The 111,035-nt window shown below is 71.0% G+C and carries 106 protein-coding genes, 7 pseudogenes and 1 riboswitch (2 of these 114 cut by a window edge); of the genes and pseudogenes, 58 read left to right on the plus strand and 55 right to left on the minus strand.

Features of this window, described 5'->3' with window-relative positions; all coding sequences use genetic code 11:
- Positions 1 to 398, minus strand: partial view of a MerR family transcriptional regulator gene (locus ACY34J_RS03355; RefSeq protein ID WP_462724946.1) — the 5' portion only. The gene continues 682 nt to the left of window position 1, outside the view; only the first 398 of its 1,080 coding nucleotides appear in the window; it begins with the start codon at positions 396 to 398; the stop codon falls past the left edge of the window.
- Between the two features lie 209 nt (positions 399 to 607).
- Here ACY34J_RS03355 and ACY34J_RS03360 point away from each other — a divergent pair, with 209 nt between their 5' ends.
- Entirely contained in the window at positions 608 to 1,348 is a 741-nt protein-coding gene (locus ACY34J_RS03360; protein WP_462724947.1) for a dienelactone hydrolase family protein, read from the plus strand.
- A gap of 109 nt (positions 1,349 to 1,457) precedes the next feature.
- Positions 1,458 to 2,330, plus strand: coding sequence for an amidohydrolase family protein (locus ACY34J_RS03365; RefSeq protein WP_462724948.1), 873 nt, complete (start codon positions 1,458 to 1,460; stop codon positions 2,328 to 2,330).
- 51 nt (positions 2,331 to 2,381) lie between these two features.
- On the opposite strand, the pseudogene ACY34J_RS03370 reads toward ACY34J_RS03365, so the two are convergent.
- The 4 genes and pseudogenes from ACY34J_RS03370 to ACY34J_RS03385 all read right to left on the minus strand — a co-directional run.
- Positions 2,382 to 2,510, minus strand: a pseudogene (locus ACY34J_RS03370) (DUF1295 domain-containing protein); the annotation flags it as partial.
- Positions 2,511 to 2,926: 416 nt separating this feature from the next.
- Positions 2,927 to 4,150 carry an acetyl-CoA C-acetyltransferase gene (locus ACY34J_RS03375; protein ID WP_462724949.1) on the minus strand — a complete coding sequence of 408 codons (1,224 nt, stop codon included), beginning with the start codon at positions 4,148 to 4,150 and terminating at the stop codon, positions 2,927 to 2,929.
- Positions 4,151 to 4,438: 288 nt separating this feature from the next.
- Entirely contained in the window at positions 4,439 to 5,506 is a 1,068-nt protein-coding gene (locus ACY34J_RS03380) for a DNA polymerase Y family protein (protein WP_462724950.1), read from the minus strand.
- A gap of 83 nt (positions 5,507 to 5,589) precedes the next feature.
- Positions 5,590 to 5,991 carry a hypothetical protein gene (locus ACY34J_RS03385; protein ID WP_462724951.1) on the minus strand — a complete coding sequence of 134 codons (402 nt, stop codon included), beginning with the start codon at positions 5,989 to 5,991 and terminating at the stop codon, positions 5,590 to 5,592.
- A 133-nt stretch (positions 5,992 to 6,124) separates the two neighbouring features.
- Here ACY34J_RS03385 and ACY34J_RS03390 point away from each other — a divergent pair, with 133 nt between their 5' ends.
- On the plus strand, positions 6,125 to 6,529 hold the full coding sequence (locus ACY34J_RS03390; RefSeq protein ID WP_462724952.1) for a ChaB family protein: 405 nt from the start codon (positions 6,125 to 6,127) through the stop codon (positions 6,527 to 6,529).
- A 75-nt stretch (positions 6,530 to 6,604) separates the two neighbouring features.
- Positions 6,605 to 7,258, plus strand: a complete 654-nt coding sequence (locus tag ACY34J_RS03395; protein WP_462724953.1) for a phosphoribosyltransferase — start codon at positions 6,605 to 6,607, stop codon at positions 7,256 to 7,258.
- A 27-nt stretch (positions 7,259 to 7,285) separates the two neighbouring features.
- Here ACY34J_RS03395 and ACY34J_RS03400 read toward each other — a convergent pair.
- The 4 genes and pseudogenes from ACY34J_RS03400 to ACY34J_RS03415 form a co-directional block, all read right to left on the minus strand.
- Positions 7,286 to 7,381 (minus strand): annotated as a pseudogene (locus tag ACY34J_RS03400) (DUF6766 family protein); the annotation flags it as partial.
- Positions 7,382 to 7,528: 147 nt separating this feature from the next.
- Positions 7,529 to 8,290, minus strand: coding sequence for a metallophosphoesterase family protein (locus ACY34J_RS03405; protein WP_462724954.1), 762 nt, complete (start codon positions 8,288 to 8,290; stop codon positions 7,529 to 7,531).
- Positions 8,287 to 8,580 carry a BON domain-containing protein gene (locus tag ACY34J_RS03410; RefSeq protein WP_462724955.1) on the minus strand — a complete coding sequence of 98 codons (294 nt, stop codon included), beginning with the start codon at positions 8,578 to 8,580 and terminating at the stop codon, positions 8,287 to 8,289. The genes ACY34J_RS03405 and ACY34J_RS03410 overlap by 4 nt, the downstream gene beginning before the upstream one ends.
- Positions 8,570 to 9,202, minus strand: a complete 633-nt coding sequence (locus ACY34J_RS03415; protein ID WP_462724956.1) for a nucleotidyltransferase family protein — start codon at positions 9,200 to 9,202, stop codon at positions 8,570 to 8,572. The genes ACY34J_RS03410 and ACY34J_RS03415 overlap by 11 nt, the downstream gene beginning before the upstream one ends.
- Positions 9,203 to 9,367: 165 nt before the next feature.
- On the opposite strand from ACY34J_RS03415, the gene ACY34J_RS03420 reads away from it, so the two are divergent.
- Entirely contained in the window at positions 9,368 to 9,937 is a 570-nt protein-coding gene (locus ACY34J_RS03420; protein WP_462724957.1) for a DUF1990 family protein, read from the plus strand.
- Between the two features lie 50 nt (positions 9,938 to 9,987).
- On the opposite strand, the gene ACY34J_RS03425 is transcribed toward ACY34J_RS03420, so the two are convergent.
- On the minus strand, positions 9,988 to 11,049 hold the full coding sequence (locus ACY34J_RS03425; RefSeq protein WP_462724958.1) for an ATP-dependent DNA ligase: 1,062 nt from the start codon (positions 11,047 to 11,049) through the stop codon (positions 9,988 to 9,990).
- Positions 11,050 to 11,127: 78 nt separating this feature from the next.
- Between ACY34J_RS03425 and ligD (ACY34J_RS03430) the strand changes: the two genes are divergently transcribed.
- Entirely contained in the window at positions 11,128 to 12,132 is a 1,005-nt protein-coding gene (gene ligD, locus ACY34J_RS03430; protein ID WP_462724959.1) for a non-homologous end-joining DNA ligase, read from the plus strand.
- A gap of 58 nt (positions 12,133 to 12,190) precedes the next feature.
- On the opposite strand, the pseudogene ACY34J_RS03435 reads toward ligD (ACY34J_RS03430), so the two are convergent.
- Positions 12,191 to 12,318: pseudogene (locus ACY34J_RS03435) on the minus strand (SDR family oxidoreductase); the annotation flags it as partial.
- 216 nt (positions 12,319 to 12,534) lie between these two features.
- On the opposite strand from ACY34J_RS03435, the gene ACY34J_RS03440 reads away from it, so the two are divergent.
- From ACY34J_RS03440 to ACY34J_RS03455, 4 genes are all read left to right on the plus strand, one after another.
- Positions 12,535 to 13,566: a PHP domain-containing protein gene (locus tag ACY34J_RS03440; RefSeq protein ID WP_462724960.1), complete on the plus strand. Its 1,032-nt coding sequence runs from the start codon at positions 12,535 to 12,537 to the stop codon at positions 13,564 to 13,566.
- A gap of 86 nt (positions 13,567 to 13,652) precedes the next feature.
- Positions 13,653 to 14,225: a (2Fe-2S)-binding protein gene (locus ACY34J_RS03445; RefSeq protein ID WP_462724961.1), complete on the plus strand. Its 573-nt coding sequence runs from the start codon at positions 13,653 to 13,655 to the stop codon at positions 14,223 to 14,225.
- A complete protein-coding gene (locus tag ACY34J_RS03450; RefSeq protein ID WP_462724962.1) occupies positions 14,222 to 15,244 on the plus strand; it encodes an FAD binding domain-containing protein in 1,023 nt (340 codons plus the stop codon). Before ACY34J_RS03445 ends, ACY34J_RS03450 begins: the two co-directional genes overlap by 4 nt.
- Entirely contained in the window at positions 15,241 to 17,376 is a 2,136-nt protein-coding gene (locus tag ACY34J_RS03455) for a xanthine dehydrogenase family protein molybdopterin-binding subunit (protein WP_462724963.1), read from the plus strand. Before ACY34J_RS03450 ends, ACY34J_RS03455 begins: the two co-directional genes overlap by 4 nt.
- Before the next feature lie 42 nt (positions 17,377 to 17,418).
- Here ACY34J_RS03455 and ACY34J_RS03460 read toward each other — a convergent pair whose 3' ends face one another.
- The 5 genes from ACY34J_RS03460 to ACY34J_RS03480 all read right to left on the minus strand — a co-directional run bounded on the left by ACY34J_RS03460 (position 17,419) and on the right by ACY34J_RS03480 (position 22,789).
- On the minus strand, positions 17,419 to 17,805 hold the full coding sequence (locus ACY34J_RS03460; protein ID WP_462724964.1) for a DUF3040 domain-containing protein: 387 nt from the start codon (positions 17,803 to 17,805) through the stop codon (positions 17,419 to 17,421).
- 169 nt (positions 17,806 to 17,974) lie between these two features.
- Positions 17,975 to 18,877, minus strand: coding sequence for an ANTAR domain-containing response regulator (locus tag ACY34J_RS03465; RefSeq protein WP_462724965.1), 903 nt, complete (start codon positions 18,875 to 18,877; stop codon positions 17,975 to 17,977).
- The gene (locus tag ACY34J_RS03470) at positions 18,874 to 19,263 is read right to left on the minus strand and encodes an STAS domain-containing protein (RefSeq protein WP_462724966.1); all 390 of its coding nucleotides are present in this window, start codon (positions 19,261 to 19,263) and stop codon (positions 18,874 to 18,876) included. The genes ACY34J_RS03465 and ACY34J_RS03470 overlap by 4 nt, the downstream gene beginning before the upstream one ends.
- A gap of 427 nt (positions 19,264 to 19,690) precedes the next feature.
- Complete coding sequence (locus ACY34J_RS03475) at positions 19,691 to 20,881, minus strand: transglycosylase family protein (protein WP_462724967.1); 1,191 nt, start codon at positions 20,879 to 20,881, stop codon at positions 19,691 to 19,693.
- Between the two features lie 2 nt (positions 20,882 to 20,883).
- Positions 20,884 to 21,060: riboswitch (cyclic di-AMP (ydaO/yuaA leader) on the minus strand.
- A 493-nt stretch (positions 21,061 to 21,553) separates the two neighbouring features.
- The gene (locus tag ACY34J_RS03480) at positions 21,554 to 22,789 is read right to left on the minus strand and encodes an acyl-CoA dehydrogenase family protein (RefSeq protein ID WP_462724968.1); all 1,236 of its coding nucleotides are present in this window, start codon (positions 22,787 to 22,789) and stop codon (positions 21,554 to 21,556) included.
- Positions 22,790 to 22,936: 147 nt separating this feature from the next.
- Here ACY34J_RS03480 and ACY34J_RS03485 point away from each other — a divergent pair, with 147 nt between their 5' ends.
- Positions 22,937 to 23,581: a TetR family transcriptional regulator gene (locus tag ACY34J_RS03485; RefSeq protein WP_462724969.1), complete on the plus strand. Its 645-nt coding sequence runs from the start codon at positions 22,937 to 22,939 to the stop codon at positions 23,579 to 23,581.
- Positions 23,582 to 23,616: 35 nt separating this feature from the next.
- On the opposite strand, the gene def is transcribed toward ACY34J_RS03485, so the two are convergent.
- Positions 23,617 to 24,150, minus strand: a complete 534-nt coding sequence (gene def, locus ACY34J_RS03490; protein WP_462724970.1) for a peptide deformylase — start codon at positions 24,148 to 24,150, stop codon at positions 23,617 to 23,619.
- Between the two features lie 199 nt (positions 24,151 to 24,349).
- Here def and ACY34J_RS03495 point away from each other — a divergent pair, with 199 nt between their 5' ends.
- The 5 genes from ACY34J_RS03495 (at position 24,350) to ACY34J_RS03515 (ending at position 28,810) form a co-directional block, all read left to right on the plus strand.
- A complete protein-coding gene (locus ACY34J_RS03495; RefSeq protein WP_462724971.1) occupies positions 24,350 to 25,597 on the plus strand; it encodes a MurT ligase domain-containing protein in 1,248 nt (415 codons plus the stop codon).
- 19 nt (positions 25,598 to 25,616) lie between these two features.
- Complete coding sequence (locus tag ACY34J_RS03500; RefSeq protein WP_462724972.1) at positions 25,617 to 26,345, plus strand: type 1 glutamine amidotransferase; 729 nt, start codon at positions 25,617 to 25,619, stop codon at positions 26,343 to 26,345.
- Positions 26,346 to 26,439: 94 nt separating this feature from the next.
- Positions 26,440 to 27,465 carry a 6-phosphofructokinase gene (locus ACY34J_RS03505; protein ID WP_462724973.1) on the plus strand — a complete coding sequence of 342 codons (1,026 nt, stop codon included), beginning with the start codon at positions 26,440 to 26,442 and terminating at the stop codon, positions 27,463 to 27,465.
- Positions 27,466 to 27,576: 111 nt separating this feature from the next.
- Positions 27,577 to 28,524 (plus strand): cytochrome c oxidase assembly protein, encoded by a 948-nt coding sequence (locus tag ACY34J_RS03510; RefSeq protein WP_462724974.1) that lies wholly within the window; start codon positions 27,577 to 27,579, stop codon positions 28,522 to 28,524.
- A gap of 124 nt (positions 28,525 to 28,648) precedes the next feature.
- On the plus strand, positions 28,649 to 28,810 hold the full coding sequence (locus tag ACY34J_RS03515; RefSeq protein WP_462724975.1) for a hypothetical protein: 162 nt from the start codon (positions 28,649 to 28,651) through the stop codon (positions 28,808 to 28,810).
- Positions 28,811 to 28,840: 30 nt separating this feature from the next.
- On the opposite strand, the gene ACY34J_RS03520 is transcribed toward ACY34J_RS03515, so the two are convergent.
- A complete protein-coding gene (locus ACY34J_RS03520; RefSeq protein WP_462724976.1) occupies positions 28,841 to 29,047 on the minus strand; it encodes a hypothetical protein in 207 nt (68 codons plus the stop codon).
- Between the two features lie 204 nt (positions 29,048 to 29,251).
- Between ACY34J_RS03520 and ACY34J_RS03525 the strand changes: the two genes are divergently transcribed.
- Complete coding sequence (locus ACY34J_RS03525) at positions 29,252 to 29,956, plus strand: lysophospholipid acyltransferase family protein (RefSeq protein WP_462724977.1); 705 nt, start codon at positions 29,252 to 29,254, stop codon at positions 29,954 to 29,956.
- Between the two features lie 80 nt (positions 29,957 to 30,036).
- On the opposite strand, the gene ACY34J_RS03530 is transcribed toward ACY34J_RS03525, so the two are convergent.
- From ACY34J_RS03530 to ACY34J_RS03540, 3 genes and pseudogenes are all read right to left on the minus strand, one after another.
- Positions 30,037 to 31,668 carry an alpha/beta hydrolase gene (locus ACY34J_RS03530; RefSeq protein WP_462724978.1) on the minus strand — a complete coding sequence of 544 codons (1,632 nt, stop codon included), beginning with the start codon at positions 31,666 to 31,668 and terminating at the stop codon, positions 30,037 to 30,039.
- 109 nt (positions 31,669 to 31,777) lie between these two features.
- A pseudogene (locus tag ACY34J_RS03535) lies at positions 31,778 to 32,551 on the minus strand (urease accessory protein UreD).
- 315 nt (positions 32,552 to 32,866) lie between these two features.
- On the minus strand, positions 32,867 to 33,169 hold the full coding sequence (locus tag ACY34J_RS03540; RefSeq protein ID WP_462724979.1) for a type II toxin-antitoxin system Phd/YefM family antitoxin: 303 nt from the start codon (positions 33,167 to 33,169) through the stop codon (positions 32,867 to 32,869).
- Between the two features lie 103 nt (positions 33,170 to 33,272).
- Here ACY34J_RS03540 and ACY34J_RS03545 point away from each other — a divergent pair, with 103 nt between their 5' ends.
- The 4 genes from ACY34J_RS03545 (at position 33,273) to ACY34J_RS03560 (ending at position 35,805) form a co-directional block, all read left to right on the plus strand.
- The gene (locus ACY34J_RS03545) at positions 33,273 to 33,908 is read left to right on the plus strand and encodes an ATP-dependent Clp protease proteolytic subunit (RefSeq protein ID WP_462724980.1); all 636 of its coding nucleotides are present in this window, start codon (positions 33,273 to 33,275) and stop codon (positions 33,906 to 33,908) included.
- A gap of 6 nt (positions 33,909 to 33,914) precedes the next feature.
- Positions 33,915 to 34,223: a hypothetical protein gene (locus ACY34J_RS03550; RefSeq protein WP_462724981.1), complete on the plus strand. Its 309-nt coding sequence runs from the start codon at positions 33,915 to 33,917 to the stop codon at positions 34,221 to 34,223.
- A 506-nt stretch (positions 34,224 to 34,729) separates the two neighbouring features.
- Positions 34,730 to 35,203 carry a C40 family peptidase gene (locus ACY34J_RS03555; protein WP_462724982.1) on the plus strand — a complete coding sequence of 158 codons (474 nt, stop codon included), beginning with the start codon at positions 34,730 to 34,732 and terminating at the stop codon, positions 35,201 to 35,203.
- A 53-nt stretch (positions 35,204 to 35,256) separates the two neighbouring features.
- Positions 35,257 to 35,805: a DUF6328 family protein gene (locus ACY34J_RS03560; RefSeq protein WP_462724983.1), complete on the plus strand. Its 549-nt coding sequence runs from the start codon at positions 35,257 to 35,259 to the stop codon at positions 35,803 to 35,805.
- Between the two features lie 25 nt (positions 35,806 to 35,830).
- Here ACY34J_RS03560 and ACY34J_RS03565 read toward each other — a convergent pair whose 3' ends face one another.
- Both ACY34J_RS03565 and ACY34J_RS03570 read right to left on the minus strand, forming a co-directional pair.
- The gene (locus ACY34J_RS03565) at positions 35,831 to 36,259 is read right to left on the minus strand and encodes an ATP-binding protein (protein WP_462724984.1); all 429 of its coding nucleotides are present in this window, start codon (positions 36,257 to 36,259) and stop codon (positions 35,831 to 35,833) included.
- Between the two features lie 217 nt (positions 36,260 to 36,476).
- A complete protein-coding gene (locus tag ACY34J_RS03570) occupies positions 36,477 to 37,619 on the minus strand; it encodes an 8-amino-7-oxononanoate synthase (protein WP_462724985.1) in 1,143 nt (380 codons plus the stop codon).
- A gap of 185 nt (positions 37,620 to 37,804) precedes the next feature.
- On the opposite strand from ACY34J_RS03570, the gene bioB reads away from it, so the two are divergent.
- From bioB to ACY34J_RS03595, 5 genes are all read left to right on the plus strand, one after another.
- Complete coding sequence (bioB, locus tag ACY34J_RS03575; RefSeq protein ID WP_462724986.1) at positions 37,805 to 38,980, plus strand: biotin synthase BioB; 1,176 nt, start codon at positions 37,805 to 37,807, stop codon at positions 38,978 to 38,980.
- Positions 38,973 to 40,277 (plus strand): adenosylmethionine--8-amino-7-oxononanoate transaminase, encoded by a 1,305-nt coding sequence (locus tag ACY34J_RS03580; protein WP_462724987.1) that lies wholly within the window; start codon positions 38,973 to 38,975, stop codon positions 40,275 to 40,277. The genes bioB and ACY34J_RS03580 overlap by 8 nt, the downstream gene beginning before the upstream one ends.
- A gap of 83 nt (positions 40,278 to 40,360) precedes the next feature.
- Positions 40,361 to 41,092 (plus strand): dethiobiotin synthase, encoded by a 732-nt coding sequence (gene bioD / locus ACY34J_RS03585; RefSeq protein WP_462724988.1) that lies wholly within the window; start codon positions 40,361 to 40,363, stop codon positions 41,090 to 41,092.
- Positions 41,093 to 41,121: 29 nt separating this feature from the next.
- A complete protein-coding gene (locus tag ACY34J_RS03590) occupies positions 41,122 to 41,466 on the plus strand; it encodes a VOC family protein (protein WP_462724989.1) in 345 nt (114 codons plus the stop codon).
- A 59-nt stretch (positions 41,467 to 41,525) separates the two neighbouring features.
- Positions 41,526 to 42,197, plus strand: coding sequence for a class I SAM-dependent methyltransferase (locus tag ACY34J_RS03595; RefSeq protein ID WP_462724990.1), 672 nt, complete (start codon positions 41,526 to 41,528; stop codon positions 42,195 to 42,197).
- 124 nt (positions 42,198 to 42,321) lie between these two features.
- On the opposite strand, the gene ACY34J_RS03600 is transcribed toward ACY34J_RS03595, so the two are convergent.
- Together ACY34J_RS03600 and ACY34J_RS03605 are read right to left on the minus strand one after the other, a co-directional pair.
- The gene (locus tag ACY34J_RS03600) at positions 42,322 to 43,230 is read right to left on the minus strand and encodes a helix-turn-helix domain-containing protein (protein ID WP_462724991.1); all 909 of its coding nucleotides are present in this window, start codon (positions 43,228 to 43,230) and stop codon (positions 42,322 to 42,324) included.
- Positions 43,231 to 43,325: 95 nt separating this feature from the next.
- Positions 43,326 to 43,568 carry a DUF397 domain-containing protein gene (locus ACY34J_RS03605; RefSeq protein ID WP_462724992.1) on the minus strand — a complete coding sequence of 81 codons (243 nt, stop codon included), beginning with the start codon at positions 43,566 to 43,568 and terminating at the stop codon, positions 43,326 to 43,328.
- Between the two features lie 360 nt (positions 43,569 to 43,928).
- Here ACY34J_RS03605 and ACY34J_RS03610 point away from each other — a divergent pair, with 360 nt between their 5' ends.
- A complete protein-coding gene (locus tag ACY34J_RS03610) occupies positions 43,929 to 44,165 on the plus strand; it encodes a DUF7848 domain-containing protein (protein WP_462724993.1) in 237 nt (78 codons plus the stop codon).
- Between the two features lie 34 nt (positions 44,166 to 44,199).
- Here the strand turns inward: ACY34J_RS03610 and ACY34J_RS03615 are convergent, their stop codons facing one another.
- Positions 44,200 to 44,571 carry a fic family toxin-antitoxin system, toxin component gene (locus ACY34J_RS03615; RefSeq protein ID WP_462724994.1) on the minus strand — a complete coding sequence of 124 codons (372 nt, stop codon included), beginning with the start codon at positions 44,569 to 44,571 and terminating at the stop codon, positions 44,200 to 44,202.
- On the minus strand, positions 44,568 to 44,792 hold the full coding sequence (locus ACY34J_RS03620; protein WP_462724995.1) for an antitoxin: 225 nt from the start codon (positions 44,790 to 44,792) through the stop codon (positions 44,568 to 44,570). Before ACY34J_RS03620 ends, ACY34J_RS03615 begins: the two co-directional genes overlap by 4 nt.
- A 193-nt stretch (positions 44,793 to 44,985) precedes the next feature.
- Between ACY34J_RS03620 and ACY34J_RS03625 the strand changes: the two genes are divergently transcribed.
- From ACY34J_RS03625 to abc-f, 6 genes are all read left to right on the plus strand, one after another.
- Positions 44,986 to 45,801 carry an ABC transporter ATP-binding protein gene (locus ACY34J_RS03625; protein WP_462724996.1) on the plus strand — a complete coding sequence of 272 codons (816 nt, stop codon included), beginning with the start codon at positions 44,986 to 44,988 and terminating at the stop codon, positions 45,799 to 45,801.
- Between the two features lie 5 nt (positions 45,802 to 45,806).
- Positions 45,807 to 48,377, plus strand: a complete 2,571-nt coding sequence (locus ACY34J_RS03630) for an ABC transporter permease (protein ID WP_462724997.1) — start codon at positions 45,807 to 45,809, stop codon at positions 48,375 to 48,377.
- A gap of 51 nt (positions 48,378 to 48,428) precedes the next feature.
- Positions 48,429 to 48,854, plus strand: a complete 426-nt coding sequence (locus ACY34J_RS03635; RefSeq protein ID WP_462724998.1) for a GNAT family N-acetyltransferase — start codon at positions 48,429 to 48,431, stop codon at positions 48,852 to 48,854.
- Between the two features lie 162 nt (positions 48,855 to 49,016).
- Positions 49,017 to 50,357: a hemolysin family protein gene (locus ACY34J_RS03640; protein WP_462724999.1), complete on the plus strand. Its 1,341-nt coding sequence runs from the start codon at positions 49,017 to 49,019 to the stop codon at positions 50,355 to 50,357.
- Positions 50,354 to 51,373, plus strand: a complete 1,020-nt coding sequence (locus tag ACY34J_RS03645) for a hemolysin family protein (RefSeq protein ID WP_462725000.1) — start codon at positions 50,354 to 50,356, stop codon at positions 51,371 to 51,373. The genes ACY34J_RS03640 and ACY34J_RS03645 overlap by 4 nt, the downstream gene beginning before the upstream one ends.
- Positions 51,374 to 51,656: 283 nt before the next feature.
- Complete coding sequence (gene abc-f / locus ACY34J_RS03650) at positions 51,657 to 53,282, plus strand: ribosomal protection-like ABC-F family protein (RefSeq protein ID WP_462725001.1); 1,626 nt, start codon at positions 51,657 to 51,659, stop codon at positions 53,280 to 53,282.
- 42 nt (positions 53,283 to 53,324) lie between these two features.
- On the opposite strand, the gene ACY34J_RS03655 is transcribed toward abc-f, so the two are convergent.
- A complete protein-coding gene (locus ACY34J_RS03655; RefSeq protein ID WP_462725002.1) occupies positions 53,325 to 53,783 on the minus strand; it encodes an ATP-binding protein in 459 nt (152 codons plus the stop codon).
- A 150-nt stretch (positions 53,784 to 53,933) separates the two neighbouring features.
- On the opposite strand from ACY34J_RS03655, the gene ACY34J_RS03660 reads away from it, so the two are divergent.
- Positions 53,934 to 54,569, plus strand: coding sequence for a TetR/AcrR family transcriptional regulator (locus ACY34J_RS03660; RefSeq protein WP_462725003.1), 636 nt, complete (start codon positions 53,934 to 53,936; stop codon positions 54,567 to 54,569).
- A 21-nt stretch (positions 54,570 to 54,590) separates the two neighbouring features.
- On the opposite strand, the gene ACY34J_RS03665 is transcribed toward ACY34J_RS03660, so the two are convergent.
- On the minus strand, positions 54,591 to 54,722 hold the full coding sequence (locus tag ACY34J_RS03665) for an SCO1431 family membrane protein (RefSeq protein ID WP_462725004.1): 132 nt from the start codon (positions 54,720 to 54,722) through the stop codon (positions 54,591 to 54,593).
- Positions 54,723 to 54,841: 119 nt separating this feature from the next.
- On the opposite strand from ACY34J_RS03665, the gene ACY34J_RS03670 reads away from it, so the two are divergent.
- From ACY34J_RS03670 to mug, 3 genes are all read left to right on the plus strand, one after another.
- Positions 54,842 to 55,624: an SGNH/GDSL hydrolase family protein gene (locus tag ACY34J_RS03670; protein WP_462725005.1), complete on the plus strand. Its 783-nt coding sequence runs from the start codon at positions 54,842 to 54,844 to the stop codon at positions 55,622 to 55,624.
- Positions 55,625 to 55,733: 109 nt separating this feature from the next.
- Positions 55,734 to 57,167: an adenylosuccinate lyase gene (gene purB / locus ACY34J_RS03675; RefSeq protein WP_462725006.1), complete on the plus strand. Its 1,434-nt coding sequence runs from the start codon at positions 55,734 to 55,736 to the stop codon at positions 57,165 to 57,167.
- Positions 57,168 to 57,195: 28 nt separating this feature from the next.
- Positions 57,196 to 57,795: a G/U mismatch-specific DNA glycosylase gene (mug, locus tag ACY34J_RS03680; RefSeq protein WP_462725007.1), complete on the plus strand. Its 600-nt coding sequence runs from the start codon at positions 57,196 to 57,198 to the stop codon at positions 57,793 to 57,795.
- Positions 57,796 to 57,868: 73 nt separating this feature from the next.
- Here mug and ACY34J_RS03685 read toward each other — a convergent pair whose 3' ends face one another.
- The gene (locus ACY34J_RS03685) at positions 57,869 to 58,336 is read right to left on the minus strand and encodes a hypothetical protein (RefSeq protein ID WP_462725008.1); all 468 of its coding nucleotides are present in this window, start codon (positions 58,334 to 58,336) and stop codon (positions 57,869 to 57,871) included.
- A 173-nt stretch (positions 58,337 to 58,509) separates the two neighbouring features.
- Between ACY34J_RS03685 and ACY34J_RS03690 the strand changes: the two genes are divergently transcribed.
- The gene (locus ACY34J_RS03690) at positions 58,510 to 59,667 is read left to right on the plus strand and encodes an ROK family protein (protein WP_462725009.1); all 1,158 of its coding nucleotides are present in this window, start codon (positions 58,510 to 58,512) and stop codon (positions 59,665 to 59,667) included.
- 141 nt (positions 59,668 to 59,808) lie between these two features.
- Here ACY34J_RS03690 and ACY34J_RS03695 read toward each other — a convergent pair whose 3' ends face one another.
- Positions 59,809 to 60,570: a GntR family transcriptional regulator gene (locus tag ACY34J_RS03695; protein ID WP_462725010.1), complete on the minus strand. Its 762-nt coding sequence runs from the start codon at positions 60,568 to 60,570 to the stop codon at positions 59,809 to 59,811.
- Between the two features lie 227 nt (positions 60,571 to 60,797).
- Here ACY34J_RS03695 and ACY34J_RS03700 point away from each other — a divergent pair.
- A pseudogene (locus ACY34J_RS03700) lies at positions 60,798 to 60,956 on the plus strand (SDR family NAD(P)-dependent oxidoreductase); the annotation flags it as partial.
- A gap of 29 nt (positions 60,957 to 60,985) precedes the next feature.
- Here the strand turns inward: ACY34J_RS03700 and ACY34J_RS03705 are convergent.
- Entirely contained in the window at positions 60,986 to 61,870 is an 885-nt protein-coding gene (locus ACY34J_RS03705; protein WP_462725011.1) for an RNA polymerase sigma-70 factor, read from the minus strand.
- Positions 61,871 to 62,096: 226 nt separating this feature from the next.
- On the opposite strand from ACY34J_RS03705, the gene ACY34J_RS03710 reads away from it, so the two are divergent.
- The 3 genes from ACY34J_RS03710 to ACY34J_RS03720 all read left to right on the plus strand — a co-directional run bounded on the left by ACY34J_RS03710 (position 62,097) and on the right by ACY34J_RS03720 (position 66,645).
- On the plus strand, positions 62,097 to 62,990 hold the full coding sequence (locus ACY34J_RS03710) for an alpha/beta fold hydrolase (RefSeq protein ID WP_462725012.1): 894 nt from the start codon (positions 62,097 to 62,099) through the stop codon (positions 62,988 to 62,990).
- A gap of 321 nt (positions 62,991 to 63,311) precedes the next feature.
- Positions 63,312 to 64,910 (plus strand): alkaline phosphatase D family protein, encoded by a 1,599-nt coding sequence (locus tag ACY34J_RS03715; RefSeq protein ID WP_462725013.1) that lies wholly within the window; start codon positions 63,312 to 63,314, stop codon positions 64,908 to 64,910.
- Positions 64,911 to 65,217: 307 nt separating this feature from the next.
- The gene (locus ACY34J_RS03720; protein WP_462725014.1) at positions 65,218 to 66,645 is read left to right on the plus strand and encodes a GNAT family N-acetyltransferase; all 1,428 of its coding nucleotides are present in this window, start codon (positions 65,218 to 65,220) and stop codon (positions 66,643 to 66,645) included.
- Here ACY34J_RS03720 and ACY34J_RS03725 read toward each other — a convergent pair.
- The gene (locus tag ACY34J_RS03725; RefSeq protein ID WP_462725015.1) at positions 66,545 to 67,792 is read right to left on the minus strand and encodes a trans-sulfuration enzyme family protein; all 1,248 of its coding nucleotides are present in this window, start codon (positions 67,790 to 67,792) and stop codon (positions 66,545 to 66,547) included. The two genes, ACY34J_RS03720 and ACY34J_RS03725, sit on opposite strands and share 101 nt — an antisense overlap.
- Positions 67,793 to 67,851: 59 nt before the next feature.
- On the opposite strand from ACY34J_RS03725, the gene ACY34J_RS03730 reads away from it, so the two are divergent.
- On the plus strand, positions 67,852 to 68,340 hold the full coding sequence (locus ACY34J_RS03730) for an Lrp/AsnC family transcriptional regulator (RefSeq protein WP_462725016.1): 489 nt from the start codon (positions 67,852 to 67,854) through the stop codon (positions 68,338 to 68,340).
- Positions 68,341 to 68,382: 42 nt separating this feature from the next.
- Positions 68,383 to 70,074 carry a DUF885 domain-containing protein gene (locus ACY34J_RS03735; RefSeq protein WP_462725017.1) on the plus strand — a complete coding sequence of 564 codons (1,692 nt, stop codon included), beginning with the start codon at positions 68,383 to 68,385 and terminating at the stop codon, positions 70,072 to 70,074.
- A 70-nt stretch (positions 70,075 to 70,144) separates the two neighbouring features.
- Here the strand turns inward: ACY34J_RS03735 and ACY34J_RS03740 are convergent, their stop codons facing one another.
- The 3 genes from ACY34J_RS03740 to ACY34J_RS03750 all read right to left on the minus strand — a co-directional run bounded on the left by ACY34J_RS03740 (position 70,145) and on the right by ACY34J_RS03750 (position 75,207).
- Complete coding sequence (locus ACY34J_RS03740; protein ID WP_462725018.1) at positions 70,145 to 73,327, minus strand: AAA family ATPase; 3,183 nt, start codon at positions 73,325 to 73,327, stop codon at positions 70,145 to 70,147.
- Positions 73,324 to 74,490 carry an exonuclease SbcCD subunit D gene (locus ACY34J_RS03745; protein ID WP_462725019.1) on the minus strand — a complete coding sequence of 389 codons (1,167 nt, stop codon included), beginning with the start codon at positions 74,488 to 74,490 and terminating at the stop codon, positions 73,324 to 73,326. The genes ACY34J_RS03740 and ACY34J_RS03745 overlap by 4 nt, the downstream gene beginning before the upstream one ends.
- Before the next feature lie 90 nt (positions 74,491 to 74,580).
- Positions 74,581 to 75,207 carry a YigZ family protein gene (locus ACY34J_RS03750; protein WP_462725020.1) on the minus strand — a complete coding sequence of 209 codons (627 nt, stop codon included), beginning with the start codon at positions 75,205 to 75,207 and terminating at the stop codon, positions 74,581 to 74,583.
- Positions 75,208 to 75,418: 211 nt separating this feature from the next.
- On the opposite strand from ACY34J_RS03750, the gene ACY34J_RS03755 reads away from it, so the two are divergent.
- Positions 75,419 to 75,826 (plus strand): CoA-binding protein, encoded by a 408-nt coding sequence (locus ACY34J_RS03755; protein ID WP_462725021.1) that lies wholly within the window; start codon positions 75,419 to 75,421, stop codon positions 75,824 to 75,826.
- A 36-nt stretch (positions 75,827 to 75,862) separates the two neighbouring features.
- Here the strand turns inward: ACY34J_RS03755 and ACY34J_RS03760 are convergent, their stop codons facing one another.
- Positions 75,863 to 76,444, minus strand: coding sequence for a YbaK/EbsC family protein (locus tag ACY34J_RS03760; protein ID WP_462725022.1), 582 nt, complete (start codon positions 76,442 to 76,444; stop codon positions 75,863 to 75,865).
- A gap of 43 nt (positions 76,445 to 76,487) precedes the next feature.
- A complete protein-coding gene (locus ACY34J_RS03765) occupies positions 76,488 to 77,060 on the minus strand; it encodes a helix-turn-helix domain-containing protein (RefSeq protein WP_462725023.1) in 573 nt (190 codons plus the stop codon).
- 94 nt (positions 77,061 to 77,154) lie between these two features.
- Here ACY34J_RS03765 and ACY34J_RS03770 point away from each other — a divergent pair, with 94 nt between their 5' ends.
- Complete coding sequence (locus ACY34J_RS03770; RefSeq protein WP_462725024.1) at positions 77,155 to 78,027, plus strand: EamA family transporter; 873 nt, start codon at positions 77,155 to 77,157, stop codon at positions 78,025 to 78,027.
- Positions 78,028 to 78,089: 62 nt separating this feature from the next.
- Here ACY34J_RS03770 and ACY34J_RS03775 read toward each other — a convergent pair whose 3' ends face one another.
- Positions 78,090 to 78,950: an acyltransferase gene (locus tag ACY34J_RS03775; protein ID WP_462725071.1), complete on the minus strand. Its 861-nt coding sequence runs from the start codon at positions 78,948 to 78,950 to the stop codon at positions 78,090 to 78,092.
- Between the two features lie 213 nt (positions 78,951 to 79,163).
- On the opposite strand from ACY34J_RS03775, the gene ACY34J_RS03780 reads away from it, so the two are divergent.
- From ACY34J_RS03780 to ACY34J_RS03795, 4 genes are all read left to right on the plus strand, one after another.
- Positions 79,164 to 79,313 (plus strand): hypothetical protein, encoded by a 150-nt coding sequence (locus ACY34J_RS03780; RefSeq protein WP_462761935.1) that lies wholly within the window; start codon positions 79,164 to 79,166, stop codon positions 79,311 to 79,313.
- Positions 79,314 to 79,903: 590 nt separating this feature from the next.
- The gene (folE, locus tag ACY34J_RS03785) at positions 79,904 to 80,437 is read left to right on the plus strand and encodes a GTP cyclohydrolase I (protein ID WP_462725025.1); all 534 of its coding nucleotides are present in this window, start codon (positions 79,904 to 79,906) and stop codon (positions 80,435 to 80,437) included.
- A 165-nt stretch (positions 80,438 to 80,602) separates the two neighbouring features.
- Positions 80,603 to 81,862, plus strand: a complete 1,260-nt coding sequence (locus ACY34J_RS03790; RefSeq protein WP_462725026.1) for an MFS transporter — start codon at positions 80,603 to 80,605, stop codon at positions 81,860 to 81,862.
- A gap of 71 nt (positions 81,863 to 81,933) precedes the next feature.
- On the plus strand, positions 81,934 to 82,551 hold the full coding sequence (locus tag ACY34J_RS03795) for an NUDIX hydrolase (protein ID WP_462725027.1): 618 nt from the start codon (positions 81,934 to 81,936) through the stop codon (positions 82,549 to 82,551).
- 18 nt (positions 82,552 to 82,569) lie between these two features.
- Here ACY34J_RS03795 and ACY34J_RS03800 read toward each other — a convergent pair whose 3' ends face one another.
- The 5 genes and pseudogenes from ACY34J_RS03800 to ACY34J_RS03820 all read right to left on the minus strand — a co-directional run.
- Positions 82,570 to 83,100 carry a gamma carbonic anhydrase family protein gene (locus ACY34J_RS03800; protein WP_462725028.1) on the minus strand — a complete coding sequence of 177 codons (531 nt, stop codon included), beginning with the start codon at positions 83,098 to 83,100 and terminating at the stop codon, positions 82,570 to 82,572.
- 170 nt (positions 83,101 to 83,270) lie between these two features.
- Positions 83,271 to 83,933: a DedA family protein gene (locus ACY34J_RS03805; RefSeq protein WP_462725029.1), complete on the minus strand. Its 663-nt coding sequence runs from the start codon at positions 83,931 to 83,933 to the stop codon at positions 83,271 to 83,273.
- Positions 83,934 to 84,026: 93 nt separating this feature from the next.
- Positions 84,027 to 84,479: a DUF4442 domain-containing protein gene (locus tag ACY34J_RS03810; protein WP_462725030.1), complete on the minus strand. Its 453-nt coding sequence runs from the start codon at positions 84,477 to 84,479 to the stop codon at positions 84,027 to 84,029.
- A 98-nt stretch (positions 84,480 to 84,577) separates the two neighbouring features.
- Complete coding sequence (locus tag ACY34J_RS03815) at positions 84,578 to 85,423, minus strand: spermidine synthase (protein WP_462725031.1); 846 nt, start codon at positions 85,421 to 85,423, stop codon at positions 84,578 to 84,580.
- A gap of 79 nt (positions 85,424 to 85,502) precedes the next feature.
- A pseudogene (locus tag ACY34J_RS03820) lies at positions 85,503 to 86,168 on the minus strand (GTP-binding protein); the annotation flags it as partial.
- Positions 86,169 to 86,485: 317 nt separating this feature from the next.
- Between ACY34J_RS03820 and ACY34J_RS03825 the strand changes: the two are divergent.
- Positions 86,486 to 87,187 carry a TVP38/TMEM64 family protein gene (locus tag ACY34J_RS03825; protein ID WP_462725032.1) on the plus strand — a complete coding sequence of 234 codons (702 nt, stop codon included), beginning with the start codon at positions 86,486 to 86,488 and terminating at the stop codon, positions 87,185 to 87,187.
- A gap of 373 nt (positions 87,188 to 87,560) precedes the next feature.
- On the opposite strand, the gene ACY34J_RS03830 is transcribed toward ACY34J_RS03825, so the two are convergent.
- The 5 genes and pseudogenes from ACY34J_RS03830 to ACY34J_RS03850 all read right to left on the minus strand — a co-directional run.
- Entirely contained in the window at positions 87,561 to 88,700 is a 1,140-nt protein-coding gene (locus ACY34J_RS03830; protein ID WP_462725033.1) for a CapA family protein, read from the minus strand.
- A 106-nt stretch (positions 88,701 to 88,806) separates the two neighbouring features.
- Positions 88,807 to 89,433 carry a flavin reductase family protein gene (locus ACY34J_RS03835; RefSeq protein WP_462725034.1) on the minus strand — a complete coding sequence of 209 codons (627 nt, stop codon included), beginning with the start codon at positions 89,431 to 89,433 and terminating at the stop codon, positions 88,807 to 88,809.
- Between the two features lie 505 nt (positions 89,434 to 89,938).
- Entirely contained in the window at positions 89,939 to 90,073 is a 135-nt protein-coding gene (locus tag ACY34J_RS03840; protein WP_462725035.1) for a hypothetical protein, read from the minus strand.
- Between the two features lie 640 nt (positions 90,074 to 90,713).
- On the minus strand, positions 90,714 to 92,996 hold the full coding sequence (locus tag ACY34J_RS03845) for an NACHT domain-containing protein (protein WP_462725036.1): 2,283 nt from the start codon (positions 92,994 to 92,996) through the stop codon (positions 90,714 to 90,716).
- Between the two features lie 394 nt (positions 92,997 to 93,390).
- A pseudogene (locus ACY34J_RS03850) lies at positions 93,391 to 93,534 on the minus strand (flavin reductase family protein); the annotation flags it as partial.
- A 417-nt stretch (positions 93,535 to 93,951) separates the two neighbouring features.
- Here ACY34J_RS03850 and ACY34J_RS03855 point away from each other — a divergent pair.
- The gene (locus ACY34J_RS03855) at positions 93,952 to 94,212 is read left to right on the plus strand and encodes a DUF4235 domain-containing protein (protein WP_462725037.1); all 261 of its coding nucleotides are present in this window, start codon (positions 93,952 to 93,954) and stop codon (positions 94,210 to 94,212) included.
- A 75-nt stretch (positions 94,213 to 94,287) separates the two neighbouring features.
- Here ACY34J_RS03855 and ACY34J_RS03860 read toward each other — a convergent pair whose 3' ends face one another.
- Positions 94,288 to 95,793: a fibronectin type III domain-containing protein gene (locus ACY34J_RS03860; RefSeq protein WP_462725038.1), complete on the minus strand. Its 1,506-nt coding sequence runs from the start codon at positions 95,791 to 95,793 to the stop codon at positions 94,288 to 94,290.
- 332 nt (positions 95,794 to 96,125) lie between these two features.
- Between ACY34J_RS03860 and ACY34J_RS03865 the strand changes: the two genes are divergently transcribed.
- The 5 genes from ACY34J_RS03865 to ligD (ACY34J_RS03885) all read left to right on the plus strand — a co-directional run bounded on the left by ACY34J_RS03865 (position 96,126) and on the right by ligD (ACY34J_RS03885) (position 101,370).
- On the plus strand, positions 96,126 to 96,701 hold the full coding sequence (locus tag ACY34J_RS03865; RefSeq protein WP_462725039.1) for a 2Fe-2S iron-sulfur cluster-binding protein: 576 nt from the start codon (positions 96,126 to 96,128) through the stop codon (positions 96,699 to 96,701).
- The gene (locus tag ACY34J_RS03870; protein WP_462725040.1) at positions 96,698 to 97,696 is read left to right on the plus strand and encodes an FAD binding domain-containing protein; all 999 of its coding nucleotides are present in this window, start codon (positions 96,698 to 96,700) and stop codon (positions 97,694 to 97,696) included. Before ACY34J_RS03865 ends, ACY34J_RS03870 begins: the two co-directional genes overlap by 4 nt.
- Positions 97,693 to 99,819, plus strand: coding sequence for a xanthine dehydrogenase family protein molybdopterin-binding subunit (locus ACY34J_RS03875; RefSeq protein WP_462725041.1), 2,127 nt, complete (start codon positions 97,693 to 97,695; stop codon positions 99,817 to 99,819). Before ACY34J_RS03870 ends, ACY34J_RS03875 begins: the two co-directional genes overlap by 4 nt.
- A gap of 154 nt (positions 99,820 to 99,973) precedes the next feature.
- On the plus strand, positions 99,974 to 100,363 hold the full coding sequence (locus ACY34J_RS03880) for a DUF6343 family protein (protein WP_462725042.1): 390 nt from the start codon (positions 99,974 to 99,976) through the stop codon (positions 100,361 to 100,363).
- Positions 100,360 to 101,370 carry a non-homologous end-joining DNA ligase gene (ligD, locus tag ACY34J_RS03885; RefSeq protein ID WP_462725043.1) on the plus strand — a complete coding sequence of 337 codons (1,011 nt, stop codon included), beginning with the start codon at positions 100,360 to 100,362 and terminating at the stop codon, positions 101,368 to 101,370. Before ACY34J_RS03880 ends, ligD (ACY34J_RS03885) begins: the two co-directional genes overlap by 4 nt.
- On the opposite strand, the gene ACY34J_RS03890 is transcribed toward ligD (ACY34J_RS03885), so the two are convergent.
- The 5 genes from ACY34J_RS03890 to ACY34J_RS03910 form a co-directional block, all read right to left on the minus strand.
- On the minus strand, positions 101,270 to 102,364 hold the full coding sequence (locus tag ACY34J_RS03890) for an SDR family oxidoreductase (protein WP_462725044.1): 1,095 nt from the start codon (positions 102,362 to 102,364) through the stop codon (positions 101,270 to 101,272). The genes ligD (ACY34J_RS03885) and ACY34J_RS03890 overlap by 101 nt on opposite strands.
- Before the next feature lie 81 nt (positions 102,365 to 102,445).
- Entirely contained in the window at positions 102,446 to 104,272 is a 1,827-nt protein-coding gene (locus ACY34J_RS03895) for a thiamine pyrophosphate-requiring protein (protein ID WP_462725045.1), read from the minus strand.
- Between the two features lie 243 nt (positions 104,273 to 104,515).
- Positions 104,516 to 105,535: an SRPBCC family protein gene (locus tag ACY34J_RS03900; protein WP_462725046.1), complete on the minus strand. Its 1,020-nt coding sequence runs from the start codon at positions 105,533 to 105,535 to the stop codon at positions 104,516 to 104,518.
- 6 nt (positions 105,536 to 105,541) lie between these two features.
- Positions 105,542 to 106,105 (minus strand): hypothetical protein, encoded by a 564-nt coding sequence (locus tag ACY34J_RS03905; protein WP_462725047.1) that lies wholly within the window; start codon positions 106,103 to 106,105, stop codon positions 105,542 to 105,544.
- A 734-nt stretch (positions 106,106 to 106,839) separates the two neighbouring features.
- Entirely contained in the window at positions 106,840 to 109,206 is a 2,367-nt protein-coding gene (locus ACY34J_RS03910) for a lamin tail domain-containing protein (RefSeq protein ID WP_462725048.1), read from the minus strand.
- 647 nt (positions 109,207 to 109,853) lie between these two features.
- Between ACY34J_RS03910 and ACY34J_RS03915 the strand changes: the two genes are divergently transcribed.
- A protein-coding gene (locus ACY34J_RS03915; protein ID WP_462725049.1) for an ATP-dependent Clp protease ATP-binding subunit crosses the window boundary here: on the plus strand, positions 109,854 to 111,035 show its beginning. The gene runs 1,374 nt beyond the window's last position; the window shows 1,182 of its 2,556 coding nt (coding positions 1-1,182); its start codon is at positions 109,854 to 109,856; the stop codon falls past the right edge of the window.

The raw sequence follows: 111,035 nt of genomic DNA on the forward strand, positions 1-111,035 counted from the left end.
AGACCGGCATCCGACAGCGCGGCGTAGCGGATTCCCAGCGGTGTGCTGGCGTACGGCATGGTGGTGTCCTTCCCGGACAGATGGTCGATGAGGAAGGACGCCAGGTCCCGTCGCGCGGCGGTGTCGGCCTCGGCCTGGGCCCAGAACGCGGCGACCTCCTCGGCCGCCGCGGCGGGATCGAGTTCGCACACCACGCGGATCCGGGCCAGCGGCATGCCCAGGCGGCGCAGCCACGCCACCAGTCGAGCCCGCTCCAGCTGCGTCGGCTCGTAGAACCGGTACCCGGTGACCGCGTCGACGCGAGCCGGTCGCAGCAGGCCGAGCTCGTCGTACAGACGCAGCGCCTTCGGTGACAGCCGGGACGCCCTCGCGAACGCCCCGATCGTCAGCAGTTCCATCCTGGCTCCTCCTCATGCCGGGCCCGTCGCCCGGCGCCACCGATGCTGCGGCTTGCCCCAGGGAGAAGGTCAACCGGTACGGCCGTGCGGTTCCCGCCAGGAGGAACTCATCGAGGGCGGCAGGGTGGGGCGGCATGTGCGGGGAAAGTCACAGCATCTCCGGCGGGGCGCGGTGACGAATCGGTGACGGCGAGGGGAAGGGTTGGTGCATGGAGGATCAGGATTCGGCGATCGGAGCGCATCGCGCGCTGGTCATGGATGAGGATCTGGGCGAGGAACGGCCGATCGTGCTGTTCCTGCACGGTGGGCGAGCCGCTGGGCTGGGCAGGCCGCCCCGATGGAACCTGGCCGCCCTGCGGATGGTGCCGTTCGCCAGGGCCGTGCGGCGCCGGTTGGAGGACCGCGCGCCGGCGATCGGTGAGGTCCGCTACCGGCACCGCGGATGGAACGGCCATCGGGCCGATGCGACGCGTGATGCACGGGGTGCCTTGGAGCAGGTGGCGCGCCAGGCCGGCGCGGCCCCCGTCGTCCTGGTCGGGCACTCGATGGGCGCGCGTGCAGCGCTGGCCGTCGGCGGACATCCGCAGGTGCGGGCGGTGATCGCGCTGGCCCCGTGGTGCCCGCGGGACGAGCCGGTGGAGCACTTGGCCGGCACCCCGACCGTACTGATCCACTCCGACCGGGACCGGATCACCGACCCCGAGGAGTCCCGGCGGTTCGCCGTACGTGCCAGGGCCGCGGGTACGCCCGTGTGCCGTCTCGTCGTGGCCGGCAGCGACCACGCCATGATCCGGCGGGCCGCCGACTGGCACACGGCCACCGCGCAGCTCGTGGCAGGCTTCCTGGGGGTAACCGGTCTTCCGCCCGCGGTCGCCACCGCCCTGGAACTCGGCCCGGCCGAGACCCAGGGACTGGACATTCCCGTCGCCCTGGGCGGCCGTACGCGCTGACCTGCCTCCAGCGGTAGAAGAGGCCAGGGTCATCATGGTCATCTCCGTCCCCGCCGCGCGTCGGCAGGGGCGGTGATGCAGCTGATACCGGGCGGCGAGGGGCTGGAACGTGGAGAGCGACGAGCAGGTGGCCGGATTCTGGCGGGCGTTGGGCCTGCCGGGGTTGATCGATGTGCACACGCACTTCATGCCGGAGCGGGTGCTGGCGAAGGTGTGGGCCTACTTCGATTCGGCCGGCCCCCTGGTGGGGCGGCCCTGGCCCATCACCTACCGCACGGATGAGGACCAGCGAGTGGCGACACTGCGGCGGTTCGGGGTGCGGAGGTTCACCTCCATGCTCTATCCGCACAAGCCGGCGATGGCGGGGTGGCTGAACCGCTGGTCGGCCGATTTTGCCGCGCGTACGCCGGACTGTCTGCACACGGCGACGTTCTTCCCCGAGCCCGACGCGGCCCGTTACGTCGCGCAGGCGGTCGAGGACGGCGCCCGGGTGTTCAAGTCGCACATCCAGGTGGGCGGATACGACCCGAACGATCCGTTGCTGGACCCGGTCTGGGGCTTGCTCGCCGAGGCCGGGATACCCGTGGTCACACACTGCGGATCGGGTCCTGCTCCGGGCAAGTACACCGGTCCGGAGCCGGTGGGGCGGCTGCTGGCCCGGCATCCGCGGCTGCGTCTGGTGGTCGCCCATATGGGCATGCCGGAGTACAGCGACTTCCTGGACCTGGCCGACCGCTACCGGCACGTTCATCTGGACACCACGATGGCCTTCACCGCCTTCAGCGAGGCGGCCGCTCCCTTCCCGCGCCATGAACTGCCGCGCCTGGCGGGCCTCGGTGACCGGATTCTGCTCGGGACGGACTTCCCGAACATCCCTTACACCTATCTGGAAGCGCTGCGGTCGCTGGAAGGGCTGGGGCTGGGCGACTCGTGGCTCCGCGGGGTCTGCCACGACAACGCGGCCCGGCTGTTCGCCTTGTGAGCCAGGCAGGGGTGGTACGCCCCGCGGCCGCCGAGCGGAGGCCGGCGCGCAGTCGCCGAAGTAGTTGAGGTGCCGGGTCCAGCTCCACAGCCCCCGGTCCATGATCCGCACCGTGTTGGCGGTGTCCGCCGTGAACCGGGCAAGCTGGAAGTCCCCAACGGCTTCGAAGAACAGGCCGGCGGCCGTCGGCCACGGTGGCGTACGGCGGACCCCAGCAGCCCGCCGGCGGTGGCGGGCCGGCATGTTCAGTAGCTGATGATCAATCAGCTGGGGAGGGTGTGAGGGGCGGTGGGACTCGGTGAAGGTCGCCCGCCGGGGCTCGTCACCCGCCGGGGCCATACCGTGCGCCGCGGATGGCATGGTGGCCTGCGCGGAGGGCAGCGGGCTCACCGGTCCCAGGCCGTGCAGGCCAAGAAGCCCGGCCAGTACGGCGAGTACGAGCAATGCCCCGCAGCCGCAGCGTCGGCCCCGGGTACGAGGACGGCTCGCGCGGGGTCACGGACCACATCGCAGGCAACGCCCCGACAGCCCGCGGCAGGGGGCTGGACGGCGAGTTCGCCGCCCGGCCCCCTCACCACGTGCGGCCGGGGCGTACGTCAAGCGGCGACGTGCTCGAACACCGCGGCCAGCCCCTGTCCGCCGCCGATGCACATCGTCTCGAGACCGTAGCGCGCCTGCCTGCGCCGCATTTCCCAGGTGAGGGTCGCGAGGATGCGCGCACCCGTGGCACCCACCGGGTGCCCGAGCGAAATGCCCGAGCCATTGACGTTGATCCGCTCATGGTCGGCATCGGTCAGGCCCAACGCCCGTGTGCACGCCAGAGCCTGAACGGCGAAGGCCTCGTTCAGCTCGATGAGGTCCATGTCGGCCAGCGACAGTCCCGCCCGGTCGAGGGCGGCCCGTGTGGCGGCCACCGGGCCGATGCCCATGGTCTCGACGGGCACGCCCGCACGGGCGAAGGACACCAGCTTCGCCAGCGGCCTCAGGCCGAGCCGCTCGGCCGTGTCCGCGCGGGTCACCAGACACGCCGCGGCCGCGTCGTTCTGGCCGCTGGCGTTTCCCGCCGTGACTGTCGCCTCCGGGTCGGACTTCAGCATGATGGGCCGCAGCGCCGCCAGTTGCTCCGCCGTGGTGTCGGGACGGGGGTGCTCGTCCACCGAGACGACCACGTCGCCTTTACGGGTGCGTACCGTCACGGGGACGATCTCCTCGTCGAACAACCCGCCGGCCATCGCCTTTCCGACGCGCTGCTGCGACCGCAGGGCCAGGGCATCCTGCTCCTCGCGGGAGATGGCGAACTCCCGTCGCAGGTTCTCCGCGGTCTCGATCATGCCGCCGGGGACCGGGTGGTTGACGCCGCCCGCGGTCACCCGGCCGCGAGCCAGCGAGTCGTGCAGTTCCAGGCTCGGCGTCGTGATCCCCCACCGGCCCTCGTGCGTGTAGAACGGGGCCGCACTCATGACGTCGACCCCGCCGGCGATGACGACGTCGCTGAACCCGCAGCGAATCTGCATGGCGGCGTCAAGGACGGCCTGCAGTCCCGATCCGCAGCGGCGGTCGATCTGGATTCCCGCGACCGTGTGCGGCAGTCCGGCGTCGAGGGCCGCCACGCGCCCGATCGCCGGCGCGTCGGAGGTCGGGTATGCGTGCCCCAGGATCACCTCGTCGATCCGGTCGGGCTCGATGCCGGTGCGGCTGACCACTGCCGCGATCACATGGGCGGCCAGGGCGGCCGGCCGCAGGCTCGACAGGGCACCGCCGAACTTGCCTATCGGCGTGCGCAGCGGTTCACAGATGACCACATCGGGCTGGTCGGACATGCGTCGGCCTTTCTGCGCGGGAGTGTCCCCCCGACGCTGCCATTCGCGCACTGGGCAGGTCCACTGTCCGAGGTGCCCCGCACAGCACGCGGTTCGTTTCCATCATGCGATCGCCGCCGTGGGCCACGATGGCGGCACCATCTTCCTCGAAGCGTTCGCATCGTTCGAGGGGGCCGCCGGTCACGATGCGTCGCCACTCCCCCAGCCGGTGCTCGCCTACGTGTACACGGTCGGCTGCTCGGGCATCCTGGGCCCTCAGCCGCAGGCGCGCGGGAGCACGGGTCGGCGTCAGCCCGCTTTTCGGCGGCGGTGGCGCCTGCGGTGAGGCCTGTCGTGAGGCCCCCGCAGGCTCGCCGGGCCTACCGTGCCGGAGCCGTAGCGGGCGTTGGCCCGGTCGATGGCCGGTTCGGCCCGCAGCCGGTTCTCCCGCGTGCGGTCGAACGTGAGCTGCTCGGCCGCGCCCTCGGCGCTGCCCAGCTGCTCGGCGCGGACGGTGAGCGCGCGGACGCGGGCGCGCTGCAGCCCGAGGGCGTCGAAGGCCTGATAGGCGGCCAGACGGAGGTCTTCGGTGTGGGCGGAGGCCCCGGCGAGGGTCCGGGAGCGGGTCAGCGTGGTCCGGTCGGCGAAGGTGACGGTGAGGCTGAGTGCGCGGGCCGTCTGGCGGCTGTGGCGCAGTTGCTCACCGAGGGCCACGACCATCTCCAGCAGCGTGGTGCGGATGCGTGCCGGGTCCAGCGTGTCCTCGTCCAGGCGCCGCTGTTCGCTCAGCGAGGGCGGGAGGCCGGAGGTGGTGACCGGCCGGGGATCGATGCCGCGGGCGCGGTCATGGAGCAGGCGTCCGGCGCGCCCGCCGAGGATGCGCTGGACGGTCGACTGCGGGGTGGCGGCGAGAGCGCCGATGGTGTGCAGACCGTAGCGGGTCAGCAGCTCGGCCTGGACGGGCCCGATGCCGTACAGGGCCTGGACCGGCAGGGGCTGCAGGAAGGCGGCGATCGCCTCGGGCGTGTCGTCGACGAAGGTGATGCCCTCCGGGGCAGGGCAGGCGGACGCCATGGCGGCGAGTGTCCAGTTCGGTGCGACGCCGATGCGGGTGTCGATGCCGTAACGCTCCAGAGCCTGCGCCCGGATGCGCTGCGCCAGCTGGAGCGGGGTGGCGCGGAAGTAGCGCAGGCTCCCGGCGACATCGGCCAGCGCGGCGGTCGGAGGCAGGGCCTGCACGACGGGCGTGGTGTCACCGATCAGTTCGAGCAGCTGTCGGTAGGAGCCCTCGTCCGTGCCCGGACGGCACCGGATGTGCAGCACATGCGCCCCGGCCGGGGCCGGGTGCCGTTCGCCGTCCAAGAGCGCCACCTCCACGCGCCCACCATATCGAACGAGAATTCGAATCTTGCGATCCTCCCGCCGCGGGCCGCGAGCCGCGGAGGGCCACCAAAGAACGGTTACGCCGCGTGGGCGTGCAGCGGGGTCAGGAGCAGGCGGACCTCCACCTCCTGGTCGCCCGGCACGAAGCGCTCATGATCGACGTGGAAGGAGTGCTCCAGCGCGTCCAGCACCTGGTGGACGGGGCGGTCGGTGCCGTACAAGTCAGCCGTCACCGGGCCGCCCAGCTCCGTCGGGCCCGGCCTTTGGGATGTGGCGCACAAAATCCGTACGTCGAAGGTGGCGCTCCAGACCATGGGGTTGGTCACGTGCTCGGGCTTGTGCGCATGGGACGTGTGCGCCGCGCCGTCCGTGCGGTCCGGGAAGCAGGCGCAGAGCGTGCCGAACACGGCGTGTGCGTCCCGTTCCGCACAGTCGGTGAGATGGACGCTGACATGGGCCGGGCTCTGCAGGGTCGTCATCGAGGATGCTCCGGATTCCATCGGTCCGATTCCGTATGTCCAGCATGCGCGCTGGGGCGAAATCCTGCGAGACCTGCTGTTTCGGCAGAAAAGTGGAGGGCACACGTTCTGCGTCCCATCGGAGGTGATCCCTGTGCCAGGACGTGAAGAACTTCCTTCGACGCTGGAGCGCTCCCCCAGCGACGCTCAGCGCACCTGGATCAAGGCACATGATTCGGCAGTCGAACAGTACGGCGAGGGCGAGCGGGCCCACCGGGTCGCCTTCAACGCGCTCAAGCACAAGTACGAGAAGGTCGGCGACCACTGGGAGCGGAAGGAGGGGGGACGCAAGGGTCCGTCCGATCCGCAGGCCGCCACCCCTCGGCAGCAGCCTGCCCGCAGCGGTGAAGGCGTCGACGAGAACGCCTCCAAGGAGCATCTGTACGACGTGGCCAAGCGGCTGGGCATCAGCGGCCGGTCGCAGATGACCAAGTCCGAACTGCTGGACGCGGTCCGCAAGGAGAACCGTGAGCGGACGCGACAGGCCCGGTCGGGCTGAGTCGCGCGGCGAACCCAAGGCCGACCGGCCTCGGTGAGCCTGGTCGGCTCGGTGACCGAGGAGGAGTGGGCTTCCATGCGATTCCATGACCGCAGGCAGGCGGGCCGGGCGCTCGCGGAGGCGCTGGTGGAGCGGCAGCAGCGCGGCGAGCTGCCGAATCCGCTGGTTCTGGCGTTGCCGCGGGGCGGGGTTCCGGTGGGCGAGGAGGTCGCCCGGGCGCTGAGCGCGCCCCTGGATGTGCTCGTGGCCCGGAAAATCGGCGCGCCGTTCAACCCTGAGGTGGGCGTGGGGGCGATCGCGGGTGAGGCCCCGCCGTACTACGACCAGCGGGCCCTGGCCATGCTGGATCTGACGACGGACCAGCTCTCGCCCACCGTCGCCCGCGAGCGGACGGAGATGCACCGCCGGGAGGATCTGTACCGGCACGGCCGTCCGCCGCTTGACCTGAGGGGCCGGGTGGTCATCCTCGTCGACGACGGGCTGGCCACCGGTGGCACGGCACGGGCCGCGCTGCGCTGGGCGCGCGAGCGCGGCGCCGAGCGGCTGATCCTCGCCGTGCCCGTCGCCTCCCCGGACACCGCCGCCGCGATGGAAGCGGAGGCCGACGAGGTGGTGTGCCTGGAGCAGCCGTTGTCCTTCCACGCGGTCGGGCAGTGGTACGAGGACTTCGACCAGGTCAGTGACCAGGAGGTCATCGACATCCTGCGCCGCTTCGAACCCGTACGGTGAGCGTAGCGGCTCGCACCTCGGCCGGCGTCAGCCCGCGACGCCGGCCGCACCGTGCGCGGCACCGACAGGTTTGGACTCCGGAGAACCGCGCTGCCGCAGATGGATCGACAGCACGGCCATGGAGAGCCGCCCGTGAGCTGGGCGGGCTATCTGAGCTCGGCCGACTTCTGGGCCGGACCTGTCGTGGAGAGGAGGAGCCCTCCGGGCGGGTTCGCCCGGAGGGGGACCTCCGGTCGACATCACCCCAGTACCCCCCACCTCTCAGACCAATCACGGCAAATCCACCCCAGTGGTCACGGGGGCATCGCCGGTCGCGGCCAGGTGGTAGACGGTGAAGGCCCGGCGGATGACCGGCTGTGCGACGTTGCGGACCCGCACCCCGCCGCTGGTGATGCCGTGTTCGCTGCCCAGGTGGGCGTGCCCGTGGACGGCCAGGTCGGCGCCCGCCTCGTCCATCGCCTCCGACAGCAGATAGCTGCCCAGGAAGGGGTAGATCTCCAGCGGCTCGCCGGCGAGGGTGTCCGGCACCGGAGAGAAGTGCGTCAAGGCGATACGCAGGGCGCAGTGCCGCTCTCTCAGCTGCCGCAGGGCCTGGCAGAGCCCATCGGCGCAGCGGCGGGTGAGGCGGATGAAGTCCTTCATCTCCCGCTCGCCGAACTCGCTGCCGCTGCGGCCGGCGAACCCGCCGCCGAAGCCCTTGGTCCCCGCGACACCGACGGCGGTCCCGTTCACGTCGACGACCGTGAAGTCCCGCTCCAGCACCGTCACTTCGGCATCCCGCAGGATGGCGGTGACCTCCTCCGGCTGTTCGGCGTGGTGGTCGTGGTTGCCGAGGACGGCGATCACCGGTATGCCGAGCCCGGCCATCTCGTCGGCGACCACCCGGGCTTCCTCGGGGGTGCCGTGCCGGGTGAGGTCACCGGCGAGCAGCAGGAGGTCGGCGCACTCGGGGAGGGTGTCGAGGGCGGGCCGGAGCAGGCCCTGGCTGTCCGGCCCCATGTGGATGTCTCCCACGGCCGCGATGCGGATCATGGCAGCTCCTCCGGGTGGTCGGGAGGGGTGGCGTCACTCAGGGCGATGTCGGTGCGCACCCGTACGCCCGGCAGGTCCTCGGCCACGATGCGCAGGATGTCGTCGCGGCATGCGGCTGTGGGGACGGTCCCGGAGACGGTGACCGCGTCGCCGTGGGCCTCGATCCGCAGCCCCAGTTCGGCGGCCTCCCCCTGGGCAAGCCGCTCCCGCAGATGCGCGATGCGGTATTCGGTGTTCAGTGTGCGGCCGCTGTCCGGGGTGGCAGGGCGCCCGGGGGTGTCAGGTGTCATCGCCGGCCTCCTCCGGTTCGATGACCTCCAGGAGTTCGAGGAGGTAGAGGAAGGCGGCGGGCATGGGGGATGTACCGCATTCGCGCCGCACCCGGTCCCAGTCGATCTTCTCCCGGAGGGTGCGCGCGACCGGCAGTACGGCACCGAAGTCGCAGTGATGCTCGGAGAAGGCGCCCAGCAGGCTCATCAGCAGATCGGTCGCGGCGAGGACCGGCATATGGACGGAGTCGATGGGGAGCACTTCGGCCCGGTCCAGCAGCTCTGGGGTCACCGGGTGCCGCCCCAGCGAGAAGATCAGGTCGATGTCCTGGCCCCGGCACCGCGCTTTGAGCAACCAGTCCTCCGGGGGCTGGAACACCTCGAGTCCGGCGGCACTGAGCGTGGCGGCGACCGCCTCGGCGTCTTCCGGCAGGATGCAGAAGTCGGCGTCGTGCCGCAGTCGGGCCACGACGCCGTGCGCGTACGTGGCGACGCCACCGGCGAGGGCGAAGGGGTGGTCTCCGGCCTTGAGCAGGGCCGCGACCTGCTTGGCCGCCCCCAAAATCGCCTGTGCGCGGTCGGGGGGCAGCTTCTCCTCGCCCTCCGGGGTCCGCTCGGTGTCACCCGGATCGTCGACGACCATCACTGACGTCCTCCCCAGGCCGGCCTGCCCGGCCGGCAGGACCTTGGGGCGTACGAGTACCCGGTCCCGGCTGCTGACGCCCGGATGACGGGGGCAACTGTCCCGGGCGGGCACTCTCGCCGCGCGGGGACTCCTTCCGCGCTTCCGGGTCCGTAGATTGGCCCCATGGGTCGGAGGCCGGCAGGACTGCAGCAGCTGTACCGCAGGGCAAGCGCGAGCGCCCCCACCTATCCGGAGGTGGGGGCCACGCTGCGAGGGCCACTGCCCCCGGGTTACGCATACCTGCAGCGCAGGATCCGGCTCGGCACGGGTGCAGAGCTCTTCGAGCGGGCCGGCGCCGCGGTGCTGGACTGGGCGGCGCAGCGCGGCTCGGGCTTCGGCGTGTACCCGGGGAATCCCGCGGCCGAGGGCGAAACAGCGCTGATCACGGTGCGGTTTCCGGGTGTGCTCGGCCTGCCGGTCAGGGTGATCCCGTGCCGTGTGGTGTGGACGGTGACCGAACCCGGACGGACCGGGTTCGCGTACGGGACCCTGCCGGGGCACCCCGAGTGCGGTGAGGAGTCGTTCTGTGTGGTCCGGGACGGCCAGGACCAGGTGTGGTTCGAGGTGACCGCGTTCTCCCGGCCGGGCGCTTGGTACACCCGGCTCGGCCATCCGGTGAGCCGGCTGCTGCAGCGCCGGATCACCGGTCGCTATCTGCGGGCCGTCGCGGCGGCCGTCGCCCCCGCCCCCTGAGACATGCCCAACGGCCCGCCCGGAAAGGTGCGGGAGACGGGCTTTCTGCGCTACCCGCCCAGCAGCTCCGCGAGGTCGTACCGGACCGGCTCCTCCAGCTGCGTGTAGGTGCAATCGGTCGGCTCGCGGTCCGGCCGCCAGCGGCGGAACTGGGCCGTGTGCCGGAAGCGGTCGCCCTGCATGTGGTCGTACGCCACCTCGCACACCCGCTCCGGCCGCAGCGGCACCCAGGACAGGTCCTTTTTGGCGGTCCAGCGGCTCGGCGCGCCGGGCATCCGGCTGGTCGCCTGCGCCTCCTCCTCCGCCCACTCCGCCCAGGGGTGGCCCTCGGCGGACGGCATGACCAGCGGTTCCAGCTCCGCCATGAGCTCCTCGCGGCGGCGCATGGGGAAGGCCGAGGAGACGCCCACGTGCTGCAGCCGCCCGGAGTCGTCGTACAGGCCGAGGAGCAGGGAGCCGACCACCGGCCCGGTCTTGTGCAGCCGGTAGCCCGCCACGACGCAGTCGGCCGTCCGCTCGTGCTTCACCTTGACCATCACGCGCTCGTTGGGTTGGTAGGGCAGATTGGGCGGCTTGGCGACCACCCCGTCCAGACCCGCGCCCTCGAACTGCTGGAACCAGCGCTTGGCGATGCCGATGTCATAGGTGGCGGGGGCGGTGAAGACGGGGTCGGCCGCATCGTGCAGGGCCGCGGTGAGGAGGTCCCGGCGCTCGCTCAGCGGCCTGTCCATGAGGGAGTCGTCCCCGAGGGCCAGCAGGTCGAAGGCGATGAAGCTGGCGGGCGTGGTGTCGGCGAGCAGCCGTACGCGCGACTCGGCGGGGTGGATCCGCTCCAGGAGCGCGTCGAAGTCCAGGCGCCCGCCCCGCGCGATCACGATCTCCCCGTCCACCACGCAGCGCAGCGGCAGGTTGGCGAGCAGGGCGTCGGCCACCTCGGGGAAGTAGCGGGTCAGGGGCCGGCCCGTGCGGCTGCCGATCTCGATCTCGTCGTAGTCCCGGAACACGATGGCCCTGAAGCCGTCCCATTTGGCCTCGTACTGCATGCCAGGCGGGATTCTGGCCGCGGGCTTGGCGAGCATCGGCTTGACGGGGGGCATTACCGGCAGATCCATACACCTCGATTGTGCGGCCGGAGCGGGCGGCATGCGCGCCGGGAGGCGGTACGCGGCGCGGCGGCCTAGCGTTGCGGTATGGGTGAGTCGGTGGAGATAACGGTCGGGGGCCGGGTGGTGCGGCTGTCCAACCCCGACAAGGTGTACTTCCCTCAGCGGGGATTCACCAAGCTCGACCTTGCCCGCTACTACATGGCGGTGGGCGACGGCATCGTGCGGGCGCTGCGGGACCGGCCGACGACGCTGCAGCGGCACCCGGACGGAGTGGACGGCGAGTCGTTCTTCCAGAAGCGGGCGCCGAAGAACCTCCCGGACTGGATCCCGACCGGGCGGATCTCCTTCCCCAGCGGGCGGTACGCGGACGAGATGTGCCCCACCGAGCCCGCTGCCGTGGTGTGGGCCGCGAACCTGGGCTGTCTGACGTTCCACCCCTGGCCCGTCCGCCGCACCGACACCGAGCACCCCGACGAGCTGCGCATCGACCTGGACCCGCAGCCGGGGACCGGTTACGAGGACGCCCTGTGGGCCGCGGGTGAGCTGCGGGAGGTGCTGGCGGAGCTGGGGCTGCGCGGCTGGCCCAAGACCTCCGGCGGGCGCGGCCTGCATGTGTTCGTCCCGATCGAGCCGGTGTGGACGTTCACGCAGGTGCGCCGGGCGGCCATCGCCGTGGCCCGGGAGGTGGAGCGGCGCGCGCCGGAGCGGATCACGACCGCCTGGTGGAAGGAGGAGCGCGGCGCGAAGATCTTCGTGGACTACAACCAGACGGCCCGGGACCGGACCATCGCCAGTGCCTACTCGGTCCGTCCGCAGCCGAACGCCCCGGTGTCCGCGCCGCTGCGCTGGGAGGAGCTGCCCGACGCCCTGCCCCAGGACTTCGATCTGGCCACCATGCCGGTGCGGTACGCGGACCTGGGCGATGTGCACGCCGACATGGACGAGTACGCGTTCCGCCTGGACGCGGCACTGGAGCTGGCCAACCGGGACGAGCGGGACCACGGACTGGGGGATCTGCCCTACCCGCCGGAGCACCCGAAGATGAAGGGCGAGCCCAAGCGGGTGCAGCCGAGCCGCGCCAAGCACTGACGCCGGCCCACACACACCCGCGGCCGTCGTACGGTCAGGGCCGGCGCCGGGAGTCGTCCATCACAGCCGCGACCTCACGGGCATCATCCGGACGGGCCAACGGCACCCCGGGCCTGCGCTGAGTGTGACGTCGATGTCCTCCTGACCGGTCACCGATGTGGCGATCTCCCCCGGTGCGATGGCGTTCTCGGCGCCCGTGATCACTGCAACTCGGGCGGCGAGGGCGACGGTTGCCGCGGGGTCAGACGGAGTGCTCATGGCACCACCGTAGGTACGCCGGGGCGCTGGGCCTCCGCTCAGCGCGCGCCCGGGGACCTGGTGCGTCACGGTGAACCCAGGGGGCTTTCCCGCCCGGCAGCCCGCGCGGGCCGGGGCAGCAGACGGACGAAGGAGGCGGGCGCGGTGGACCCGGTGGAGGCCCTGGACCGGATCGCGTTCCTCCTGGAGCGCGCCCAGGCTCCGACGTATCGCGTACGGGCGTTCCGTACGGCGGCGGCCACGCTTGCGGCCATGCCTGCCGAGGAGGTTCGGCAGCGGGCCTCGGCGGGTTCGCTGGAGCAGCTCAAGGGACTCGGGCCGAAGACCGCGCAGGTGGTACGGGAGGCGCTGGACGGCAAGGTGCCCGGCTATCTGCAGCGGCTGGAAGAGGAGGCCGCCGAAGCCGCGCCGCCGGCCGACGAGGGCGCCAGGCGGCTGCGGGCGGCGCTGCGCGGCGACTGCCATATGCACTCGGACTGGTCGGACGGCGGCAGCCCGATCGAGAAGATGGCCGGTACCGCCACGGAGCTGGGGCACGACTGGGCGGCGCTGACCGATCACTCGCCGCGGCTCACGGTCGCCCGGGGGCTGTCGGCGGAGCGGCTGCGCGAGCAGCTGGACGTGGTCGCGGAACTGAACGAGAAACTGGCGCCGTTCCGGCTGCTGACCGGCATCGAGTGCGACATCCTCGACGACGGCTCACTCGACCAGGAACCGGAGCTGCTCGATCAGCTCGATGTGGTGGTGGCCTCGGTCCACTCCAAACTGCGGATGGACGCCCCGTCGATGACGCGCCGGATGGTCCGGGCGGTCCGCAGCCCGCTGGTGGACATTCTGGGGCACTGCACGGGTCGGCTGATCGGGAGTCGGCCGGAGTCGCAGTTCGACGCCGAGGCGGTGTTCGCCGCTTGCCAGGAGTCGGGCACGGCAGTGGAGATCAACTGCCGGCCGGAGCGGCTGGACCCGCCCCGCCGGCTGCTGCGGCAGGCCGTGGACGCGGGGGTGTTCTTCTCGATCGACACCGACGCCCACGCCCCCGGTCAGCTCGACTGGCAGATCAACGGGTGCGTCCGCGCGGCCGAATGCGGGGTGCCCAAGGAGCGGGTCATCAACACCTGGACGGCCCGCCAGCTGGTGCGGTGGACCCGTACCCGCAAGGCCCCCAGCCGGAGGTGACACCCGGCCTACGGGGTGTTTCGGATGGTATGGATCGGGTTATCCGGGATCGTGTCCGTTCCGCTTTGATGAGTGGGTGGGAGTCCATGACAGGGCACGGTCATGCGACGGCGGTCGCGCTGGTCGTCAATGGGACGGCGCGCGAGCTGGTGGTCGACCATCGCACCACGGTCCTGGACGCCCTCCGCGGGCAGCTGGACCTGACAGGTACGAAGAAAGGCTGCGACCACGGTCAGTGCGGCGCGTGCACGGTGCTGGTCGACGGCAGACGGATGAACAGCTGCCTGCTGCTGGCCGTGTCCCTCGACGGCGCCGAGATCACCACGATCGAGGGGCTGGCCGGGGACGAGCGCCTGCACCCGCTGCAGGAGGCGTTCCTGGAGCAGGATGCCTTCCAGTGCGGCTACTGCACCCCGGGTCAGATCTGCTCGGCCGTCGGCGTCCTGCGCGAGCTGGCGTCCGGCTGGCCGAGCATCGTGACCAGCGCCGACCGTCCCACCGGCGCTCCCGTGCCGCCGGATCCCGCCGAGATCCGGGAGCGGATGAACGGAAACCTCTGCCGCTGCGGCGCGTACGTCAACATCGTCCGGGCGGTGGCGGACGCCGCCCGCAACACCGCCGCCCAGGCAGCCGGCGAGCGGGAGGTCGCGCCACGATGAAGGCCTTCCGCTACGAACGGGTCACCGACCCCGCGGCCGCGGTCGCCGCTCTCACCAGTTCTCCCCGGGCCCGCTACCTCGCCGGCGGCACCAATCTCGTGGATCTGATGAAGCTCGGGGTGGAGAGCCCGGAGCTGGTGGTCGACGTAACGCGCCTGCCCCACGACACCGTCGAGCTGACCGAGGACGGCCGCCTGCTCATCGGCGCGGCGGTCCGCAACAGCGACCTCGCCGTCCACCCGGACGTCCGCAGCCGCTATCCCCTGCTGTCGCAGGCTCTGCTCTCCGGCGCGTCCGGGCAGCTGCGCAACGCGGCGACCATCGGGGGGAATCTGCTGCAGCGCACCCGCTGCCTGTACTTCCAGGACATCTCCAAGCCGTGCAACAAGCGGACACCGGGCTCGGGTTGCTCCGCCCGCGAGGGCCTGCACCGCGATCTCGCCGTGCTCGGCGCCTCCGAGCAGTGCATCGCCACCAACCCCTCCGACATGGCCGTCGCGCTCGCCGCGCTGGACGCCCAGGTGCGGGTGCAGGGCCGGTCCGGGCAGCGGACGGTGCCCCTCACCGAGCTGCACCGGCTGCCCGGTGACCATCCGGAGCGGGACACGGTGCTCGAATACGGCGATCTGATCACCCATGTGGAACTGCCCGCTGTCCCGGAGGCGGTCAACTCCCTGTATCTCAAGGCTCGTGACCGCGCGTCATTCGCCTTCGCGCTCGCGTCTGTTGCCGCTGCCCTGGAGGTGCGGGACGGCACGGTGCGGCACGTACGGCTCGCCTTCGGTGCGGTGGCCGCCAAGCCGTGGCGGGCCCGGGCTGCCGAGGAACGGCTGCTCGGCGCACCGGCCACGGCACCGTCGTTCGTCCACGCCCTCGATGCCGAGCTGTCCGCGGCCGAGCCGCTGCGCGACAACGCGTTCAAGGTCCCGCTCGTACGGAATCTGGGCACCCGTGCGCTGACCGAGCTCACCTCCCGGCAGACCGCCGCTGCCGGCCGCATCCCGAAGGCACCGCGATGACGACGACAAACGCGAGGAAGGCCACGGGCACTCTGGGTGAACCCGTGGTCCGCCTGGAAGGACGCGAGAAGGTGACCGGCACCGCGCGGTACGCCGCCGAGTACGCGCCCTCCGGCCGCGTGTACGCCTGGCCGGTCCCCGCCACCGTCGCCCGCGGCCGGATCACGCGTACCGACTGCGAGCAGGCACTGGCCGAACCCGGCACGCTCGCCGTCCTCACCCACGACAACGCCCCCCGGCTGGGCGACTGCGGCGATGCCACCCTGGCCGTACTGCAGTCCCCCGAGGTCGCCCACCGCGGCCAGTACGTCGCCCTCGCCGTGGCCGAAACCCTCCAGGCGGCCCGGGCAGCCGCTGCCGCGGTCCACGTCGAGTACGCCCCCGAACCCCACGATGTGCTGCTCACCCGCGACCACCCGAGCCTGCGCACGCTGGAACAGCCCGAGGGCGACCGGACGCCTGCCCACGAGCGCGGCGACTTCGATGCGGCGTATCCGGCAGCGGAGGTACGGATCGACGCCGTCTACCGGATTCCCGCCCTGCACAACCACCCCATGGAGCCGCACGCCTCGACGGCGCAGTGGACGGACGGCCGGCTGCTCGTCCATGACTCGAGCCAGGGCACGAACATCGTCCGGGAGATGCTCGCCGCGCTGTTCAAGCTGGACAAGGACCGGATCACGGTGGTCTCGGAGCACGTCGGCGGCGGCTTCGGCTCCAAGGGCACGCCCCGGCCGCAGGTCGTGCTCGCGGCCATGGCCGCCAAACACGTGCGGCGGCCGGTCACCCTGGCACTGCCCCGCCCGCAGCTGGCGGCCGCGGTGGGCCACCGGGCCGCCACCGAGCAGCGGGTCAGGATCGGCGCCGGACGGGACGGGCGAATCAGCGCCCTCGCCCACGAGGTGACCACGTACACCTCGGTGAGCGAGTTCACCGAGCGGGCGGCGACGCCCACGCGAACGATGTACGTCAGCCCGCACAGCCGCACCACGCACCGGGTCGCCCGGCTCGATGTGCCCTGGCCGTCCTGGATGCGCGCGCCCGGCTGGTGCTCCGGCATGTTCGCGCTGGAGTCGGCCATGGACGAGCTCGCCGTCGCTTGCGGCCTCGACCCCGTCGAGCTGCGGCTGCGCAACGAGCCCGACCGTGACCCCGCTACCGGTCGCCCCTTCAGCAGCCGCCATCTGACACAGTGCCTGCATGAGGGCGCGCGGCGATTCGGCTGGGCGGGCCGCGACCCGCGCCCCGCCGCGCACGCCGAGGGCCGCCTGCTCATCGGCACCGGGGTGGCTGCCTCCGCCTACCCGGCCGAGCTCGAGCCCTCGACGGCCGAGGCCCGCGCCGACGCCTCAGGCGACTACTCCATCCGGGTGAACGCGACCGACATCGGCACCGGTGCGCGGACGGTGCTCGCGCAGATCGCGGCCGACGTCCTGGACGTACCGCTGGAACGGATCCGTATCGACATCGGCAGCAGCGAACTGCCGCGGGCACCGCTGGCGGGCGGGTCGACGGGCACGGCGTCCTGGGGGTGGGCGGTGCACAAGGCGTGCGGCTCCCTGCGGCGGGCCCTGGACCGGCACGAGGGGCCGCTGCCCGCGTCCGGTCTGACGGTGACCGCCGACACCTCCGAGGAGGTGGAGGCGAGGGCCGAGGAGTACACGCGGCAGGCCTACGGGGCACAGTTCGCCGAGGTGCAGGTGGACATGGACACCGGGGAGGCGCGCCTCCGCCGCCTGCTGGGCGTGTTCGCCGCCGGCCGCATCCTCAATCCGCGCACGGCCCGGTCCCAGCTCATCGGCGGAATGACCATGGGGATGTCGATGGCGCTGCTGGAGGGCAGCACGATGGACCCGGCCTTCGGCGACCATGTGGAGCGGGACCTCGCCTCCTACCACGTGGCCGTCTGCGCGGATGTCCCCGACATCGAGGCGTACTGGCTTCAGGAGGAGGACCGGCACCTCAATCCGATGGGGGCCAAGGGCGTCGGCGAGATCGGCATCGTCGGCACGGCCGCCGCCGTGGCCAATGCCGTCCACCATGCGACGGGGGTGCGGGTGCGCACGCTGCCCGCACGGCCGGAGTCGCTGCTGCCGGGGCTGGGCGAGTGGAGCCGTCCGCCCATCGGCTAGGGAGGCGTCCAGTCAGGGCGGCTCGGCTAGGGAGGCGTCCAGTCAGGGCGGCGGACCGAAGTCCTCGTCGTCCATGTACCGGTCGCTCCGGTACCGACGGCCCCGGTATCCGCGCACGTCCGACTCGGTCCACCGGCACAGGATGTGGAAAGACACCACCAGCGTGACCGCCCACACCCCGGCGAAGGACCAGATCACCGCCGGGGCGGAGGTGAGCACCGCGGTCACCAGCAGGCACAACGACAGCAGCACCAGCGCGGCCACCACCGTGACGCGCGGCCGGAACACCACCTGCCGGGTCCGGGCCCAGATGCCCGGGCTCAGCGTGCGCAGCTTGCGGTCCAGCCGCCGGTCGCGCCGCAGGTCGGCCTCTATCTCCTCAAGGGCCCGCCGCTCGCGGCGGGTAAGCCGCCCATGGTTCACCGCCATCACCTCCACGCGCCCCCCGGCTCGCGCCTGTGACCCCGAGTTCCCCATCTGCGGCGAATGTAACAACAATCCCGATTATCACCACAGCAACGCAACGACGACCGCGCCCCTCCGCGCGGCGGGGTCGACAGGGAGGCGCAAACGGCGAGGACTGACGAGGGCGGCAGGGTCAGCCGTCGCGAGCCCTGAAGCCTGGGCCGGAGCCCCCCGAGGCAGCAGACGCAGGGGTACGCAGGCCTCCCGGCCGCAGCCGCCCATGGGGGGCCGTCGCCGGCGGGGCGCCACGCCGGCCGACCGGAGCCCCGGCGCCGTCGCCCACGCCTTCCGCCAGGTGCAGCCGCTCCGCCAGTTGGACGATTTCCCGCTCGGTGCCGCGCCCGCGCGTACGGACCAGCGCTTCGGCCAGCTCCGACAACTTGCGGTTGGTGCGCTGGGACATCCGCCGCAGCAGCGAGAAGGCCGTATCGGGGCCGCAGGCCAGTACGTGCATGATGATGCCGCATGCCTGGTCCACCACCGGGCGCGAGCGCAGCGCGGTGTCGAGCTGGGCTATCTCGGCCAGGACCTGGCGGTACTGGTGGTCGCGTACCAGCCCGGTGGTCGCAAGGTCGCCCAGCAGCGCGGTGACGCCCTGTGCCGCGCCGTCCAGAAGGCCGGGGCGGAAGGCGTAGACGGTCAGGGTCACTGTCAGGGCCTGCCGCCGGAAGGGCAGGGTCGTGCTGGAGCGCACGCCCGCGTCCAGCGCCTTGGCCCGGTACACCGGCCAGCGCTCGTCGTAGAGCAGATCCTCCGCCGCCGCCGGATGCCCGGTCTCCAGCGCGACCGGTATCGGCCCGTCCGCGGTCTCCCACTGCACCGACACCAGGGCCGACAGATCGGGGTGGGTGACCGCCGCCACCGGCTCGTGGTCCCCCGCCAGGACGCTGTACCGTACGCTCACCGTGGCCGCCGCGCCGCAGCACAGCGGGTTGCAGGAAGCCACCTGCTCCGCCAGCTGCGCCAGTCCCCGGTCCATCGCCCCCTCCTCGGGATCGAGGGGTATCTCCAGCGGGAAGTCCGCGCATTCGATCATGGGAAGGTTCGCACTTCCTGGGGCGGCGTGCGGGGCGGGAGTACGGCGTCCTCGGCCGGCGGCTCGCCGGGCGTCCGGAACAGCTGTGCCGTGCCGGTGGCCGTCAGCAGGTTCGCCAGCTGTCGGCGCGGATTGAGCAGCCGGAACCGCACCCCGGCGTCGCGTGCCCAGGTGCGGGCGTGGATCAGAGCGTTCAGGCCCGAGCAGTCACAGAAGGACACACCCCCCATATCGATGGCGAGGTCGTCCAGCGGCTCATGCGTGCATTCCGAGATGGCCAGTCGCAGGACAGGGGCGGTGTCGATGTCCAGCTCCCCGGCCACCTCGATCACGGCTTCCCGGCCCGAGATCGTGGTCTGCACATCGAGAGGGGTCGCGAGCTGCATATCTGTCCGCCTCCCAACTATCGGGACGCGCTCGTCGTCGCCGCACGGTCCCCGACACCGTGAGAGTCCTGCGCCGGCTGCCGCCTCAGTTCGTCATCCGAGCCTGGCTTTCGAGAGTCGGCTTCCATCGATCCTCATCCCGGCTGATTTTCCTGTCAACAGAAGCACGAATTGCGGGGCCCATTGATTGATCCCGAAAATTCTTCACCAGCTGCGATCAGGGAATTACGCCGAGAAACTGGCAGGAGCATGACTACGGGCCGCGACACGGAATCGATCCGCCGGCATGTATCGCAGAGCACCAAGGTCCATTCGTATCAAGGAACTTGACACGACGAGGCGCCCACCTCCGGCAGTGCGGGGGTGGGCGCCTCGGTCAGGGTCGGTCCCCCGTGCCTTGGGCCAGGGGAGTCCTCGGATCGGCTCCTCAGATGGAGACGCCGTGCGCGCGCAGGTAGGCGAGCGGGTCGATGTCCGAGCCGAAGTCCGGGGTGGTGCGCACCTCGAAGTGCAGGTGCGGACCGGTGCTGTTGCCGGTGGAGCCGGAGAGGCCGAGCTGCTGGCCGCCGGTCACCTTCTGGCCGGCCTGGACGGACAGCGCGGACAGGTGGGCGTACTGGGCGTACTTGCCGTCGGCGAGCCGGATGACAACCTGGTTGCCGTACGAGCCGCCCCAGCCGGCCGAGACGACCTCACCCGCGCCGATGGCCTTCACCGGGGTGCCGGTGGGGACAGGGAAGTCGACACCGGTGTGGTAGCCCTTGGACCAGTGGCTGCCGGCAACGTGGTAGCCGGTACCCAGGACAGCGTTGCCGACCGGAGCGCTGAAGCCGGAGGCGGGAGCCGGAGCAGCCGCCTTCGCGGCGGGCTTCACGGCCGGCTTCGGCGCGGGCGCGGGCTTGGCGGCGGGCTTGGGGGCCTCGTGCTTCGGCTGCACCGGAGCGGCGGCCTGGGACACGCCGGGGAGAGCGAGCTTCTGGCCCGGACGGATCAGGTTCGGGTTGCCGCCGACGACCTCGCGGTTCTCCTGGTACAGCTTCTGCCAGCCGCCCTCGACGTGCTTGGTGGTGGCGATCCGCCACAGGCTGTCGCCGTGGACGACCGTGTAGGACTGGCCCTTCTTCAGCTGGGCGGCCGGAGCCGGAGCGGCCTTCGCCACGGGCTCGGCGGCGGGCTTGGCGGCGGGCTTGGCAGCGGGCTCGGCGGCGGGCTTGGCGGGGGCGGCCGGGGCGGGGCCGCCCTGGGTGAGGCCGGCCTTGACCGAGCACACCGGCCAGGCACTCGGGCCCTGGACGGCGAGGACCTTCTCAGCGATGGCGATCTGCTGGTCCTTGGTGGCCAGGTCGGCGCGCGGGGCGTACTGAGTGCCGCCGAAGGCCTCCCAGGTGGACTGCGTGAACTGCAGACCGCCGAAGAAGCCGTTGCCGGTGTTGATGCTCCAGTTGCCGCTGCTCTCGCACTCCGCGACCTTGTCCCAGGTGTCCACCGAGGCGGCCTGCGCGGTGGCCGTACCCAGCAGCGGAAGGGCGAGACCGGCGCCCCCGACGGCGACGGCGGCGAGCGAGGCGCGGGAGAAGCGGCTGGAACGAGGGCGGCGATGACGTCCGCGTGCAGACATAGGTACTTCCTCTCCTACGCCTGCGAGGTGAGCTGTCGGGTTCGGGCTGGAGTTGCCCGGCCGCGCATAAAGCAGCGTCAGGTGCTGCGGCGCGTCTTCACCCCAAGCCGGACCGTGCGGATGGCGCGGTACGGCACTTACCTGGTTCCCCCGCTCCTGCCGTGGTGCGTTTGTGGTCTCCCCCAGCCGGCGGCAGGATTCGGCGCTCCGGCGGATGGGTGCCACCCCGGTCGACTGGGCGGCGACGAGAAAACTAAGCGCAGGAAATTCTTTGGGACAAGTAGCCGGCATCCCGCCGAATCCCCATTTCGCAGATCAACTCGGCATTCCGTCACGCTATGCTGCCGATCGTGACCCGAGAGCGATATGTACTGCTGCCGACTAACGCTCATATTCGCTGGTAAAACTGCGAAGTTGACGGGAAAGGCACTTTTCAAGTGCCCGGCGTCACATCTCCGCCAAAGCGCGTTGTGATATCAGTCACCGGACAGCGGAATGACCGATTTGGTCGTGGAGTTCGGTTTGCCGAGAAGAAGGCCATAGAAAGGTCTTTGCCATGAAGGGTCGCCCCATAGAGGCGAGTTCCATGACCATAGAAGATCCCACCATGAACTGACAGGCCGTCAGGTGGCGGGTCGGTATGCGACCCGCCGCCACGACGGCCCGCACTGGTCAGCGAATGGGCAGCCCCGAGAGAGTGCGAGCGATGACAAGACGCTGGATCTCGCTCGTTCCCTCGAAAATGGTGTAAATCGCAGCATCGCGGTGCATTCGCTCCACCGGGTACTCGCGGGTGAAGCCGTTGCCCCCGAGGATCTGCATCGCCTGAGCCGTGACCTTCTTGGCCACCTCCCCGGCGTACAGCTTCGACATCGAGCCCTCCGCGGAGGTGAAGGCCTTGCCGGTGGCCGCCATCCAGGACGCCCGCCACACCAGGAGGCGGGCCGCGTCGATCTGGGTGCGCATATCGGCCAGCTGGAAGGCCACGCCCTGGTTGTCGATGATCGGGCGGCCGAACTGGACGCGGGTCCGCGCGTAGTCCAGGGCGACCTCGTACGCCGCACGCGCGATACCGACGGCCTGGGCGCCGACGGCGGGGCGAGAGGCCTCGAAGGTGGCCATGGCGGCGTTCTTCACGCTCCCCCCGCCTTCCTTGGCCGTACGGGCCCGCTCACGGGCGCGGGCCAGGCGCTCGTCGAGCTTCTCCTTGCCTCCCAGCAGGCAGTGGCCGGGTATGCGCACGTTCTCGAGGACGACCTCGGCGGTGTGGGAGGCCCGGATGCCGTGCTTCTTGAACTTCTGGCCCTGGGAGAGGCCGGGCGTGTTCGGCGGGACGATGAAGGAGGCGTGGCCGCGGGCCCCCAGCTCGGGATCGACGACCGCGACGACGACGTGGACGTTGGCGATGCCGCCGTTGGTCGCCCAGGTCTTGGTTCCGTTGAGCACCCACTCGTCCTTGGCCTCGTCGTAGACGGCGCGGGTGCGCATCGCCGAGACATCGGAGCCGGCATCGGGCTCGGAGGAGCAGAAGGCCGCGACCTTCACATCGTTGGTGTCGCCGTACATCTGCGGGATCCAGGTGCCGATCTGCTCCTCGGTGCCGTTGGCGAGGACGCCGACCGCCGCCAGCCCCGTACCGACGATGGACAGGCCGATGCCGGCATCACCCCAGAAGAGCTCCTCCATGGCCATCGGGATACCAAGGCCCGTGGGGTCGAAGAACTGCTGGGCGTAGAAGTCGAGGGAGTACAGGCCGATCTTCGCGGCCTCCTGGATCACGGGCCAGGGCGTCTCCTCGCGCTCGTCCCACTCGGCGGCCGCCGGGCGCATCACATCCGCCGCGAAGCCGTGAATCCAGTCCCGGACCGCCTTCTGGTCCTCGTTGAGATCGAGCGTGAACTCTGCCATGACGCCTCCACCTGCTTGTTACCCTGGGTAACACGAGTCTGTTGCCGGTCGGTGACGCCTGTCAACTCCGTCCGCGCACCGTCCCCCGGGAAGGCCAAGTGTTACGTTGCGCAGGCACCAAGGAAGACACGGGCGGGGAGAAGCATCATGGAGACCAGTCAGCGGGACGATCAGCAGCGTGCGGCCCAGCGCCGGCGCAAGGAACTGCTGGAGGCCGCCGACCGGGTGGTGATGCGAGACGGCCCCGGCGCGTCGATGAACGCCATCGCCGCCGAGGCGGGCATCACCAAGCCGATCCTCTACCGGCACTTCGGCGACAAGGGCGGTCTGTACCGGGCCCTGGCCGAGCGCCACACCGACGGCCTGCTCGCCGGCCTGCGTGCGGCCCTTGACGCTCCCACCGACCGGCGGGAGCGCGTCGAGTCGACCCTGGACACCTATCTCGCCGCCATCGAAGCGCGGCCCCAGGTCTACCGCTTCCTCATGCACCCCTCCGAGGAGACTCAGCCTGCCGAGCAGGGATTCGACGTGGGCCGTCACTCCTCTCCCCTGCTGCGGCGGATGGGCGAGGAGCTGGCTCAGATCATCGCGGAGCGGGTCGACCTCGGGCCGGGCGGGGTCCAGCTGGCGCGGGTCTGGGGGCATGGCATCGTCGGGATGATGCACGCGGCCGGGGACTGGTGGCTGCGCGAACGGCCGTGTTCCCGGGGGGAGTTGGTGCAGGCTCTTGCGGACCTGCTGTGGGGGCGCCTCGCCGCTGCCGGCGACCGCCTGGGCGGCCCCGGATTCTGACCGCGCGCGGCGGCCGGCCTGCGGCCCTGGGAAGCTCAATCCGCACGGCGGGCCGCCGCCCGCAGCGCCCGGCGGCGGCGCAGCCCCGTCAGCCGGTCCGTGAACAGCCCGCCGTCCAGGTGGTCGGTCTCATGCTGCAGACAGCGCGCGAAGAAGCCGGTGCCCGCCACCCGTACGGGCGCACCGGTCATGTCGACGCCCTCGACGACCGCTTCGTCGTACCGCCGGGTGCCGGCCTCGATGCCGGGCAGGGACAGACAGCCCTCGGGGCCGGTGACGGTGACGCCGCCGGTCTCCACGAGCCGGGGGTTGACCACATGCCCGAGATGGCGGAGGTCCTCGTCGTCGGGGCAGTCGTAGACGAACACCCGCAAGCCCACGCCGATCTGGTTGGCGGCCAGGCCGACCCCCCGTGCGGCGTACATCGTTGCGTACATGTCCTCGACGAGCCGGGCCAGGGACACGTCGAAGGCGGTGACCTCCCGGCAGGGGGCCTGCAGCACCGGATCACCCAGCAGCCGCATCGGCCGTACCTGTCCGGAACTGCCGGGTATCGCACTGTGTCGCACGCCCCCACCCTACGGTCCGCTCCGTATCCGCAGACCAGGACGGGCCCCGCGGTTCGTAGCGAGGGGCCGGATCTCGATAGGCTGACCCCCTACCGCAGCCCTCCCGGCTGGCGATTCGGCGAGCGAGTTGGCCGCGGAGGACCTCCCCAGCAGCGGACGGGGGCGGGCGCGGCGCCGGATGCGAGGAGGAACTAGGACGATGGCAGGACACCCTGGCAACGCAGAGCCGCTGTCGCCACGGGCCAAGCTGGCCGTGACGGCGGGCAAGGCCGCGGCGGCGGTGTCGCGGGCGGCGGGCCGCGGCAGCGGATCGGTGATCGGCGGCCGGGTGGCGCTCAAGCTCGACCCGGACCTGCTGGCCCGGCTGGCGTCACATCTGGACGTCATCCTGGTCTCGGCCACGAACGGCAAGACCACGACCACCCGGCTGATCGCCGAGGCACTGCGGGCGGCCGGACCGGTGGTCTCCAACGCGCTCGGTGCGAACATGCCCGCCGGCATCACCTCCGCGCTCGCCGGGGGCTCGGACGCCCGCTTCGGTGTGATCGAGGTCGACGAGAAGTACCTCTCCGGGGTCGCCCGGGACGTCACCCCCAAGGCCATCGCCCTGCTCAACCTCTCCCGCGACCAGCTGGACCGCGCCGCCGAGACCCGGATGCTCGCCGAGAGGTGGCGCGAGGGCCTGGCGGGCACCAAGGCCACGGTGATCGCCAACGCCGACGACCCGCTGGTGGTCTGGGCCGCTTCCTCCTCCCCCAACGTCGTGTGGGTCGCGGCCGGGCAGGAGTGGAAGGACGACGCCTGGTCCTGCCCGTCCTGCGGCGGTGTGCTCCAGCGCCCCAGCGACGACTGGATGTGCGGTGACTGCGGCTTCCGCCGCCCCGTCCCGAGCTGGGCCCTGTCCGGTGACCATGTGCTGGATCCGCACGGCTCGGCCTGGCCGATCCGGCTGCAGCTGCCGGGCCGTGCCAACAAGGCCAACGCCACCACCTCGGCCGCCGTGGCCGCACACTTCGGCGTGCCGCCGCAGGTCGCGCTGGAGCGTATGTACGAGGTCCAGGCAGTCGCCGGGCGCTATGACGTGGTCCACTTCCAGGGCCGCGAACTGCGGCTGCTGCTGGCGAAGAACCCGGCCGGCTGGCTGGAGACCTTCTCCCTGATCGACCCGCCGCCCACGCCCGTGATCCTCTCGGTCAACGCCCGCGCCGCCGACGGCACCGACACCTCCTGGCTGTGGGACGTCGACTACACCCGGCTCGCCGGGCACCCGATCTGCGTGATCGGCGACCGCAGGCTGGACCTCGCGGTCCGGCTGGAGGTCGCCGGCCTGGACTTCCAGGTCTGCGACACCCTGGACGAAGCCGTCCAGCTGTCCCCGCCCGGCCGTATCGAGACGATCGCCAACTACACCGCGTTCCAGGACCTGCGCCGCCGCGTCGGCAACTGACGTTTAAGGACAAGCGAGCATGAGCGACAACAGCCTGCGCCTGGTGTGGGTCTACCCGGACCTGCTGAGCACGTACGGCGACCAGGGCAACGCCCTGGTGGTGGAGCGCCGGGCACGGCAGCGCGGCCTGAGCGTCTCCCGCCTGGACGTACGCTCCGACCAGCCCCTGCCGACCTCCGGCGACATCTACCTCATCGGCGGCGGCGAAGACCGGCCGCAGCGGCTGGCGGCGGAGCGGCTGCGCCGTGACGGCGGGCTGAACCGCGCCGTCAGCAACGGGGCGATCGTGTTCTCGGTGTGCGCCGGATACCAGATTCTGGGGCACGAGTTCATCAACGACCTCGGTGAGCGCGAGCAGGGTCTGGGCCTGCTGGACGTGGTCAGCACCCGTGGCGAGGGTGAGCGGTGCGTCGGCGACGTACTGGCCGACATCGACGAGCAGCTGGGCCTGCCGCCGCTGACCGGCTTTGAGAACCACCAGGGCATCACGCACCTGGGTCCGACCGCGCGCCCCTTCGCGCGGGTCCGGTTCGGCAACGGCAACGGCACGGGCGACGGCTTCGAAGGCGCGTACCACGACACGGTCTTCGGTACGTACATGCACGGCCCGGTACTGGCCCGCAATCCGCAGATCGCGGACCTGCTGCTGAAGCTGGCGCTGGACGTGAACGCACTGCCGCCGGTCGACGACCGGTGGTACGAGGCGCTGCGCAAGGAGCGCATCGCCGCGGCCACTGAGGCCGTCTGACGGCGTCTCGCAGTGGTTCGCTGTAGGGTGACGGAGATCCAACCGGACGACGGAGTCCGGTCTTCCGGTTGAATTGCAGAGGTAAGAGCGAGTAATGCGCATAGGTGTGCTCACGTCCGGCGGTGACTGCCCCGGTCTGAATGCCGTCATCCGGTCGGTCGTGCACCGGGCCGTGGCGGACCACGGTGATGAGGTCATCGGCTTCCACGACGGGTGGAAGGGCCTGCTGGAATGCGACTACCGCAAGCTGGACCTGGATGCCGTCGGCGGCATCCTGGCTCGCGGCGGCACCATTCTCGGCTCATCGCGGGTCCAGCCGGCCCATCTGCGCGACGGTGTGGAGCGGGCCCGCGGCCATGTCGAGGAGCTCGGCCTGGACGCCATCATCCCGATCGGCGGTGAGGGCACGCTCAAGGCGGCCCGGATGCTGTCGGACGCCGGGCTGCCGATCGTCGGCGTGCCGAAGACGATCGACAACGACATCGCCGCGACCGATGTGACCTTCGGCTTCGACACCGCCGTCGGCGTCGCGACCGAGGCCCTGGACCGGCTGAAGACGACCGCCGAGTCGCACCAGCGCGTGCTGATCGTCGAGGTGATGGGGCGTCACACAGGCTGGATCGCGCTGCACTCGGGCATGGCCGCGGGCGCGCACGCGATCGTGGTGCCGGAACGCCCCTTCGACATCGACGAGTTGACCAACCTGGTGGGCAAGCGCTTCTCGGCGGGCAAGAAGTTCGCGATCGTCGTGGTGGCCGAGGGTGCCAAGCCGCGCGCCGGCTCGATGGAGTTCGACGAGGGCGGCAAGGACATCTACGGGCACGAGCGGTTCGCCGGCGTGGCCCGGCAGCTGGCCGTGGAGCTGGAGCAGCGCCTGCAGAAGGAGGCGCGCCCGGTGATCCTCGGCCATGTGCAGCGCGGTGGCACGCCGACGGCGTACGACCGTGTGCTCGCCACCCGCTTCGGCTGGCACGCGGTGGAGGCGGCGCACCGTGGAGACTTCGGGATGATGACGGCGCTGCGCGGCACGGGCATCACGCTGGTGCCGCTGGCCGAGGCCGTACAGACGCTGAAGACGGTGCCCGCCGACCGGTACATCGAGGCCGAGTGCGTGCTGTGACCTGGTAAGACCCGGCACGGTGCGAACCGTGGAACCGCCCCCGGCCGCAGCTGTGGCCGGGGGCGGTTCTACTCTTGTGCGGAACGCTTGGTACGAAACGGGAGCGAGCGGATGGATCACAGCGGACACGGCATGACGATGGACCTGCCGCCGTTCACTTTGGGGCGGGGGCTGGAGTTCACCGGCGAACCGGTCTTCCTGGTGGGCTGTCTGCTGGCGCTCCCGCTCTACGGCTGGGCGGTGGCCCGGCTGCGGCGGCGCGGCGATGCCTGGCCGATGGGCCGTACGGTCGCGTTCGTGATCGGTGTGCTGACGGTCGCGCTGGTGATGTGCACCGGTCTGAACGACTACGGCATGGTCATGTTCAGCGTGCACATGGTCCAGCACATGGTCATCAGCATGCTGTCGCCGATTCTGCTGCTGCTCGGGGCGCCGGTGACGCTGGCGTTGCGGGCGCTGCCGTCGGCGGGGCGGGGCCGCAACGGGCCGCGGGAACTGCTGGTGGCGCTGCTGCACAGCCGCTACGTACGGATCATCTCGCACCCTGTCTTCACCATTCCGCTGTTCATCGCGAGCCTGTACGCGCTCTACTTCACCCCGCTGTTCGACTTCCTCATGGCCAGCAAGGCCGGTCATATCGCGATGATGGTGCACTTCCTCCTGGTGGGCCTGGTCTTCTTCTGGCCGATCATGGGGGTGGACCCGGGGCCGAACCGCCCGGGCTATGTGATGCGGATGCTGGAGCTGTTCGCGGGGATGCCGTTCCACGCGTTCTTCGGCATCGCGCTGATGATGGCGAGCGCGCCGATGGTGTCGACGTACGCGCACCCGCCGGCGTCGCTGGGGATCGACGCACTGTCCGACCAGACCGCTGCGGGCGGCATCGCCTGGGCCTTCAGCGAGATCCCGTCGGTGGTCGTGCTCGTGGCACTGGTGTTCCAGTGGTACAAGTCCGAGCAGCGCAAGGCGCGGCGCGCGGACCGGGCCGCGGACCGCGACGGGGACAAGGAGCTGGCGGCGTACAACGCCTACCTCGCGTCACTGCGCGCACGCCAGTAGCCACACCGGGCCCCGCGGGGGGACCATGGTTCCGTGGCCGTGGTCCGGGGGCGGGAGGCCGCCGGGGCTGCCGGGGCTGCCGGGGCTGCCGGGGCTGCCGGGGCTGCCGGGAGGAGGGTGCGGGATGCCCGGTTCGACGAAGGCTATGGCGGTGTGCACGGTGGGAGGCCTGATCCTGGCGACCGCTTACACCGTGGCATTGGGCGGAAGCGGCTGGCTGTGGTTCGCCTGGGTGGTGCTCGGTCTGGTGACGGTCGGCGTGGTGGCGACGAACAACACGGCCTGACCGGCTGTGGGCCGTGGACTCGGCCCGTGCTCATCTCACGGTCTCCACTGCCATCGGCTGGTTGGCGCCCGCCGAAATGACCTTGTCGATCGTGACGATGGGCAGGACCGTCGCCACGCTTCCGGCGACGCCGATCCACAGCATTGGGGCCACGCCCATCTTTGAGCCCAGCCGGCCTGCGGCCAGCGCCGCCAGTGGCATGCTTCCCCACACGACGAAGCGGATCGACGCGTTCATCCGCCCGAGGAGGTTCTTGGGGCACAGCTACGCCGCCAGGTCGCCTGACAGCAATTCAGAAGAATCAGCACACAGCCAGCATGAGTCGGCCCGGACACGGTTACACCCGACCGCACCTACGCATACACTGACGGTCCCCGAGATCCCCTATGACCTGCAAGAATGCGGTCAAAGAGCCAATCCGGCAGCGTGAGGAGCGGTCCGGTGTTCTACTACGTGCTCAAGTACGTGCTCCTGGGGCCACTGCTGCGGCTGCTGTTCAGACCCCGGATCGAAGGGCTGGAACACATCCCCGACGAGGGTGCGGCCATCATCGCGGGGAACCATCTGTCCTTCTCCGACCACTTTCTGATGCCGGCGATCCTGCCGCGCCGCATCACCTTCCTCGCGAAGTCGGAATACTTCACCGGCACGGGGCTCAAGGGCCGGCTCATCGCCACGTTCTTCCACAGCGTGGGGCAGATCCCGGTGAACCGCTCCGGCCGACAGGCCGCGCAGTCCGCGATCAACGAGGGGGTGAAGGTGCTGCGGAAGGGTGAGCTGCTCGGGATCTATCCCGAGGGCACCCGGTCGCACGACGGACGCCTCTACAAGGGCCGCGTCGGAGTCGCCTCGATGGCGCTGCAGGCGGGGGTGCCCGTGGTGCCCTGCGCGATGGTCGGCACCTTCGAGGTCCAGCCGCCAGGCCGGATCCTGCCCCGTCTGAAGCCGGTGACCATCCGCTTCGGCGAGCCGCTGGACTTCTCCCGCTTCGCGGGGATGGCGGACGAGCGCGCGGCGCTGCGCGCGGTCACCGACGAGATCATGTACGAGATCCTGCGGCTGTCCGGCCAGGAGTACGTCGACCGGTACGCCACTGACGTCAAGGCCGAGCAGGCGGCCCGGCGCGACCCCCGCCTGATCAGCTGACCCGGCGCTGGGACGCCGCGTGGTGGTCCCGCCCACCCGCCCCCGAGCGGGGAAGGGTGGGCGGGGAGAGCCGTGCGGGCTCAGCGCACGGCCGGCAGATCGGCCGCCGCCTTGGCGACGGACGCAGGCGAGGCCGGCTTCGGCGTGGCGTGCGGTCCGCACGTCACATCCGCGTCGTCCACGGTGCCCTCCAGCAGGTAGGCGTCCACCCGGTCGTTGATGCACGAGTTGACCAGGCCGGTGACGCCGTGCGAGCCGGCGTCCTTCTCGGTGATCAGACGCGACCCCTGGAGCCGCTTGTGCAGCTCGACGGCGCCCTCGTACGGAGTGGCGGCGTCACGGGTGCTCTGCACGATGAGCACCTGCGGCAGGCCCTTGCCGGTCTTGACCTCCAGCGGGGTCTGCTGTGGCGCGCCCCAGGTGGCGCAGGGCAGGTTCATCCAGGCGTTGGACCAGGTCAGGAACGGGTAGTCCCGGTGCAGCCGGGTGTTGTCCCGGTCCCACCTGCTCCAGCTGGTCGGCCAGTGAGCGTCGGCACACTCGACCGCGGTGTAGACGGCGTTGCCGTTCTCCGCTGAGGTGTTGCCCGCGGTGTCGGACATGTCCGGGCCCGCGGCCTCGACGAGCGCCTTCTCGTCACCGGCCAGGTACGTGCTCCACACGCCCGCGACGTTCGCCCACGCCGAGTCGTAGTACGGCGCGCTCTGGAAGAAGCCGAGCAGCTCGGCCGGGCCGACGACCCCGCCGATCGGCTCCTTCTTGGCCTTGGCGCGCAGTGCCTCCCACTGCTGCTGGACCTTCTCGGGGGTGTCCCCGATGTGGTAGGCGGCGTCGTTCCCCGCGACCCACGCCTTCCAGTCGTTCCAGCGCATCTCGAAGGCCACGTCCTGGTCCAGGTTGGCCTGGTACCAGATCTTCTCCCGCGACGGGTTGACCACGCTGTCCACGATCATGCGGCGCACATGGTTCGGGAACAGCGTCGCGTACACGGCGCCGAGATATGTGCCGTAGGAGACGCCGAGGTAGTTGAGCTTCTTCTCCCCCAGCGCGGCGCGGATCACGTCGATGTCGCGCGCGGTGTTCGGCGTGGTCATGTACGGCAGCATCGCGCCGCTGCGGTCCTTGCAGCCCAGCGCGTACTCCTTGGCCAGCTTGCGCTGGACGCGCTTGTCGGCCTCGGAGTCCGGCACCGGGTCCAGCTTCGGCGCCTTGACGAACTCCTGCGGGTCCATACAGGAGATCGCCGCCGAGTGGCCGACGCCGCGCGGGTCGAAGCCCACGAAGTCGTACGCCTTCGAAGCCTTCACCCACAGCGGGTTCTTGTTGGTGACCCGGGTCGGGAACCGCATGCCCGATCCGCCCGGTCCGCCCGGGTTGTAGATCAGGGAGCCCTGGCGCTCCTCGGGCGTACCGGTGTTCCCGATACGGTTCACCGCGATCTTGATGGTGCGCCCGTAAGGCTTGGCGTAGTTGACCGGAACGGTCACATAGCCGCACTGGATGGGCTTGGCGAAGCCCCAGTCGGCCGGACAGTCAGCCCAGTCGATGCCGGTCGCGGCGGCCCGGGCGGCGGCGACGCGCACCCCGATCGACTCGGCGTCAGGTCGGGTGTGGGCCCCGTCGGCACTGGCGGCAGGCGCGGCCAGCGCACCTGCCACCAGTGTTCCCGCTATCAGAGTGCCGGCCGAGCCGAGCACTGCTGTGCGTTTCACGTTGTTTCCCCCTGCTTGGTACGCCGCTTGTGGCGGCGGTGATCACAGAACTTGCAGGGGGATCCTTTCGTTACGAAGCACCCGCGCGATAGATCATGCGGACGTTTCTTTACCAATCCGTCAACTTCTCGGTAACCGTGGTCAACAGACGCCATAGGCGCAGCGCGTCCGGGGCGGCGGCGGTCACCAGGGGGGCCGGGCCCTCGATCGGGGCCAGGACGGCTTCGCCCTCGGCCGGATCGGCGGCGGAGAATCGTCACTCCCACTGGGTTGTCGCGAACGCCGGGTGGACGACGGGCAGTTGGCCGACCGCCCGGTGGCCGCCGAGGACGGCCGGCCCGTCCCAGCCGTGGGCGCCGGCCCGTACGCCGTCTCCTGGTCGAGCAGCAGCCGCCCACCGGACCGTACGGTGAGGCGGGCGGTGAGCCGGCCGGGCTGCTCGCCGGTGCGGCCAAGGACCTGTTCCTCGCGCAGGACGAGCCGGGCGGTGGGGGCGAGTTCGACGCGGGTGTCGCTGCCCTGGGCGGAGATCAGCGGTTCGGGCAGCCAGCGCAGTTCGGCCTCCTCCCCCGCCGTCACTCGACGTCGTAGGTCGCGGGTCCGGCCGCGCGGCCCGGCAGGGCGACGGTCGCGGCGGCGGTGGTCGGGTGGAGGGCGGCGCCCGGCCCGGCGGTGGTCAGCAGCCGCAGGCGGTCGCCGCCGAGCGGTGCGCTCATGGCGCCGATGACGCTGACCCGCGCCTCGGGCCCGTCGCCGCGGATCCGGCGCAGCGCGAGTGGGCCGTCGCCGTCGAGGACGGGGAGCACGGTGCCGCCGCGCCCGTCGGCGGCCGCGGTGTGCGGGCGGTGGCCCGTACGGAGGCAGAAGCGAAGGCAGGGGGCACGGTCGGCCTGCGTGGTCGGGGCTCCAGGCGACGGGCCGCTCCCGCACCCGGTCGGCGACGGGCCGCTCCCGCACCCGGTCGGCGACGGGCCGCACGCCCCCTTCGGAGGCCAGGGAGGTGAAGGCTACGGGCAACTCACCGCGCTGGGCCTTGGCATCGGGGCCTTTGCCCGCTCATGGTCATCAGCCCGCGGGGCGCGCCGAACGGCGCCGAGGTGAGGTGCGAGGGTGCGCGCCACCGGCCGGCACCTGAATCCGTGCCGGTCCGGCCGCCTGACGCTGGAAGCTCAACCGGTGCGAGTGTCCGGTCAGCCCGTCACGGCGCGTGGGGCGGTCGCCGCTCCCCGGTGTCCGGGCCACGGTGTTCCGCCGTGATACCGAAGCGGCGGCGTTCGCCGGCAGCGGACGCACCGGGGCGCACCACCGAGACCGTGCTGATCACCTGCTCGTCCGCCCCCGCTTCCGCCTGCTCCAGTCGCTGCAGGTCAGTGGCGCAAACCAGCGCCACGAGCGGCTTTCCATGGCGGGTGACGACCACCCGCTCGCCGCCATAGACAACACGGTTGATCAAGTCCGCCAGCTCCGCGCGGGCTTGCGTCACCGGAATCTCGTAGGCCATGCTCCCATCATAACGGGATGTACATCCTGTACATTTTCTACGAGAGGTACGGCGGCGAGAGACCCTGGTGTCTCCTCGCCGAGCGACGACACGAGGTGCAGCGATGGACCGACCGACCGCCCGCTACGTCCTGCCGGAGTTCACCGAGCGCACGACTGCCGGTACCCGCACCCTGGACCCGTATTCCAAGCTCCTCGACGAGCGGATCATCTTTCTGGGCACGCAGATCGACGACACCTCGGCCAACGATGTGATGGCCCAGTTCATCCACCTGGAGCACAGCGCACCGGACCAGGACATCTCGCTCTACATCAACTCGCCCGGCGGCTCGATGACCGCGATGTCGGCGATCTACGACACGATGCGGTTCGTCTCCTGCGACGTCGAGACCGTGTGCCTGGGCCAGGCCGCCTCCTCCGCAGCGGTGGTGTTCGCCGCCGGCACCCCCGGCAAGCGGCTGATGCTGCCGAGCTCCCGCATGCTCATCCACCAGCCGGCCTTCTCCGAGCCCATCGAGGGCGAGACCTCGGATCTGCAGATCCAGGCTCAGGAGCTGCTTCGGCTGCGCGACCTCCTCACGGAGCTGCTGGTACGGCACACCGGTCAGCCTGCCGAGCGGGTCAGCACGGACATCGAGCGCGACACGATCTTCACCGCGGAGGAGGCCGTGAGCTACGGACTCGCGGACCGGATCGTCGACAGCCGCACCCAGACCGGCGCGCTCTTCGACGAGGGGTGAGCCGAGGTGCTGCCTCCCGAACTTCCCCCACTGCCCGCACTCACCCGGGCCGAGAGCGACCTGGTCGACCGCTATCTGGAGGTCGTCGACCTGCTGGGCCGTATCAACCCCGCGCGCGCGTCCGACACCTACGGCGGGCTGCGGGCCGCCCAGGCCCTGGTCGGCAAGGCGGCCGCGCTACGGGATGCCCTGACGCTGATGCACGAGCGGGGCGAGAGCCAGGTGCATGCCGCCACGCTCGCGCGAGCCCTACGGGTCCTGGACGGTGAGCGACGCGCACGGCGCGTCACCGTACCGCCCGAGCAGTCGGGTTGAGCACGCCGACACACCGCGTGGGGCGCCCCCTTGGCTCCAAACGGCGTCGCCCGATCGTGCGAGCCGCGGGCCGGCGCCACACACTGATCGACTTGCGCTCGGTGCGCCACAACACACCTGCGAGGGCGCTTCGTTGCTGGTGCGAGGCACTCTGGGGCCCACATGCAAGAACCGAAACGGCTATTTCTCACCTAATCGCTCTATTGGCGATCAAAGCCACATAACGAGTTTTCAGCTGGGAATGGGGCGTTTTGTGCGTGACCATCCGTGAGAACAACAAGCCCCCGCCACCGCGGCGGGGCGGTCCGGGCGGACGCCGAGTCCTGCCGCCGCTCCGGACGTCTGTACACGGAATGGATCGGCAGGAGTGGAGGACCCAAGCAGTTCGGGGCAGACCGGGAACGTCTCGGTCTCCCCTCGGGGTTAAGCCGCAGCCGCGGCCGGGCATCTTCGCCTGCCCGAACCCGACAGGTCATCCTTCACAGGCGGCTGACGAAGGGTTGCGCATGGCCGCGCACGCACATCTCCCCACACTGGTCTTCCGGGCCGGCACCGCCTCCGCCCTGACCCTCGCCGCCGTCGGCGGCGTCCTGATCGGTCCGGGTGCCGCGCCGGAGGCCGAGGCGGTGACCCCCGGCATCAGGGCACTGCACGTGGCCGCATCCAAACGGGGTGCGCCGTATCAGTGGGGCGCTCAGGGACCCCACCGCTTCGACTGCTCGGGGCTCACGCTGTACGCCTTCCGGCGGGCCGGAAAGCACTTGCCGCGCACGGCGGCCGCCCAGTACATCCGGTCCCGGCCCGTGCCCTCCTCCCGCCGCCAGATCGGCGACCTGGTGTTCTTCGGGTCCCAGCGCGGCATCTACCACGTGGGCATCTACGCGGGGAAAGGGCGGATCTGGCACGCCCCGAAGACCGGTTCCGTGGTACGCCTCGAGAGGATCTGGACCGACAGGGTGCGGTACGGCCGGGTGGGGTGAGCCCGGGGCCGTGGGCGTGAGTGATCAGGCCCTGATACGGCTATGCGTCCTGTATGGCTGCAGAGACTCCGGGACCGCCACGGCATGAGACACCGCAGGAACGGGCCGACCGGAACTTCTCCGAGCTGCTGCAGGAGCTCCGGGTGGTCCAGACCGGTGTGCAGATCCTGTTCGCCTTCCTGCTGACGCTGGCGTTCACCCCGCGATTCCCGTCGCTCAGCGATGTGCAGCGCGGGGTGTACGTGGCGACGCTGCTGCTCGCGGTGCTCGCCGCGGCGCTGTTCACGGCGCCCGCGGCGATCCACCGAGTGCTCTTCCAGCAGAAGCTCAAGCGGCGGATCGTGATGGTCTCCTCGCGGCTGGCGGCCATCGGGCTGTGCGTGCTGGCCCTGTCGCTGACCGGAGCCGTACTGCTGGTCGTGGACGTGGTACTGGGCCTGTGGCAGGGGCTGGTTGCCGCGGGCGGCACGCTGTCGGTGTGCATCTGGCTCTGGGCCGTCCTTCCCCGCATGATCGGCCGTAGGGCCGGGCCTGAACCGCCCGACGCCGTGGCGCGGTCGATGCGGGAAGCGGGGCCGGCCCCGCGGCCGCCGCCGCGGTGAGAGGTACGGCAGAGTGCCCCGCTCGTCAGGGGCCCGGAATGCTCCAGGGCAAGGCGATCCACACGGTTTTGCCGCCCTCGGCCGTCGGGGTCACCGAGAGCTTGCCGCCCGACTCGGCGGTGAGCCAGCGGATGATGACCAGGCCGCGCCCGTTGTCCTGCTGGACGGCGGCGGGCAAGCGCTTGGGCCAGCGGGGATGGCTGTCGGTGACGCCGATCCGCAAGCGCTCGTCCCGGTCCAGCTGGACGTCCACGGTGAAGGTGGGCGACTGACCGAGGGTGTGCTGGACGGCGTTGGTGGCCAGTTCGGACACGATGAGGCGCACGGTGTCAGCGGTCTCGGCGTCTTCCGGCAGACCCCATTCGGCCAGAACGCCCGTGACGTACCTGCGGGCGGCGGTGACCGAGGCCGGGTCGCTCGGCAGCGTGACGGATGCTTCCTGGTGGTCTGCCATGACGACGCTGTCCCTTTCCCACCGAGGCCGGGCTCCAACGCGATGCGAGGGAGTCGAAGGCGGCATCGGACGCTGCTGCGCGTCAGAGTGCCACTCATGCCGCCGCGACCGGGGGCGATCCTCCGAAATGTGCAGAAATCTGTCGCTCGATGCGGTGAACTCCGGGCGGACAGCGCGCATACGGGCCCGACAGGTCCGAGCCCTGTGCCCCGGTTCCTCAGCCTGCCGGAGCCGTCCTGACGATCACCGCGAGCGCCTCCTCGATCTGCGGGTCGGTCAGATCGGCCCGGGCGGTCAGGCGCAGCCGGGAGATGCCGTCGGGTACGGACGGGGGCCTGAAGCAGCCCACCACCAGGCCGGCCTCCCGGCAGTCGGCGGCCCAGCGCACGGCCGCCTCCGGGGAGGGGGCCCGTACGGACACGACCGCGGCGTCCGGCTGGACCGCCGCGAGCCCGGCATCGGTCAGCCGTCGGTAGAGCTCCGTAGCGACCGTGCGTACGCGGGCCGCCCGCTCGGGCTCGCGGCGCAGCAGTCGCAGGCTCGCCAGGGCGGCGCCGGTCGCGGCCGGCGCGAGGCCAGTGTCGAAGATAAACGTCCGGGCGGTGTTCACCAGGTGCTCGATCACCCGGGCGGGGCCCAGTACGGCGCCGCCCTGACTGCCAAGGGACTTGGACAGGGTGACGCTCGCGACCACGTCCCCGTCCCCCGCGAGCCCGGCGGCGTGCAGGCCGCCGCGCCCGCCGGCGCCGAGGACGCCGAGCCCATGTGCGTCGTCGACGAGCAGGCCGGCGCCGTGGGCGCGGCAGGCGGCGGCGAGCTCCGGCAGCGGGGCGGCGTCGCCGTCCACCGAGAACACCGAGTCGGTGACGGCGAGCGCCCGGCCGTCATGGCCACCCAGCGCCTTGCGTACGGCGTCGGGTTCGGCGTGCGGGACGACTTCGGTGTCCGCCCGGGACAGGCGGCAGCCGTCGATGAGTGAGGCGTGGTTGCCGGCGTCGGAGACGATGAGGGTGCCGCCGCCGCTCAGCGCGGTGACGGCCGCCAGGTTGGCGGCGTAACCGGAGGACAGCACCAGTGCGGCCTCGAATCCGCAGAAGGCGGCCAGCTCCGCCTCCAGTTCGGTGTGCAGTTCGGTGGTGCCGGTCACCAGGCGGGAGCCGGTGGAGCCCGCGCCCCAGCGTCTCGCGGCGTTGGCGGCGGCGCCGGTGACCTCCGGGTGCCGGGAGAGCCCGAGGTAGTCGTTGCTCGCCAGGTCGAGCAGCGGTGAGTCGGCCGGGCGCGCGCGCAGCGTGCGTACCAGCCCGGCGCGGCGACGCTGCTCGCGCTGTGTGTCGATCCAGTCGAACGGGTCCTGGGGCATCGGCCGTCCCTCGAGGGTGAAGTTCGCGGGCCGCAGGCCCATCTCGTACGCCGTCTTGTCTGTAGTGGATAGAACCTATCCGTGCCGACGGACGGGCACGGTGTGGCAATACACACACCTCCAACCGGCCCTGTTGTGCGATCTCTCCTTGGCCGGGAGCGTCGCCGTAAGCGAGGATCAGCGCCATGGACCTGCTCAAGACGCTGGTGGACAAGGGGTTGCGGCGCGAGTTGCCGACCCGCGAAGAGGCGCTCGCCGTCCTGGCGACATCCGACGACGACCTGCTCGAGGTCGTGGCCGCGGCCGGGAAGGTCCGCCGCAAATGGTTCGGGCGGCGGGTGAAGCTCAACTACCTGGTGAACCTGAAGTCGGGGCTCTGTCCGGAGGACTGCTCGTACTGCTCCCAGCGGCTGGGCTCCAAGGCCGAGATCCTGAAGTACACCTGGCTGAAGCCCGAGGAGGCGGCGCAGGCCGCCGCCGCTGGTGTGGCCGGTGGTGCCAAGCGGGTGTGTCTGGTCGCCAGCGGGCGCGGGCCGACGGAACGGGACGTCGACCGGGTCTCGAAGACCATCGAGGCGATCAAGGAGCAGAACGAGGCCGTCGAGGTGTGCGCCTGCCTCGGGCTGCTCTCCGACGGGCAGGCCGAGCGGCTGCGCGCGGCGGGCGCGGATGCGTACAACCACAACCTCAACACCTCCGAGGCGACCTACGGGGACATCAGCACCACGCACACCTACGCCGACCGGGTCGAAACGGTGCAGCAGGCGCAGGCGGCGGGCCTGTCCGCCTGCTCGGGTCTCATCGCGGGCATGGGCGAGTCGGACGAGGACCTGGTGGACGTGGTCTTCGCGCTGCGCGAACTGGACCCCGACTCGGTGCCGGTGAACTTCCTGATCCCCTTCGAGGGGACACCGCTGGCCAAGGAGTGGAACCTCACCCCGCAACGGGCTCTGCGCATCCTGGCGATGGTGCGGTTCGTCTGCCCGGATGTCGAGGTACGCCTGGCGGGCGGCCGCGAGGTGCATCTGCGCTCGCTGCAGCCGCTGGCCCTGCATCTGGCCAACTCCATCTTCCTGGGCGACTACCTGACCAGCGAGGGCCAGGCCGGCAAGGCCGACCTGGAGATGATCGCGGACGCCGGCTTCGAGGTGGAGGGCACCGACACCACGACACTGCCCGAGCACCGCGCCGATCTGGGCACGGCGTCCGGCTGCGGTCCGGGCGGCAGCGACGGCTGCGCACCGTGCGGCGACGGCGACGCGGCCACCCCGCCGCACCAGACCGCGGCCGGCGAGGCGCGTACGGACCTGGTTGCGGTGCGCCGCCGTGGGGCGGGCACGGACCTCGCGCCCAATGCCTGAGCCGCTGGGTCCCGAGAAGCTGCTGGCGCTGGACCGGCAGCATGTCTGGCATCCGTACGGTCCGATGCCCGGCCGGCAGGAGCCCCTGGTCGTGGAGTCCGCGGCCGGGGTCCGGCTGCGGCTCGCCCAGCCGGCCGAGGGCCGGCGCGAGCTCGTCGACGGCATGTCGTCGTGGTGGTCGGCCATCCACGGCTACAACCACCCGGTGCTGAACGAGGCCGCGCGCGGCCAGCTGGAGCGGATGAGCCATGTGATGTTCGGCGGGCTCACCCACGAGCCGGCCGTACGGCTGGCCGCGCGCCTGGTCGAGATCACGCCCGAGCCGCTTCAGCACGTCTTTCTCGCCGACTCCGGTTCGGTGTCGGTCGAGGTGGCGGCGAAGATGTGCCTGCAGTACTGGCGGTCGCTCGGGCGGCCGGGCAAGCAGCGGCTGCTGACCTGGCGCGGTGGCTATCACGGCGACACCTGGCAGCCGATGTCGGTGTGCGACCCCGACGGCGGTATGCACCAGCTGTGGTCGGGGGTCCTGCCGCGGCAGGTCTTCGCGGACGTGCCGCCGGCCGGCTTCGACGCGGAGCCGGACCCTGCGTACGCCGCCCATCTGCGGGAGCTGATCGCCCGTCACGCCGACGAGCTGGCGGCAGTCGTGGTGGAGCCGGTGGTGCAGGGCGCGGGCGGAATGCGCTTCCACTCCCCCGGCTATCTGCGGGTGCTGCGGGAGGCGTGCGACGAGCACGGCGTACTGCTGGTGCTGGATGAGATCGCCACCGGCTTCGGGCGTACGGGGGCGCTGTTCGCGGCGGAGCACGCCGGGATCTCTCCCGATGTGATGTGCGTCGGCAAGGCGCTGACCGGCGGCTATCTGACGCTGGCGGCGACGCTGTGCACCTCGCGGGTGGCGGAGGGCATCAGCTCCGGCGAGCTGCCGGTGCTCGCCCACGGCCCGACGTTCATGGGCAATCCGCTGGCCTGCGCGGTCGCGAACGCCTCGATCGACCTGCTGCTGTCACACGACTGGCGGCAGGAGGTCAAGCGGATCGAGGCCGGGCTGCGGGACGGACTGGCCGGCGCGGCGGCGGTACCGGGCGTGCGGGACGTACGGGTGCTGGGCGCGATCGGCGTCGTCCAGCTCGACCATGAGGCCGACATGGCGGCCGCGACCCGGGCTGCCGTGCGCGAAGGGGTGTGGCTGCGGCCGTTCCGCGACCTGCTCTACACCATGCCGCCGTACATCACGGGCGACGACGACGTGGCCCGGATCTGCGCGGCGGTACGCGCAGCCGCAACGGCGGGCTGACGCTTGTCTCCTGCCCACCTGCCTCACAAGGGGCGGGTGGGGGGCAGTGCACGCACGGGGGATGAGGAAAGGTACGCATCGGTATGACGGTTCTGTTCGTCACAGGGACGGGCACCGAGATCGGAAAGACGGTGACCACCGCCGCGGTGGCCGCCACCGCGCTGGCCCAGGGCCGCTCCGTGGCCGTGCTCAAGCCCGCCCAGACCGGCGTGGGCCCAGACGAACACGGGGACGCGGCCGAGGTCGGCCGGCTCGCCGGGAACCTCACGACCGTCGAACTCGCCCGGTTCCCCGAACCGCTGGCGCCGGCGACAGCCGCCCACCGGGCCGGCCTGGCCCCGGTGGGACCGCAGGATGTGGCCGAGGCAGCGGCGAAGCTCGCCGACGGGCACGACCTGGTGCTGGTCGAGGGCGCGGGCGGCCTGCTCGTACGGTTCGACGCCACGGGCGCCACCCTGGCCGACGCGGCGCGGCTGCTCGACGCCCCGGTGCTGGTGGTGACCACGGCCGGGCTCGGCACGCTCAACACCACGGCATTGACGGCGGAGGCGCTGCGCGCCCGCGGCCTGGAGTGCCCGGGCACGGTGATCGGCAGCTGGCCGGCTGAGCCGGACCTCGCGGCGCGCTGCAATCTCGCGGACCTGCCCGAGGCAGCGGGCGCACCGCTGCTCGGCGCGATCCCACAGGGAGCCGCCGCGCTCGGCCCGGGGGACTTCCGAGACCGTGCGGCGCATTGGCTCACCCCCGCGCTGGGCGGGGACTGGGACGCGAACGCCTTCGCGGCCGAGCACCGGCCCGGCCCGCTGCAGCGGTGACTGACGGGTAACGCCGTACGCTGACGGCCATGCGTGCCCGCTTGGAACAGATCGTCGTGGACTGCCACGACCCCAGGGCCTTGGTCCGGTTCTGGGCGGGACTGCTCGGCGGCGAGCCCGTCGACCGTAACCGCGGCTGGTCCCATGTCGAGCCGCCCGGGTGCGTCCGGCTGGCCTTCCAGCCGGTGCCGGAGTGCAAGACGGTCAAGAACCGGCTGCACCTCGACATCGAGGTCGGGGCGATCGAGCCGTCCGTTGCCGAAGCGGTGCGCCTTGGCGCCGCGCGGGTCGGCGCGACGGTCATGGACGAGCAGGGGGCCTACCAGGTCATGCTCGACCCCGAAGGGAATGAGTTCTGCTTCGTCTGTGACTGAGCGCACTGCCCATGGGGGACAATCGCGGTGACAGCCTTCCGCCGGAGAAGGGTTCCGCCATGCCCCTGCGCAGTACGAAGAATCCGCGGGACGCGGTCCACCACCCGCTGTTCGCCCGCTTCTATGCCCGTGTCAGCGTGCTCGCGGAGGAGAAGGGCGGAGTCGGCGCGCACCGCGAGGAGTTGCTGGCCGGTCTGTCCGGCCGGGTGATCGAGATCGGGGCGGGCAACGGGCTGAACTTCGCGCACTACCCCTCGTATGTCTCCGAGGTGGTCGCGATCGAGCCGGAACGCCGGCTGCGGCAGCTGGCTGCCGAGGCGGCGGTGCGCGCCGAGGTGCCCGTTGATGTGGTGCCGGGCGCGGCGGAGGCGCTGCCGGTGAAGAGCGAGGGCTTCGACGCCGCCGTGGCCTCTCTGGTGCTGTGCACGGTACGGGACCTGCCCCGCGCGCTGGGCGAGATCCGCCGAGTGCTGCGGCCCGGCGGCGAGTTGCGGTTCTACGAGCACGGGCGCGCGGAAAGCCGCGCCATGGCGGCCACCCAGCGGGCCCTGGACCGTACGGTGTGGCCACTGCTGTTCGGCGGCTGCCACACCGGGCGCGACACGCTGGCCGCCCTGGAGGCGGCGGGCTTCGAGATCGTTGCATTCCGGCGGCTGCGCTCCCCCGACTCCGCGTTGCCGCTGCCGATGTCGGCGCATGTGCTCGGGGTGGCGCGCCGGCCCGTGGCCTGACGGTCGCCTGTAAGCGGACACCCGCCGTACGAAGCCCGTGCACGCCGGAGCAGCTCACTCGGGAGCCGAGCGAGTGGGTGGGGGTGGGCCGTACGGCCGGACCGGCAGTCCTCGAACGAGCTGATCAGCCGAGCTGGTCAAGAACCTTGCTCAGAAAGCGGATGCTGTCGGCAGGGCGCTCCGCCTCCGCGCACAGGCGGTCCATGACGGACAGATAGTTGTCGACGTCGTCCCGCTTGTCGAGGTAGAGAGCGCTGGTGAGCTGCTCCAGGTACACGATGTCGGGCAGGTCCGGTTCCAGGAAGCGCAGAATGGTCACGGGGCCGCCGGCCGCCGCCAGGCCACCCGCGCTGAACGGCGCGACCTGCAGTGTGATGTTCGGCAGCCGGCACATCTCCAGCATGTGCTCCAGCTGACGGTGCATCACCTCGATGCCGCCGACCGGCCGGCGCAGTGCGGCCTCGTCCAGCACGACCCACAGCCGGGGCGCGTCGGTCGCGGTGAGCAGCCGCTGCCGGGCGAGACGCAGACCGACCCGGCGTTCGATCTCGCCCGGGGAGGCCTGCGGGTGGCCGAGCCGCATCACCGCGCGGGCGTATTCCGCGGTCTGCAGCAGGCCGGGGATGAACTGGTTCTCATACGTGCGGATGAGGGACGCCGCCTCTTCCAGACCGATGTGGGTCTCGAACCAGCTCGGCAGGACGTCCCCGTACTGGTGCCACCAGCCGGGGGCGCTGGCCTGCCGGGCGAGCGCGAGGAAGTCCGCGCGCTCGCCCTCGTCGGTTACGTTGTAGAGCGTCAGCAGGTCAGCTACATCGCGCTCCTTGTAGCCGGTCCGCCCCAGCTCCAGGCGGCTGATCTTCGCATGGGAGCCACGGATCGCGTCCCCGGCCGCCTCCCGGGTGATGCCACTTGCCTCGCGAAGCCTGCGGAGCTGGGTGCCGAGCACTATGCGCAGAACGGTGGGCCCGCCCCGCGGGTACTCGAGATAGCGCCGTATGGTCGGTTCGCGGCTCGTCTGAGCGGCGGTCATGCCTGACTCCCCTGTGTGAATGGGTGAGCGCTCAGTGTGGCACCGGTGGGGCCGTCTCGTACAGTCGCGAGCGATGACCAGTGCGTCAGTGCCGGTCAGCCGCCGCCCACCATGCTGTCGAACTCGCCGTCCTTCGCGCCGAGGAGGAACGCGGCGATCTCGGCCGGGGTGTAGATGAGCGCCGGGCCTTCCGGGTCACGGGAGTTGCGGACGGCTATGTCCCCACCGGGGAGCTTGGCGATCTCCACGCAGTTTCCGTTGGGGTTGCTGTAGCGGCTCTTGTGCCAGGCCACGCCATGGAGGTGGGTCGCCGGTACGCCGTTGTCGAACTGCTGCACCTGTGGATCTCTCCCTTGCAACCGTGGATGTGAGTTTGTCCCCCACGGACACTGACGCCACCTCAAAGTCCCCTGCAAGCACACACGTTCTTACGGATGTACTTGCAGATGTGCTTGCAGCGGCGGGTGAACACCGAGGATAGTAGCCCCCGTGGGCAAGGACCGTGCCACCTGTGGACCGGTGCGGCGGGCAACACCGCCGGACGTTGGCGTGCTTGTGTGGGATATGCGACGACAAGCCGTGGGCATCGTTATGGACACACAGGGCGGGAGGATGTACCTGCGCCCGCCCGGCGGCGGTTGCGAATGGGAGACCCTGCCCGGCGACGTACGGCCCGCGGAACGGAACGGGAGGACCGAGTGAGCGCACACACGGTCATTCGTCATGCGGAGTGGCTGATGAGCCCGGAGACGGCGGCTGAGGCGCCGCCGATCATCTATGAGATGCAGTGCACGACGTGCGGGGACACCTCAGAGGCCGACGAGGACTTCGAGCAGGCGCGCAACTGGGCCTTCGGGCATGTGGGACGCAACCCGTCGCACACCGGATTCCGGGAGATCATCCACCGGTTCTGGCGTGCCAAGCTGCTCGACTGAGCGCGCCGCCGGGCCAGTTGGCGACGTGGGGACGTCAGCTGCTCCAGGTGCGCAACTCATCGGCGATGGCGTGCACATCGGCGGTACCGTCCTTGACCAGCCTGGCCAGATCGCGGACCTGCTCCGGCGAGGTGGTGACCTTCAGTCCGCTGGCGACGAGATAGGCGTAGGCCACGGCCGAGGCGAACATCGCGTTGGACCGCTCGAGGGCCGGTACGTGCAACAGCAGCTGGAGCAGGGCGGCGGCGCGGTCCTGCGGGTCGGTGTAGACGGGCACACCGAATATCTCCGCCTCGTGCCGGCTGACGGCGGCGACGAGCGCGCCCCAGTCGGTGACCTGCGGGTCGCCCGGGGTGTTGTGTTCAGCCACCATGAGCAGCCAGGCGAGATCGATACGCAGGCTCAAAGCTTCTTGTGCCCCTCGCCGAACTCCTCCGCGAACACGTTCTCGTACTGCTTCATGAAATCTGCGGCGGCCTCGACGAACGTCTGGCCGACCTCGCCGGCGTCCCGGCGGACGAGCTCCTCGATGTACCGGTTCATGCTCAGGCCCCGCTGGAGGGCGCGCTGCCGCGCCGTCTCGGCGGTGGCTTCGTCCACACGGACGTTCAATTGTGTCTTGGCCACGTCATCAAAGCTAGCGCTCCTGCGCTAGCACCCGCAAGAGCGGCTTGCCGGGCAGCTCATCCTGCCAGGTAATGCGGAGGTGCGAATGCGGCCGCCGGCCGACGCCGGAGGATGCCGGTCGGGCCGGTGCGCTCTACGCTCGGGCGGTACGGCGTAGCTCGGTACGAGTAGATCCCGATCCCGGGAGGCGGCCTTGTCCACACCTACGGCAGACGACGCGGCATCCGGCGTGGCGCAGCCCGCGCCGACGGCCGCCCGCGCATCGGCGCTCACCAAGGCATACGGCTCGGGCGAGACGGCGGTGCTCGCGCTCGACGCGGTGGATGTGGAGATCGCACGGGGCCGGTTCACCGCGGTGATGGGCCCGTCGGGCTCCGGCAAGTCGACGCTGATGCACTGTCTCGCGGGCCTGGACACGGTGTCCGCGGGCCGGGTGTGGCTGGGCGAGACCGAGATTACCCATCTGAACGATGGCCGGCTGACCCGGCTGCGCCGGGACCGTGTCGGCTTCATGTTCCAGTCCTTCAATCTGCTGCCCACCTTGACGGCGGCGGAGAACATCACCCTTCCGATGGACATCGCGGGCCGTAAACCGGACCCGGAGTGGCTGGAGCGAGTCATCGACACCCTGTGCCTGCGGGACCGGCTCACCCACCGGCCGGCGCAGCTCTCCGGGGGCCAGCAGCAGCGGGTCGCCTGTGCCCGCGCGCTGGCCTCGCGCCCGGAGCTGATCTTCGCCGACGAACCGACGGGCAATCTCGATTCCCGGGCGGGCCTGGAGGTGCTGCGCTTCCTGCGGGAGGCGGTGGACGGGCTGGGGCAGACGGTGGTGATGGTGACCCATGATCCCGGCGCCGCGGCCCACGCCGACCGGGTGCTGTTCCTTGCCGACGGCCGGATCGTCGACGACATGGCGAGCCCGACTGCCGAGGCGGTGCTGGATCGCATACAGATCTTCTCCGGAGGCTCTCCCCGCACCTCCGGCGCCGACACCGTCCGGAAGGCCTGAATCCGGTGCTCCGGGCAACGCTGCGCAGCTTTCTCGCGCACAAGGGCCGCCTGCTGCTGTCCGCGCTGGCGGTGGTGCTGTCGGTGGCCTTCGTCGCGGGCAGCCTGATCTTCTCGGACACCGTCAGCCGCACCTTCGACCGGCTCTTCGCGTCGACGGCCGCGGATGTGACGGTGACCCCGAGGACGGAGTTCGACGAGCGAGGCGGGCTGGCGTCGGGGCAGGTGGCGACCCTTCCCGCCCGGCTGCGCGAGCGTGTGGCGGCAACCCGCGGGGTGGCCGCCGCGCACGTCGATGTCGAGCTGGCGAACCTCACGGTCACCGACGTACGGAACAAGCCGGTTGGGCCCACCACCGGCGCGCCGACGATGGCCCGCAACTGGTCCCCCGGCCACCGCAGCCCCGTGCAGCTCACCAGCGGACACGCTCCGCGCGGCCCGGGCGAGGCGCTCCTCGACGCGGACACGGCCAAGCGCAGACATGTCGTGCTCGGGGACACCCTGCGGATGGTGGCACCCCCGGGCAGGTTCTCCGTACGGGTGGTGGGCATCATGACCTTCACCACCACCAACCCGGGCGCGGCACTGGTCGCCCTGGACACACCGACCGCCCAAGAGCGGCTGCTGGGCCGGCCCGGCGCCGCCAGTGCCATCACGGTGGACGCCGCCCCCGGTGTGCCGGACCGGGTGCTCAAGCAGCGCATCGCCCAGGAGATCGGCCCGGGTTACCAGTTGCGGACGCGGGAGGAACAGGCGAAGTCGTCCTCGGCGAAGCTCGGCGGTTTTCTGCATGTGATCAAGTACGTGATGCTGGGCTTCGCCGCGATCGCGGTGCTCGTCGGCATCTTCCTCATCGTCAACACCTTCTCGATGCTCATCGCGCAGCGCACCCGCGAGCTGGGACTGCTGCGGGCGCTGGGCGCCGACCGCCGCCAGGTGCGCCACTCGGTGCTGACCGAGGCGCTGCTGCTGGGCCTGGTGGGGTCCACGCTGGGGCTGGCCGCCGGGATCGCTCTCGCGGCCGGGCTGATCTGGCTGATGTCCTTGAGGGGGATGAACCTCGACGCCGCGCAGATGGTGATCGGCTGGAAGACGCCGGTGGCGTCGTATGTGGTCGGCGTCGCCGTGACGTTCATCGCCGCCTACCTGCCCGCGCGGCGTGCGGCCCGGGTCTCTCCGATGGCCGCGCTGGCCGACGTGGAGGTCGCGGGCGTGGGACGGCCGCTGCGGATCCGGGGTGTCACGGGGGCGGTGCTCGGCGCGGCGGGCGCGGCGGCGCTGGTGGGCTGCGCGGCGCAGACGGACACGGCGCCGGCTTCCTCGCTGCTGGCACTCGGCCTGGTCCTCACGCTGATCGCCACCGTGGTGGCGGGTCCGCTGCTGGTGCGGCCGGTGATCCGGGTGCTGGGTGGGGCGTTCCCGGCGCTGTTCGGCCCGGTGGGCCGGCTGAGCCAGCGCAACGCGCTGCGCAATCCCCGGCGTACCGGGGCCACGGCCGCGGCGCTGATGGTCGGGCTGGCGCTGGTGGCCGGCATGTCGGTGGCCGGGGCATCGATGGCCAGATCCTTCGACCAGCAGATCGACAAGACGCTGGGGGCCGATTTCGTCGTGCAGAACCGCTCTTACGGACCGTTCCCCCGGGAGATCACCGAGCGGGTCCGGAAGGTGCCCGGCGTCGGCATGCTCGTACGGCAGCGGTTCGCGCCGATGCGGGTCGCGCTGCCGGACGGGAAGACCGTTACGACGACCGGCGGGGGCTTCGACGGGAACCTCGACCAAGTGGCGAAGATCGAGTACGTCGCCGGGGACACCGCCTCCGCGCTCGCCGACGGCAGGGTCGCTGTGGAGAAGGTCTACGCGGACGAGCACGGCATCCGCCGTGGCACCCGGCTCCCGGTGACGTTCTCCACCGGCGGCAAGACCGTACTGACCGTGGGCGCGCTGACCAAGCAGGAGTCGGGCGAGGGTCTGGGCAATCCGGGCGGCTTCTTCCTCGGCATGCCGACGCTGGAGCGGCACCTCCCGGAGGGGCAGGACGCCGCGCTGTACGTCAACGCCACAAACAGCACCGACCCGGTGCTACTGCGCCACCGTCTGGAGCGCGCGCTCGATCCCTTCCCGCAGGTGGACGTGCGCGACCAGGCCGACTACAAGAAGCTGATCCGGGACCAGATCGCGGTGCTGCTCTACCTGGTGTACGCGCTGCTCGGACTGGCGATCGTCATCGCGGTACTCGGAGTGGTCAACACCCTTGCGCTGTCGGTCGTCGAGCGCACCCGCGAGATCGGCCTGCTGAGAGCGATCGGCCTCTCCCGGGTCCAGCTGCGCCGGATGATCCGCCTGGAGTCGGTGGTGATCGCGGTGTTCGGCGCGGTGCTGGGGCTCGGACTGGGGCTGGTGTGGGGGGTGGCGGCTCAGCGGGTGCTGGCACTGCAGGGGATGAAGGCTCTCGCGGTTCCGTGGCCCACAATCGTTGCGGTGGTGGCCGGCTCGGTCGTGGTCGGGCTGGCGGCGGCGCTGCTGCCTGCCCTGCGCGCGTCGAGGATGAATGTCCTGGCCGCCATCGCCCATGAGTGAGCCCCGTAATCCGGGTGCCGCCGCGGCCCGCGCGGTGGTGGGATGGCGGGCATGAGTGATCTTCGGATACGGGCCGGCACGCCCGCGGACCTCGACGCCGTACTCGCCTTCTGGAGGGTGTCGGCGGAGGGCGCCAGCATCAGTGACGACCCGGACGGCGTGGCCCGGCTGATCGCCCGCGATCCCGAGGCCCTGTTGCTCGCCGAGCGCGGGGGCGAACTTCTCGGCACCGTCATCGCGGGCTTCGACGGGTGGCGTTGCCATCTCTACCGGCTCGCCGTCCATCCGGACCACCGACGCCAGGGCGTGGCGAACGCACTGCTGCGGGCCGCCGAGGAGCGGTTCGTCGCGCTCGGCGGGCGGCGCGGCGACGCCATGGTGCTGGACCGCAACGAGCTCGCCCACCACGCGTGGAGCGGCGCGGGCTATGTGCGCGAGCCGCAGTGGAGCCGCTGGGTCAAGCCGCTCGGCGCATGAGCGCGACCCGATCGGTTCTTCGCCGGAGCGCTCTAGCATGGGTGCTCTCTCTTCCTGTGATGCAGTCGAAAGGTGTGAGCGGCCGCTCCCGGGCGAGCCTCCTGGTAGCAGTCATCGCGCGTTCCCCACCTCCCTGCCGGATCATGGGACGGAGGTGAACAGATGACCGAAGTGGTTCTGCTGGCGCTCGCCGTGCTGCTGACCCTCGCCTGCGCGGTCTTCGTCGCGGCCGAGTTCTCGCTGACCACCGTCGAGCGCAGCGTGCTCGAGCGGGCCGCGGCGAGAGGCGAGCGGGGTGCGGACAGCGCGCTGAAGGCGGTGCGCACCCTCACCTTCCAGCTGTCCGGAGCGCAGCTCGGCATCACCGTCACCGGCCTGGTGATCGGTATGCTCGCCGAGCCGTCCCTCGGCAGACTGCTGACGGGGCCGCTGAAGGCCATCGGACTGGGCCCCTCGGCGGCATCCTCCATCGCCCTGGCGCTGGGCACCGGGATCTCCACCATTGTGCTGATGGTCGTCGGCGAGCTGGTGCCCAAGAACTGGGCGATCTCCCGGCCGCTGGCGGTGGCCAAGCGGGTCGGCGGGCCGCAGCGGATGTTCAGCCTGGCCTTCCGGCCGCTGATCAAGCACCTCAACAACGCCGCCAACCGGATGGTGCGCCGGATGGGCCTGGAGCCGACCGAGGAGCTCGCCTCCGCCCGCGGCCCGCAGGAGCTGATGGCGCTGGCCCGGCACTCGGCGAAGGAGGGCGCGCTCGAGGCGGACGCAGCCGAGCTGTTCGTCCGTACCCTCAACCTGGCGGGACTCACCGCGGAGAACGTGATGACGCCGCGGGTGCAGGTCATCGCGCTGGATGTGCAGGCCACTGCGGAGGATGTCGCCAACGCCACCCGCGCCACCGGCCTGTCCCGCTTTCCCGTCTACCGGGACAGCCTCGACAGCGTCATCGGCGTGGTCGACATCAAGGACGTCCTCGCCGTCCCCGCCGAGCGGCGGCACCGGCATCCGGTCTCCGACCTGATGCACGAACCGCTGCTCGTACCGACGACGCTGACCGTGGACCGGCTGCTGGACCAGCTCTCGAGCCGGCACATGGCCGTGGTCATCGACGAGTACGGGGGTACGGCCGGGGTGGTCACCCTGGAGGACATCGTCGAGGAGGTCGTCGGCGAGGTCCGCGACGAGCACGACCTGCAGCAGGCCCCCGACCTCGCCCCGGCGGGCGTGGACGAGGAGGGGCGCATGCTGTACGACGCGGACGGCTCGGCGCGTCTCGACCAGTTGGAAGGTATCGGACTGCACGCGCCGGAGGGCCCGTACGAGACTCTGGCGGGGCTGGTCGCTACCGCGCTCGGCCGGATCCCCGCCCCAGGAGACTCCATCGAGGTGGCCGGCTGGCGGATCGAAGTGGTGGACGCCTCGGGCCATCGCGCGGCGCGCATACGGCTGCGCGCGCCCCTCCCCGGCACCGCCGGGCTCAGCGCCGAGGAGAGTGACCGATGACCGCGATACAGCTGTTCGTCGGCCTGGTGGCGCTGGTCGCCAACGCCTTCTTCGTGGGCGCCGAGTTCGCCATGATCTCCGTGCGGCGCAGCCAGATCGAGCCGCTCGCGGAGAAGGGCGACCACCGAGCGCGGAGCGTGCTGTGGGGACTGGAACACGTTTCGGCGCTGATGGCCACCGCACAGTTGGGCATCACGCTGTTCACCCTGATCCTCGGTGTGGTCGCCGAGCCGGCGATCGAGCACCTGCTGGAGCCCGTCTTCGACCTGGTGGGGCTGCCGCACAGCCTGAACGCTCCGGTGTCGTTCGCCATCGCGCTGGCGGTGGCGACGTATCTGCACATGCTGATCGGCGAGATGGTGCCCAAGAACGTCGCGCTCGCGGAGCCGGTGCGCTCGGCACTGTGGCTGGGCCCGCCGATGGTGGCCCTGACGCGGGCCCTGCGCCCGGTGATCTTCGCCGTCAACGCCTTTGCGAACGCGCTGTTGCGGCTGCTGCGGGTGGAGCCGAAGGCCGAGGTCGCGGCGACGTTTTCGGACGACGAGCTGGCTCATATGGTCGCGGACTCCAGCGAGGCGGGGCTGCTGGACGAGCGGGCAACCGAGCGGCTGCGCGAGGCGCTGGTGCTGGGCCGGCGCCCGGTCCGCGAGGTGGTGCTGCCGGTGGAGCGGGTGGTGTCGGCACCGCTCGGGGTAACGCCGGAGGGGCTGGAGCAGCTGGCATGGGAGTCGGGTTTCTCCCGCTTCCCGGTCGTGGACGAGGAGCAGCGGATCGTCGGCTATCTGCATGTCAAGGACGCGCTGGACGCTCGGCCGCGGGACGTACCCTTCGCGCGGACGGCGATGCGGCCGATCGCCCAAGTCCGGGCGTCCACACCGCTGGACGACGTACTCGCGGCGATGCGCAGCACCGGTACGCACCTGGCGGCGGTGATCGGAGACGACGGGCGCCTGGCCGGGCTCGTCACCCTGGAGGACGTACTGCGCGAACTGATGGGCAAGGCACCTGCGGGCTGACCTGGGCGAGCGAGCCAAAGGGCGCGCCGGTGTCGAAAGACGGGGGCACCTCCCAGCGGTGGCCCCCTGGGCCTGACGGCCCGCGAGGTGCCCCCAGGGGGAGTCGACGCCGGGCCTGGGGGCACCCCCCAGCGGTAGCCCCCTGGGCCTGACGGCCCGGGAGGTGCCCCCAGGGGGAGTCGACGCCGGCCCTCCAGCGGTAGTCCCCCCGGGCCTAACGGCCCGGGTGGGGGTACCCCCAGGGGGAGCCCGGAGGCCGGCCGAGCGCCTAAAGGAGGGCCGAATGACATCCCAGGTAGCCGTGGACCAGGTGTCGGTCGGCTTCCCCGGCCGTCCGGTGCTGGACCACGTCTCGCTGCGGGTCCGGCCCGGTGAACACGTGGGCGTCATCGGCGACAACGGGGCGGGCAAGTCCACCCTGCTCCGCCTGCTGGCCGGGCGCGCGAAGCCCGACGAAGGCCGGGTGACGGTCACCGCCGACGGCGGCACCGGCTACCTCCCCCAAGTCCTCGGCCTGCCCCCGGCCTCAACGGTGCAGGAGGCCATCGACGACGCGCTCGCCGAGCTGCGCGACCTGGAGCGTCGGATGCGGGAGGCGGAAGCCACGCTCGGGTCGGCGGACGAGCAGACGGTGGCGGCGTACGGCGACCTGGTCGCGGCGTACGAGGCACGCGACGGCTACCTCGCGGAGACCCGTCTGGAGACCGCTCTGGACGCCCTCGGCCTGCCGGACCTGGACCGCGACCGCCTACTGGGCAGCCTCTCGGGCGGCGAGCAGTCCCGCCTGGCCCTCGCCTGCGTGCTGGCCTCCTCGCCGGAGCTGCTGCTGCTCGACGAGCCCACGAACCACCTCGACGACGCGGGGGTCGGCTGGCTCGAGGGCCGGCTGCGCGCCCACCGGGGCACCGTCGTCGCGGTCACCCACGACCGGACCTTCCTGGACCGGGTCGCCGACGCCGTGGTGGAGGTGGACGGCGACCGGCGGTCGGTGACGCGTTACGGCGGCGGCTGGGCCGGGCTGCTGGATCAGAAGGCCGCCGAGCGGCGCCGTTGGGAGCACCGCTACCGGGACTGGCGGGACGAGGTGGAGCGGCAGGAGCAGCTGGCGAACGCCGGTTCGGAGCGGCTGGCCGCAGGCTGGCGGATGTCCGGCCGGCCCGACTGGACCAGGCATCAGCGGTCGGTGGAGGGGCAGCTGTCCGGCCGCGTACGCAATGCCCGGGAGCGGCTGAGGCGGCTGCGGGAGGAGCCGGTGCCCAGGCCCCCGGAACCGCTGCATTTCACGGTGGCCGTACGGGGCGGCCCGCGGCGGGACGAGGAGGCGGAGGATCTCCCGGCAGCTGAGCTGGTGGGGGTGGTGGTCGAAGGCCGGCTGGCGGTGGACCGGCTGGAGCTCGCCACCGGTGAGCGGCTACTGCTGACGGGACCGAACGGGGCGGGGAAGACCACGCTGCTGCGGGTGCTCTCCGGCGAGCTGGTCCCGGACCGGGGCCGGGTCCGGCTGCCCGAGCGGATCGGCCGGCTTCCGCAGGAGGTCCCTCCGGTCGCCTCCCGGCGCCCGCTGCTGGCTGCATTCGCGGAGGGCCTGCCGGGGGCGCCGGAGGAGTACGCCGACGCGCTGGCGGGCCTCGGGCTGTTCCGTGAGGAGGACTTCCAGGTGCCGGAGGAGGGGCTCTCGGTCGGCCAGCGGCGCCGGCTGGAGCTGGCGCGGCTGCTCACCCGCCCGGCGGAGATGCTGCTGCTCGACGAGCCGACGAATCATCTGTCGCCGACGCTGGTGGAGGAGCTGGAACAGGCCTTGGCGGGGTACGCGGGCACGCTGGTGGTGGTGTCCCACGATCGCCGGCTGCGGGAGCGGTTCACCGGGACGCGGCTGGAGATGGCGGAGGGCCGGCTGCTGCCGCCGTGAGGCGCCGTACGCACGGTTGCCCCGTACGCGGCGGGCCGGTCGTCAGGCGAGTTCGAACCAGACCGACTTTCCGGAGGCGGTGCGGTCCACGCCCCAGGCGTCGGACATCAAGGTCACCAGTGCCAGCCCGCGGCCGTGCTCGTCGTCGAGTGCGGCGGAGCGCAGCCGCGGCAGTTCGGTGCTGCCGTCGGCGACCTGGCAGCGCAGCCTCTGGCGGCATTCGACGGTGATCCGCAGCGGGCCGTCCGCGTGCAGCAGGGCGTTGCCGACCAGCTCGCTCACCAGCAGTTCAGCGGTGTCGGTGAGGTGTTCCAGGTGCCAGTCGGCGAGGACGGCGCGGATCATCGTCCTGGCGCCGCGGCAGGCGGACGGGCTGCAGGGCAGTTCCCAGGGCCCGGCGACCCGGCGCTGCTGCCGGGGAAGGCCGGAGAGCACGAACCGACCCTGCGTGGTGGGCGAAACCGCGCCCTCGGGCGATCCGGTGGTGTGCTCCTGGTACATGAGGTCTCCGCTACGGCCGGGGCCGGTCGGCGCCCGCGGGCGTCGGCCTGGCGGCTGTCGCCGCGCGCCTCCCTGGGGGAATTGATCAGACCCACGGCCAACTGCCGGGTTAACCCTAAAAGCGCTTTACTGCGAAGTAAAGTGTTCGTCATGATCAGTCGGCCGACCGCCGCGGACATGCTCGAAGCCGCCTGCGTGGAATTCGCCGAGACCGGCTTCCGGTCCACGACGATGGACGCCGTGGCGGCTCGCGCCCACTCGACGAAACCGACGCTGTACGCCCACTTCGGCAGCAAGGACGAGCTGTACCGCCGATGCACGGCCGGCGCCGCCGACGCGTTGCGCAGCCGACTCTTCCGGGCCTGGGCGGCGGCATCCGAGCTGCCGCTGGAGCAGCAGGTCAGGGCGGGCATGGTGGCCCTGTTCGACTTCACGGCGGCCCAACCGGCGCAGTTCCGGCTGCTGTTCGGCGCCGAGACGACCGGTGCGGCCGCCGAGGCCCGGCAGCAGTTGATGGACGCCGCCACCCGGGAACTGACGCTGCGCATCCGGGGCTTCACGGAGCGGCACGGTCGCGAGCCGTGGGGGCTCAGCGCCGAATTGTGCGCCGCCTTCGTCGTCGGCCTGACGGTCGAGGGCGCTCGCTACGCGCTGTTCACCGCGGACCTGGACCCGACGTCCGCCGGCGAATTCGCGACTTCCTTCACCGTGGCCGCGCTGCGGCACATCGACCCCGCTCTCGCCGCGGCGATCGACCACAAGCGGCCGCGGCCGGATGTCACATGAGACCTGCCCCGGTGGCGGATGTCACATGAGACCTGCCCCGGTGGCGAACATCGCCAGCAGGACGGCCAGTGTCCAGCCGAGCAGGTGCTCCAGGAGGCTTTCGCCCTCCGAGGGCCCGCCGGTCCGAGGGGCGGCTTCCGTAGCAGCGGTCATCGCGTCGTTCCCTGTCAATCGAGGTGCTGCGGCGCTGGGGAGCCTACGTGAGGCGCCGGGCGGCGGCTGTGAGCCGCCTCTCAGCGCTGCGCATACCGCACGGTATGCTGCCTGCCGCCATGCAGATGAATGCCACGTACACCAGTCTCGTCGCGGTCGGCGACTCCTTCACCGAGGGCATGTCGGACGAGCTGCCCGACGGCAGCTATCGCGGCTGGGCCGACCTGCTGGCGGGCCGGCTGGCCGCCCGCACCCCCGGCTTCCGGTACGCGAACCTCGCGGTGCGCGGAAAGCTGATCGGCCAGATCCTGGACGAGCAGGTGGACCTGGCGGCATCGATGCGTGCGGACGTGGTCACGTTCGTCGGCGGCCTGAACGACGCACTGCGCCCCCGCTGCGACCTGGACCTGCTCTGCGCACGGGTGGAGGAGGCAGTCACGCGCCTGGCGCCCAGCTGCAAGCAACTGGTGCTGATGCGCAGCCCGCGGAAACATGGGCCGGTCGGCACACGGCTCATGCCGCGCATGCGGACGCTCTTCGCGCATCTGGACCGCCTGGCGGAGCGGCATGGCGCCGTGGTGGTGGACCTGTTCGGCACACCGGTGCTCAGCGATCCGCGACTGTGGGCGGACGACCGGCTGCATCTGAACGCGGAGGGCCACCGCCGGGTCGCCGAGGCCGTGTGGCAGGCGCTCGGTCATGAACCGGAGGACGACTGGACGGCTCCCCTGCCCCCGGCGGTACCGACGTGCTGGCACGCCCGGCGCGGTGCCGATCTGCGGTTCGCCCGTGAGCACCTGCTGCCCTGGATAGGCCGTCGGCTGACCGGCCGTTCCTCGGGCGACGGCCGTCCGCCCAAGCATGCGGAGTTGCTGCCGTACGAGGCGAGGTCCGAGACCTGACGAGGCGGCGGGTTTGGTAGGTACCTACCAGGCGCGGCCCCGACCTGCCTCGTCGCTGTGCCCAGGCCGTGGCGCTGGCCTGCGACGACGCCCAGTAGACTCTGCATACGTGACTGCCAAGCCCCGCATCCCCAACGTCCTGGCCGGCCGCTACGCCTCCCCGGAACTCGCCGTCCTCTGGTCCCCCGAGTACAAGGTGACGCTGGAGCGGCGGCTGTGGCTCGCCGTGCTCCGCGCGCAGAAGGATCTCGGCATCGACGTGCCGGACCAGGCGATCGCCGACTACGAGCGGGTCCTGGACCAGGTCGACCTGGCGTCGATCGCCGAGCGCGAGAAGGTCACCCGGCACGATGTGAAGGCCCGGATCGAGGAGTTCAACGCCCTCGCCGGCCATGAGCACGTCCACAAGGGCATGACCTCGCGGGACCTGACCGAGAACGTTGAGCAGCTGCAGATCCGGCTGTCGCTGGAGCTGATGCGGGACCGTACCGTCGCGGTGCTGGCCCGGCTGGGGAAGCTGGCCGCTGAGCACGCCGAGCTGGTGATGGCCGGCCGCTCGCACAACGTGGCCGCCCAGGCCACCACCCTCGGCAAGCGGTTCGCGACCGCCGCCGACGAGCTGCTGGTGGCGTACGGGCGGCTGGAGGACCTGCTCGAGCGCTACCCCCTGCGCGGCATCAAGGGCCCCGTCGGCACCGCACAGGACATGCTGGACCTGCTCGGCGGGGACGCGGAGAAGCTCGCCGAGCTGGAGCGCCGGATCGCGGAGCACCTTGGCTTCGCGCACGTCTTCACCTCGGTCGGCCAGGTCTACCCGCGCTCGCTGGACTACGACGCGGTGAGCGCGCTGGTGCAGCTGGCGGCCGCGCCGTCGTCGCTGGCCAAGACGATCCGGCTGATGGCCGGACACGAGCTGGTGACCGAGGGCTTCAAGCCGGGCCAGGTCGGCTCGTCCGCGATGCCGCACAAGATGAACACCCGCTCCTGCGAGCGCGTCAACGGCCTTGCGGTGATCCTGCGCGGCTATGCCTCGATGACGGGCGAGCTGGCGGGCGACCAGTGGAACGAGGGCGACGTCTCCTGCTCGGTGGTGCGCCGCGTCGCGCTGCCGGACGCCTTCTTCGCCTTCGACGGGCTGGTGGAGACCTTCCTGACCGTACTCGAGGAGTTCGGTGCCTTCCCGGCCGTCATCGCCCGCGAGCTGGACCGGTACCTCCCCTTCCTCGCCACGACGAAGGTGCTGATGGGGGCCGTGCGGGCCGGAGTCGGCCGCGAGGCCGCGCACGAGGTGATCAAGGAGCACGCCGTCGCCTCCGCGCTCGCCATGCGCGAGCAGGGCGCCGAGCGCAACGAGCTGCTCGACAAGCTCGCGGCGGACGAGCGGATTCCGCTGGACCGCGCGCAGCTGGACGCACTGATGGCCGACAAGCTGTCCTTCACAGGCGCGGCTCGCGACCAGGTTGCCGCCGTGGTCTCCCGCATCGAGGAAATCGTCAAGCAGCACCCGGAGGCCGCCGCGTACACGCCGGGCGCCATTCTCTGAGCGGCCGCCGGATACGGTTGGCGCTCGTATGAAGCGCGAAGAACTCGAGGCCGCCCGCGATCGCACCGTTCCCGATGTGATCGCGGGCGGCCTGCGCGTACTCTTCTGCGGCATCAACCCGGGCCTCTGGTCGGCGGCCACCGGGCATCACTTCGCCCGCCCCGGCAACCGCTTCTGGCCCGTACTGTACGCCTCCGGTTTCACCCCGCGACAGCTGAAGCCCGCGCAGGAACGGGAGTTGCCGGAGTACGGGCTGGGCATCACCAATGTCGCGGCGCGGGCGACGGCGCGGGCCGACGAGCTGACCGCCGAGGAGCTGCGGGAGGGTGGCCGGAGCCTTGCCGAGAAGGTCACCTCGTACGCACCGGCGTGGCTCGCTGTCGTCGGTGTCACCGCCTACCGTGTCGCCTTCGCCGACCGGCTTGCGCGTATGGGCCCGCAGGACCGGACGATCGGGGCCACCCGGATCTGGGTCCTGCCCAATCCCAGCGGGCTGAACGCGGCCTGGACGCCGACGGCGATGGCGGAGGAGTTCGGACGGCTGCGTCAGTCAGCGGGCATGGCCGACACCCGGGACAGCCGGCACACCGGGGCCGGCGGCGATGCCGGGGCCACGGCTTCCTGCTGACGGCCCCTCAGCGCTCTTGTGGACCGGTTGTTGTTGGCGGTGGCTCGTGGGCGTGTCGTGTCGTGAGCACTGGTCAGCCGGGCCGGACGGGAAGATCAGCCTCCGCTATCGACAGCACCAGTTGGAACGGCAGCTCCCGGTCTCCCTGCCCGAGGCCGAGTCCGATCCAGCGGCCGTCGACCCGCCAGGCGTACACCTCCGGCACATAGCCGCAGAGCACATCCAGCGGGGGCGGGACCGGATCGCCCATGGCGGAGCGCTCCAAGTGGTCAAGGAGGGAGATCAGCGCGGGTTCGCCCCAGCGCCGCGTCAGCACCACCACGAGCACATGAAGCTCGGCCTCCAACTCCTCCGCCACCTCTTCCACCCGCGTGATGTCCGCGTCCCAGAAGCCCTCGCTGACCCTGAGGCCGGCTATGTGGAATCCGGGGCCGCTCTCGACCAGGGCCGGCACGCCACCGCGCGACGGGGCCACCCGCTGTGCCGGGAAGGGGCGGGCACGCAGCTGGTCGATCGCGTCGAGGTGGGCGGCGGTGTCCATACGGCCAGTAAACCCTGGTGCTATGACATTTGGCGGTCCGTCAAGTGCTTTGGGGGCGCTGCGAGTCACCGGCGCGGCGGTTCGTCGGTCCCGGCGTGACCCGCCACCGGCTCGCCGCACCGCTGCTGTCGCGGATACGATCCGCCACACACGCACAGGGAGGGAGGCCCGCGTTGGGGCGGCTCACCGGCGGGGACCCATCCCTGCTGCGACGGATCAACTCCGCCGTGGTGCTGTACGCGCTCCGCGAGCGCGAATGCGCCACCCTCACCGATCTCGTCCAGGTCACGGGCCTGTCCCGGCCGACCCTCGAGGGCGTTGTCGAAGGGCTGGTGGCGACCGGTCTGGTGGTGGAGGCGGTCCCTGAGGAGGGCGGGACGCGCCGCCAGGGCCGTCCTGCCAGGAGGTTCCGCTTCCGCGCGGAGGCCGGGCATCTGCTGGGCATCGAGATCGGGCCGCGCCGGATCGCCGTACTGCTGTCCGATCTCACCGGGCGGGTGATGGGGTCGCTGGCCCGCGAGGTGTCCGAGACGGCCACGGCGGACGAGCGGCTGGAGCGGGTACGGACCGCGGTCGCCGATCTGCTGCGGCGCGAGGGCGTCGCCCGCAGCTCGCTGCGGGCGGTCGGCGTCGGAACGCCCGGCATCGTCGCGGCGAGCGGAACCGTAGCGCTGAGCACCGCCCTGCCGGGCTGGACCGGGCTGCCCCTCGGCGACCGGCTGCGGCGCTCCTTCCGCTGTCCGGTGCTGGTGGAGAACGACGCCAACGCCGCCGTGGTGGCCGAGCACTGGAAGGGCGCGGGCGTCGACTCCGACGACGTGGTGTTCGTCCTGGCCGGGCTGAGCCCTGGCGCGGGCTCGCTCATCGGCGGCCGGCTGCACCGGGGCTATGGCGGCGCGGCGGGGGAGATCGGAGCCCTGCATCTGCTGGGGCGGGAGGCCATGCCGGAGCAGGTGCTGTCGACGACCGGCGAGCCGCTGCACCCGCTGGACGAGGCCGCGGTGGCCCGGGTGTTCGAGCAGGCACGGGCCGGGGACGTCCAGGCGCGTGCGGCAGTGGACCGCTTTCTGCGGCGGCTGGTGCATGACGTGGCGGCACTGGTGCTCGCGCTCGACCCGGAGCTGGTGGTGATCGGCGGCTGGGCGGCAGGGCTGGATGGTGTGCTGGAGCCATTGCGCGGCGAGTTGGCCCGCTACTGCCTGCGGCCGCCGCGGGTGACGCTGTCGATGCTGGGCGAGGCAGCGGTGCCGACGGGCGCGCTGCGGATCGCTCTCGACCACGTCGAGGAACAGTTGTTCGCGATCGACGGCACGGTTTCCGCTCGCCGCTGAGGCCACCATCGGCCTTGCGCCAAGGCCTGGACCTTCGCGCACCGTGGGAGGCCGCGGAGTCTTCCAGGCACACCACTCGCCGAGGCGCTCCCCGGCACTGCCCGCCCGCCCCTTGAACGAGGCGGGCGAGAGCCATGGAGGTCAGGACGCGCGCCGGTGCCCCGTGTCGGGGGCGATCTGGAAGGCGCCCTCACCGAAGGTGAGCCGGCAGGTGTCCGCGCGGTACGTGGCCACCGCCACCGCAACCGTGCGGCCCCGTGCCAGGTACCGGGTGGTGACCACGAGCACCGGCGCACCCGGCAGCCGCTCCAGCTGCTTGGCGTCGTCCGCCCGCGCCGATCCCAGCTCCACCGCCCGTTCCTGGCCTTGCAGTTCGAGCCGCTGAAGCTCCCGAAGCACGGCCCGCGCCCGCGCCCCACCCGTGGGTGCGTCGATCGCCGGGATGCCCGGCACCGACCCGGCCGGTACGTACAGCAGTTCCGCAGCGACCGGCTGACCGTCGGTCGTACGAGTACGGCGTATGGTGTGCACCCGCTCGTCGACATCGGTGTCCAGCATCCGGGCGACCGCCGAGGGCGGGACCGTCTCCTCGCAGTCGACGGCCTGCCAGACGTCCCCGGCCGCACCGGGCCAGGCCTGCGGCCGGGTGCCGACATCCACGCCCATCCGAGGCGGCGCCACGGTCGTACCCACCCCGCGCCGGCGCTGCAGCCGGCCTTCGAGTTCGAGCTGCTCCAGGGCCTGCCGGAGGGTGGCGCGGGCAACGCCGAAACGGGCGGCGAGCTCGCGCTCATTGGGCAGGATCTCGCCGACCTCGAACTCCGACTCGAGCGCCTCGCTGAGCACGGTCTTCAGGTGCCAGTACTTCGGCTCAGGCACTGATTCCAGCTGCGTGGTCCCCACCCTGTCCTCCGCGATCGCCGTGTCCCCGCCGGTTATTTCGCGCCCTTGTTTATGAAAGATTCCTGCACTAACCCTGCGACCATAGGACGGCCCCCACCCTTGGTCAAGACCAATCCTGGACCGGTGCTCAGCCCCCATGAGAGCTGCCGCGCAGCGTTCACAAGCCGTTCGCACCGCGGCCGGGTGTAACGTCGCTGATCATCGGCGTCCGGGAGGGGGGGCAGGCGTTGGACCAGGTCACCGTGGTGACGGGCGGCAGTCGCGGGATCGGCGCGGCGGTCGCTGTACGGCTCGCCCGGGCCGGTCACGCCGTCGGCATCGGCTACGAGACGGCGCGCGATGCGGCGGAGAAGACGGCGGACGCCGTGCGCGAGACCGTACGGTCCGCCGGTAACCGTACGGTCCGCGCGCAGAGTTACGGTGCCACGGCGGCGAGCTTGTCCGGGTTGCGCACGACGTAGACGCACGAGATGCGGCCGTCGGGCGCCACGTCGAGCGAGAAGACGGTGTCCGGCCGCCCACCCGAGAGGATCAGCACCGCGGGCACGCCGTTGATCTCGCGGATGAGGATCTCCATGTCCTCGACGGGCTGCTGGGACACCGCGCACAGGAAGCGGCCGACCTTGTCCGCGGGCTGCAGCACCCGCAGCGGGGCCTTGGCCTTGCCGCCGCTGTCGCCGACCAGCCGGGCATCATGGGCGAGCAGCTTCAGCAGCCCGTCGAGGTCGCCGCCGGTGGCCGCGGCGAGGAACCGCTCGGTCAGATCGCGCTGTTCGGCCGGATCGACGGTGAAGCGGGGTCTGCGCTCGTCCACGTGCCGCCGGGCACGCGCGGCGAGCTGCCGTACGGCCGGTTCGCCGCGGTCGAGAATGCCGGCGATCTCCGCGTACGGGAATCCGAAGGCCTCGCGGAGCACGAACACCGCCCGCTCCAGGGGCGAGAGGGACTCCAGGACGACGAGGACGGCGAGCGAGACCGATTCGGCGAGCACTGCCCGCTCGGCGGCGTCCGGGACGGTGCGGGCATAGTCGGTGACGATCGGTTCGGGCAGCCACGGCCCGACGTACGCCTCGGGCCGGGCCTGAAGCTGCCGCAGCCGGTCGATGGCCAGGCGGGTGGTGATCTGTACGAGGAAGGCGCGAGGTGCCCGGACAGTGGCGTGATCGGTGCCCGACCAGCGCAGCCATGCCTCCTGCACGACGTCCTCGGCGTCGGCGACGCGGCCGAGCATGCGGTAGGCGACCCCGGTGAGAACGGGGCGGTGCTCCTCGAAGACGTCGGTCGCGGTGTCGATGGCCACCCGTCCATCCCACCGCACGGGCCGGCCGGTGTCCAGGCAGGTCCGAGGCAAGCCCCGCCGGTGGGGCGACGCACCGCACCAGGTCTTACCCGCACAAGCCGGACCCGTGGCAGGGTCCGGCCGTACAGGATGCGTGCGCGCCCCTTGAACTTCGCGCCACCCGGCGGCCATTGTTGACACACCGTCTAGCTACGTTCGGCCGCTGCCGAGAACGAGGAGCGCATTCATGTCCGCTGTCGTGTCGGTCCCGATCGACTCCCCCGCCGGATCCCGCGCGGTGTCCGTCGCGTACGAACGGCGCGGCTCCGGAGAGCCCCTGCTGCTCCTGCACGGCATCGGCCACCACCGCCAGGCCTGGGACCCGGTGCTCCACATCCTCGCGACCGAGCGCGATGTCATCGCCATCGACCTGCCGGGCTTCGGCGAGTCGGCCGCGCTGCCGGACGGCGTCCCCCACGGCCTGTCGACCGTCGTACCCGCGCTCGGCTCGCTGTGCCAGGAGCTGGGCATCGACCGGCCCCACGTGGCCGGGAATTCGCTCGGCGGACTGCTCGCCCTCTCGATGGGCCGGGAAGACCTGGCCCGGTCGGTCACCGCGCTCTCCCCCGCCGGCTTCTGGACGCAGACCGAGCGCCGCTACGCCTTCGCCCTGCTGCGGGGCATGCGCATCGGGGCCCGGGCGCTGCCGCTGCCCGTCATCCGTGGGCTGTCGCGGACGGCCGCCGGCCGGGCGGTGCTGGTCAGCAGCATCTACGCCCGGCCGGGACGGCGTTCACCGGAGGCCGCGGTCGCCGAGACCTTGGCGCTGCGCGAGGCCGCCGGCTTCCGGGCCACGCTCGCCGCCGGCCTGGACGTACGGGTCGCCGATGATGTGCCGGGCGTCCCGGTCACCATCGCCTGGGGCGACCGCGACCGGCTCCTGATTCCCCGTCAGGCGGACCGGGCCAAGTCCGTGATCCCGGACGCGCGGCTCGTACCTCTCCCGGGCTGCGGCCATGTCCCGATGAGCGACGACCCCGCGCTGGTGGCGCGCGTCATCCTCGACGGGAGCAGCGGCACCGCGGCGGGGCGTGACCGTGCGGTCAGCCGTGACGCGGAGGCCGTCGTCGGCGACAGCTGACCGCGCGCCGAGAACCCCGGAGCCCATCGCCCAACCACGATGACGACGGCGGCCTGCCAGACCAGGGCCGCCGTCTCTCCGGTTGTCCGACTACGGAACGCCGTCGGCGGACGACGGCTCGGTGCGGCTGGTGCTCGGCTACGCCCACCTCCCACCGGGCGAGATCGCGCGCGGGGTCCGCTTGTTGCCGGCCTGGGCGGCCATCCCCCCGAGGGCGCCGCAGGCCAGTTGTTCACTGACCGTTTCGGTGTGGCACCTGGCACCGCCGGCCACAGGCACGACACTGCGAACAGTCGACAACCTGAGCGCGGGAGGAACCAGATGGCACAGGGATCCATGAGAGGGGTCGGACGGCGGGCGGTGCTGCGGGGCGGGGTCGTCGCCGGTGCGGCCGCAGCGCTGCCGTCGCTGTCCGGCACGGCGCCCGCGCAGGCGCTGTCCGGCCGGCCGGCCGCCCGCTGGGGCGTGCAGGTCGGAGATGTGACGACCTCGTCGGGCCTGGTGTGGGTACGGTCCGACCGCCCGGCCCGGATGATCGTCGAGACCTCCGCGACGGAGTCGTTCAGCCGGGTGGAACGCCATCTCGGACCACTCGTGGGCCCCGGCACCGACTTCACGGGGAAGACCCCCCTGCGCGGCCTGCCGCCCGGCGAGCAGGTGCACTACCGCGTGGTGCTCGCCGACGCGGAGGACCCCCGGCGCACCGGTGAACCGGTGTACGGCACCTTCCGTACGGCGCCGGTGCGGCGGCTGGGGTCCCCCATGCCGGGGGCCAGGGGAGGCGTAAGGTTCCTGTGGTCGGGCGATCTCGCCGGCCAGGGCTGGGGCATCAACCCGGACCGCGGCGGCTTCCCGGTCTTCGACGAGATGCGCGGCCGCAACCCGGACTTCTTCCTGTGCAGCGGCGACACCATCTACGCGGACGGGCCGATCCAGCCGGCCGTGACGCTGCCGGACGGCCGGATCTGGCGGAACGTCACCACGGAGGAGAAGTCGAAGGTCGCCGAAACCCTCGCGGAGTACCGCGGGAACTTCCGCTACAACCTGCTCGCCGAGAACCTGCGGCGCTTCAATGCCCAGGTGCCGACGGTGATCCAGTGGGACGACCACGAGGTCATCAACAACTGGTACCCGGGTGAGATCCTGGACGACTCCCGCTACACCGAGAAGCGCGTGGACGTACTCGCGGCTCGGGCGCGGCAGGCCTTCGCCGAGTACTTCCCGATCTCCACGCTGCGCCCGGACGGAGAGGGCCGGGTCTACCGGGTGCTGCGGCATGGCCCGCTGCTGGACGTCTTCGTCCTGGACATGCGGACCTACCGGAACGCGAACTCGCCCGGGCGGCAGCCCGAGGAGACCCAGGGAATCCTCGGCGCCGAGCAGTTGGAGTGGCTCAAGCGCGAGCTGCGCCGGTCCCGTGCGGTGTGGAAGGTGATCGCCTCCGACATGCCGCTGGGGCTGGTCGTCGGGGACGGGGCGACCAACTTCGAGGCGGTCGCGCAGGCCGATCCGGGCGCGCCGCTGGGGCGTGAGCTGCAGATCGCGGAGTTGCTGCGGCACATCAAGCACAACCGGATCACGGGCACGCTGTGGCTGACGGCCGATGTGCACTACACCTCCGCCCAGCACTACGACCCCGAGCGCGCGGCGTTCAAGGACTTCGCACCGTTCTGGGAGTTCGTGTCGGGGCCGCTGAACGCGGGCGGCTTCCCGGCGGTCAAGCTGGACGGCACGTTCGGTCCGCAGCAGGTGTTCGTCAAGGCGCCGGCCCGTCCGAACGTCTCTCCGCTCGAAGGCGGGCAGAACTACGGCGAGGTCGAGATCGACGGCGACAGCGGCGAGCTGACGGTCCGGCTGATCCAGGAGGGCGGCTCGGTGCTGTTCACCCAGGTCCTGCGGCCTGGCCAGGTCGGGCAGTAGGCACCCCGCGAAGAGCCCTGCCCGCGTTCCCGCCTGCCCGCTCCCGGAGATTGGGCGAGCAGGCGGGAAGCCAGCGCGTAACCCGGGCAGGAACCCCGAGTCGGCCTGCGCCGGACCGCGCCGGCGCCCAGGCGGAGGCAAGGTCCCCGGCCGGACTCCGCTTCCGGGCGGACGGCAGACCGTACGCGTGCGGCATCGTGGGCGTCCCTCACATTTGAAAACCAGACATTAGCCCTCAGACGCACCCTTTACTCATCGGACACAAACCGTTCGTGATCAGGCAACACCTGTCGGGCAGGGTGCAGACATGACTGACGTAACTTCTGCGAAGAGTGCCCGCCGCCCGCACCGCTGGCGGCGGGACCTGGTCGAACTGGCGGCCCTGTTCACCGCCGTTGCGGTCGCTGACGGGATCGCCAATCTGATCGCGCACGGGCCGGAGGGGCCCGTGCTGCTGGCGGCATCGGCCGTCGCCCTGACCGCCACGGCAGGCTTCCACACCTGGTGGGCCCGACGCCACGGCCAGGCTGCGCCGACGTCCGATACCAGCGATGCCAGCCATCCCACCGGACCGCCCGGCCCCGGCGACACCGCCGGTATCGCCGGCGTCACGGCCCTGTGGCGGATGCGGACGACCGTACACGACGCGCCCGGCAGCCTCGGCGCGCTGTGCACGGCGCTGGCCCGCCGCCGGGTGGACATCCTCACCCTGCAGACCCACCCGCTCTCCCGGGGCACGGTCGACGAGTTCCTGCTGCGCGTTCCGGCCGACCTGCCGGCCGCCGAGCTGACCCGTGAGGTGGCGGCGGCCGGCGGCCGCGACACCTGGGTCGAGCGGGCCGATGCCCACGACCTGGTCGACGCCCCGACGCGCGTGCTCACTCTCGCGACCCGTACCGCCCTGGACACCTCCGAACTCCCGCTCGCCCTGCGCCAGTTGCTGGGGCGCTGCACGATCCGCTCCCTGCCCGCCCGTACGCTCGGCGGACAGCCCACGGGCGAGCCGGTGCCGGCGGAAGGCGTTCTGGAGGACACCGTGCTGAAGCTGCGCGACCCCTCGGACGGAACCATCGTCGTCGAGCGGCCCTATCTGCCCTTTACACCAACGGAGTTCGCGCGCGCTCGCGCCCTGGTCGAGCTGGACGCGCGGCTCGGCCCGCGGGTGCCGCGCAGCCGTGACGTGCTGACGCTGCCCGAGGGCAATGAGATCACCGTCAAGCGGGCCGACACCGCGGATCTGGAAGCCGCCCGCGCGATGCACGAGCGGTGCTCCGCGCACACCCTGAGCCTGCGCTACCACGGCCCCGTATCCGACGCCGACCGGTATCTGAACCACCTGCTCAGCCCCCGCTTCGGCCGTACGCTCGCCGCGCAGACCGCGTCCGGCCGGCTCGTCGCCCTGGGGCACCTGCTGTGGGATGGCGACGAGGCCGAGATCGCCCTGCTTGTCGAGGACGCCTGGCAGCGGCGCGGCGTCGGCGCCGAGCTGCTGCGGCGGCTGGTGGCGCTGGCAACCGAGGCGGGCTACGACAGCGTGTACGCGGTCACGCAGGCGGCGAACACGGCGATGGTCGCCGCCATGCGCGGCCTCGGCCTCCCGCTGGACTACCAGATCGAGGAGGGCACCCTCGTGATCACCGCCCGTCTCTCCCCGGCCCCAGTGTGCCTGCCCGGACCGCACGGCCCGGCCGGCCCCCAGGAGTCGAACCAGCCGTACGAGCCGGCCCGGAGCTGAGCGCACGGTCGAGGTCCCGCCACAGGTCCTCCACGTCCTCCAACCCGACTGACATCCGCAGCAGCCGGTCGCTGACCCCCGCCGAGCGGCGGTCGTCCTCGTCCACGATGCGGTGGCTGATGGACGCCGGGTGCTGGATGAGGGTGTCGACGCTGCCAAGGCTGACCGCCGGGGTGATCAGCCGCACCCCGGCGATCACCTCGTGCGGGTCGCCGTGCACCTCGAAGGCCACCATCGCGCCGCCCAGCATCGGGTAGTGCACGCGGGCGATGCGCGGGTCGGCGGCCAGCCGTTCGGCGAGCTGCGCGGCCGTCGCCGATGCGGCCCGGACCCGTACGGGCAGGGTGGCCAGCCCGCGCAGCAGCAGATAGCCGGCGAAGGGGTGCAGGACCGCACCGGTGGCGAAGCGGACCTGGCGCAGTTTGCGCGCGAACGCCTCGTCGCACGCGACGATCCCGCCGAGGACGTCGCCGTGCCCGCCCAGGTACTTCGTCGCGCTGTGCAGCACGATCCGCGCGCCCTGCCCGACGGGCCGTTGCAGTACGGGCGTGGCGAAGGTGTTGTCGACGAGCAGCGGGACTTCGCCGCAGGCGTGCGCGACGGCCCGCAGGTCGACTTCCGCGAGCGTCGGGTTGGCCGGGGACTCGACCATCACCAGCCCCGTGTCGGGCCGGATGGCATCGGCGATCCCGGCCGGGTCCACCCAGGTCACCTCGCTGCCGAGCAGGCCGGCGGTCAGCAGGTGGTCGCTGCAGCCGTACAGCGGGCGGACGGCGACGGCATGCCGCAGCCCCATGCCGAGCCGCACCTGGAGGCAGGCGGTGAGAGCCGCCATACCGCTGGCGAAGGCGACCGCGCTCTCGGCGCCCTCGAGACGGGCCAGGGCGGTCTCGAAGCGGGCGGTGGTGGGGTTGTCCAGCCGTGCGTACACCGGCGGGCCGTCCGGCTGCGCGCCGGTCGCGGCGAACGCGTCGATCCGGGCGGCCTCCGCCCGGCTGTCGTACGACGGGTAGGTGGTGGACATATCCAGCGGCGGCGCGTGCAGGCCGAGCTCCGCGAGATCCTCGCGGCCGGCGTGCACCGCCTCGGTGGCGAGGGACCGGGGGAAGGGCGGGGTGTCCGCCACCGACGTCTCCATGGCATCCATGGCCGAATCGTGAACAACCACCGGGATCCGGTGGCGACAGACCGTGCTACGTTCGACCAGTGTCCGATTCTGTGCCTTTGGATCCGGTGGATCTGCAGATTCTGCGCCTGCTGCAGAACGATGCCCGGACCACGTACCGGGACCTCGCGGCCGAGGTGGGCGTGGCGCCCTCGACCTGCCTGGACCGGGTGGCGCGGCTGCGCCGCGCGGGGGTGATCCTGAGGCATGAGCTGCGCGTGGATCCGGCCAAGCTCGGGCGCGGGCTGGAGGCGCTGCTGATGGTGCAGGTTCGCCCGCACCGCCGGGAGCTGATCGGCCCCTTCGTCGAGCGCGTGCGTGCCCTGCCGGAGTCCCGGGCGCTGTTCCATCTGACCGGGCCCGACGACTATCTGGTGCATGTCGCGGTCGCCGACACCGCCGACCTGCGGCGTCTGGTGCTGGACGAGTTCACCTCACGGCGTGAGGTGGCCCGTGTCGAGACCCGGCTGATCTTCCAGCACTGGGAGTGCGGGCCGCTGCTGCCGCCCGCGTCAGGAACGTCGGCTTGAATGGTGGTGACGCGGGACCCGGTCCCGTACCAGGATGGGCGCATGTCCGAATCCACCAGCGGTCCGCTGCCCCGTCAGGTCGCCGACACCTTCGTCGACGCGCTCGTCCAACTCGACCCGATCACCGGCACCTTCCTGGGTGACCCCGACAGCTCCCGGCGGCTGCCGGACCTCTCCCCCGCCGGGCAGGAGGCACTCGCCGCTCTGGCCCGCACGACCCTGAGGGAACTCGATGCCGCCGAGGCTCGGCCCGGCGCCGATGACGATGCCGAGCGCCGCTGCGGCCGGCTGCTGCGCGAGCGCCTGACCGCCGAACTGGCCGTGTACGAGGCCCAGGAGGGCCTGCGCGCGGTCAGCAACATCCACTCACCGGTGCACTCCGTGCGCGAAATCTTCACCGTGACCCCGGCCGAGACGGCCGAGGACTGGGCAGCGGTCGCGGAGCGGCTGCGCGCCGTCCCTGCCGCGCTGGAGGGCTACCGTGCCTCGCTCGCCGAGGGAATCGCGCGTAAGCTCCCGGCCGGTCCCCGCCAGGTGTCCACCGTCATCGGGCAGTTGACCGAGTGGGTCGGTGCCGGCGAGGGCCGTGGCTGGTTCGCGGAGTTCACCGACGGGGCGCCCGAGGAGCTGCGCACCGAGCTCGACCAGGCTGCCGCCGGCGCCACCGCGGCCGTTGCCGACCTGCGGGACTGGCTGGCCGGCACATACGCGCCGACGGTCGAGGGCGCGCCGGACGTCGTCGGCGGTGAGCGCTACGCCCGCTGGTCGCGCTACTGGAACGGCACGGACCTCGACCTGCACGAGGCGTACGCGTACGGCTGGTCGGAGTACCACCGGATCCTTGGCGAGATGCGCACCGAGGCGGAGAAGATCCTGCCGGGCGCCACGAGCCCCTGGGAGGCGCTGGCGCACCTGGATGTGCACGGCACCCACATCGAGGGTGTGGAGGAGGTGCGGGTCTGGCTGCAGGGCCTCATGGACGAGGCGATCGAGGCGCTGGACGGCACCCACTTCGAGCTGGCCGAGCGGGTCAAGCGGGTGGAGTCGCGGATCGCGCCGCCCGGCGGGGCCGCGGCCCCGTACTACACCCAGCCGTCGGTGGACTTCTCCCGGCCCGGCATCACCTGGCTGCCGACGATGGGCGAAACCCGCTTTCCCGTCTACGACCTGGTGTCGACCTGGTACCACGAAGGCGTGCCCGGCCACCATCTGCAACTCGCGCAGTGGGCGCACGTCGCGGACCGGCTCTCCCGCTACCAGGCCACGGTCGGCATGGTCAGCGCGAACGCCGAAGGCTGGGCGCTGTACGCGGAACGGCTCATGGACGAGCTGGGCTTCCTCACCGACCCGGAGCGGCGGCTGGGCTACCTGGACGCGCAGATGATGCGCTCCGCGCGCGTCATCGTCGACATCGGCATGCACCTGTCGCTGCCGATCCCGGCCGACTCGCCGTATCACCCCGGGGAGGTGTGGACGCCCGAGCTGGCGCGGGAGTTCTTCGGCATGCACAGCGGGCGGCCGGCGGACTTCGTGGACAGCGAGCTCATCCGGTACCTGGGCATGCCGGGGCAGGCGATCGGCTACAAGCTCGGCGAGCGCGCCTGGCTGACGGGGCGCGATGCGGCCCGGAAGGCGCACGGGGACGCTTTCGACGCCAAGCGATGGCACATGGCGGCGCTGTCGCTGGGCTCGCTGGGACTGGACGACCTGGTCGAGGAGCTGTCCCGGCTCTGAGGCAATGGGCGCGGGTGGGCTGGTCCCGGTCGAACATCCTGATCGTCCTCGCCGCTCGCCCCCCGCCCGGTCAGCCGGGAGCCGGCGCCGCCCGATGGCGTATCCGCGAACCGGCCCGCTCCTTGACGACTTCGAGTTGTGCCGGGATCCGCTGCCGCAGGTCCGCGACATGGCTGACGATTCCGACCGTGCGGTCCCGCTCGCGCAGCGAGTCCAGAACATCGAGGACCTCGTCGAGTGTCTGCTCGTCAAGGCTGCCGAATCCCTCGTCGATGAAGAGGGTGTCAAGGCGGGTGCCGCCCGCCTCGTCGGTGACGACGTCCGCGAGCCCGAGGGCGAGGGACAGTGAGGCGAAGAAGGTCTCGCCGCCGGAGAGGGTGGCGGTGTCGCGTTCGCTGCCGGTCCATGCGTCGATGACGTGCAGCCCGAGGCCGGAGCGGCCGCGGCCGCCCGCCCGCGCGTCGGAGTGGACCAGGGTGTAGCGCCCCGACGACATGCGCTGCAGACGCAAACTGGCGGCGGCCGCGACCTGTTCGAGCCGGGCGGCCAGGACGTAGGACTCCAGGCGCATCTTGCGCTCGTTCTCCGCGGAGGTGCCGGCGGCGAGCCCGGCGAGCCGGGCCACCCGTTCGTACCGCTCGCGCAATGGGGCCAGCCGGCGCGCGTCCTGGAGCGCCTGCGCGGAGAGCCGGTCCAGCTCGGCGCAGCGGGTGCGGGCCTCGCCTTCGGCCGCGGAGGCCGCGCGCAGCCGGCGGGTGGCGTCCTCCACCGCGTCCTGGGCGGCTGCCAGGTCGGCGGGCGGCAGTTCGGCGGCCGCCGCGGCTTGCAGGTCGGCGAGCTCCCGGGCGACCGCGGCGGACTCGGCCTGCCACTGGTCGAGCCGGTGTTGCAGCCGGCGCCGTTCAGCGTCGGGGAGTGCGGCGTCGGCTGCGGCTTCCGGCGTGTCGAAGCCGGCGCGGTAGGCGGCATCGGCGAGTCGCGCGTCGGCCTCCTTCAGCCGCTGGGCGGTGGCTTCCTCGGCGCGTACGGCGTCTGCGGCATCCGCCAGCAGGGCGGCGCGGCGCTCCAGGTGGCCGGCACGCTCGGCGACGCTGGCCGCGCCCGCGCGGGCCCGGGCCACTTCCGCCTCCAGGTCGGCCTGTTCGCGGGCGATGGCCTCGCGGTGGGAGGTACGGCCGGCAGCACGGCGCTCGGCGTCCTGCTGCTGGGTGCGGCGGCGCTCGTACTCGCGCTCGGCGCGGTCCTGGGCCTCCCGGGCGGCATGCATGTCCGCGGCGGCGGCATGGGCCTCGGCGTAGGAGCGCTGCAACCGTTCGACGTTCTCGAGGAGTTCGGCCGTGGGAGTGTCACCGGCGTTCGCTCTGGCCGCGGCCAGGGCTTCGCGCAGCTCCCGCAATTCCGCGTCGGCCTGCTCCCGTTCGGCGTCCACCTGCTGATACGCCTCCAGGGCCGCTTCCTCGACATCGGGGTCGACGTGGTCCGCTTCGGTGCGGGCGGGGGCCGGGTGCTCGGTGGCGCCGCACACCTCGCACGGCTCGCCGGGGCTCAGCCGGGCGGCCAGCTCGGCGGCGAACCCACGCAGCCGGCGGTCCTTCAGACCGAGCCAGTGGTCGCGGGCCTCGGCGGCACGCTCGCGGGCCAGCCGCCATCGCTCGTCGGCGCCGGCGGTTTCGGCAGCGAGGCGGTCGCGCTGGCGGGCGGCGTCGAGGCGCTCGCGGGCGCGGTCGATCTGTGCGCCGAGCTGCTCGGCTCGGGTGGCGGCCTCCTGCGCCGTCTCGATGCGCTGCTGATGGGCGGTGCGTACGGTCTCCCAGTCGGCGAGCCAGTCCGCGGCCTCCTGGAGCACCTCGGCGTCGGCGCGCGCTTCGCGGTCGAGCGTGGCGCGCTCGGCGGCGAGTCGGGTGGCCTTCTGCTCGGCCCGCTGTGCGGCGGCCAGCCCGCCCAGCTCCTGACGCACCTGCCGCTCCAGGTCGGCAAGCCGATCGGCTCCGGCCTGCGCGAGACCGAAGACGTCGCGCCGGGCATGGGCCGCCGCATCCGCGGAACCGGCAAGCAGGCCGCCCTGCGCCGCCGCGAGTTCGTGGTCGCTCGCCGTGTCCGGGGCGAGTGGGCGAGGGATCGTGACGTCGGCAGACGGCGACACGGGCGCGCCGCCCGTGCGCGGGGCCGGCAGACCCCCCAGCCCGGCCATCTCCCGGATCAGCGCCTCCCGGGTCCCTCGCAGGGTCGCGGCGGCCCTGCGGTGCTGACGCTCGGCGGCGTCCCGCAGTTCAAGGGCGGGTACGACGGCCTCTGCCGCCCGCGCCCGGTCGAGCCGGGCCCGTACCTGCTCCATCTCGCCTGCCATGGCCCCGAGTTCGTCCGCTCGCCGACGAGCATCGCGGTACGCACGCTGGAGGCGGTCGCGTTCCCGTACGGCGTCGCTGTGCCGCTGCGTCTCGCGGTAGGCGGACTCGGCGGCCCGCACCGCCAGGGCGGCGATGTCACGGCGCTCGCGGGCGTCGGCTCGGGCGACGGCGGCCCACTCCAGCACGGCGTCGGCCAGCCCCGGTTCACCCGGCGCCACCTCGCCCAACTCCTCTGCGCCACCCGCCGCTTGCGCCATACGGTGAGCCAGGGCGAGCAGCCGGTCGTCGCCGCTGCTCACCTCCTTCTCAGCGACACGCCGCAGCTCGGCCAGCCGCTCCTCCACCGCCGCGAACCGGCGAGTGTCGAAGAGCCTGCCGAGGAGCTTGCCACGGGCTTCGGCGTCCGCCCGCAGAAAGCGCGCGAAGTCGCCCTGCGGAAGGAGAACCACCTGGCAGAACTGCTCCTTGCTCATACCGAGCAGCTGGGTGATCTCCTCACCGGTCTCCTGGTGGGAGCGGCTGAGGGCCTTCCATTCACCGCCCGCGTACTCGCGCAGCCAGGTCTGTGCCTTGTCACGGGTGAATCCCGCGCCCCGCTTCTTGGGGCGCGGCTGCTCGGGGCGCCGGGTGATCTCCAACCGCCGCCCGGCGGCGGTCAGTTCAAGGCTCACCTCGGTGGGGGTGAGCGGGTCGGCGTGATGGCTGCGCAGTGTCTGGCCCTGCTGCCGGGCGCCGGGCACCGAGCCGTACAGGGCGTAGCAGACGGCGTCGAGGACGGAGGTCTTGCCGGCGCCGGTGGGTCCATGCAGCAGGAACAGGCCCGCGGCGGAGAGGTCGTCGAAGTCGACCTCCTGGGTGCCGCTGAAGGGGCCGAAGGCGGTGATCCGCAGCCGGTGCAGCCTCACCGCACCACCTCGCGGAGGGTGTCGTCGACGCGCACGTCGTCCAAGGCGCCGCGCAGTACGGCCCGTTCCTGCTCGTCGGGGCCGCACCCGCCGCGTACGTGGGCCACGAACTCCTCGGTGATCTGCTGGTCCGTACGGCCTCGCAGCCGCTGGGCATAGGACGCGAGCTGGTCCTCGGGGGCCCGGTCGGGCTCGAAGACCAGGTTGAGGATGTGGGGGAAGCGCCGGGCCAGGCGGGCCATCGGCTCGTACGGGCGCACCGCGTCGGTCAAGGTCGCCTCAACCCAGGACTGTTCGTGGCGCTCGAGTTCCGGGTCGGCCAGGAGGTCGTCGAGGTGGCCGCGGATTCTGGCCAGCGGCCGGGGTACCGGGCAGTCGATCCGCTCCGCCGCGATGGCCCCGCCGGGTCCCAGGTCGATCAGCCACATGCTCTTGCGGTGGCCGACTTCCGAGAAGGAGTAGGCGAGCGGGGAGCCGGAGTAGCGGATCCGCTCGCTGAGGGTCTGACAGCCGTGCAGGTGGCCGAGCGCGGTGTAGTCCACGCCGTCGAACAGCTCGGCGGGGACGGCCGCGACCCCGCCGACGGTGATGTCGCGCTCGCTGTCACTGGCGGTCGCTCCGGAGACGAAGGCGTGGGCGAGGACGACGGACCGGGTGCCCGCGGGCCGGGCGGCGAGGTCGGCGCGGATGCGGTCCATCGCCGCGCCGAGCACCGCCGCATGCCCGGTCTTCTCGGCGCCCAACTGCTCGCGCACCAGGGCCGGTTCGAGGTACGGCAGTCCGTAGACGGCGACCTCGCCGTGCTCGTCGGCCAGCAGGACCGGGGTGGCGCAGGTGGCGGGGTCGGTCCGCAGATGGATGCCGGCGCGCTCGATCAGCCGGGAGCCGACGCCGAGCCTGCGGGCCGAGTCGTGGTTCCCGGAGATCACGACCGTGGGTACGCCGAGGCCGGCGAGGCGGTGGAGGGCGTCGTCGTACAGCTCGATGGCGGCCAGCGGCGGCACCGCCCGGTCGTACACGTCGCCCGCGACAAGCACTGCGTCGATCCGCTGCTCCCGGACCGTCTCCACGAGGTGGTCGACGAACGCCGCCTGCGCGGCCAGGAGGTTCACCCGGTGGAACGACCGCCCCAGGTGCCAGTCGGATGTGTGCAGCAGTCGCATGGTGCACGACTGTAACGGTGGGCTCTGACACCCCGTTGCCTGGACCGCCGTATCGGGCTTATTCCGAACGATTCCTGCGATCCGGCTCGTTTACCCCGTTCCGTACGCTTCGCCGCCCAGTTCAAGGACGGCTGTGCCCGCGGTGCTGTCGGCGAGCCAGGCGCGGAAGGCGTCAATGTCCGCGTCGGGCAGCCCGACCTCGATGGTGACATCGGCGGCGTACCGTACGTCGCGCACCTCGCGCCCGGTCGCTCGCAGGTCGTTCTCCAGCTTTCCGGCCCGCTGGTGGTCGACGGTGACGGTCGCCAGACGGAAGCGCTGCCGGGTGATGGTGCCAAGCCGGTCGAGTGCTTCGCCGACGGCGCCGCCGTAGGCCCGGATGAGCCCGCCGGCCCCGAGCTTGACGCCGCCGTAGTAGCGGGTGACGACGGCCACGACGTAGCGGACCTCGCGGCGCAGCAGCATCTGCAGCATGGGGACCCCGGCCGTGCCGCCGGGTTCGCCGTCGTCGCTCGCCTTCTGGATGCCGCCGCCGGCGCCGATGACGTAGGCGAAGCAGTTGTGGGTGGCGCCGGGGTGCTCCTTGCGGATGCGCTGGATGAACTCCTGGGCTTCCTCCTCGGTCGCGGCCGGGGCGAGCGCACAGCGGAAGCGGGATTTGTTGATCTCGATCTCGTGCACGCCCTCGCGCGCGACCGTCCGGTACTGCTCCTGCATTCCGCCAGCCTATGCCGCCCTGGCGGGCCCCTCCGCCGCAGGCTCCCGGGCGCCGGAGGTCGTGCCTTTGCCCTGACCGTACGGAGTCACCGCGCCGGCAGGTCGCCCAGCCGCTCGAGAAGGGGCAGCAGCGCGGCGCGAGGCGGGAATCTCCCGGAGGTGATCCCGGTTGCCGCAGAAGAGCAGAGAGTCGGGACACAGGAGGCAGGGCATGTACGGCGACCCCGGGACCATCCGCAGGATCCTCACCGAGCTCGGGGACACATGGGCCGTGGTGGGCCTGTCCACGAACGAGAACCGCGCCGCGTACGGCGTCGCCGACGTTCTGCAGCGGTACGGGAAGCGGATTGTGCCCGTACATCCCAAGGCCCAGACCGTCCACGGTGAGCAGGGATATCCCTCCCTCTCGTCCATTCCCTTCCCCGTCGACGTGGTGGACGTCTTCGTCAACAGCGAGCTCGCCGGTCCGGTCGCCGACGAGGCCGCGAAGATCGGCGCGCAGGCAGTCTGGTTCCAGCTCGGTGTCATCGACGAAGCGGCATACACCCGCACCCGGGCCGCGGGGCTCGACATGGTCATGGATCGCTGCCCGGCGATCGAGCTACCGCGCCTGGGCTGAGGCCGCCCGCCCCGCGTCATCGGGCGGCACCCGGGCTCACACTCCAAGTCCCTCCACCACGGTGGCTCCGGGCAGCTCGGCGATCGCCTTGCCGGGGATGAGCAGCTTGCCGCGCCGTCGTCCGCTGCCGATGACGAGGTACGGGGCCTCCACGACGGCCGCGTCCACAAGCAGCGGCCAGCCGGCGGGCAGTCCGACCGGTGTGATGCCGCCGTACTCCATCCCCGTCTCCCCCACCGCCGTGTCCATCGGCGCGAACGACGCCTTGCGCACTCCGAGGTGCCGTCGGACGACGCCGTTGACGTCCACGCGGGTGGCGGACAAGACCACGCAGGCCGCCAGGGTGACCTCCTGGGCGCGCTTGCCGGCGACGACGACGCAGTTCGCCGACGCGTTCAGGAGATCCGCCCCGTAGGTCTCCACGAAGGCGGCGGTGTCGGCCCGCTCCGGGTCGGTGTCGACGTACAGCAGGTGCTCCGCCAGAGCACCCTCGGCCGAAAGCTGGGGGCTTCCCGTGCCGCTCCAGGCGCGGATGGCCTCGGCGACGGGCGCGGTCAGCTCGTCCAGGCACTCTGCGGCGGGTCGGACGTCGTCGAAGTTTCCGATGGGAGCGCGCATGCCCGCACGCTAACACCCGCCGGGCGGGTGTCGATTGAACGGCTCAGCGGACCGGCGGGACGGAGACGGCCATGGTCATCTCGACCGGTTCGGTGCCGTCGTTGCGGTAGCCGTGCGGGACTCCGGCCTCCCAGCTCGCCGATGTCCCGGAGCCGATGAGGTACTCCTCACCGTCCACGATCAGCGTCAGCTCCCCCGCCGTCACATGAAGCAGCTCCGCCGTGCCGGGCGGGTGCGGGTCGGAGCTGCTGCTGTCACCTGGCATCAGCCGCCACGACCACAGCTCGAGCGGCCCTGGGGCCTCGGTTCCGGCGAGCAGGGTGCTGGAGCTGCCGGCCTCGGTGGACCACATCCGCACCTTCTGGTCGGGCGGCACGATGCGCACCTTGGGCCCCTGCTCGTAGTCGAGCAGCGTGCCGATGCTCACCCCGAGCGCGTCACCGATCTTGACGACGGTGGCGACGCTTGGGTTCGTACGAGCCTGTTCGATCTGGATGAGCATGCCGCGGCTGACCCCGGCACGGGCCGCCAGCCCGTCAAGGGTGAAGCCACGCTCGGTGCGCCAGCGCTTCACATTGCGAGCCAGGGACTGGGTGAGCAGGTCGAGATCCGACACGTTCCGTCCAATATATTGATTGGTGGAGTTCAGGCCGTTGCACTACGCTGTGCTGCACTCCAGCGTTCACTCCACTGTACTGCGAGGTTCCGCCATGACAGCCGTCTTCGCCCTGGCCACCAGTCTCCTGTGGGGGCTGGCCGACTTCGGCGGCGGACTGCTGGCGCGACGTACCCCTGCCCTCACCGTGGTCGTCGTCTCGCAGAGCATCGCCGCCGTTGTGCTGGGCGGGATCGTCCTGGCCACCGGTGCCTGGAGTGAGGCCGGGCCACGGCTGTGGTTCGCGTTGGCAGCCGGCGTCCTGGGGACGGTCGCGCTGCTCTGCTTCTACCGGGCGCTCGCACTCGGCCCGATGGGTGTGGTCTCGCCGCTCGGATCCCTCGGCAGTGTCGCGGTGCCGCTCGCGGTCGGTTTCGTCCTCGGCGAGCGCCCCGGGATGATGCAGTACGCGGGCATCGTCGTCGCCGTGGCGGGCGTCGTCCTGGCCGGTGGGCCGCAGCTGCGCGGCGCATCGGTGCAGCGTCAGACGATCCTTCTCACGCTCGTCGCCGCGTTCGGCTTCGGCTCGGTGATGGCGCTGATCGCCCATGCGTCCTCGAACGTCACCGGGCTCTTTCTCGCCCTATTCGTGCACCGGCTGGTCAATGTGGTGGTGGGCGGGGCCGCCCTGTACGCGGCGGCGCGTCGCGGAGCACCTGTCCTGCCCGGGGCGGGCGGCATGCGGGGGCTGGTGGCCGGTCTTCCCGCGCTCGGGTTCGTCGGCCTGGCGGATGTCGCGGCCAACGGGACGTACGCCCTCGCCGCCCGCATCGGCCCGGTGACCGTCGCCGCGGTCCTCGCCTCGCTCTATCCGGTCGTCACCGCGCTCGCGGCGCGCGGCGTTCTCAAGGAACGGCTGCGGCCGGTCCAGGCGGCGGGCGCGGGACTCGCACTCTTCGGCACCGTACTGCTCGCGGCAGCGGGCTGAACCACTCTGACCCACCGCGCCCGTCAGCGGGCCGGCCCGGCCGACTCAGCGACAGGCGGGCGTCACCGCGCGTCTGAACCCAGCGGTCGGCCGGCACGTCGAGGGAGCCGGCCCCTGCCCGCCTGCGCCGCCAACTCCGCGAGCGCCACCAGCTGCTCGGAGGTGGTGCCTTCCGGTATGGGCACTGGCGGCGGCGTACGCAGCGGCGGCTGCCACCCCTCCTGCGGATCCCAGCGCCGGACGATCCGCGCGGGCGCGCCCGCGACCACGGCGTGGTCGGGCACCTCACCCCGTACGACCGCGCCCGCCGCGACCACCACATTGCGGCCGAGGCGCGCACCGGGAAGGATCACCGCCCCGGCCCCGAGCCAGCTTCCCGCGCCGATCTCCACGGGTGCGGTACGGGGCCACTGCCGGCCGACGGGCTGCTCGGGATCGTCGTAGGAGTGGTTGTCGCTGGTGACGTAGACGTACGGGCCGCAGAAGACGTCGTCGCCGAAGACGACCGGCTGGGAGGCCACGACGTGGCTGCCCCGGCCGAGCACGACACCGTTGCCGAGCCGCAGGATCGGGCCGGGGCCCAGGTCGAGGCCGGGCATCATGCCGGCCGTCAGCGTGACCTGTTCGCCGATGATGCAGTGGTCGCCGAGGTGGATCCACGGCTCACCGAAGACCGTGCCCTGCGGGAAGGCGAGACGGGTGCCGGGTCCTATCCGGCCGAACCGGTGTGCGCCGGGGCGCTCGGCGGTCACCGCGCCGGCGTTCTGCATCCACCGCCAGCCGCGGTGCACCGCGCGCGTGACGGCACGGCGGCGCCAGGCCCGCACGCGGCCTCCGATGCCGCGCGGCCCTGCACCGGGAGATGAGAACGTGTTCCGGTTTTTCGGCACCCGTACACCGTACTCAGCCCCGGCGCCGGCCATCAGCGCCCTGAGCTGTGATCTTCGCCCCACCACGGCCGTGCGGCGAAGGCCCCGCAATGGGGCACGGAAGCGATCGAGCGGGGCGAGAGCGCCGCGCACTGCGACCGCCGCCACAGGAACCGAAGATCGACCCGGATGGCGGTTCTTACCTCCGGCTCGTCCTCCCCGCAGAGATTCCGCCTCTGCGGACAGCAGCGAGCCCAGGCCCACGGCGTGGCAGCGCCCAGCTTGTGGCGCACATTCGGAATGCCCGCGGGCATCGCGGGCGTCGAGCTCTCGCTCGCGGCGGGCGTCCGCATCTGGTACAAGGCGGCGCCGTACGAAGAGACCGCACCCTCATCACGCCGCGTGCACCGCGACTGAGGGCAACCGAATCGACCACACCGTCCGACACGGTCTGCGTCCCCAATTCCCTTCAAACAAAGGCTATTTGGAATTTCACCGGCCTTCAATAGCCGTCAAGGCCGCACAACGCCATCGGCCAACGCCTTCACACACCGGAACGGATCAGCATCACACCAGACGCAGAAAACAACCCCCACCCCCCAATCCCCTTCAGCTCACGTTTACGGATTTCCCCCGGCCCCTCAGTCGGCAGGGGCAACGAATACCCGACGCCACGGCCACCACCCGAAGCGAGGAAGCCGACCACGAGGGCTCTCGGCACCGGCCCCAAAACTCTCCCTCACTCCCCGCTCACCCAGGCCCCCGCAAAAAGGCATCGCACGGGCACCGCCACCCGGATGGGCGACCCGCAGCAGCACATCGCCGACCTTGCCGAAATGCCGACCTGGGGCAGCATTTGTTTGAGAGATCAACGGATTAACTGTCCATTAGCCTGAATGGGTGTCAGCCAATTCGGCAACTGGTCAACGAATGCCACAGGGTGGATAGTGAAATAACTCTGCCGGGTACTTCCAGTTCCTCGGCAAGAGCGGATTGGAGGCTTCCAGGTGACCATCGAAGAATGGCTCAAAACAAATGTGACCACCGACGAGAGGGCGCTGACGTGGTTCAGCGGCCCAGAGTGCGAGGACCGGATCGTCCGTGCCTATCGCGAGCTGCTGAGCGGCTACGAAATCGACACCTCGACGGTCCTCAAGACCACGTGCAAGGTGGACGGCGAGCACACCGGTGTGGTGCGCGTGCACGACAACAACTTCTTCTCGATCTGCGCACACCACTTCCTCCCGTTCTTCGGGAAGGTCCACATCTCCTACGTGCCGGGGGACCGGATCCTCGGACTGGGGAAGTTCCCCCGCCTGGTGCAGGCCTACAGCCGGCGCTTCCAGATCCAGGAGTACCTCGTCAAGGAGATCGCCGAGGAGATCATGTCCTCCGGCGGTGCCCAGGCTGTCCGCGTGACCTCCCAGAGCCGCCACATGTGTATGTGCAGCCGCGGCCCGTCGGACCAGACCGCGGTCACCGACACCTCCTACGTGACCGGCCGCCAAGAGCTGCTGGCCAAGTACGGCCTGGACGACTGATCCGGTGACGCGTGGCGGGCGGTGCCGAGGGCACTCCCGCCACGCGGCGCCGGACCGTCCGCCGTGCCCTTTCGCCGCGGCGGACATGCTCCACCACCGGGAGAACCCGTGCTGCACAGGAAACGAGGCGCTCACCGACGGACCTCGCATGCACCCTGGCGGCATGTGATCACGATATGGCTGGCCGGCGTACTGGCGGCGGTGGGCCTGGGTGCGGTCTCCCCGGTGAGCCCTGCTCTACGAGCAGAGCTGGGCCTGTCCCTCAGCGCCGTGGCATGGGCCACCTCGAGCATCACCGCCGTGAGCGCCGTGCTCGGCGTCCCGGCGGGGTGGTGGATCAGCCGATTCGGCGCCGGGCGTGCACTTCCCCTGGGCCTCTTCATCATGTCGGCGGCAGCCGCAGCCAGCGCGCTGGTCGGCTCCTGGGGCATGCTGCTGGCGTCACGCATCGTTGAGGGCGCCGGCTATCTCCTGGTCCTCGTCGCAGGCCCGATCGTTCTCGCCCGGCTGACCGAGGGCGGCATCCGTGCGGCGGCACTCGCGCTCTGGGGCACGTGCGTTCCCACCGGACTCGCCATCGCCGCGGCCGTGGGCGGCGCCCTGGCCGACGAGTGGACATGGAAACAGTGGCTCGGCCTCACAGCACTCGGTCCGGCCGTGATGGCCGGCCTTCTCGTCCTCACCCTGCCGGAGTTGCCGAGGCCGGCGGGGATCAGCTCCCGGCAGCGATCGCTCCGCAGCTGGAACCAGGCGCTGATGCTGGCCAGTTCGTACGGTTGTATGGCCCTGGTCAGTGTGGCGGCGGTGACCCTGCTCCCCGTCTTCCTGACCGAGCGCCGACAGGTGACATCGGCGGTGGCAGGTTCCGCCGTGGCCGTCGTATGCCTGGCCAGCGCGGTCGGGGGTCTCCTTGCCAGTTGGCTGCTGCGACGCGGGACCGCGCTCCTCGTGCTCGTACCACTGGGAGTGCTGATGCCACTGGCCGCCTTCCCCGCCTTCTCGACGGACGTCCCATTCGGTGCGAGCGTCGGCGCCGCCACCGTCGTGCTCCTGGTCAACGGACTACTCATCTCAGCGGTGTTCGCAGCCGTCCCGGGCGTCGTCTCCCGTCCGCAGGACGTGGATGTGGCGAACGGGATCCTCGCCCAACTCGGCAGCCTGGGAATGCTCATGGGACCTCCGCTCTTCGGTGGCGGTATCGCCGCTGCGGGGTGGGGGGCCGTCGGCGCCGAGACGTTGGTCTTCGCGGGGCTCGGCACCGTCCTGCTGCTGCTCCTCGCCCGCGGTACCCGTCGCACACGCGACACTGGGGTCAAGGCCGCACGCGCGGCGGCGCTATCGGCGCATACGACAGGGCGCACGCAGGCATCGCCAACTCGGCCGCAGAGACAGCGTGCCGGCGGCGCCGACGGTTCGCAGCGCTGACAAGTGCCTTGCCGACCGACTCCTGCCCGGTGCCAACTCCCGCTGACAGCACTTCGACCCAAGGGGCCCCGATGAGAATCGACTTCCTCTCGTCAGACGACGACGCCTGTCACGAGTACTGCCTGCACTGCCATGCGGAGGCAGTCGAGTGGATCATCGTGGACGGGAAGCGGAAGTGCACGTGCCGTTCTTGCGGCCGCCAGGCCGAACGAGCCCTGGTCATCGACCCGCGCATCTCCTGGTGGACGGACGCGGAAGGTGAGTACTGGCACGAGAGCGCGGGGGTGTTCGTACGAGACCGGCGAGGACGATTCCTCTTCTTCCAGCGGACGTCCTACCCCTACTTCCTGACCGTACCGGCGGGCCACGTCGAACGCGGCGAAGACGCACGGAGCGCGGCTGCAAGGGAGCTGTGGGAGGAGGTCGGGGTGCTCGGCGACCACACCGCCCTCCATCTTGTCGCCGATGAACATCTCAAGGGAGACACCTGCAGGAGAGGGTCTGACGCCCACCGCTGGCACGCCTTTCTGCTGCCGGTCGGCGACCACCGGGAAGCGGGCCACGGGAAGGTGACCGTGAACGAGGAAGGGACTGCCCCGGTCTGGCTCACGCTGGCCGAAGCCCGCTCCCGGGAGCTGACGTTCGCCGTGGAGCGGATCATCGAGCGGCACGCCGACCGGCTCATGTAGCCGGAACCAAGGGGCTCGTCAGCCGTCCAGGGCCTCGCGGTGTGCCTTCGCCAGACCCAGGTAGACCGCCGCATTGAGCTGGATGTGCTCGCGCTCCTCGTGGGTGAGTTCGCGCTTGACCTTGGCGGGGACTCCGGCCACCAGAGAGCCGGGCGGCACCCGCATGCCCTGCGGGACGAGAGCCTGTGCCGCGACCAGCGACCCCTTGCCGATCAGCGCTCCGTTGAGGACCGTAGCGCCCATGCCGATCAGGACCTCATCCTCGACGGTGCACCCGTGCAGGACGGCGTTGTGTCCCACGGACACCCGCTCGCCGACGGTGACCGGGAAACCCGGGTCGACATGTACGGTGCAATTGTCTTGAACGTTGCTGTCGGCGCCGATGACGATCGGACCGCCGTCGGCTCGCAGCACCGTCTGGTACCAGACACTGGCGCCCGGAGCCATCGTGACGTCACCGAGCACGACCGAGGTCGGTGCGGTGAACGCCGCCGGATCGATCTTCGGTTCCTTGCCGCCCACGCCCGCGATCAACGCCCGTTCTGCCATCGCCGTCTCCTCACCGCTCCCTTGCCGCGCCCAACCGCACCGTAAGCGACCAGACGCGAGTCCGTGGCCTTCCTGGGGTGAAGATCACAAGGAGGCTCGTCCTCGGCAACGACACCGCAGGTCCGCATCCGCCCACCGCGAGGCTAGGGGGGCTGTGCTCGTGGGCGGGTTCAGTCGCCGGACGGGACGGAGACCGTCGCCTCGGCTTCCGTCGCCGAGGTCTGAGACGCCGCGACCTTCTTGGCGCGGTTCTTCATGACGAGCATCGAGACGAGGCCGACCAGCAGTGCCACGACCAGCCCCAGCCAGGAGAACCGCTTGAGCCACGCCTCGGCCACGACACCGACGACGTAGATCACGGCGGTGGTCCCGCCGGCCCATACGATCCCGCCGAGCACGTTGGCGATCGCGAACTTCCAGTACGGCATGCGCAGGACGCCCGCCAGGGGCCCGGCGAAGATCCGCAGCAGGGCGACGAAGCGGCCGAAGAACACCGCCCACATACCCCACCGCTCGAAGGACCGCTCCGCGGACGCGACCTGGCTCGGCCCGAAGTGCTTGGGGAACCTCGCGCCGAGCCGGGCCAGCAGCGGCCTGCCGCCCCTGCGGCCGATCGCGTAGCCGATGGAGTCGCCCACGATGGCGCCCGTGCTGGCGCACGCACCCAGCACCACGGGGTCTATTTCGCCGTTCTGGGAGGCCAGCAGCGCGGAGCTGACGAGGATGATCTCGCCGGGAAGCGGGATGCCAAGGCTCTCCAGGCCGATGACCAGCCCGACCAGCAGGTAGATGCTGAGCGGCGGCACGGTCTCGAGCCACTCCTGGACATGCAAGGCGCTTCCTCCCCGAGTGCTGGCCCCTGGTGCCCGACGCTCATGCCGCCAGGCGGTCCCGGGCAGCCTACTGGATCCGGGTGAAAACCCTGCTCAGCTGTTGGGGCGAAGGGTCCAGACGATCGACATCTCGCCGGTGACGGCGCCGTCCTCGCGGGTGATGGCGACCTCCACGGGGAACTCGGGGCGCTTGCCCGCGTCGAGCTCCGCGACGACCTCGGCCGCCGGGCGGCCGAGCCGGGCGGTGGCGGTGACCGGGCCCATGGCCAGCTTCCTGTAGCCGATCTCGGCGCGGACGGCGAGCGGCACGGCCCGCTGCAGCTGGTCGCCGAAGGCCGCGAGCACGATCGCACCGCTGGCGGACTCGGCAAGCGTGAACATCGCGCCGGCGTGCGGGCCGCCGACGTGGTTGTGGAAGTCGGGCTGGTCGGGGAGCCGGACCACGGCGCGCTCCGCGGTGGTCTCGGTGAACTCGAGGTTCAGGGTGCGGGCCATGGGTACGGTGGCCGCCAGCATTTCGCCGATCGACGGCAGAGTCTCGGGCATGCGGTCACGTTACCAGCGGGTAGCTTCATTGGGGAGGGGCTTGTCGGCGGCACCTTTGCAGGTCGCGGGGCCGGACCGACTCTTCCCTGGCGCCGGTCTCAGCCGATCCCGAAGGCGCCGTCCGGTGGCTCCGGGGAGGGCACCGCGTCGCAGTCGTGGACCGGCGCGGCCCCCGCGCAGAGATCCTTGAGGGAGGGTCCGTACTCGACCCGGGCCGGGAAGGCGTCGGCGGCGCTCCGGCGGGCCAGCGCGTCGACGGGCAGCCCGGCCCGCGAGGCCACCAGCACGGTGTTGCCGAAACGGCGGCCGCGCAGCACCGATGGCTCGACGATCAGGCACAGCTGCTCGAAGACGGCGGCGAACGTGGCGAGTTGGGAGCGGAGAAAGGCGAACGGCGCGCCGTCGGCGAGATTCGCCGCGTACACGCCAGCCGTACGCAGCACCCGCGCGGCTGCCTCGGCGTACTCCACCGACGTCAGATGCGCGGGCACCCGGGAGCCGCCGAAGACGTCGGCGACCAGCACATCGGCCGAGCCGGCCGGGGCCTGTTCGAGCCAGGCCCTGGCGTCAGCGCCGTGCAGGGTGATGTCCGCGCCCGCGGGCAGCGGCAGATGTTCCGTGACCAGGGCGAGCAGCCCGCGATCGGCCTCGATCACGGTCTGGCGGGAGCCGGGACGGGTGGCGGTCACATAACGGGGCAGGGTGAGCGCGCCGCCGCCGAGGTGGAGGATGTCCAGCGGCTGCTCGGTCGGCGCGACCGTGTCCAGGACGTGCGCGAGCCGCCGCGCGTACTCGAACTCCAGATGTGCGGGGTCGTCGAGGTCGACGTATGACTGGGGCGCACCGTCCACGGTGAGCAGCCAGGCGCGCGACCGGTCCACGTCCGGCATCAGCTTCGCGTCACCGCGGTCCACTGCCCGGGTCACCGGTATCGGCTCGTTCACCGTCTCATTGTGCCGGGCCGGCCCCTCGGCCGGTGCGTCAGCCGTCGAGCCGGCACCGGCATACGGACGTCGGCGGTGGGCCCGGGACTCGTATGACGTTCTCCACCCGGAGCAGGAACGGCGCATCGGTGGAGCGCACCGGCATCGGTACGTACGTGTCGACGGCGTCGAGCAGCGCCTCGATCGCCCCCGTCCAGCGCGGGTCACCGTCCAGCGCGCGCAACCCGGAGACCCGTACGACCGGCGCCCGGTCCCCGTCGTAGCCATGCGCCGACAACAGCTCCCGTACCTCGAGCTCGACCAGGTCCGTCAGGTCGGGGTCAGCGGCGTCGGCCTTGTTGAGGGCGATGACGATGTGCTCGACGCCGACCTGGCGGGCCAGCAGCACGTGCTCGGCGGTTTGCGGCATGACGCCGTCCTGCGCCGAGACGACGAGAATCGCCCCGTCGAGCTGCGCCGCGCAGGTGACCATGTTCTTCACGTAGTCGGCGTGGCCCGGCATGTCGACGTGCGTGTAGTGCCGGGTGTCGGTCTCGTACTCGACGTGCGCGATGTTGATGGTGATGCCGTGCGCGGCCTCCTCCGGCGCCCGGTCGATCCGGTCGAACGGCACAAAGGTGCCGGAGCCGCGGGCGCTGAGCACTTTGGTGATCGCGGCGGTCAGCGTGGTCTTGCCGTGGTCGACGTGGCCCATGGTGCCGATGTTGAGGTGCGGCTTGGCGCGCACATATGCCTGCTTGGGCATGGTTCCTTCCTCGGATGCGTTGCGGAGCGGGACCCCTGGGCCTGGCCGACCCTCCCCCTGTGGGGTCCGCCGGACGATCCGGGGAGGGTCAGCTTCGGGCACCGTCGCAGGCGGCGGCAGCAACTGCCGAGGCGTACGGGGCAGCCTCCAGCGCGTCCGCGACCGCGGACGAGACGGAGGTGAAGGCGTGCCGGAACATGTCCTGAATAATCGCGGCACAGAGTTCCGCCCGTCCAACGATTTTGTGTTCAGGACCTGTTCAGGCGCCGTGCCGGTGGTGACGGCGATCAGTCATCTTCGTCGGTTACCCTCCCCGAATGCTTGACCCTGCACCGCAGCCCGCCGGCCTCACCACCCGGTGGACCAAGGCGCTTTTGTCCCCATGGGCCCGGTTCGCCCTGCTTGTCGCGCTGATCGCGGCGGCGGGGACGGCCGTCGTCCTCTTCGAGCCGCAGCGGCTGCTGGCCGGCGGCTGGCCGCCGCATGTCTCGGGTGGTTCGGCGGTGGTGCTGTTCTCCGTGGCGTACGGGCTGTGCACCGCCGCCATGGTGCCCCGCCCGGTCCTCAACGTCGCGGCGGGCGCGCTGTTCGGCTCGCAGTTCGGGCTGGCGGCTGCCATGGCCGGTACGGTGCTGGGCGCCGGCATCTGCTTCGGCCTCGGGCGGGTCCTCGGGCAGGACGCGCTGCGCCCGCTGCTGCGCGGCCGCTGGTTGGCCGCGGCCGACCGGCAGCTGAGCCGGCACGGATTCCGTTCGATGATGGCGGTGCGACTGTTTCCGGGAGTGCCGTTCGCCATGTCCAACTACTGCGCTGCCGTGTCCCGGGTGGGCTGGCTGCCGTTCCTGCTGGCGACGACCCTGGGGAGCGTGCCGAACACGGCGGCGTACGTCGTCGCGGGCAGCCGTGCCTCGGCGCCCACCTCGCCGGCGTTTCTCGTCGCGATGGGCTTCATCGCGGTGACTGGGCTCGCCGCGGTGGTGGTGGCGTGGCGCAAGCGCGCACGTCTGCGGGCGCGCTGAGGCGCACTCATCATCGTGGCTGACGGCATTGAGCAGGGTTGTGCGCGCTCGGTCCGCCTGGGCGATGGGGCGGGCCTGTTCGGGGAACAGACCGAATTTCTCCTGATCCTCCCCCAACGCCGTTTATGGCTGTCCGCCGACTTCGTGATCGGCGGCTCGATACGTACCATCAATGGCCATCATTGGCGGCTGACGGCGACCGTCGTCGTAGGTGTCGTGCTCGGCGACGCGGAACGAGTACGGCGGCCGCCACCATGCGGCGCGCTGCCCGGCATCGTGATCTTCGCGCTGGTCGGGGCGGGCGAGCTCAGCCCGTACGCGGCGGACTCGACGGCCGGAGTCCGCACCGCCCCTCCCTGTCAGCGTGCTTCCGTCACTGCCCCTCCCGCAGGGAATCCTTGGCCGCACCCCGGCTCAGCACGGCCTCGCGCACCCGCTTCCATACCTCGGGGAAACGTTTCTGCGTAGCGGTGACCACCCGGAACGGCGGGCCCTTGTCGGAGTGCTCGACCAGGAACTCGGCCTTGGAGACCGTCCAACGGCCATCCTGGCTCGGAGAAAAGGTGAAGCGGCCTATCGAGCCCTCGTTCCCGCGGTACTTCGCGTCGACGAAGCTCGCCACCTGGTCCCCGAGCCCGTACACCACCCAGGTGCCATTGACCTTCTCGTACGCCTGGGGCACATGGTTGTGGGTACCGATGATCAGGTCGATGTCGGGGCGGCCCGCCGTGCGGGCCGCGGTCAGCTTCCGCGCCACGTCCAGCTGCTGCTTGTCGGGCTCCTGCTGCCACTCGGTGCCCCAGTGCAGACTGACGAGGACCACATCGGCACCGGCATGGCGGGCGGCTCGTGCGTCGGCCACGATCCGGTTGGGGTCGATGACGTTCACCGCCCACGGCTTCCCCTTGGGCAGGGGTATGCCGTTCGTGCCGTAGGTGTACGAGAGATGGGCGACCTGTGCACCGCCCGCGCGCAGCAGATTGGGGCGCGCGGCCTCGGCGGCGCTGCGGGCCGAGCCCGCGTGCCGGACGCCCGCGGCGTCCAGCTTGTCGAGGGTGCGTTCCACCCCATCGGCGCCGCCGTCCAACGTGTGATTCGAAGCGGTCGAGCAGCTGTCGTAGCCGGTGTTCCGCAGGCCCTGCGCGACCTCGGGCGGGGAATGGAAGGTCGGATAGCCGGTGAAGGGGCCCTCGGGCGGGGCGTACGGCGTCTCCATGTGGCATATCGCCAGGTCGGCGGAGGCCACGACGGGCTTGATCCCGGCCAGTATTCGGCTGAAGTCGTGTCCGGAGCCGTCTGCGTCATCGGCCGCCTGCCGGATGATCGACGGGTACGGGATGACGTCCCCGGTGGCCACGACAGTGAAGGGGCGCCGCTCGGTCGCGGCCGTCGGCGGCGCGGACTTGCGGACAGCGGCGATTCCGCCCGTCGACGCGTCCTGCCCCGAGCAGGCCGCGAGCGCGCCGAGCGCCAGCCCTGCGATGGCCAGCCTCGTACGCCGGGATATCAGCATGCGGGTATCTCCTTGCCTCGGCTACGTCTCTTCGCAGCGTGTACCGAGGCGGACAAACCCGACAGCCGAGAGGCCTCCCGGCTGGGCCGACAGGGCTAAAGGGTCATCAGCGGGTCATGCCGCCGGCCCCGTCGGCCCAATCCGCGTAGCGGATGCGGGAGATCTCCAGTACGTCGCCGAGCGTGGCCCACTCGTCCTTGCCGAGGCGGGTCAGCGGCCGGAGCTTCGTCACCTCCGGATGTCCGTCGACCATGACCTCTTCGGCGACCGCCGCGTGGATGACGCGGCCGAAGACGACCGTGGAGTCACCGAGGCAGACCGTGCTGTGCAGCCGGCACTCGAGGGCCACCGGGGAGTCCGCCACCCGCGGGGCCTTGACCCGGACGCTGGGCTCTTGGGCCACTCCGACCGCGTCGAACTCGCTGACGCCGGGCGGGAAGTCCGTGGCCGTGGCGTTGATCTGCTCGAAGAGGTGTTGCGGCGCGAGATTCACCACGAACTCGGCGGTCTCCTCGATGTTGCGCAGCGAGTCCTTCCGGCCGACCGAGGTGAACTGCACGACCGGGGGTGCCACACAGGAGATGGTGAAGAACGAGTGCGGGGCCAGGTTGGGAACAAAGCCGTCTCGTCCCACCGTGGAGACCCACGCGATGGGGCGAGGCACGACCACCGAGGTCAGGAGCTTGTAGAAGGAGTTCCGGTCCATGCCGTCGGGGTCAAAGTCGATACGCATGGCTGCCAGTATCCACACCGGAACGGAGCAGGCTAACGGCGGATCGACGGCCTGGCCCAGCTCCCATGTTCTCTCGCAGCCCGGATATCTTCCGGTTCGAGCCTGCGAGCATGTGGAAGTAGTCCTCTTCCGTGAGCCCCATGTGACTGTGTGGCTCACCGGTTCGGAAACGCCGCCGACAACGGGGTGCGCTGATGCTCGCAGTTCCCAGGGCGCCGAGCCGGAGCCAGCCAGGCGGGGGCGTGCGGCCGAAGACGCCCCTTCCCTCTCCGGCGTCGGGCTCGGGGCGTGACGGTCGGACGTGCCGCGGCCACGGGCACCACGCCCCCTGCCATAGCTGGCCGAATCCGGTGAGGCAGCCTGGTCGGCGTACGCGGCGAAAGCGCGAAGAGCCAGAAACAGCGGCCTCGCGCTCACCTCCTTCTCACACACCAGGGCAAGCGGGGAGAGCCCCAGCCAACGCCCGAGATCCTCGCCCACCATTCGCTCCCGCAGTTGCGCTCCGTCAGGTGCCGGAGAACTGCTGGCACACCTCGCCACCGTAGTCGGACTTCAGGCGGCCGCACTCGTACTTCGGCCACAGCTTGCCGCCGCGGCCGCGCGGTAGTGCACGGTCATGCGCGTGTTGCAGTGTCCGCACCAGATCACTCCGGCCAGCAGCGCCGGCCCGTCACGCAACGCGCCCATAATCAAAGAGCGTGCCCGGTTCGCCTCGATCCTGGCCAGGCTGCGCTCGTGCCGTTCGAGGCTGATATAGGCTGTCGCCGTTCCTTGAACCGTGACCCCCCTTCGGTCGATGAAAAGTGACCCCTTCCGTGATCATGTGATCAGTCTGGCTCCATGAGGGCCAGGTGGAAGAGGTGATCCGTGTGGAGGACTGGGCTGAGATCGGGCGGCTCCACCGCGCGGAGGGCATGTCGACGGGTCGGTGCGGCTGCGTCCATAGACGAACACGCTGGCACAGGCCGAGTGCCGGAGCATGTTCTGTATCACGATCCGGCTCGGGCGACGCCATTCTAGATGCCCCTTTCCCAGCGGGCTCGCACGCCAATCTGGATGCCATGGCCAACCCAGGAAGCGCAGCACCGCGTTGATGGTGGCCAACTCGTCGAACAAGGAATACGAGGCGTACGAGGGTTTGCAGCTGCTCGTCGGGGGGCCTTGACGACCTGCCCGTCCGTCAGGCGGACATAACCGATGGGCAGGGGAACGGCGAGTTTGCCGCGGCGGGCCTTGGCGATCCGTCCGTTCCACCCGCGTTCCGCGCAATTCGCGGCTCTTCACTGGGCGGTAGGAGGCTGAGGCCGGATGGCGAGGTGGTGTTGCAGTTCGCGGTGCCGGAACTGCCAGGCGTCGCCCGCACCGCGCAGAATCCCGAGTTGCTGGCAGTGGTGGAGGAACCGACCCAGCCGCCACGGAAGTTGGCCGCGCACACAGCACAGGAAAGCGATGTAGCGCAGCGCTAACGCGCCCCCGATGTTGAACGCGGGGAGGATGATGCCGAACGCGGGGGCGAGCGCAAGTCCGAGACACAGCCCGGCTGACAGGCCGCCTGTGAACCCCAGCCCAAGGGCAAGTCCGAGCCCGAATCCGTCTGCAAGCGCAAGCGCGAGTCCGAACCCGAGCCATTGGATGAGGTCGGCGCGGACCACGTCGCGGGGATCGCTGACGCGGATGTCCTCGTGATTGATCAGGCCCATCACGAGCGCAGCAAATGTTCCGGCCGTGACCCCATATGCGATCCCGGCCGCGAGCCCGTAATGAGGCGCGAACAAGAACCAGCCAATGAGCCCGCCTGCGGCGGCCCCGAGCGTGAGCGCGAGCGCTAGGCGTAGGTATCCGGCTGGTGCGCGCAGGTGCCGGAGGTTGATCCGGTCGCCGGGCTTAGGCCAGGGGCGCCCGGCCACCGCTACGGCAGCCCACGGCACGACCGGCACCAGTACGCCCACCTGGCCGGCGATGCTGGCATCGGTCAGGGCTGGCAGTGGGGCTGCTGCGACGACCGGGGCGGCGGCAGTCAGTAACCGGTCGACTCGGCGTACGCGGCGTACACCGCCCAGCGGCCATAGCTGGTCTAGGGCGATGTCCGTGCCGGACAACACGCGACCGACGACCGTACGGGCCGGCCGACGGCCGGGCGGAGTGTTGGCCTCGAGGTGGGCGGCGAGCATGGCCAGGCGACGCCAGGTGACCTCCGGGTCCAACCGGGCGGCCTTCAAAGCCGGATGATCCCGGTCGGTACTGCGGCGGGGAGCATGAATCGCGGCGCCGATGAAGTGGTCCAGCAGGTAGCCGTCGAGGCTGCCGGCCGCGGCGAGCGTGAGCATGTCCGCAGGATCACGCAGGTCCCCGCCGGAGGCATTGGGCTCTTGAAAGACCGTCGCGGCCAGCGTCAGGCGCCACGGGCTGTCCAGTGCGCGCCGCAAGGCCACCGTTTCCCTGCTCGCCGCGCTTGGGGAGACCCTGCCTGCCCCCGCCAGCGCGCGGCCCCGCAGCCTCGGCCGCGCCCCGGTCGCTCCGCTGCTGCTGCCGGAGGCAGCCCCAGCAGAGCCTCTTCCCTCTTCGCTGTTCCCGGCAGGGTCCGGTTCGAGGACGTTCAGCACGGCCTGCCAGCGCGCACGGTGGTGGGGGTCCTGGGCCACACGGTTGAGGAGGTAGTCGTGGGCCTGGGCTGGGGTTACGCGTCCGAGGGTGAGCACGGCGACGGTGCGGGCCTGCGCCCCTGCCGACCTGAGCGCCTTGTACTGGGCGCGGCGGCAGGTCAGGACTACCGGCGCGGTCTCGTAATCGTTGACTGCAGCCATCAGCTTCGCGGGGCGAGAGTCGGCCTGAAGGCGCCGAGCGCGGTCCATCTCGTCAACGCCGTCGATAACGGGCAGCACCAGCCGGGCGGCCACGAGGGCGTCCGCCTCGCGCCGGCGCACCCTAAGGACGTCGGTCAGATGCTGGGCCAGCCAGGCGTCGATGCTGCCTCCGGGCCAAGCCGGGGCGGACAGCCGCACCGGCACGGGAACCAGGGGGTGCTCGACGTGTCCCTGGGCCAAATCAAATGCCAGTTTCACGGCCGCCACAGTTTTGCCTACGCCTGCGTCCCGGTCGGCATCCGATCCGCTGACCGCTCCCGGGCTGCCGGTGATGACCAGACGTCCTGGCTGCAGTTGTCGGTAAAAGTGGGCGATCCTCTTCATACTCCATCCACCTGCGGCGTCAGCGTCCGCACATGTTCCACCGTCGATCACAGCCGGCGGGACGTCCACCGCCCCGCTGGCCGTTACGGTGAAGCCGACATCGATCAGCGCTCCTAGGCTGCCACCCAGCAGTTGCCGCAGCGCATCTTCCTCCGCCCGCGCCACCTTCACGGCCAACCGGCGCGCAACCGCCTGCGGATCCATCTCCGGCCCAGTCCGCCGCCAAATAAACCCCGACAGCACCAGGGACGCCGTGCCGCCGACCGCGCCTACCACGCTTGAAATCTTGTCAGCGACGTCGAACCCGTCCTTCACCGATCCCAGCGCGACGAATAAGCCGATCACGCCGACAACAGCCAGCACCGCCGCCACCACGCGCGCTGCGCGCCTCAGACTCCCCATGGCGTGTAATCTTGCCGCTCTACTTGGCTTGCCTTGCCAGAGTCACCGAACCGCAACCTGGCTCCGTCGGTCTTGGCCCTGGTGCTGCGCTACGGAAGGTTGACCCTGCCGTCTACAGGTCGGTGCACGCCCAGGCGCAAACGACCGCCGCCATGAAGAGCGGCGCGGTATCCGCACGCCGCCCCCGGCCCGGGTGGTGCGTCGTGCTTCGGGCAGGTGCAGCCAATGGTCAATGAGCGCCGACCGTCCCTTGCCGAAGTGCTCGGCCATCCCGGGTAACCATCGGGATCTGGCGGCGGACGGCCCAATCCTTGTCACACCGCCTGAGCCGGGCTAACGTCTCAGCGACTCGATACCGCTTTCCTCAGAACTTCGCAGGGGCCAGGTTGGCCGTGACGCCCTCCCGGTCGACCGTGGACACCCAGGCGATCGGCCGGGGCACGACGGTGGCGGTGAGCAGTCGGTAGAAGGCGGTGCGGTCGCACTGCTCAGGGTCGAAGTCGATACGCATGGCTGCCAGTATTCCCGGAGGCGGCCACGCATCCCAACGGCGGGTGGCGGCTTCACCCAGCCCCGAGTCCGCGGTCGGCCTCTCCGCATCCCGCAGGCGAAGGCAACGTCAGCCGATGGTGCGGAGGCGGAGAATCGAGTGCCTGTTCCGACCAGTCTCCGTCCTTGTGCACGCAGGCGCCGACCGAGAGCGGTTCCACATTCGACCCGCTCGGATTGCTGGAGTCGCTCGTGCTGCCGGCAATCAAGCCGAGCCCGAACAGACCGATTCCCAGTCGCGGCAGCGTCGCCCTGGCACGTCGTTCGTCGGCGTGGGGCCAGGAGCGAGCACTGCCCGCGGGTCAGCGGGCCGCGAACGGGTACTTGGCCCTTTCGCAGTACGGGCCGGCTGTCCCGATGAGCTGGAGGGGAGTTGATCATGGGAAAGTTGCTCTGCAAGCCGCTCGGCATGCTGTCCGGCGCCCTCGGCGGCCTGGTGGCGGGTGCCATCTTCAAGCAGGTGTGGAAGGTGGTCGGGGGCGAGAAAGAGGCTCCGAAGGCGACCGATGAGGGGAGCAGCTGGCGGGTGGTGCTGTCGGCAGCTGCGCTGCAAGGTGCCGTCTTCGCCGTAGTGAAGGCAGCGGTGGACCGCGGCCAGGCCGCAGGCGTACGACACCTGACGGGCACCTGGCCCAGTTGACGCATATGTGGACCTGCTCTGTGGACCTGCCGCGCCGAGGCCGGCCGGGCACGGCACTCGGCGCGGCAGCCTGCGTCAGAAGGCAGCTCTCACACCGACTCGCTGGGACCCCGAGACGTTCGTTCCGTCGGTGACCCTGATCCGGTACTGGTGCCGGGAACCGGGAGCCACCTTATCTGTGTAGTACATCCGCGGACGGTTCCAGAAGGTGGACCGCAGGCGGTGGGAGGTCAGGAATTCGCCGTCGCGGTAGATCCGGTACGTCAGGACCGCGTCATCCCGGTCCCAAGTGGCGCGCCATGAGAGCGTCACCCGGCCCGTCCGCTGGCTGGACACGGAGAGTGCCGGCGCCCTCGGTGCGCCCCTGTCGGGGCCGGCTTGGAAGCGGGTGAGGCCCTGCTGCGGTTGGCCGTTGACCGTGGTGAACTCACCACCGGCCCACAGAATGCCCTTGGCCATCACCATGGCACGGGGTCCCAGGTGCTCACCGAGGCCACCGTTGGTGTCAGGAAACCAGTGCAGGATGGACCTGTCGCCGGTGGACTGGGCCAGGAAGTGCTGGCGTCTGCCGTCGGGGAAGCCGCCCGGGGTCGTGCTGCAGTCGTGGGCGTGCGAAGCGCTGTAGAGCACCCCTTTGTAAACGACAAGGGCTTGGGTGGCCCCCAGGCAGTCGTCCCTCCAGAGCATCCTGTTGTCCGAGAGGCGGCCGGCGATGCGGCCGTCGAACCATCGCTCCCCGTTTCCCTCAGCCCCGACATAGACGTTCGTACCGTCCCTGGCGATCGCCTTGACCTGCGAGGTGAACGGCACCCAGTCATAGGTGCGGACGGGGCGGCCGGTCGCAAGATCGAGCGAGACCAGCGCATGCGACAGCCGGTGCTGCGCCCAGTGGAAGTCGCCGCCGACGATGAGCTGTCTGCGCCGTGGGTCGGCCATGATGGCCCTGACGGGCGCATCGAGGTGCACCGAGAACGGCAGCAACGCGCCTCTCGGGCTCAGGGAGGCGATGTGGTACCGGTTCCAGCCGTTGACAACGCGGAAGTCGCCGCCGAGGTAGACGGCGCTGTTCGTGGCGTCAATCGCGCGTACGGTCGCGGTGACGGTGGGCCTGAATCCCTTGCGTAGTGAGCAGTCGTCCGTGTTGAACGCCGCAGCGTTGGCGACACCGAAGCGGCCGACCCTGCCGAACGATCCACCGGCGTACAGCACTTTGCCGTCGGGTGAGGCCTTGAGCGCACGAACGGTGGCTCCGTCACGGCCGGTGAAGGGAGGCGCGCAGGGCAGCAGACGGCCCGAAGTCGCGTCGAATGCGGCGAAGTTGGTACGGCGTACCTCATGCTCGCCGGGCGCGGCGCCCGGCGGACGGACATGGTTGAACGTGCCGCCGACGTAGACGACGCCGTTCGCGTATGCCATGGCCCAGACGATTCCGTCCGTTTGCCAGGTGGCGATCGCGTCGGCGGTCACGGTCCGTCTGTCGGCTGCGCCGGAGGCCGGCGCGGTGGCAAGCGACGCAGCGGCGACGATCGCCGAGACGGCTGCGGTACTCGCGATCCTCTTGGAGGGTTTTCTCAGACGCATGAATACCCCTGGGGCATGGCGGCTATGGGCGACGACGGGGCGGCGAGTTACTCCCTCTCCCCGGGTGCACGCGGGCTCTCCGGAGACGCGATTGCGTCGGCCGCCGAAGATCAATCGCACCCAACGTCGTGGCATATCGGATGAAAAACACACTAAAGCCCATGCCTGTCGCTGCAACTCGATGGGCGGGCTCCTGTGGGCCACTTGGGAACGCCACTGCGTGCCGCGGACGTCAGGGCGACAGCGCGCTGTGCCGCTTTTGTTACCTTTAGGGCGCTTATCCGTAGACAGCGTTCCGAGGTGCGGGGCGCAGCAAGGAGTTCTCACTGGTCATGGCTGCGGAACTCGTCACCACCACTGAAATGTCACTGCGGATCAACGGCGAAGAAACCCGCCTCACCATCGACAACCGCGTCACCCTGCTCGACGTACTACGTGAGGGCCTGGGTTTGACCGGCAGTAAGAAGGGCTGCGACCACGGCCAGTGCGGTGCGTGCACAGTCCTGCTCGATGGCCGGCGCGTCAACAGCTGCCTGCAGCTGGCCGTCGCCGCGCAAGACTGCGATATCGTCACGATCGAGGGTGTCGCCGCCCTGACGCCGAGTGGTGAGCTGCATCCGCTGCAGCAGGCATTCATCGACCACGACGGCTTCCAGTGCGGCTACTGCACACCGGGCCAGATCTGTTCGGCCATTGGCGTATTGGACGAGGCCGAACGGGGCTGGCCCAGTCATGTCACAGACGACGTGGCGGCGGGCGTGGCCTCCGCGGCTGCCCTGGGCGCGGACGAGGTCCGCGAACGCATGAGCGGCAACCTGTGCCGCTGCGGTGCGTACACCGGAATTGTCGAGGCCGTTCTGGAGGCCGCGGGCACCGGCGGGCCCGCCGTCGAACGGAGCCGGCCGTGAAGCCCTTCGCCTATCAGCGCGTCACCGAACCCGAAGCGGCCGCTGCCCTCGTGGCGGACCACCCTGACGCGGTGTTCCTCGCGGGTGGCACCAACCTCGTCGACCTGATGAAACTCGGCGTCACCCGGCCGGGCGTCGTCGTGGACATCACCCGTCTTCCGTACGGCGGCATCGAGCACCGGAGGGACGGGAGCGTCTTCATCGGCGCGATGGTGTCCAACAGCGATCTCGCCGCGGACCGCGGTATCCGCGAACGCTTTCCGGTCCTCGCCCGGGCGGTCCTGTCCGGGGCCTCGGGTCAGCTACGGAACAAGGCCACCGCCGGCGGGAACCTGCTGCAGCGGACCCGCTGCCTGTACTTCCAGGACGTCACCAAGCCGTGCAACAAGCGCGAGCCCGGCACGGGCTGCTCGGCCATCGGGGGCAGCCATCGGGATCTCGGGGTCATCGGCACCTCGGACGCCTGTGTGGCGACCAACCCGTCCGACATGGCCGTGGCGTTGGCGGCGCTGGGCGCCATGGTTCACCTCAGGCTCGCCGATGGCACGGAGCGCGCCGTGCCCCTGTCGGACTTCTACCGGCTGCCCGGTGACACCCCGCACCAGGAGAACCTGGTGCGGCCCGGCGATCTCATTCGCGGTGTCGAGGTGCCTGCCCCGCCGCCGGGCGCGGCCATGGCGTTCCACAAGGTCCGCGACCGCTGGTCCTACGCCTTTGCGGTGGTCTCCCTCGCCTGCGTGGTCGCCACCGACACGGACGGGGCACTGCAGGAGATCCGGCTCGCGTTCGGTGCGGTCGCCCCGCGGCCGTGGCGAGCCTCGCACGCCGAAGACATGCTCGTCGGTCACGAGCCGACGACCAGCCGGTTGCGGGAGGCCGCGGCGGCCGAATTCGTTCAGGCGCGTCCTCTCCCCCGGAACGCGTTCAAGATCGACCTTGCCGCTGATCTGATGACGGCGGCCGTGCGCGAACTCGCGGGAGGTGAGCGGGCATGACGCTGGCCGAAGCGACTGTCGGCGCGGCGGTGAAGCGCATCGACGGCAGGGAGAAGGTCACTGGGACGGCCCTGTACGCCTACGAGTATCCGGTCCCGGACGCCGTCTACGCCTGGCCGGTGCAGTCGACCATCGCCCGCGGCCGGGTCCGTTCCGTCGATGGCCGCGACGCCCTTGCGATGCCGGGTGTCTTGTCCGTACTGGACAGCACCACGGCCCCGCGGCTCCATCCGGTGGACGCCCTCGAACTCATGATCCTGCAGTCCCCCGAGGTCGCGTACCGGGGACAGATCGTCGCCGCCGTGGTCGCGCGCACCCTGGAGGGCGCCCGCGAGGCCGCCTCGGCCGTCCACGTGGAGTACGACGCCGAGGAGCACGATGTCGTCCTCCGCCCCGACGCCCCGGGGAGCTACACCCCCGAATCCGTCAATGCCGGATTCCCGGGGGAGACGGCGAGCGGGGACGCCGCGGCCGCGCTGGCGGCGGCCCCGGTCACCGTCGACGCCAGCTACACCACCCCGGCGGAGCATGCCGCGCCCATGGAGCCGCATGCCACGATCGCCGTCTGGAGCGACGACACCCTGACCCTGTACACCGGCGACCAAGGGCCGTGGATGACGGCGGGCGCCATCGCGCAGCTCTTCGGTCTGGCGACCGAGGCGGTGCACATCGTCGCGGAGCATGTGGGTGGCGGCTTCGGATCCAAGGCGACACCGCGGCCGCCCGCCGTACTCGCGGCGCTCGCCGCCCGCGTCGTCGGGCTGCCGGTCAAGGTGGCGATGACCCGGCAGCAGATGTTCCCGCTGGTCTCCTACCGCACCCCCACGGTGCAGCGGATCCGGCTCGGCGCGGAACGGGACGGCCGGCTGACCTCGGTGTTCCATGAAGCGCTCCACCAGAGCTCGACCCTCGAGGAGTTCTGCGAGCAGACCGTCACGCCCACCCGCATGATGTACGCCGCGCCCAACCGCCTGACCACGCACCGGCTGGTGCGCCTCGATGTGCCCACCCCATCCTGGGTCCGGGCCCCTGGCGAGACGCCCGGCATGTTCGCGCTGGAGTCGGCGATGGACGAACTGGCCTACGCGCTCGGCATGGACCCGATCGAGCTGAGGGTGATCAACGAGCCGTCCGTGGACCCGGAGTCGGGACTCCCGTTCAGCAGCCGCAATCTGGTGGGGTGCCTGCGGGAGGGCGCCGCCCGCTTCGGCTGGGAGCGGCGCGACCCGACGCCAGGAGCCCGCCGGGAGGGTCGCTGGCTTGTCGGCACGGGTGTCGCCGCCGGGAACTACCCCGTCTACCTGTGGCCGGCGATGGCCACGGCCCGCGCGGAACCGGACGGCCGGTTCGTCGTCGAGATCGCCGCGGTCGACATCGGCACCGGAGCCCGTACGGCGCTCACCCAGGTGGCGGCGGACGCCCTCGGGGTGCCGATCGAGCAGGTCACCGTGAACATCGGTCGCAGTGTCTACGGATTGGCGCCCTTCGCCGGCGGCTCCATGGGCATGGCCTCCTGGGGCTGGGCCGTGGACAAGGCGTGCAGGGCGCTGACCGGCAAGCTTGCCGAGGCGTCCGGCGCGGTCCCCGCCGAGGGGCTGGAAGCCCGTGCTGACACCACCGAGGATGTGCAGGCTCAGCGGCAGTACTCCCGGCATGCCTTCAGCGCTCAGTTCGCGGAGGTCCGGGTGCACGCCGACACCGGACAGATCCGCCTGGACCGGCTGCTGGGCGTCTTCGCGGCCGGGCGGATCATCAACCCCCGTACGGCGCTGTCGCAGCTGCTCGGCGGCATGTGCATGGGCATCTCCATGGCACTGCACGAAGGGCTCGAACCCGACGAGAAACTGGGCGACTTCGCGGTCAACCGCGATTTCGCCTCATACCACATCGCCGCGAACGCCGATGTCCGGGGGCTCGAGGCGCACTGCCTCGACGAGCTGGACGAGGAACTCAACCCGCTGGGCGGCAAGGGCATCGGCGAGCTCGGCATCGTCGGTACGGCCGCCGCGATCGCGAACGCGGTCTTCCACGCCACCGGTGCCCGCCAGCGGGATCTGCCGATCACCCTGGACCGTGTACGGGCAGCGACCGGCCGTGGGGGCCAGCCGTCGATGGCGGGCTGACTGCCGTCCGCTTCCCACTCGCCGGCCGGGGGCCTTCGCGCGCACGGAGAAGCGGCTGAGGGGCCGCTCGGCCAGGCGTTTCCCGGTGTCCGGGGCGGCGCGGCGGGTACTCGGTGCGGGTTCCAGGGTGGGGGCCGGAGCGGAGGCGAGAGGCATGCGGCGAATTCTTGGCAGCCGGAGGCGGGGGCAGCGGCGTCCGGCCCGGGGCGAGGTCGTCTACGGCCCGTACCAGCCGCCGGTGAAGACGCGCCGGCGCCGCAGGGCGCATACGGGCAGCGAGCCGGTCACGGCACGCAGCGACCTGGAGCTGCGGCGGCTGCTGTCGCTGATCTTCGGCCTGCTGTTCGTTGTGGGGGCGGCCGGTTTCGCTGTCCTCGCCTGGCGGGCCTCGCCGGGAGCGGCGCCGAACCGGGACACCTTCGTCTTCTTCGCGGTGCTGTGCGTGGCCTTCGCCGCGATAGCGGCCATCGACCTGGCCGTGGTGGCGCGGCGCCTGGCGGCCGCCCGTCGTCGCTCCGAAGAATCGGGGGGCGGGCGCCGATGAGCGGGCTGCTGGACGGGCTGCCGGCCGATCAGCGGCGCCTCCTGCGCCCCGCGCCGTCGCCCGAGCAGGAGTGGGCGATCCGCCCCATGCTGGCCACGCTGACCGACCGGCGCTCCTTCGATGACAGCTGGATCTTCGAGCGGAAGCTGGACGGCGAGCGCTGCATCGCCCTGCGGAGCGAGGACCGGGTACGGCTTCTCTCCCGCAACGGCAGGCCGCTGAACGCCACCTACCCGGAGCTCGCCGACGCGGTAGCCGCCCAGTCCTGCCGGGACTTCACGGTGGACGGCGAGATCGTCGCTCTGTGGCACGGCCGCACCGACTTCGCCCGGCTGCAGCGGCGGATGCAGATCGAGGATCCGGTGGCCGCCCTGGCGACCGGCGTCGCCGTGCACTACTACCTGTTCGACCTGCTGCGCCTGGACGGCTGGGACACCACGCGGCTGCCGCTGCGTACCCGTAAGTCACTGCTGCGGCGCGCCCTGGTCTTCCGGGACCCGCTGCGCTACACCCCGCACCGCAACCAGGACGGCCGGCAGCTGCTGGACCACGCCTGTTCGCGGGGTTGGGAGGGCCTCATCGCCAAGCGCGCCGACTCCACCTACCTCCAGCGCCGCACCACCCACTGGCTCAAGCTCAAGTGCGCCGCAGGGCAGGAGTTCGTCATCGGCGGCTTCACCGAACCCACCGGCAGCCGGGTCGGCTTCGGGGCACTGCTGCTGGGCTACTACGAGGGCGGGCGGCTGCGCTATGCGGGCAAGGTGGGGACGGGCTTCGACACCGCCACACTGCGCCGGCTGCGCGAGCGCCTGGACGGGCTGCGGCAGGACCGCAAACCGTTCCACGACGAGGTCCGGGAGCGCCGGGTGCACTGGGTACGCCCGGAGTTGGTGGCGCAGATCGGCTTCACCGAGTGGACGCGCGACGGCATGCTGCGCCACCCCAGATTCCTCGGTCTGCGCGACGACAAGCGCCCGATCGAAGTGGTGCGCGAGCGCCCCGTGTGAGGGCTCTGGTGACAGCCGCCGCGGTGAGGAGACCCATGGCAGCGACCAGGCCTCGGTGCTGTGAGGCCCAGAGCTGGTAACTGCGGGGGCTGGACCTGTCGTCGAAGATTCCATGGGCGCCGTAGTCACGGCCGTCGGGACCGTCGGCCGGCTCCCACAGGTTGACCGGCTGGTCGGGGTCGCGAGGGCCGTCGGTCTGCTGGGACTCGTAGCCGGTGATGGCCAGATAGCGGTCGAGCAGACCGGGGACGAGCCGGTTGGCGATCAGCGCGCCGACGGTCGAGCCGCCCACCCAGTACTCGCGCCGCCGGGGATGGTCGGCCGCGTACAGCACGGCCCGGGCGCAGACCTCCGGCTGGTAGATGGGCGGTACCGGTTGGGGGTGGCGGGGCAGCCGGGAGAGGACCCAGCTGAACTGCGGGGTGTTGACCGCGGGCATCTGCACCATGGTGACCCGCACCTTGCTCTTGTCGTGCAGCAACTCGCAGCGCAGGGACTCGTGGAAGCCCTGCGCCGCGTGCTTGGCCGCGCAGTAGGCGGCCTGCAGGGGAATGCTGCGGTAGCACAGCGCCGAGCCGACCTGGACGATGGTGCCGCGGTCCCGGGGGAGCATATGGCTCAGCGCCACCTGCGTGGCGTGGACGTAGCCGAGGTAGGTGACCTCGATGACTCGTTTGAACTCCTCCGGCCGCACCTCGGTCACCGGGGCGAAGACCGAGGTGAAGGCGTTGTTGACCCATACGTCGATGGGGCCGAGTTCCTGCTCGACCCGCCGTGCCGCGTCGGCCAGTTGTTCATGGTCGGCGGTGTCCAGCAGGATCGGCAGGGCGGTGCCGCCCACTGCCCGGATCTCGCCGGCGGCGCCTTCCAGGCCGCGCTCACCGCGCGCCAGCAGGGCCACCTTCGCTCCGCGGGCACCGAAGGCCCGTGCCGTGGCGCGGCCGATTCCGGCACTCGCGCCCGTCACCACCACGACCTGGGGACTCTCGCTCATGTGACTGGTCCCTTCCGAGGTGTGCCAATCCCGCAGAACGGCGTTCTCCAGTGCGTCGGTTACGGGCGCCCCGCCCCCGGGTCAGACGCGGGCGCGCCGGCGGGCCCGGTGACCGTCTCGGCCCGGCAGGTGCGCGGCGTACTCGACGAGCTTCTGGCGTACGCCCTTGCGCGCGATGCCGATCCGCTCCGGGTCGTGGACGGCGGCCTTCGCCGCCTTCTTGCCCTGCTCGAGGGTGATGTGCGGCGGGATGGGCGCGATCTCGCTGTCCACCTGGAACTCCAGCACCACCGGTCGATCGCTGGCCAGCGCCTTGTCCCAGGCTGCGCCGACGTCCTTCGGCGTACCGCAGCGGATCCCTTCCAGGCCGAGCAGCCTGGCGTACTCGGCGTAGGGGACGTCGGGGATCTGCTGGGAGGCGGGGTACTTGGGGTCGCCGCCCAGCGCCCGCTGCTCCCAAGTGACCTGGTTGAGGTCCTGGTTGTTGAAGACACAGAAGATCAGCGGAGCCGATCCCGTCATGCGCTTCAAGTAGCGCTTGATGGTGATCATTTCGTTCATACCGTTCATCTGGAACGCGCCGTCGCCGACGAAAGCGATCACCGGACGGTCGGGGTGGGCGAACCGGGCGGCGATGGAGTACGGCACCGCCGGGCCCATGGTCGCCAGCGTGCCGGAGAGCGAGGCACGCATGCCCTTGCGGAGTTTGAGGTGGCGGGCCCACCAGTTGGTGCCCGACCCCGAGTCGGCGGTGACGATGGCCCGGTCGGGCAGCCGTGGGGAGAGCTCGGCGGCGACCGCCTGCGGGTTGATGACCCCTCCGAAGTGCTGCGCGGCGCGCTTCTCGCAGATCCGGTTCCACTCCCGGACGTGCTCCTCGATCTCCTTGCGCCAGCCGCGGTCCTCCTTGCGGCCCAGCAGGGGGATGAGGGCGCGCAGCGACTCCTTGGCGTCACCGACCAGGTGGGCGTCCATGGGGTAGCGCATCCCGATCATCCGCCCGTCGATGTTGATCTCCACGCCCCGGGCCTGGCCCTCGTCCGGCAGCCACTCGGCGTACGGGAAGCTTGTGCCGATCATGAACAGGGTGTCGCAGCTCTGCATCATCTGGTCGCTGGCCTTGCTGCCGAGGAGGCCGATCGGGCCGGTGACCCAGGGCAGGTCGTCCGGCAGCACCTCGCGGCCCAGGAGGGCCTTGGCGACGCCGGCCCCGAGGATTTCCGCGGTCTCCACCAGTTCGCTCTGGGCGTTGGCGGCGCCCTGGCCGATGAGCATGGCGACCTTGCGGCCGGAGTTCAGAATGTCCGCGGCGCGGCGCAGCTCGTCCTCGTCGGGCAGCACGCGGGAGGGGCTCCAGCCGACGCTGGAGTAGACGGATCCATGCCCCTTGGGCGGCGAGGGCACCGCCTCGGCCTCCTGAATGTCCTCCGGGATGATGATCGTCGAGACTCCGCGGGTGCTGAGGGCGGTCTTGAAGGCGCGGTCGATCACGTGCCGGGCCTGGGCCGGGTGCACCACCATCTGGCAGTACTCCGAGACGTCCGCGAGCACCTGTTCAAGCGCGATTTCCTGCTGGTAGTGCGAGCCCAGGCAGATCCGCTTCTGCTGGCCGACGATGGCCACCACCGGCTGGTGGTCGAGTTTGGCGTCGTACAGACCGTTGAGGAGGTGGACCGCGCCGGGGCCGGAGGTGGCCGTGCAGCAGCCGACTTCTCCGGTGAATTTGGCGTGGCCACAGGCCATGAACGCCGCCATTTCCTCGTGTCGCGTCTGGATGAATTCCGGGTCACCGGCCGCGCGGTCGAATGCGCCCAGCATGCCGTTGATCCCATCGCCTGGATAACCGAACACCCGCTGCACCCCCCAGGCCCGCAGGCGGTCCAGCACAAAGTCGGCGACCTGGCTCATGATGACTTCCTCCAGTCTCGACAGCGAGGCGGGCTTTGCGCGGGTTTCCGCGCAGCGCGGCACCTAAACCGGTGTTTGGTTGTGCCCCCGCTGGGAACGAGGGTCGGAGCACGACGACGGCCGGCAGCGCTGCCGAACTGCCGGCCGTTTGTCCGGTGATGAACTTGCCGATGGCTTACGGGAGTTCAAGCGGATCCGGGAGCCCCGGTGGAGGGCCGGTTGGTGATGGCCTCCCTGGCTTCGCTACCGTCGCGCGTCGACCTCGTCCTCGTATTCATCCTCGTCGTAGTCGTATTCGTCCTCGCCCTCGTCCTCGTCCTCGTCCTCGTATTCGCCCTCGCCCTCCTCCTCGTCCTCGTATTCGTCGCGGTCTTCGTCCTCCTCGGTCTCCTCTTCCTCTTCAGCGGGCTTTCCGACGGCCTCCTCGTGACTGCGCACGACCTCGCCGTCGTGCACCTCTCCCCGCCATCCCTCGAGTTCCTCCGCGTTGAGCAGGGCGTGGGTCATGACGTGGCGCCGGAAGTGCTTCAGCTCCAGACGTGCCCGTCGGCCCTGGGCCCGCCACAGATTGCCTGTGTGCTCGAAGAACCCTTGAGGGTGGTACTCAAGGACCAGCAGGATCCTGGTGAGGGTCGGCGTGATCTCGTGGAAGGTCACCGCTCCGTCCGCATGCCCCTTGGCGCCCTGCGACCGCCAGATGATCCGCTCGTCCGGCACCTGGTCGATCACCGTCGCGTCCCATTCACGGTGCGAGAAGGCGATCTGTGCCTTCCAGTGGGTCTCTGTCTCGTCTTCCAGTTCGACGTCTTCCACCTTCTTCATGAAGCTGGGGAAGTCCGGGTACTGCGTCCACTGGTTGTAGGCGACCGTTATCGGAACACCCACGTCGATCGTCTCGACGATGTTGGTGACCTTGAGCTTGCCCTTGCCGCCCTTCTTCTCGCCACCGCCGGGCAGAGCCTGCGTGACGGTTTCCTTCACCTTCTCCGCACCGGCGCTCACGAGCGCCGATGCCGGGGACTTTCCTTCGGCCAGTTTCCGCACTCCGGTGACCGCGGCCGTCAGGCCAGGACCGCCGCCGTTGTCCGCGTAATCGGCAAGACGCTCGGTCGCACCTGAGACACGCTTGGAGACGCGAGAGAGTGCACGCTCTCCCATGGCACCGATGAGGTTCTGTGCCTCACTCAGCAATCGCTTCGTGGGCAGTTCCTCGGCCAGGGAGCCGAGCCCGCCCCTGCGCTGACCGCCCGATCGCTCAGCCATACGTCATCATCCTCGGCTCCGGGGCCTGGGCCCCTCGTCGCTGCTACTCGTCTTCGGACGACTCATACCGCCCTTCTTCGACGGCTGGTCGGCGCCGCTCCGCTGCCGGGACGTATCACCGGGCCTCCGCCGGCCCTCCCGACGATCGCTGTCCTCGTCCCGCGACTCCTTGGCGGCTCTGGACGCCTTGGGCGCCTTCGGCTCCTCGGGCTCCCGCTCGCGCTTCCGCTCGGGCTTCCGCCGCTCCTCGGGCTCCTCCTCGGGCTGCTCCCCACTCGCGGCCCGGAGCGCCGAGGCCCGCTTCTCCAGCCGGTCGCTCAACGAATCCATGCGGCTGCGTGCCGCAGTCACGACGGCTCTCCTGCCCACCGCCATCAGATCGCCGCGGACGTCCTTGACGAGCCGGCCGAACTCAGGGGATCTCAGAATTCCCGCCCGTGGAACGAGACGGCGCCCTGCCAATCGGCTGCCTGCCGCGGCACCGGCAAGAGCGAGCGCCCACCGCGCCTTGCGAAGGCGTCCGAAGAGGTAGCCGCCGGCGACAGCAAGCGCCACCTGCCCGTTACTCATGATGTGTGTCTCCCTTTGCATCAGTGGTGATGCGCCGCCGGAGACCCCGCTACCGATCGGGCCAGACCCTGCAGCGCAGGAGGTACGAGACGGACCCGGTACGTCAATTATGGGGGAGCCTTTGCTCCATGTTCATCCCGAAAGAGCCCCCTTTACAAAGACCAGGAGCCTGGTCGCACAGAGTGAAGCAGGACCGCGGCAGCAGGGGCTACGCGACCGAGCCGTGTGCGACCAGCGCGGTGAGCGGCGCCACTCCGGCGACGGCCCAGGCCACGTAGTCGCCGATGTGCCCGGACTGCAGCCGCCGTACGGGGGGCCCAGACCCGCGCCGCCCCGGTGCGCAGGGGCCGCCACACCGCGAGCGCTGCCCATCCGGCGGCCAGCGCGGTGGATACCGGATCGAGGACCACCCCGGCCGTCGTCCGGTGCGCTGGAGGCGGGGAGGCCGGGCCCGTCGGTGCCTGGCCGCCGCCCAGCACCGTGGCGAGGTATCCGCTGTGGTCGGCGAACATGGCGCCCGCACGGCCGACCGCCACGGCGAACGCGGGGAGCACGCCCACAGCCAGTGCTCCCGCCGGCAGGACGACCATGGACCTCGGCATGCGGGGTGCGGCGCGTGTTCTGGATGCTGGCGGCGGTGCGAGAGGGCGTCGTTGACGCCGTCTGACAGCGCACATGCGTCGGGGACGCGTCGGCAACGGTGCTGACGCGTCCCCGGCGGCCGGATCCCGCGGTCAGGGCAGCGGGATGCGTACGACCTGCGGTTCGTGATCGCTGAGCTGGTTTGCGAACTCGGAGTTGATGTGCACGACGTCGTAGCTGTACGCCTTCGCCGCGAGGCCGGACGACAGCAGGATGTGGTCGAGCACCTGGGAGTTGCCCTCGTAGTCGTAGGTGTACCGCTCCGCGACAGGCAGCGTGCGGGGCAGGTCCACCAGGGCGTTGCCCGCGGTGAGGATGTCCGCGGTCTGGGAGAACTCGAAGTCGTTGATGTCGCCGAGCACGATCACCGAGGCGCCCGCGTCGACGGCCAGGATCTGGTCGACGAAGTTCTTCACCGCCGTGGCCTGGTTGTGACGCTGCGTCTCGGAGGAGCGGGTGGGCGGCTGGAAGTGGCCGAACAGCGGTTGGTCACCGCCCTTGGAGTTGAAGTGGTTGGCGATGACGAACACCGTCTGGCCGTTCCAGGTGAACTCGCCGGCCAGCGGCTTGCGGCTGGCGCTGAACGCCGAGTTGCTCGGGTCGATACGGCCCGGGGAGTACTTCAGGGACGGCACGCCGCCGGTGTTGATGACGGAGTTGGCCGTGGTGGACGCCCCGCCGGGGCGGTCGACGAAGGCCAGCCCGCGGTCGGTCCGGTACAGGAACACCTGGCGGATGTTGCCCCCGGGTTCGCCGCCGTCGGCGTTGTTCTGCGGGTTGATCTGCCGGAACGAGTAGCTCGGCCCGCCGGCCGCGGTGATCGCACTGATCAGCTTGCTCATGGTCTGGTCGCACGCGACCGTGCCGCTGTCCGTCGCACCGTCATTGTCCTGGATCTCCTCGAGGGCGAGCAGGTCCGGCGACTTGAGGTTGTTCACGATCTGCCCGGCCAGCCCGTCGAACTTCGACTGCGGATCCCCTGGGTCGAGGTTCTCCACATTGAAGGTGGCAGTGGACAGTTGACCGGCCGACGGCGTGGCGGTGGTCTCTGGTGTGAGGCCGCCGCTGGTCACCGACGGGGTGCTGGTAGGGAGCAGCTTGAAGTTGCCGAAGGAGTAGTCGAGTACCCCGGTCGTGGCGCCGGACAGGGTGTCGCCGACGTTCGTGGTCGGGGTGGCCGCCAGCGCGTCGTCCAGCAGCACGCGCTCCGGGTTGGCGTCCCCGGACTGCAGCACGATGCCGCCGCGGTTGGTACGGGTGGTGCTGCCCTGCGGGACGACCGGGATCTCACCGAACGTGTTGCGCGGGCCGACCACCTGGGCGTTGTCGATCTGGACGCGCATGCCCTCCAGCGACTCCCAGAAGTCGATGCCGTCCGCTGACGGATCGAAGGTGCCGCTGTTCTCCACGTCTCCCGTGGCGTCGTCCTCGATCACGGTGGCCGGCGGGACCCGGCCGCCGGAGCCGACCAGCGTCGTGGCGGGCAACGGTGCGTTGTGCGCCACGACATTCACCGTCGGCGAGGTGATCTCGGTGGTGGTCAGGTTGTTCGTGCCGCCGGTGCCGCCGGGGCGGAACTCGCTGACCGTGCCGCTCACCGTCACCGAGTCGGCGACGGCGACGGTCGGTGCGCTGCCGGTGTAAACGAAGATGCCCTCGCTGGTGGCCGGGTCGGCGTCCGGCTGACTGTCCTGCATCCAGAAGCCGGTGGTGCTCTTCGCGGTCACCACGCCGGGGATGCCGCTGACCTGCCGGCTGTTCTTCGGGGATATATGGCCGGCACTCTGGATGTCCCGGATGTGCGTGCCGCCACCGCCGCCTCCGCCGGAGGAGTTGCGCGGACCCGGCGCGGTCACGGTGAAGTCGGCGGAGTTGTTGTCGGTGTCGGTCGCACCGGCGTTCTTGCGCACTGCCGCGGTGGTGTTGGACAGATTGCCGGTCGGGGCCGCCTCTGATGAGCTCGCACTGCTGCCGTAGCCGACGAAGTCCCGTACGCCGGGCTGGGTCGCACAGCCGGTGCTGCAGGTCAGCTTGGTGGTGCTGGTGACCAGGGCCACCTTGGCCGCGGTCGCGCTCATCGCGATGCTGCCGGTGGCGTCCGGCGTGGGCAGTGGCGAGCCGCTGCCGGCGCCGGCGGCTTCCTGGATCAGGTAGTACTTGCCCGGCGCGATGCTGCCCGACAGCGGCGTCGTCGACCAGACCGATCCGGACGCGGAGGCGTACTGCACCGACCAGCCCGCGACGGAGACGGTGCTCGTGCCACGGTTGTACAGCTCGATGAAGTCATTGGTGAACTGGGCACCCGAGTTGCCGCCACCGCCGTAGATCTGGCTGATCACGATGTCCGGCGACGCCGCGTACGCGGTGCCTGCCGAAGGTGTGAGCAGTCCACCGACGACGATGGCCGCGGTACCTATCGCTGCTGCCGTCCGAGGCACGCCTCTTGGCACTGGCTCCATGGAAGTCCTCCCGAATACCGGCGAGTTCCGACATCGAGATGTGATATCGGCCCTACCGGGACACCATGCGACACCTGACCGACGCCCGGTAGTACAAATGAATAATTCAACTACCCGGAGTCCGCTCTGGCCTGACGGCCTGGCTCCATCGGCCACGGCCGGCGAGACCGCCGACGTCAACAGCACCCGCGGCCGGCCGCCGCCGGCCGGAGCGGTCCACAGGTCGGGCGCCGAAACCTCCAGTCCGCCCTGTCCCGGGCCATCGCCATGGAACGCGACCTCGGGGCGGAGCTCCTGGCCCCGCAGGGGAGCCCACCCCAGGGGGCGCCTGGCCGCACCGTCCTCGATCCGGTGGAGGCGATCGACGACGCACCACGTCCAAGAGCGGGACGTCGCACCCCGAGGTGACCGGGGCCTGCTCGGCGCCGAGGCTCGTCATGACGCCGTGAGCCCCCATGACAAGTAGTTCATCTTTACACCAACTACTCCCCGCAGAGTCGGGCAGTTCCGCCAGAATTGCCATGAGCGCGAGGTGTCGTCACGCGGGTCCTGGGAAACCGGCCAGCAGCGGCACTTGCACGACGTCGTTAGACAGCGTGGCCCGGTCCGGCCCGCCGGCCGGCGCCGAGTCAGCGGGACGGATATCTATGACCAGCGGGAACACGGGTCCTGAGGACTACGGTCGGGACCCGCTCGGAGATTTCCTCGGACGCTTCCTCGGTCTCGGGCCCGCCGGGCGGGGGCATGAGGCCAGGTATGTCGACTTCGGCCGCCTGATGAGCGAGCCAGCCCGGCAGCTCGTCTCCGAAGCGGCCACGTACGCCGCCCAGCACGGCAGCACCGACCTGGACACCGAGCACCTGCTGAGAGCGGCCCTCAACGCGGATACGACCCGCACCATGGTGCAGCGGGCCGGAGCGGACCCGGACGCCATCGCCGCCGAGATCGACCGGAAGGCCGGAGAGGGGCCGCCCCGCAGCTCCATCGCCGTGACCCCCGCCGTCAAACGCGCGCTGCTCGACGCCCATGAGATCGCCCGGTCCACCGGGTCCTCGTACATCGGTCCCGAACACGTGCTGGTGGCCCTGGCCGCCAACCGCGACTCCACCGCGGGGCAGATCCTGAACGCCGCCCACTTCACCCCCCGCACCCCGCCTGCGAGCGGTGTGGCCGGCCGGCGCACGGGCGGCCCCGTCGCCGAGGAGCGCCCCAGTCCGGAACGGCGCCGGGAGACGCCGAACCTCGACAAGTACGGCCGCGACCTGACCGCGCTGGCTCAGCAGGGGCGCATCGACCCGGTGATCGGACGGGAAAGCGAGATCGAGCAGACCATCGAGGTGCTGGCCCGCCGGGGCAAGAACAATCCGGTGCTCATCGGCGAGGCCGGTGTCGGCAAGACAGCGATCGTCGAGGGGCTGGCCGAGCGCATCACTGTGGGCGATGTGCCGGACATCCTGCTCGGCCGCCGGGTCGTCCGGCTGGACCTCTCCAGCGTGGTCGCCGGTACGCGCTACCGCGGTGACTTCGAGGAGCGCCTCACCGGCATCATCAACGAGATCCGGGAGAACTCCGACCAGTTGATCATCTTCATCGACGAGCTGCACACCGTTGTCGGCGCCGGGGGCGGCGCCGAAGGCGGCCCGATGGACGCGAGCAACATGCTCAAGCCCGCCCTCGCCCGCGGCGAACTGCACATCATCGGCGCCAGTACGCTCGAGGAATACCGCCGCTATATCGAGAAGGACGCCGCGCTCGCCCGCCGGTTCCAGCCGATCATGGTTCCGGAGCCCACCCCCACGGATGCCCTGGAGATCCTGCGCGGGCTACGG

The sequence above is a fragment of the Streptomyces sp. HSS9-12 genome (assembly GCF_054963655.1).

Coding starts and splice junctions, on each gene's coding strand:
- ACY34J_RS03360 (WP_462724947.1), top strand. CDS start 608: ATGGAGGATCAGGATTCGGCGATCGGAGCGCATCGCGCGCTGGTCATG.
- ACY34J_RS03375 (WP_462724949.1), bottom strand. CDS start 4,150: ATGTCCGACCAGCCCGATGTGGTCATCTGTGAACCGCTGCGCACGCCG.
- ACY34J_RS03385 (WP_462724951.1), bottom strand. CDS start 5,991: ATGACGACCCTGCAGAGCCCGGCCCATGTCAGCGTCCATCTCACCGAC.
- ACY34J_RS03395 (WP_462724953.1), top strand. CDS start 6,605: ATGCGATTCCATGACCGCAGGCAGGCGGGCCGGGCGCTCGCGGAGGCG.
- ACY34J_RS03405 (WP_462724954.1), bottom strand. CDS start 8,290: ATGATCCGCATCGCGGCCGTGGGAGACATCCACATGGGGCCGGACAGC.
- ACY34J_RS03410 (WP_462724955.1), bottom strand. CDS start 8,580: ATGACACCTGACACCCCCGGGCGCCCTGCCACCCCGGACAGCGGCCGC.
- ACY34J_RS03415 (WP_462724956.1), bottom strand. CDS start 9,202: ATGGTCGTCGACGATCCGGGTGACACCGAGCGGACCCCGGAGGGCGAG.
- ACY34J_RS03420 (WP_462724957.1), top strand. CDS start 9,368: ATGGGTCGGAGGCCGGCAGGACTGCAGCAGCTGTACCGCAGGGCAAGC.
- ACY34J_RS03425 (WP_462724958.1), bottom strand. CDS start 11,049: ATGGATCTGCCGGTAATGCCCCCCGTCAAGCCGATGCTCGCCAAGCCC.
- ligD (WP_462724959.1), top strand. CDS start 11,128: ATGGGTGAGTCGGTGGAGATAACGGTCGGGGGCCGGGTGGTGCGGCTG.
- ACY34J_RS03445 (WP_462724961.1), top strand. CDS start 13,653: ATGACAGGGCACGGTCATGCGACGGCGGTCGCGCTGGTCGTCAATGGG.
- ACY34J_RS03450 (WP_462724962.1), top strand. CDS start 14,222: ATGAAGGCCTTCCGCTACGAACGGGTCACCGACCCCGCGGCCGCGGTC.
- ACY34J_RS03455 (WP_462724963.1), top strand. CDS start 15,241: ATGACGACGACAAACGCGAGGAAGGCCACGGGCACTCTGGGTGAACCC.
- ACY34J_RS03460 (WP_462724964.1), bottom strand. CDS start 17,805: ATGGCGGTGAACCATGGGCGGCTTACCCGCCGCGAGCGGCGGGCCCTT.
- ACY34J_RS03465 (WP_462724965.1), bottom strand. CDS start 18,877: ATGATCGAATGCGCGGACTTCCCGCTGGAGATACCCCTCGATCCCGAG.
- ACY34J_RS03470 (WP_462724966.1), bottom strand. CDS start 19,263: ATGCAGCTCGCGACCCCTCTCGATGTGCAGACCACGATCTCGGGCCGG.
- ACY34J_RS03475 (WP_462724967.1), bottom strand. CDS start 20,881: ATGTCTGCACGCGGACGTCATCGCCGCCCTCGTTCCAGCCGCTTCTCC.
- ACY34J_RS03480 (WP_462724968.1), bottom strand. CDS start 22,789: ATGGCAGAGTTCACGCTCGATCTCAACGAGGACCAGAAGGCGGTCCGG.
- ACY34J_RS03485 (WP_462724969.1), top strand. CDS start 22,937: ATGGAGACCAGTCAGCGGGACGATCAGCAGCGTGCGGCCCAGCGCCGG.
- ACY34J_RS03495 (WP_462724971.1), top strand. CDS start 24,350: ATGGCAGGACACCCTGGCAACGCAGAGCCGCTGTCGCCACGGGCCAAG.
- ACY34J_RS03500 (WP_462724972.1), top strand. CDS start 25,617: ATGAGCGACAACAGCCTGCGCCTGGTGTGGGTCTACCCGGACCTGCTG.
- ACY34J_RS03505 (WP_462724973.1), top strand. CDS start 26,440: ATGCGCATAGGTGTGCTCACGTCCGGCGGTGACTGCCCCGGTCTGAAT.
- ACY34J_RS03510 (WP_462724974.1), top strand. CDS start 27,577: ATGGATCACAGCGGACACGGCATGACGATGGACCTGCCGCCGTTCACT.
- ACY34J_RS03515 (WP_462724975.1), top strand. CDS start 28,649: ATGCCCGGTTCGACGAAGGCTATGGCGGTGTGCACGGTGGGAGGCCTG.
- ACY34J_RS03520 (WP_462724976.1), bottom strand. CDS start 29,047: ATGAACGCGTCGATCCGCTTCGTCGTGTGGGGAAGCATGCCACTGGCG.
- ACY34J_RS03540 (WP_462724979.1), bottom strand. CDS start 33,169: ATGGCCTACGAGATTCCGGTGACGCAAGCCCGCGCGGAGCTGGCGGAC.
- ACY34J_RS03545 (WP_462724980.1), top strand. CDS start 33,273: ATGGACCGACCGACCGCCCGCTACGTCCTGCCGGAGTTCACCGAGCGC.
- ACY34J_RS03555 (WP_462724982.1), top strand. CDS start 34,730: ATGGCCGCGCACGCACATCTCCCCACACTGGTCTTCCGGGCCGGCACC.
- ACY34J_RS03560 (WP_462724983.1), top strand. CDS start 35,257: ATGGCTGCAGAGACTCCGGGACCGCCACGGCATGAGACACCGCAGGAA.
- ACY34J_RS03565 (WP_462724984.1), bottom strand. CDS start 36,259: ATGGCAGACCACCAGGAAGCATCCGTCACGCTGCCGAGCGACCCGGCC.
- ACY34J_RS03570 (WP_462724985.1), bottom strand. CDS start 37,619: ATGCCCCAGGACCCGTTCGACTGGATCGACACACAGCGCGAGCAGCGT.
- bioB (WP_462724986.1), top strand. CDS start 37,805: ATGGACCTGCTCAAGACGCTGGTGGACAAGGGGTTGCGGCGCGAGTTG.
- ACY34J_RS03580 (WP_462724987.1), top strand. CDS start 38,973: ATGCCTGAGCCGCTGGGTCCCGAGAAGCTGCTGGCGCTGGACCGGCAG.
- bioD (WP_462724988.1), top strand. CDS start 40,361: ATGACGGTTCTGTTCGTCACAGGGACGGGCACCGAGATCGGAAAGACG.
- ACY34J_RS03590 (WP_462724989.1), top strand. CDS start 41,122: ATGCGTGCCCGCTTGGAACAGATCGTCGTGGACTGCCACGACCCCAGG.
- ACY34J_RS03595 (WP_462724990.1), top strand. CDS start 41,526: ATGCCCCTGCGCAGTACGAAGAATCCGCGGGACGCGGTCCACCACCCG.
- ACY34J_RS03600 (WP_462724991.1), bottom strand. CDS start 43,230: ATGACCGCCGCTCAGACGAGCCGCGAACCGACCATACGGCGCTATCTC.
- ACY34J_RS03635 (WP_462724998.1), top strand. CDS start 48,429: ATGAGTGATCTTCGGATACGGGCCGGCACGCCCGCGGACCTCGACGCC.
- ACY34J_RS03640 (WP_462724999.1), top strand. CDS start 49,017: ATGACCGAAGTGGTTCTGCTGGCGCTCGCCGTGCTGCTGACCCTCGCC.
- ACY34J_RS03645 (WP_462725000.1), top strand. CDS start 50,354: ATGACCGCGATACAGCTGTTCGTCGGCCTGGTGGCGCTGGTCGCCAAC.
- abc-f (WP_462725001.1), top strand. CDS start 51,657: ATGACATCCCAGGTAGCCGTGGACCAGGTGTCGGTCGGCTTCCCCGGC.
- ACY34J_RS03655 (WP_462725002.1), bottom strand. CDS start 53,783: ATGTACCAGGAGCACACCACCGGATCGCCCGAGGGCGCGGTTTCGCCC.
- ACY34J_RS03660 (WP_462725003.1), top strand. CDS start 53,934: ATGATCAGTCGGCCGACCGCCGCGGACATGCTCGAAGCCGCCTGCGTG.
- ACY34J_RS03665 (WP_462725004.1), bottom strand. CDS start 54,722: ATGACCGCTGCTACGGAAGCCGCCCCTCGGACCGGCGGGCCCTCGGAG.
- ACY34J_RS03670 (WP_462725005.1), top strand. CDS start 54,842: ATGCAGATGAATGCCACGTACACCAGTCTCGTCGCGGTCGGCGACTCC.
- mug (WP_462725007.1), top strand. CDS start 57,196: ATGAAGCGCGAAGAACTCGAGGCCGCCCGCGATCGCACCGTTCCCGAT.
- ACY34J_RS03685 (WP_462725008.1), bottom strand. CDS start 58,336: ATGGACACCGCCGCCCACCTCGACGCGATCGACCAGCTGCGTGCCCGC.
- ACY34J_RS03710 (WP_462725012.1), top strand. CDS start 62,097: ATGTCCGCTGTCGTGTCGGTCCCGATCGACTCCCCCGCCGGATCCCGC.
- ACY34J_RS03715 (WP_462725013.1), top strand. CDS start 63,312: ATGGCACAGGGATCCATGAGAGGGGTCGGACGGCGGGCGGTGCTGCGG.
- ACY34J_RS03720 (WP_462725014.1), top strand. CDS start 65,218: ATGACTGACGTAACTTCTGCGAAGAGTGCCCGCCGCCCGCACCGCTGG.
- ACY34J_RS03725 (WP_462725015.1), bottom strand. CDS start 67,792: ATGGATGCCATGGAGACGTCGGTGGCGGACACCCCGCCCTTCCCCCGG.
- ACY34J_RS03735 (WP_462725017.1), top strand. CDS start 68,383: ATGTCCGAATCCACCAGCGGTCCGCTGCCCCGTCAGGTCGCCGACACC.
- ACY34J_RS03745 (WP_462725019.1), bottom strand. CDS start 74,490: ATGCGACTGCTGCACACATCCGACTGGCACCTGGGGCGGTCGTTCCAC.
- ACY34J_RS03750 (WP_462725020.1), bottom strand. CDS start 75,207: ATGCAGGAGCAGTACCGGACGGTCGCGCGCGAGGGCGTGCACGAGATC.
- ACY34J_RS03755 (WP_462725021.1), top strand. CDS start 75,419: ATGTACGGCGACCCCGGGACCATCCGCAGGATCCTCACCGAGCTCGGG.
- ACY34J_RS03760 (WP_462725022.1), bottom strand. CDS start 76,444: ATGCGCGCTCCCATCGGAAACTTCGACGACGTCCGACCCGCCGCAGAG.
- ACY34J_RS03770 (WP_462725024.1), top strand. CDS start 77,155: ATGACAGCCGTCTTCGCCCTGGCCACCAGTCTCCTGTGGGGGCTGGCC.
- ACY34J_RS03775 (WP_462725071.1), bottom strand. CDS start 78,950: ATGGCCGGCGCCGGGGCTGAGTACGGTGTACGGGTGCCGAAAAACCGG.
- ACY34J_RS03795 (WP_462725027.1), top strand. CDS start 81,934: ATGAGAATCGACTTCCTCTCGTCAGACGACGACGCCTGTCACGAGTAC.
- ACY34J_RS03800 (WP_462725028.1), bottom strand. CDS start 83,100: ATGGCAGAACGGGCGTTGATCGCGGGCGTGGGCGGCAAGGAACCGAAG.
- ACY34J_RS03810 (WP_462725030.1), bottom strand. CDS start 84,479: ATGCCCGAGACTCTGCCGTCGATCGGCGAAATGCTGGCGGCCACCGTA.
- ACY34J_RS03825 (WP_462725032.1), top strand. CDS start 86,486: ATGCTTGACCCTGCACCGCAGCCCGCCGGCCTCACCACCCGGTGGACC.
- ACY34J_RS03830 (WP_462725033.1), bottom strand. CDS start 88,700: ATGCTGATATCCCGGCGTACGAGGCTGGCCATCGCAGGGCTGGCGCTC.
- ACY34J_RS03835 (WP_462725034.1), bottom strand. CDS start 89,433: ATGCGTATCGACTTTGACCCCGACGGCATGGACCGGAACTCCTTCTAC.
- ACY34J_RS03855 (WP_462725037.1), top strand. CDS start 93,952: ATGGGAAAGTTGCTCTGCAAGCCGCTCGGCATGCTGTCCGGCGCCCTC.
- ACY34J_RS03860 (WP_462725038.1), bottom strand. CDS start 95,793: ATGCGTCTGAGAAAACCCTCCAAGAGGATCGCGAGTACCGCAGCCGTC.
- ACY34J_RS03865 (WP_462725039.1), top strand. CDS start 96,126: ATGGCTGCGGAACTCGTCACCACCACTGAAATGTCACTGCGGATCAAC.
- ACY34J_RS03875 (WP_462725041.1), top strand. CDS start 97,693: ATGACGCTGGCCGAAGCGACTGTCGGCGCGGCGGTGAAGCGCATCGAC.
- ACY34J_RS03880 (WP_462725042.1), top strand. CDS start 99,974: ATGCGGCGAATTCTTGGCAGCCGGAGGCGGGGGCAGCGGCGTCCGGCC.
- ligD (WP_462725043.1), top strand. CDS start 100,360: ATGAGCGGGCTGCTGGACGGGCTGCCGGCCGATCAGCGGCGCCTCCTG.
- ACY34J_RS03890 (WP_462725044.1), bottom strand. CDS start 102,364: ATGAGCGAGAGTCCCCAGGTCGTGGTGGTGACGGGCGCGAGTGCCGGA.
- ACY34J_RS03895 (WP_462725045.1), bottom strand. CDS start 104,272: ATGAGCCAGGTCGCCGACTTTGTGCTGGACCGCCTGCGGGCCTGGGGG.
- ACY34J_RS03900 (WP_462725046.1), bottom strand. CDS start 105,535: ATGGCTGAGCGATCGGGCGGTCAGCGCAGGGGCGGGCTCGGCTCCCTG.
- ACY34J_RS03905 (WP_462725047.1), bottom strand. CDS start 106,105: ATGAGTAACGGGCAGGTGGCGCTTGCTGTCGCCGGCGGCTACCTCTTC.
- ACY34J_RS03910 (WP_462725048.1), bottom strand. CDS start 109,206: ATGGAGCCAGTGCCAAGAGGCGTGCCTCGGACGGCAGCAGCGATAGGT.